The sequence below is a fragment of the Leisingera sp. ABM4_103 genome, from assembly GCF_056158685.1.
Genome location: NZ_JBSWTU010000002.1, coordinates 1 through 98437 on the forward strand (window position 1 = coordinate 1; position 98437 = coordinate 98437).

General features: G+C 59.9%; 102 protein-coding genes. 49 read left to right on the plus strand and 53 right to left on the minus strand.

Annotation, left to right across the window (positions count from 1 at the left end):
• Nucleotides 1-230: 230 nt before the first annotated feature.
• Nucleotides 231-1625 carry a pyridoxal phosphate-dependent decarboxylase family protein gene (locus ACXAED_RS00105; protein WP_475046032.1) on the plus strand — a complete coding sequence of 465 codons (1395 nt, stop codon included), beginning with the start codon at nt 231-233 and terminating at the stop codon, nt 1623-1625.
• 108 nt (nt 1626-1733) lie between these two features.
• On the opposite strand, the gene ACXAED_RS00110 is transcribed toward ACXAED_RS00105, so the two are convergent.
• From ACXAED_RS00110 to ACXAED_RS00190, 17 genes are all read right to left on the minus strand, one after another.
• The gene (locus ACXAED_RS00110) at nt 1734-2132 is read right to left on the minus strand and encodes a hypothetical protein (protein ID WP_475046034.1); all 399 of its coding nucleotides are present in this window, start codon (nt 2130-2132) and stop codon (nt 1734-1736) included.
• Nucleotides 2133-2286: 154 nt separating this feature from the next.
• Nucleotides 2287-3015, minus strand: coding sequence for a DUF736 family protein (locus ACXAED_RS00115; protein WP_475046035.1), 729 nt, complete (start codon nt 3013-3015; stop codon nt 2287-2289).
• 124 nt (nt 3016-3139) lie between these two features.
• On the minus strand, nt 3140-3442 hold the full coding sequence (locus tag ACXAED_RS00120) for a hypothetical protein (protein ID WP_028288606.1): 303 nt from the start codon (nt 3440-3442) through the stop codon (nt 3140-3142).
• A 100-nt stretch (nt 3443-3542) separates the two neighbouring features.
• Nucleotides 3543-4004 (minus strand): DUF6915 family protein, encoded by a 462-nt coding sequence (locus ACXAED_RS00125; RefSeq protein WP_028288607.1) that lies wholly within the window; start codon nt 4002-4004, stop codon nt 3543-3545.
• 1 nt (nt 4005) lies between these two features.
• Nucleotides 4006-4392, minus strand: a complete 387-nt coding sequence (locus tag ACXAED_RS00130) for a DUF6878 family protein (RefSeq protein ID WP_028288608.1) — start codon at nt 4390-4392, stop codon at nt 4006-4008.
• A gap of 121 nt (nt 4393-4513) precedes the next feature.
• A complete protein-coding gene (locus ACXAED_RS00135) occupies nt 4514-8776 on the minus strand; it encodes a strawberry notch family protein (RefSeq protein ID WP_274838966.1) in 4263 nt (1420 codons plus the stop codon).
• A 102-nt stretch (nt 8777-8878) separates the two neighbouring features.
• Entirely contained in the window at nt 8879-9031 is a 153-nt protein-coding gene (locus ACXAED_RS00140; protein WP_043754116.1) for an antitoxin PaaA2 family protein, read from the minus strand.
• Nucleotides 9021-9185, minus strand: a complete 165-nt coding sequence (locus tag ACXAED_RS00145) for a hypothetical protein (protein ID WP_009819683.1) — start codon at nt 9183-9185, stop codon at nt 9021-9023. Before ACXAED_RS00145 ends, ACXAED_RS00140 begins: the two co-directional genes overlap by 11 nt.
• 94 nt (nt 9186-9279) lie before the next feature.
• Nucleotides 9280-9798 (minus strand): type II toxin-antitoxin system YhaV family toxin, encoded by a 519-nt coding sequence (locus ACXAED_RS00150; RefSeq protein ID WP_024099306.1) that lies wholly within the window; start codon nt 9796-9798, stop codon nt 9280-9282.
• Nucleotides 9795-10121 (minus strand): type II toxin-antitoxin system PrlF family antitoxin, encoded by a 327-nt coding sequence (locus ACXAED_RS00155; RefSeq protein ID WP_005668772.1) that lies wholly within the window; start codon nt 10119-10121, stop codon nt 9795-9797. The genes ACXAED_RS00150 and ACXAED_RS00155 overlap by 4 nt, the downstream gene beginning before the upstream one ends.
• A gap of 124 nt (nt 10122-10245) precedes the next feature.
• Entirely contained in the window at nt 10246-10899 is a 654-nt protein-coding gene (locus tag ACXAED_RS00160) for a DUF6927 domain-containing protein (RefSeq protein ID WP_024099305.1), read from the minus strand.
• Nucleotides 10899-11492: a hypothetical protein gene (locus ACXAED_RS00165; protein WP_025042408.1), complete on the minus strand. Its 594-nt coding sequence runs from the start codon at nt 11490-11492 to the stop codon at nt 10899-10901. The genes ACXAED_RS00160 and ACXAED_RS00165 overlap by 1 nt, the downstream gene beginning before the upstream one ends.
• Before the next feature lie 76 nt (nt 11493-11568).
• Entirely contained in the window at nt 11569-13551 is a 1983-nt protein-coding gene (locus ACXAED_RS00170; protein WP_043754129.1) for a ParB/RepB/Spo0J family partition protein, read from the minus strand.
• A gap of 154 nt (nt 13552-13705) precedes the next feature.
• A complete protein-coding gene (locus ACXAED_RS00175) occupies nt 13706-14095 on the minus strand; it encodes a DUF3768 domain-containing protein (RefSeq protein ID WP_043754131.1) in 390 nt (129 codons plus the stop codon).
• An 88-nt stretch (nt 14096-14183) separates the two neighbouring features.
• Nucleotides 14184-14393 (minus strand): DUF6330 family protein, encoded by a 210-nt coding sequence (locus ACXAED_RS00180; protein WP_043754132.1) that lies wholly within the window; start codon nt 14391-14393, stop codon nt 14184-14186.
• 23 nt (nt 14394-14416) lie between these two features.
• Nucleotides 14417-15355 carry an ArdC family protein gene (locus ACXAED_RS00185; RefSeq protein ID WP_475046039.1) on the minus strand — a complete coding sequence of 313 codons (939 nt, stop codon included), beginning with the start codon at nt 15353-15355 and terminating at the stop codon, nt 14417-14419.
• Between the two features lie 40 nt (nt 15356-15395).
• Entirely contained in the window at nt 15396-15881 is a 486-nt protein-coding gene (locus ACXAED_RS00190) for a hypothetical protein (RefSeq protein ID WP_043754136.1), read from the minus strand.
• A gap of 444 nt (nt 15882-16325) precedes the next feature.
• On the opposite strand from ACXAED_RS00190, the gene ACXAED_RS00195 reads away from it, so the two are divergent.
• On the plus strand, nt 16326-16676 hold the full coding sequence (locus ACXAED_RS00195) for an MbcA/ParS/Xre antitoxin family protein (RefSeq protein ID WP_027264271.1): 351 nt from the start codon (nt 16326-16328) through the stop codon (nt 16674-16676).
• Nucleotides 16676-17188, plus strand: a complete 513-nt coding sequence (locus ACXAED_RS00200) for an RES family NAD+ phosphorylase (RefSeq protein ID WP_043754138.1) — start codon at nt 16676-16678, stop codon at nt 17186-17188. The genes ACXAED_RS00195 and ACXAED_RS00200 overlap by 1 nt, the downstream gene beginning before the upstream one ends.
• A 174-nt stretch (nt 17189-17362) precedes the next feature.
• Here ACXAED_RS00200 and repC read toward each other — a convergent pair whose 3' ends face one another.
• The 4 genes from repC to ACXAED_RS00220 form a co-directional block, all read right to left on the minus strand.
• Nucleotides 17363-18418, minus strand: a complete 1056-nt coding sequence (gene repC, locus ACXAED_RS00205) for a plasmid replication protein RepC (RefSeq protein ID WP_085870099.1) — start codon at nt 18416-18418, stop codon at nt 17363-17365.
• Between the two features lie 240 nt (nt 18419-18658).
• The gene (repB, locus tag ACXAED_RS00210) at nt 18659-19627 is read right to left on the minus strand and encodes a plasmid partitioning protein RepB (RefSeq protein WP_223229246.1); all 969 of its coding nucleotides are present in this window, start codon (nt 19625-19627) and stop codon (nt 18659-18661) included.
• Nucleotides 19627-20826, minus strand: coding sequence for a plasmid partitioning protein RepA (repA, locus tag ACXAED_RS00215; RefSeq protein WP_043754158.1), 1200 nt, complete (start codon nt 20824-20826; stop codon nt 19627-19629). Before repA ends, repB begins: the two co-directional genes overlap by 1 nt.
• A gap of 342 nt (nt 20827-21168) precedes the next feature.
• Nucleotides 21169-22077, minus strand: a complete 909-nt coding sequence (locus ACXAED_RS00220) for a recombinase family protein (RefSeq protein WP_043754160.1) — start codon at nt 22075-22077, stop codon at nt 21169-21171.
• 226 nt (nt 22078-22303) lie between these two features.
• On the opposite strand from ACXAED_RS00220, the gene ACXAED_RS00225 reads away from it, so the two are divergent.
• Together ACXAED_RS00225 and ACXAED_RS00230 are read left to right on the plus strand one after the other, a co-directional pair.
• Complete coding sequence (locus tag ACXAED_RS00225) at nt 22304-23371, plus strand: hypothetical protein (protein ID WP_050686115.1); 1068 nt, start codon at nt 22304-22306, stop codon at nt 23369-23371.
• A 202-nt stretch (nt 23372-23573) separates the two neighbouring features.
• Nucleotides 23574-24239 carry a L,D-transpeptidase gene (locus ACXAED_RS00230; protein WP_043872284.1) on the plus strand — a complete coding sequence of 222 codons (666 nt, stop codon included), beginning with the start codon at nt 23574-23576 and terminating at the stop codon, nt 24237-24239.
• 39 nt (nt 24240-24278) lie between these two features.
• Here the strand turns inward: ACXAED_RS00230 and ACXAED_RS00235 are convergent, their stop codons facing one another.
• Nucleotides 24279-24548: a hypothetical protein gene (locus ACXAED_RS00235; RefSeq protein WP_050686128.1), complete on the minus strand. Its 270-nt coding sequence runs from the start codon at nt 24546-24548 to the stop codon at nt 24279-24281.
• A 169-nt stretch (nt 24549-24717) separates the two neighbouring features.
• On the opposite strand from ACXAED_RS00235, the gene ACXAED_RS00240 reads away from it, so the two are divergent.
• Nucleotides 24718-27114, plus strand: coding sequence for a heavy metal translocating P-type ATPase (locus ACXAED_RS00240; RefSeq protein WP_234994810.1), 2397 nt, complete (start codon nt 24718-24720; stop codon nt 27112-27114).
• Between the two features lie 99 nt (nt 27115-27213).
• The gene (locus tag ACXAED_RS00245) at nt 27214-27690 is read left to right on the plus strand and encodes a L,D-transpeptidase family protein (protein ID WP_043872282.1); all 477 of its coding nucleotides are present in this window, start codon (nt 27214-27216) and stop codon (nt 27688-27690) included.
• Nucleotides 27691-27693: 3 nt separating this feature from the next.
• On the opposite strand, the gene phnE is transcribed toward ACXAED_RS00245, so the two are convergent.
• Genes phnE through ACXAED_RS00265 form a run of 4 tightly spaced genes read right to left on the minus strand, consistent with a single transcriptional unit; the run spans nt 27694 to nt 31986 of the window.
• Nucleotides 27694-28452, minus strand: a complete 759-nt coding sequence (gene phnE / locus ACXAED_RS00250) for a phosphonate ABC transporter, permease protein PhnE (RefSeq protein ID WP_009820129.1) — start codon at nt 28450-28452, stop codon at nt 27694-27696.
• Nucleotides 28452-29234: a phosphonate ABC transporter ATP-binding protein gene (locus ACXAED_RS00255; protein ID WP_475046042.1), complete on the minus strand. Its 783-nt coding sequence runs from the start codon at nt 29232-29234 to the stop codon at nt 28452-28454. Before ACXAED_RS00255 ends, phnE begins: the two co-directional genes overlap by 1 nt.
• Complete coding sequence (locus ACXAED_RS00260; protein ID WP_043872281.1) at nt 29231-30106, minus strand: phosphate/phosphite/phosphonate ABC transporter substrate-binding protein; 876 nt, start codon at nt 30104-30106, stop codon at nt 29231-29233. The genes ACXAED_RS00255 and ACXAED_RS00260 overlap by 4 nt, the downstream gene beginning before the upstream one ends.
• Nucleotides 30106-31986: a cytochrome c peroxidase gene (locus ACXAED_RS00265; RefSeq protein ID WP_475046043.1), complete on the minus strand. Its 1881-nt coding sequence runs from the start codon at nt 31984-31986 to the stop codon at nt 30106-30108. The genes ACXAED_RS00260 and ACXAED_RS00265 overlap by 1 nt, the downstream gene beginning before the upstream one ends.
• 94 nt (nt 31987-32080) lie before the next feature.
• Between ACXAED_RS00265 and mntR the strand changes: the two genes are divergently transcribed.
• The gene (gene mntR, locus ACXAED_RS00270) at nt 32081-32551 is read left to right on the plus strand and encodes a manganese-binding transcriptional regulator MntR (protein WP_009820125.1); all 471 of its coding nucleotides are present in this window, start codon (nt 32081-32083) and stop codon (nt 32549-32551) included.
• A 243-nt stretch (nt 32552-32794) separates the two neighbouring features.
• Here mntR and ACXAED_RS00275 read toward each other — a convergent pair whose 3' ends face one another.
• Genes ACXAED_RS00275 through ACXAED_RS00335 form a run of 13 tightly spaced genes read right to left on the minus strand, consistent with a single transcriptional unit; the run spans nt 32795 to nt 43350 of the window.
• Nucleotides 32795-33787 (minus strand): cytochrome c oxidase assembly protein, encoded by a 993-nt coding sequence (locus ACXAED_RS00275; protein ID WP_040652273.1) that lies wholly within the window; start codon nt 33785-33787, stop codon nt 32795-32797.
• Complete coding sequence (locus tag ACXAED_RS00280) at nt 33784-35703, minus strand: penicillin acylase family protein (protein WP_475046045.1); 1920 nt, start codon at nt 35701-35703, stop codon at nt 33784-33786. Before ACXAED_RS00280 ends, ACXAED_RS00275 begins: the two co-directional genes overlap by 4 nt.
• A gap of 24 nt (nt 35704-35727) precedes the next feature.
• Nucleotides 35728-35895 carry a hypothetical protein gene (locus ACXAED_RS00285; protein ID WP_043872279.1) on the minus strand — a complete coding sequence of 56 codons (168 nt, stop codon included), beginning with the start codon at nt 35893-35895 and terminating at the stop codon, nt 35728-35730.
• A complete protein-coding gene (gene lnt, locus ACXAED_RS00290) occupies nt 35895-37466 on the minus strand; it encodes an apolipoprotein N-acyltransferase (protein WP_052453652.1) in 1572 nt (523 codons plus the stop codon). Before lnt ends, ACXAED_RS00285 begins: the two co-directional genes overlap by 1 nt.
• The gene (lspA, locus tag ACXAED_RS00295; RefSeq protein ID WP_009820121.1) at nt 37463-37957 is read right to left on the minus strand and encodes a signal peptidase II; all 495 of its coding nucleotides are present in this window, start codon (nt 37955-37957) and stop codon (nt 37463-37465) included. The genes lnt and lspA overlap by 4 nt, the downstream gene beginning before the upstream one ends.
• Nucleotides 37938-38723 (minus strand): ZIP family metal transporter, encoded by a 786-nt coding sequence (locus ACXAED_RS00300; RefSeq protein WP_040652270.1) that lies wholly within the window; start codon nt 38721-38723, stop codon nt 37938-37940. The genes lspA and ACXAED_RS00300 overlap by 20 nt, the downstream gene beginning before the upstream one ends.
• Before the next feature lie 22 nt (nt 38724-38745).
• Complete coding sequence (locus ACXAED_RS00305) at nt 38746-39204, minus strand: DUF411 domain-containing protein (RefSeq protein ID WP_009820119.1); 459 nt, start codon at nt 39202-39204, stop codon at nt 38746-38748.
• A 3-nt stretch (nt 39205-39207) separates the two neighbouring features.
• Nucleotides 39208-40581, minus strand: a complete 1374-nt coding sequence (locus ACXAED_RS00310; protein WP_043872277.1) for a M23 family metallopeptidase — start codon at nt 40579-40581, stop codon at nt 39208-39210.
• Complete coding sequence (locus ACXAED_RS00315) at nt 40578-41204, minus strand: SCO family protein (RefSeq protein ID WP_043872276.1); 627 nt, start codon at nt 41202-41204, stop codon at nt 40578-40580. Before ACXAED_RS00315 ends, ACXAED_RS00310 begins: the two co-directional genes overlap by 4 nt.
• Entirely contained in the window at nt 41204-41671 is a 468-nt protein-coding gene (locus ACXAED_RS00320; RefSeq protein WP_040652268.1) for a copper chaperone PCu(A)C, read from the minus strand. The genes ACXAED_RS00315 and ACXAED_RS00320 overlap by 1 nt, the downstream gene beginning before the upstream one ends.
• 28 nt (nt 41672-41699) lie before the next feature.
• On the minus strand, nt 41700-42359 hold the full coding sequence (locus tag ACXAED_RS00325; RefSeq protein ID WP_009820115.1) for a DsbA family protein: 660 nt from the start codon (nt 42357-42359) through the stop codon (nt 41700-41702).
• A complete protein-coding gene (locus ACXAED_RS00330) occupies nt 42356-42778 on the minus strand; it encodes a disulfide bond formation protein B (protein ID WP_009820114.1) in 423 nt (140 codons plus the stop codon). Before ACXAED_RS00330 ends, ACXAED_RS00325 begins: the two co-directional genes overlap by 4 nt.
• A 5-nt stretch (nt 42779-42783) precedes the next feature.
• The gene (locus ACXAED_RS00335) at nt 42784-43350 is read right to left on the minus strand and encodes an SCO family protein (RefSeq protein ID WP_043872275.1); all 567 of its coding nucleotides are present in this window, start codon (nt 43348-43350) and stop codon (nt 42784-42786) included.
• Between the two features lie 213 nt (nt 43351-43563).
• Between ACXAED_RS00335 and ACXAED_RS00340 the strand changes: the two genes are divergently transcribed.
• The 6 genes from ACXAED_RS00340 (at nt 43564) to ACXAED_RS00365 (ending at nt 48121) form a co-directional block, all read left to right on the plus strand.
• Nucleotides 43564-43992 carry a MerR family transcriptional regulator gene (locus ACXAED_RS00340; protein ID WP_037239845.1) on the plus strand — a complete coding sequence of 143 codons (429 nt, stop codon included), beginning with the start codon at nt 43564-43566 and terminating at the stop codon, nt 43990-43992.
• Nucleotide 43993: 1 nt separating this feature from the next.
• On the plus strand, nt 43994-44320 hold the full coding sequence (locus tag ACXAED_RS00345; protein ID WP_043872274.1) for a YnfA family protein: 327 nt from the start codon (nt 43994-43996) through the stop codon (nt 44318-44320).
• A 78-nt stretch (nt 44321-44398) separates the two neighbouring features.
• On the plus strand, nt 44399-45133 hold the full coding sequence (locus ACXAED_RS00350) for a cytochrome c biogenesis CcdA family protein (protein WP_008282973.1): 735 nt from the start codon (nt 44399-44401) through the stop codon (nt 45131-45133).
• Between the two features lie 93 nt (nt 45134-45226).
• A complete protein-coding gene (locus ACXAED_RS00355) occupies nt 45227-45997 on the plus strand; it encodes a transglutaminase-like domain-containing protein (RefSeq protein WP_475046049.1) in 771 nt (256 codons plus the stop codon).
• Nucleotides 45987-46931: a cation diffusion facilitator family transporter gene (locus tag ACXAED_RS00360; RefSeq protein ID WP_008282971.1), complete on the plus strand. Its 945-nt coding sequence runs from the start codon at nt 45987-45989 to the stop codon at nt 46929-46931. The genes ACXAED_RS00355 and ACXAED_RS00360 overlap by 11 nt, the downstream gene beginning before the upstream one ends.
• Before the next feature lie 434 nt (nt 46932-47365).
• The gene (locus tag ACXAED_RS00365) at nt 47366-48121 is read left to right on the plus strand and encodes a hypothetical protein (protein ID WP_085976983.1); all 756 of its coding nucleotides are present in this window, start codon (nt 47366-47368) and stop codon (nt 48119-48121) included.
• 103 nt (nt 48122-48224) lie between these two features.
• Here the strand turns inward: ACXAED_RS00365 and ACXAED_RS00370 are convergent, their stop codons facing one another.
• From ACXAED_RS00370 to ACXAED_RS00380, 3 genes are all read right to left on the minus strand, one after another.
• Nucleotides 48225-48449, minus strand: coding sequence for a hypothetical protein (locus tag ACXAED_RS00370; protein ID WP_008282968.1), 225 nt, complete (start codon nt 48447-48449; stop codon nt 48225-48227).
• 166 nt (nt 48450-48615) lie between these two features.
• Nucleotides 48616-48873 (minus strand): helix-turn-helix domain-containing protein, encoded by a 258-nt coding sequence (locus ACXAED_RS00375; RefSeq protein WP_132464589.1) that lies wholly within the window; start codon nt 48871-48873, stop codon nt 48616-48618.
• A gap of 124 nt (nt 48874-48997) precedes the next feature.
• Complete coding sequence (locus tag ACXAED_RS00380; protein WP_317963157.1) at nt 48998-49249, minus strand: hypothetical protein; 252 nt, start codon at nt 49247-49249, stop codon at nt 48998-49000.
• 210 nt (nt 49250-49459) lie between these two features.
• Here ACXAED_RS00380 and ACXAED_RS00385 point away from each other — a divergent pair, with 210 nt between their 5' ends.
• The 18 genes from ACXAED_RS00385 to ACXAED_RS00470 all read left to right on the plus strand — a co-directional run bounded on the left by ACXAED_RS00385 (nt 49460) and on the right by ACXAED_RS00470 (nt 65398).
• Entirely contained in the window at nt 49460-49828 is a 369-nt protein-coding gene (locus tag ACXAED_RS00385) for a hypothetical protein (protein WP_008327368.1), read from the plus strand.
• 43 nt (nt 49829-49871) lie between these two features.
• Nucleotides 49872-50486, plus strand: a complete 615-nt coding sequence (locus tag ACXAED_RS00390) for a lytic transglycosylase domain-containing protein (protein ID WP_017469729.1) — start codon at nt 49872-49874, stop codon at nt 50484-50486.
• Nucleotides 50483-50776, plus strand: a complete 294-nt coding sequence (locus tag ACXAED_RS00395) for a TrbC/VirB2 family protein (RefSeq protein ID WP_008282963.1) — start codon at nt 50483-50485, stop codon at nt 50774-50776. Before ACXAED_RS00390 ends, ACXAED_RS00395 begins: the two co-directional genes overlap by 4 nt.
• On the plus strand, nt 50769-51047 hold the full coding sequence (locus ACXAED_RS00400; RefSeq protein WP_008282962.1) for a VirB3 family type IV secretion system protein: 279 nt from the start codon (nt 50769-50771) through the stop codon (nt 51045-51047). The genes ACXAED_RS00395 and ACXAED_RS00400 overlap by 8 nt, the downstream gene beginning before the upstream one ends.
• Nucleotides 51037-53412 (plus strand): VirB4 family type IV secretion/conjugal transfer ATPase, encoded by a 2376-nt coding sequence (locus ACXAED_RS00405; RefSeq protein WP_475046052.1) that lies wholly within the window; start codon nt 51037-51039, stop codon nt 53410-53412. Before ACXAED_RS00400 ends, ACXAED_RS00405 begins: the two co-directional genes overlap by 11 nt.
• A complete protein-coding gene (locus ACXAED_RS00410) occupies nt 53409-53576 on the plus strand; it encodes a hypothetical protein (RefSeq protein WP_008327378.1) in 168 nt (55 codons plus the stop codon). Before ACXAED_RS00405 ends, ACXAED_RS00410 begins: the two co-directional genes overlap by 4 nt.
• Nucleotides 53566-54720: a lytic transglycosylase domain-containing protein gene (locus ACXAED_RS00415; protein WP_173585991.1), complete on the plus strand. Its 1155-nt coding sequence runs from the start codon at nt 53566-53568 to the stop codon at nt 54718-54720. The genes ACXAED_RS00410 and ACXAED_RS00415 overlap by 11 nt, the downstream gene beginning before the upstream one ends.
• On the plus strand, nt 54720-55529 hold the full coding sequence (locus ACXAED_RS00420; protein ID WP_475046081.1) for a type IV secretion system protein: 810 nt from the start codon (nt 54720-54722) through the stop codon (nt 55527-55529). The genes ACXAED_RS00415 and ACXAED_RS00420 overlap by 1 nt, the downstream gene beginning before the upstream one ends.
• 15 nt (nt 55530-55544) lie before the next feature.
• Nucleotides 55545-56198 carry a VirB8 family type IV secretion system protein gene (locus tag ACXAED_RS00425; protein WP_043755065.1) on the plus strand — a complete coding sequence of 218 codons (654 nt, stop codon included), beginning with the start codon at nt 55545-55547 and terminating at the stop codon, nt 56196-56198.
• A gap of 11 nt (nt 56199-56209) precedes the next feature.
• Nucleotides 56210-56896, plus strand: a complete 687-nt coding sequence (locus tag ACXAED_RS00430) for a TrbG/VirB9 family P-type conjugative transfer protein (protein ID WP_173585992.1) — start codon at nt 56210-56212, stop codon at nt 56894-56896.
• Nucleotides 56893-58272, plus strand: coding sequence for a TraB/TrbI/VirB10 family type IV secretion system protein (locus tag ACXAED_RS00435; RefSeq protein WP_274836188.1), 1380 nt, complete (start codon nt 56893-56895; stop codon nt 58270-58272). The genes ACXAED_RS00430 and ACXAED_RS00435 overlap by 4 nt, the downstream gene beginning before the upstream one ends.
• A 4-nt stretch (nt 58273-58276) precedes the next feature.
• Complete coding sequence (locus tag ACXAED_RS00440) at nt 58277-59263, plus strand: ATPase, T2SS/T4P/T4SS family (protein ID WP_475046054.1); 987 nt, start codon at nt 58277-58279, stop codon at nt 59261-59263.
• The gene (locus ACXAED_RS00445) at nt 59260-59448 is read left to right on the plus strand and encodes a hypothetical protein (protein ID WP_054540613.1); all 189 of its coding nucleotides are present in this window, start codon (nt 59260-59262) and stop codon (nt 59446-59448) included. The genes ACXAED_RS00440 and ACXAED_RS00445 overlap by 4 nt, the downstream gene beginning before the upstream one ends.
• The gene (locus ACXAED_RS00450; RefSeq protein WP_082386782.1) at nt 59445-59849 is read left to right on the plus strand and encodes a hypothetical protein; all 405 of its coding nucleotides are present in this window, start codon (nt 59445-59447) and stop codon (nt 59847-59849) included. The genes ACXAED_RS00445 and ACXAED_RS00450 overlap by 4 nt, the downstream gene beginning before the upstream one ends.
• A 6-nt stretch (nt 59850-59855) precedes the next feature.
• A complete protein-coding gene (locus ACXAED_RS00455) occupies nt 59856-60935 on the plus strand; it encodes a TrbL/VirB6 family protein (protein WP_093412172.1) in 1080 nt (359 codons plus the stop codon).
• A gap of 222 nt (nt 60936-61157) precedes the next feature.
• On the plus strand, nt 61158-62330 hold the full coding sequence (locus tag ACXAED_RS00460) for a ComEC/Rec2 family competence protein (RefSeq protein WP_475046057.1): 1173 nt from the start codon (nt 61158-61160) through the stop codon (nt 62328-62330).
• Nucleotides 62331-62339: 9 nt separating this feature from the next.
• Complete coding sequence (locus tag ACXAED_RS00465; protein ID WP_274836189.1) at nt 62340-64658, plus strand: ThiF family adenylyltransferase; 2319 nt, start codon at nt 62340-62342, stop codon at nt 64656-64658.
• A gap of 23 nt (nt 64659-64681) precedes the next feature.
• Nucleotides 64682-65398 (plus strand): hypothetical protein, encoded by a 717-nt coding sequence (locus tag ACXAED_RS00470; protein ID WP_274836190.1) that lies wholly within the window; start codon nt 64682-64684, stop codon nt 65396-65398.
• A 61-nt stretch (nt 65399-65459) separates the two neighbouring features.
• On the opposite strand, the gene ACXAED_RS00475 is transcribed toward ACXAED_RS00470, so the two are convergent.
• From ACXAED_RS00475 to ACXAED_RS00495, 5 genes are all read right to left on the minus strand, one after another.
• Nucleotides 65460-67460, minus strand: coding sequence for a type IV secretory system conjugative DNA transfer family protein (locus tag ACXAED_RS00475; RefSeq protein ID WP_274836197.1), 2001 nt, complete (start codon nt 67458-67460; stop codon nt 65460-65462).
• Nucleotides 67461-67468: 8 nt separating this feature from the next.
• Nucleotides 67469-69802, minus strand: coding sequence for a relaxase/mobilization nuclease domain-containing protein (locus tag ACXAED_RS00480; RefSeq protein WP_274836191.1), 2334 nt, complete (start codon nt 69800-69802; stop codon nt 67469-67471).
• Entirely contained in the window at nt 69789-70370 is a 582-nt protein-coding gene (locus ACXAED_RS00485) for a helix-turn-helix domain-containing protein (RefSeq protein WP_093412163.1), read from the minus strand. Before ACXAED_RS00485 ends, ACXAED_RS00480 begins: the two co-directional genes overlap by 14 nt.
• A 560-nt stretch (nt 70371-70930) precedes the next feature.
• Nucleotides 70931-71137, minus strand: a complete 207-nt coding sequence (locus ACXAED_RS00490) for a hypothetical protein (protein ID WP_093412161.1) — start codon at nt 71135-71137, stop codon at nt 70931-70933.
• Between the two features lie 537 nt (nt 71138-71674).
• A complete protein-coding gene (locus ACXAED_RS00495) occupies nt 71675-72604 on the minus strand; it encodes a DUF2493 domain-containing protein (protein WP_093412157.1) in 930 nt (309 codons plus the stop codon).
• An 860-nt stretch (nt 72605-73464) separates the two neighbouring features.
• Between ACXAED_RS00495 and ACXAED_RS00500 the strand changes: the two genes are divergently transcribed.
• The gene (locus ACXAED_RS00500; RefSeq protein WP_072702319.1) at nt 73465-74445 is read left to right on the plus strand and encodes an Abi family protein; all 981 of its coding nucleotides are present in this window, start codon (nt 73465-73467) and stop codon (nt 74443-74445) included.
• A gap of 204 nt (nt 74446-74649) precedes the next feature.
• On the opposite strand, the gene ACXAED_RS00505 is transcribed toward ACXAED_RS00500, so the two are convergent.
• The 4 genes from ACXAED_RS00505 to ACXAED_RS00520 form a co-directional block, all read right to left on the minus strand.
• Complete coding sequence (locus ACXAED_RS00505) at nt 74650-76626, minus strand: ATP-binding protein (RefSeq protein ID WP_475046059.1); 1977 nt, start codon at nt 76624-76626, stop codon at nt 74650-74652.
• Between the two features lie 279 nt (nt 76627-76905).
• Nucleotides 76906-77487 carry a rhomboid family intramembrane serine protease gene (locus ACXAED_RS00510; RefSeq protein WP_072702366.1) on the minus strand — a complete coding sequence of 194 codons (582 nt, stop codon included), beginning with the start codon at nt 77485-77487 and terminating at the stop codon, nt 76906-76908.
• A gap of 148 nt (nt 77488-77635) precedes the next feature.
• Nucleotides 77636-77971, minus strand: a complete 336-nt coding sequence (locus ACXAED_RS00515) for a hypothetical protein (protein ID WP_234994812.1) — start codon at nt 77969-77971, stop codon at nt 77636-77638.
• Nucleotides 77972-78299: 328 nt separating this feature from the next.
• On the minus strand, nt 78300-78620 hold the full coding sequence (locus ACXAED_RS00520; RefSeq protein WP_475046061.1) for a hypothetical protein: 321 nt from the start codon (nt 78618-78620) through the stop codon (nt 78300-78302).
• A 341-nt stretch (nt 78621-78961) separates the two neighbouring features.
• Here ACXAED_RS00520 and ACXAED_RS00525 point away from each other — a divergent pair, with 341 nt between their 5' ends.
• The 15 genes from ACXAED_RS00525 (at nt 78962) to ACXAED_RS00595 (ending at nt 95726) form a co-directional block, all read left to right on the plus strand.
• Complete coding sequence (locus tag ACXAED_RS00525; RefSeq protein WP_475046063.1) at nt 78962-80011, plus strand: C4-dicarboxylate TRAP transporter substrate-binding protein; 1050 nt, start codon at nt 78962-78964, stop codon at nt 80009-80011.
• Nucleotides 80012-80089: 78 nt separating this feature from the next.
• Nucleotides 80090-80605 carry a TRAP transporter small permease gene (locus tag ACXAED_RS00530; protein ID WP_475046065.1) on the plus strand — a complete coding sequence of 172 codons (516 nt, stop codon included), beginning with the start codon at nt 80090-80092 and terminating at the stop codon, nt 80603-80605.
• Nucleotides 80605-81942, plus strand: a complete 1338-nt coding sequence (locus tag ACXAED_RS00535; protein ID WP_027233694.1) for a TRAP transporter large permease — start codon at nt 80605-80607, stop codon at nt 81940-81942. Before ACXAED_RS00530 ends, ACXAED_RS00535 begins: the two co-directional genes overlap by 1 nt.
• A gap of 29 nt (nt 81943-81971) precedes the next feature.
• A complete protein-coding gene (locus ACXAED_RS00540) occupies nt 81972-82772 on the plus strand; it encodes an IclR family transcriptional regulator (RefSeq protein WP_475046067.1) in 801 nt (266 codons plus the stop codon).
• Nucleotides 82773-82876: 104 nt separating this feature from the next.
• Nucleotides 82877-84970, plus strand: a complete 2094-nt coding sequence (locus ACXAED_RS00545) for a 3-hydroxyacyl-CoA dehydrogenase NAD-binding domain-containing protein (protein ID WP_475046069.1) — start codon at nt 82877-82879, stop codon at nt 84968-84970.
• 12 nt (nt 84971-84982) lie between these two features.
• Nucleotides 84983-86158 (plus strand): acetyl-CoA C-acyltransferase, encoded by a 1176-nt coding sequence (locus ACXAED_RS00550; RefSeq protein WP_222506431.1) that lies wholly within the window; start codon nt 84983-84985, stop codon nt 86156-86158.
• A gap of 13 nt (nt 86159-86171) precedes the next feature.
• The gene (locus ACXAED_RS00555; RefSeq protein ID WP_475046070.1) at nt 86172-87368 is read left to right on the plus strand and encodes an acyl-CoA dehydrogenase family protein; all 1197 of its coding nucleotides are present in this window, start codon (nt 86172-86174) and stop codon (nt 87366-87368) included.
• Nucleotides 87369-87377: 9 nt separating this feature from the next.
• The gene (locus tag ACXAED_RS00560) at nt 87378-88511 is read left to right on the plus strand and encodes an acyl-CoA dehydrogenase family protein (RefSeq protein WP_207077580.1); all 1134 of its coding nucleotides are present in this window, start codon (nt 87378-87380) and stop codon (nt 88509-88511) included.
• A 3-nt stretch (nt 88512-88514) separates the two neighbouring features.
• Complete coding sequence (locus tag ACXAED_RS00565) at nt 88515-88955, plus strand: PaaI family thioesterase (protein WP_475046072.1); 441 nt, start codon at nt 88515-88517, stop codon at nt 88953-88955.
• Nucleotides 88955-89752: an oxepin-CoA hydrolase, alternative type gene (locus ACXAED_RS00570; protein ID WP_475046074.1), complete on the plus strand. Its 798-nt coding sequence runs from the start codon at nt 88955-88957 to the stop codon at nt 89750-89752. The genes ACXAED_RS00565 and ACXAED_RS00570 overlap by 1 nt, the downstream gene beginning before the upstream one ends.
• Nucleotides 89749-90771: an NAD(P)H-dependent flavin oxidoreductase gene (locus tag ACXAED_RS00575; RefSeq protein WP_475046076.1), complete on the plus strand. Its 1023-nt coding sequence runs from the start codon at nt 89749-89751 to the stop codon at nt 90769-90771. Before ACXAED_RS00570 ends, ACXAED_RS00575 begins: the two co-directional genes overlap by 4 nt.
• Nucleotides 90768-92303: a class I adenylate-forming enzyme family protein gene (locus ACXAED_RS00580; protein ID WP_475046077.1), complete on the plus strand. Its 1536-nt coding sequence runs from the start codon at nt 90768-90770 to the stop codon at nt 92301-92303. The genes ACXAED_RS00575 and ACXAED_RS00580 overlap by 4 nt, the downstream gene beginning before the upstream one ends.
• A gap of 283 nt (nt 92304-92586) precedes the next feature.
• A complete protein-coding gene (locus tag ACXAED_RS00585) occupies nt 92587-93345 on the plus strand; it encodes an electron transfer flavoprotein subunit beta/FixA family protein (protein ID WP_222506437.1) in 759 nt (252 codons plus the stop codon).
• The gene (locus ACXAED_RS00590; RefSeq protein WP_207077586.1) at nt 93345-94271 is read left to right on the plus strand and encodes an electron transfer flavoprotein subunit alpha/FixB family protein; all 927 of its coding nucleotides are present in this window, start codon (nt 93345-93347) and stop codon (nt 94269-94271) included. The genes ACXAED_RS00585 and ACXAED_RS00590 overlap by 1 nt, the downstream gene beginning before the upstream one ends.
• Before the next feature lie 180 nt (nt 94272-94451).
• Nucleotides 94452-95726, plus strand: a complete 1275-nt coding sequence (locus ACXAED_RS00595; protein WP_051357627.1) for a multidrug effflux MFS transporter — start codon at nt 94452-94454, stop codon at nt 95724-95726.
• 127 nt (nt 95727-95853) lie between these two features.
• Here the strand turns inward: ACXAED_RS00595 and ACXAED_RS00600 are convergent, their stop codons facing one another.
• Entirely contained in the window at nt 95854-96138 is a 285-nt protein-coding gene (locus ACXAED_RS00600; protein ID WP_475046078.1) for a GTP-binding protein, read from the minus strand.
• 397 nt (nt 96139-96535) lie between these two features.
• Between ACXAED_RS00600 and ACXAED_RS00605 the strand changes: the two genes are divergently transcribed.
• Nucleotides 96536-97662 (plus strand): IS3 family transposase gene (locus ACXAED_RS00605; RefSeq protein ID WP_143570354.1). Its coding sequence is split into 2 segments (ribosomal slippage): nt 96536-96767 and nt 96767-97662, totalling 1128 coding nucleotides; the frame shifts between segments, so codons are not numbered across the junction.
• A 59-nt stretch (nt 97663-97721) separates the two neighbouring features.
• Here ACXAED_RS00605 and ACXAED_RS00610 read toward each other — a convergent pair.
• Nucleotides 97722-98354: a tyrosine-type recombinase/integrase gene (locus tag ACXAED_RS00610; RefSeq protein ID WP_475046079.1), complete on the minus strand. Its 633-nt coding sequence runs from the start codon at nt 98352-98354 to the stop codon at nt 97722-97724.
• Between the last annotated feature and the right edge of the window lie 83 nt (nt 98355-98437).

Below are 98437 nucleotides of genomic sequence, written 5' to 3' on the forward strand. Positions count from 1 at the left end.
TGTCAGGTCGCCTATTCTTTGGGGCACGCCGCGGATGCATTGGGCCGCTCCGAGCCCTTAGTGACCAATTCTGCGCTTCGCACATATTGAAGCGATGCGCGAATAGCCGCCATTGATCCGCATCAGAATCGTGAGCTTTGCAATAGAATCCGAGCAAAACCGCATGTTTCGGGTCGATGGAAGACTTCAATATCGGTATTTCCCCTCAAAAGTAATCACAGGATTTCCCGATGCACGGACGCGACGCACTCTTCCCAAACTTTGACCAACTGATGGACGCTGAAAACGCGTTGACCGAGCGCCTCAACCAAGCTCGCCGTGACTACGCCAGTCGCAACGCAACCTCGGCGGAATTAACGCCTGATTGGTTGGAGGAGTTGAAATCCAAGCGGTTTGAGCAGGTGGAAGATCTTGAACCGCTGATGGACTGGGTGATTGATGCGCTCGAAACTGGCAGTGTGCAGATGACTCATCCGGGATATCTTGGCCTGTTCAATCCGGCACCTACCTTTGCCGCAGAATGTGCAGATCGGATCGCGTCGATGTTCAATCCGCAAATCTGTGTGTATTCTCATGCGCCTGCTGCCGTCGAAATCGAACAGCATGTCATCAATGAAGTGGCCCGACGCGCAGGACTTCCCATAGGGTCCGGAGGGCATTTTACCAGTGGCGGTGCCGAGGCCAATTCGACGGCTGTTTTATGTGCCTTGCAGGCGAAATGTCCGGATTACAGCGACAAGGGCATCTATGAATTCAGTGGTCAGCCGACGATCTACGTCTCGAAGGAAAGCCACCTTGCATGGTTGAAGATGGCGCATTCGGCAGGCATCGGGCGCAACGCCGTTCGATTAATCGCAACCGATGGTCAGGGCCAGTTGGATGTGGGTTGTCTTGCGACCGCCATTGATGAGGATCTGAAAAGCGGCTGCGTTCCGGTCCTGATCGTGGCCACGGCTGGCACCACGAATGCCGGGATGATTGACCCGCTCAAACCTTGCAGTGCATTGGCGCAGAAACATGGCATGTGGTTTCACGTTGACGCGGCCTGGGGTGGCGCGATGATGGCCAGCACGGCAGGGCAATCTGTGTTGGATGGCATTGAACGGGCGGACTCGATCACGGTTGACGCACATAAATGGTTCGCCACCACGATGGGGGCTGGAATGTTTCTGACCTCACGCCCTGACATACCTGCACAGGTTTTCCGTATCTCGGCCAGTTACATGCCTGATAGCGAGGCAGCCAAGGATTTCTATGTGAATTCCAACCAATGGTCGCGCCGCTTCGTTGGATTGCGCCTGTTCCTCGCTCTTGGGGCCGCCGGATGGGATGGGTACGGCGACCACGTAGAACGCACTATTCGGCTGACCAACCGTTTCACGGAAAATCTGAAAAAGGCGGGATGGTCGCAGGCAAACAGGTCTCTCATGGGAGTAAGTTGCATGGTGCCACCGGAAGGACACGATGCTGTACAACGCTATGTTGATGCGGTTCACGCAGATGGCCGGTTCTGGATTTCCAAGGCGATGTTCGAGGGAAAACCGGTTTTGCGGGCCTGTGTCACCAACGGACGCACGGACGAGGCGACCATTGACCAGCTTACGGATTCCCTAAAGACGGCATGAGGTGGGGAAAGGAGCGTCTAAATGGGGGCTTTCGCAATTGGTCAAAAATGGTCATTGAGTCGGATGGATTGATTGGCCGCTCTGTCCGCGACCCGTGAATTCGAGGTTTCAAATTTGCCGCGGCTTGCCGTAATGGCTGCATTCTCCTCTGCCATGCAAAGAAAGAAATTCGGCAGTGCAGCAGATCGGCGCGCTGCGAGCGCGCGCAGCATGAAAACCGGATTCACAGTATGGGCTCTGAACTGCCGTTCGCTGTATCGAGAAGGAACGACCGGTTTTGCTTAACGTAGGATTTAGCACTGAGCCGGAGCAGACCCCTGCCTTGGCGTCCAGATATGCCTGCCTTGTCCTGTCGAGCTTCGACCTTGCATGGGTCATGATGACATCACGCTGTCGTTCAGGCAGCGCAAATCCGGTGCAACGCACGATATGAGCAAGAAGCTCTTCAACCTCGGCGTCTACATCAAAGCTCTCGAACCACGGAGCTTTTCCCAGTCTCGCCACCATGTGCCTACCCTCGTCCTCTCAATAATATATTATCGTATATCATATTCAGCAGATCGCAAGCAGATGTGTGCGTCGTACCGCCAGACATGGAAAAAGGGGAACCGTGGTCCCACGGCTCCCCTTTCGGTTCGTATCGTTTTATCTCGCGCGCCGATTAGGCGACCAACGACAGCCCCGTGCCTGCATCCTGCGGCTGCTCACCGCTGTCGATGAACGGGATGATCGAGAAGGTCTGCCCACCGCGCTGTTCTTCGTTCTGCACGGCGTTCACGCGCAGGTCGCCATCGGGCGTGTTGATCAGCAGCGACAGGTAGTCATTGCCCGTGCGGCTGCTTCTCGCCATCCAGGCCGAGCCGACGCGGATCGGTGTGCCCCGGGGCGAGCTGACCTCGATCCGGTAATCGGGGTGAGTCTCCTCGGATTTATAGCTGTTCTCGATCAGCATGAATTCCAGATCGAACATCATGTTGGCGATGTAGCCGGTGAAGGCGTTGTCGGCGTCCATAGCGGTGAGCTCGCCCGAGATCGAGCCGGATTTCATCAGGCCGTTAGAGACCAGCGCGATGATCTCGAATGCGCCGCTTTGGGTCGCGCGCGCTTCTTTCGTCTGTACCGCGTTGACCCGGAAAGGGCCGAGGCCGACATCGATCTGCATCGAGATGTAGGGGTTGCCGCTGGTATTGCCGGTTTCGTTCCAGGCCGTGCCGATGCGCACCTTGCGGCCCGACTTGTTGATCGCCGTCACGTCATAATCCGGGCTGCGCGCGGACATCTTGGCCCGTGCCTCAAGCTGGATGGCGATGTCAAATCGCGTCGAGTGGATCATGCCGGTGTATTCGGCGGCGGCGGTCTCGACATTGCGGGTGAGGGTTCCTGCGAACATGGGATGGTTCCTTTTGGATTGGCCGGTGCCTGACGTTCTTGCCAGCGCATCCGGGATTGCTTTCTCGACCCCTCCTGGGATCACAAACCAGAAAGCTTGCTTTCCTTTCAGCCCCGCCCACGGGTCAGAGCTGCCGTCCGAGTGGGCATGCCCCCGCGCGTTCGGGTGCTGCGCCCCTCCCCTGCCCGTCTGGTCTTGATTGGCTACCCGGATTTTCCGCGCTGTCCTTCGATTGCGCGATGAAGAACTCCGCCTCTTTTCCGTTCAACCGGTGCCCGCTCCGGTCGGTCAGGCCGATGCAGCTACCGTTCGGCACAAAGGTGATGAGGTACTGACCGAGCCGGTCCTTGTGGACAACGTAGCCGGTATTGGCCCAGTGCACGGTCTGACCGGCATCGACGGCCGCCTTGATGTCTTCGAATGTCATGTGATCCTCCTCAAAAAGATTGCTGGGGAAACGACGCAAGAAGCCTGATCTTCCGACCGGGCTTCTATGCAGCATTCGTTTGGCAAACGACCGAGAGCTGTCAGGCGCTTTGCGTGGCTTGCGTCGCGCGCGCCGCCATCCAATCTTTCAGGCCGAGAACCGTTCTTCCGGCGGCCACCTCGAATGCCCAAGCAACCCTTGGATCGCCGCAGGGCTCCCCGCTGAGGTGCTGCTCGATATGGCCATTGGCCATCCATGGCTCAGGCTGTATCCGTCGCAGCCAGTCCGCCATGCTCGGAATGCGGCCCTGGCAGTCTTCGCGGACATGCTGCTCGCCGATCCAGCGCACGGGGATGTCCCGACCCGCGCTATTGGTCAGGGTCAGACCGAAGACACGTTCGGCCTCGAACAGGCCTTGAGCATGATGACGCAAGGCGCGGTGCGTGAAGAGGGCGAGGTGTTCTTTCGAGGCGTCGAACCAGTCGTGGATGTCCTGATAGTCAGATGGCACCCCACCGAATTTCCGGGCAGAGCTTTCAGCATGATGAAGCGGATGGGCCATCTCAAAGCCCGTCGTCATAGCTGTGCGAGCATTCAACGTAGCGGTCGGCGTGATCGAGGGTGATGCTGTCTGCTGCAATGTCCCAGGTCAGCGTGCCGTAGCCGCCCTCGTTGTTCTCGAACCCCGGATGATGGTGATAGGCGAGTGACCAGGCGAAATCGCCCACGGCGGTGACAAGCGCTTCCGGCAGTTGGACCTCCGCAGGCTGCACATTCACGTCCTCGACATTGCCGGAGTCGCCATAGCCTTCGTATTCGGCGGTGACCTCGTTGATGCCAAGCGCGCGCAATTGCACGATCAGTTCCGCTCGGGTTGCTTTCAGGGTGGTTTCGTGCTCGGCGCGCCACTGAGCCGCCATTGCGGCATAGTCGATCTGGGGATTGGTCATGGGTCTGTCCTCTTATCAGAAGTTGGGGGGCCAGGCGTCGCATTGGTCAGCGCGCGCCCGGAAAGCGCAGACCGGCCAAATCCCGATCCGCGACGCCCGACCCAAAGCCCGCTTTGGCTTTTCAGGCGGCTTGGTCTGCCGCGTTGCTGGTTCCCTGCCCCACAATCCGGGCCAGAATGCTGACCGTGTCGATCCCGTCCCCATGCGGCAGGAACACCCGCAGCTGGAAGGCAATGATCTCGGTGAAACACCCCATGGCCTTGAGGCCTTCGATCATGCCCTTGTCCGCACCGCCCAGCTCAAGGCGCATCTCGCCTGCGACCCGGCGACGGGTCAGCGTCAGACCCCGGCCCAGATCGACCGGCGTGGTGGTGCCAAGAGCCGCAGTCAGCATCTCCTGTGGCGTTTGCGGGTTAGAAACGAGGAAGCTGGCGCGCAGCGCGGCCGCCCCTTCCTCGCTCAGCGTGCGCCCGATCATGGCGGTCGCCCCGTCCGGCGTGACGCGGTAGATGCGTTCATTCGTGGTCGGGATGTCCTTCCAGATCGGCAACAGCAGCCCGGTCAGCAGGTAGAGCTTGGTTGTGGTGGTTTTTGGCAGGGACGCTGCCTCGGCATCCCAAAGCTTTGCAAACTCGGGCCTGTCGATGTCTTCCCAGGCCGAAGACGTGAACCGAGCCTCTTCGAGATAGCTAGACCCGTTTGGCCGCACCGCCTTGCGCATCAGCGTCACGATATCCTCGTCATACATCTGCATGGGGCGGGCCGAAATGAGCGCGGCGCGGCCGGAGGCGCGATTCACCATCGTGGTCTTGTCCAGATTGCGCGATATAGCCTCTTCGGCCCCAAGAACGTGGACAGGGTCCGTCACCTCGAGCCCGATGATCCGCGTCACGGCGCCGGATTTCGGGCAGGTCCAGAGATCCTCGGTCGAGACCTGTTCGATCTTTTCGCCGCGCAGGGTTTCCACGCCGAGATCGAGCGTGCCCGCCGCGCGCGCCCGTTCGGTCTGATCAGCGATCCGGCGCATGAACTCGGCAAAGAGCGCGTTCTGCATGTGGATGGGAAGGGCCAGCACCCGATTAAGGAAGCGCTGGATCGGCGGCAGCTCCTCAAGGAGCACCCCGTCCTTGTCGATCAGCCGCAGGGCCGTCCAGTCGGTGAAGCTCTCGTAGCTCATCGCCTCGGCGCGCCCGGCGGCAAGATCGGCGAAATACCCACGCAGCGCCGCTCGCGCGATCGGGCTTTCGAGATTGTCCTCCTCCCGGAACATGCCCTGCGAGCCGGTCTCGCGCTGGCCCTTCGTCAAGGCCCCCAGCTGGTCGAGGCGCTTGGCGATCGTCGAGGTGAAGCGCTTCTCGCCATGCACATCGGAGGTGCAGACCCGGAAGAAAGGCGCGCTGACCTGGGCCGATCGATGCGTGCGCCCCAGCCCCTGGATCGCCGCATCGGCACGCCAGCCAGGCTCCAGCAAGTAGTGGCGCCGCCGCTTCTGGTTCTTCGCCGTTTGGGCCGCGTGATAGGATCGGCCCGTGCCGCCCGCATCGGAGAAGATCAGGACATCCTTCTCGCCGTTCATAAAGGCCTGGGTCTCGGAGGAATTGCTGCTGGGGCTGCGCTTTTCGATGAAGAGATGGCCGTCCTCGGCCTTGAGGGGCCGGATCGATCGGCCCGTGACTTCTGCGACGGCCTCGTCGCCAAAGGCCCAGAGGATCTGATCCAGCGCCGAGGGGATCGGCGCCAGCGTCATCAACTCCATCATGGCCGCGTCACGCAGAGCGAGCGCCTCGCGCGAGACGACCAGCGCGCCAGTTTCATCCCGAAGCGGCTCAGCCACCATGTTGCCGTCGATCTCCACGAGCTTTTGGGCATGGATCGGGAAGGCCTGTTCGAGGTAGGCGAGAACATAGTCGCGTGGCGTCAAGGCACCCTCGACGAGTTCATCCTCCGGGTCCATCGTCTCAAGCCGACGCTTCAACAGGCTCTCACCCGTCGAGACCACCTGGATGACGCAAGCCTTGCCTGCCGCCAGATCGTCCGCGATGGCGTGGATGATGGTCGGGGCCTTCATGCCCATCAGCAGATGATTGAAGAAACGCTGCTTTGTGCTCTCGAAGCGGGACTTGGCCGAGGCGCGTGCTGCCGAGGCATTGGTCTCTCCCGAGGCATCGTTGACGCCGGTGGCTGTCAAAGCGGCTTCGAGATTGTGGTGGATTGTGCGAAAGGCTCCCGCATAGGCGTCGTAGATCTCGATCTGGGCCGGGGTGAGCGCGTGTTCGAGCACGTCATACTCCACGCCATCGAAGCTGAGGGCGCGGGCCGTGTAGAGGCCGAGCGTCTTGAGATCGCGCGCGACCACCTCCATGGCGGCGACACCGCCAGCTTCCATCGCAGAAACGAAGCTCTCGCGGCTTGGGAAGGGGTATTCCGGCCCCTGCCCCCAGAGACCAAGACGCGCGGCATAGGCCAGGTTGTGCACGCTCGTGGCACCCGTGGCCGAAATGTAGAAGACGCGAGCGCGGGGTGCTGCCAGTTGCAGCCGCAGGCCTGCAAGGCCCTGCTGGGAGGGTTTGACCCCCCTGCCCTGCTCGGACCCGGCCGCGTTCTGCATGGCATGGGCCTCATCAAAGGCCAGTACGCCGTCGAAGTCTTCGCCCATCCAGTCGAGGGTCTGGCTCAGTCGCGTGGTGCCACATTTGCCCGCGGACCGCAGCGTGGCGTAGGTGACGAAGAGGATACCGTCGCCCATCGGGACGGGCTGATCCGGTTTCCATTTTGAGAGCGGCTGGATGTCGGCTGGCGAGCCGCCGAGATCGGTCCAGTCGCGGATGGCGTCCTCGATGAGCGTGGCGGATTTGGAAACCCAGATCGCCTTTCTGCGCCCGGCCAGCCAGTTCACGAGAATGAGCCCCGCGCATTCGCGCCCCTTGCCGCAACCGGTGCCATCGCCGAGGAAATAGCCAAGGCGATAGGCACGTGCGTCTGGATCATCATCGGCGCGCGTCAGCTTGGTCTGGTCGTCATCGATCGCGAACCGACCCGGCAGGTCGCGCCCATGGGCGTCATGCGCCATGATGATGGTTTCCAGCTGCGCCTCGGAGAGATGTCCCTCCTCGATCAACCGTGCGGGCAGGCGCAAGTCATCACTGCCCGTGTTTGAGGGCATGGGCGGGGCAACCGAGGCCATGGCGATGCTCTCGACGAGCGGCGTGGGATGTTCTTGCGCACCCGCGATCTCGATCCGCTGCGGACGGTAGCGCGCATAGATGTCCGAGATGGGCGTGTTGTCGCGCGGGATATCGAGGCTCTTGAAAGTGAGCGGGACAACGGCATTGGCCCGAGATTTGGAGGCGGCGACAGGCGCAGCAGCGGTCTTGCGCGGGGCAGATGATGGAACGATCGGTCGCGCATGAGGGATCGCTTCAGCCCGTTGGACGGGGCGCATCTCGGGCCGGGTCGCGGCAACTGCGTCGACAAAAGGAAGGGCTTCATCCAAGTCCCGGACACTGGCGCGGATCATTTCGCCGTCCTCCTGCACCTTGTCGAAGACCATCAGCTGGGTTTCGACAGAGGTGCCGAGCTTGCGATAGACCTGTCCCGGCATCGTCAGCGCCAATCGCGGCGTCAGGAGACCGCAGGCGCGGGACCAATGCGCGGCATCGCGTTCGGGCGTGAATCCCGGCGGCATGATCGCCACCAGCCGCCCGCCGGGTGCCAGGCGCTTTGCAGCCGCGATGAGATGCTTGGCGGCGATGTGCTTGTCTCGGGAGCGATCGACCGAGGAGGCGAAGGGCGGGTTCATCACCACGACCTCGGGTAGAACCGGCGTCTGCAGCAGATCATCGATATGCTCGCCGTCATGGCCTGTGACCTCGCCGCCGAAAACCGCGCGCAGGAGGCGCTGGCGAAAGGGGTCGATCTCGTTGAGCAGAAGCGTGGCACCGGCCCGGGCGGCGAAAGCAGCCAGGGCACCGGTGCCAGCCGAGGGCTCCAGAACGGTCTCGCCCTTGCGGATCGCCGCGGCCCGCAAAACCAGCGCCGCGAATGGCAGCGGCGTGGAAAACTGCTGTAGCCGGATCTGCTGCTCTGACCGGCGGGTTTCCGTCAGGAGCCGTGAGGCAAGTAGCCTTGCAGCGGCGGTGTCACCTGCCGCGCCGTTCCCACGCAGCAGCACCTGGACAGCCGCTGCCTGCATCATGTCATAGGCCATGCGCCAGTCCCAGGCGCCACCGGCATCGCTGCCATGAAACGTCTCGCGCATGATACGCGCGAGCGCTGAACTGCGCAGGGGCTGGTCATCGACCTCCGTGCCGATTTGCGCGAGGGCAGAGGCGAGATCGGCTTCGGAGATTGCGAGAGCCGGGTTGGCCGTTCTGGGTTTGGACATGGGGATTTTCCTTTGGATCAGGGTCTGAGTTCCAAAGGACAAAAAGCCCGCTTTCGCTTTTCAGGGTGACGTAGTCAGACCGCGCCGACCTCAAAGGCTTGGTCAGGACTTGGGTTCGACCTGCCGCTTCGCATCAATCAATGCCTGTGCGGCCTGCATCACCTGAACCTGAGATGTTCCCGAGCGTGCATCCTCCAGCGCGGCCTGCACCTGCGCGCAAAACCACGTGTCATAAGAATTCGCTTCAGCGGCCACGGAAATGCTCCTCGAGCCCGATATCCAGCAGCTTGCCGAGGTCATCGGGCATGTCTGCAACGCGCACAGCAATTGGGAAACGGTGCCCCGTCAGGTCAGGCGCGCATTGCTCCTCTAGACCGAGGTGCTGCCTATCCTTTTCCGTCTCATTCATTGTGCTTTCTCCGACCGCATTATCAGCCGATGCTACATCTTCGAGCGTGGCGTCGTAAATGATAATGCCAAAGGGTCATAGCAAGCTGGCCCACTTACCGATCGGGCACCGCTTCAAGGGATTTCTCGAACCGCTTGCCTGCCGCTGCAGCTTCTTTCAAGAGCGCGTCGAAATTGTCAGGTGGGTTGCCATCTTCCAGCATCCCTTTGAACGTCGCATAGGCATCCGTCTTGCTGCCATAGGCGCGCAGGGTCTTGTCGTCGTTCACCCATGCCACCACGATGACCTTCGCATCGCTGTTGAACCGGTAGAACAGCCGATACTGCTGGAAGAATTTCGCCCGGAACCAGTGCTTGCGGTGATCGCCGAGTGTGCCGCCTTGCCGGAAGGCGGCGGCACCCGGATCTGCAGGTATGGCCTCGGTGACCAGCTTGAAGATGGCGGCCAGCCGTTTCGTCGGGTTTTTCTTGTGCCAGGTCTTGGGATCGCGAGCCTTACGCGCCTCTACCTCCTCGACCAGCCCTTCGAGCTGGTCCAGAAAGAGTGGGTGCGCATAAATCGACCATCCATTCACGACAAGGGGCGCTTGGGCGGGCACGCTATCGCCGCTCATTCATCCTCGAGCGATAGCGGCGCATCGAGATCGACATCAACGTCTCCGACCAGTGCTGCAAGACGGTCATGCAAAGCCCCATCGAAAGCCCGAATGCGGTCCGGATGCGCCTTGATATCGGCCTCGACAAAATCGAGAAAGGCTCCGAGCACGGGATCTTCCTCGTCGCTGCGCACGGGCTCGATATAGACCCTGCCACTCGGCTCGGTGCAGTAACGAATCTGGTCGCCCTTGCCCAGCTTGAGCTGTTTGCGCACACCCGCCGGCACGGTCGTCTGATACCGATCCGTGAGTTTCGAGACATCTTGTGCGAGGGCTGTCATGGCAGTCTCCTGAAGAAAAGGGGCTTTGCTGCCCGCGATAGGTAATGCATTTGCATTGCCTTGTCAAGACAAGCCGCAGCATCTGCTGTCGCCGGGCAGGTCGATGAACCGTCCGGCGCAGGACCTAATTTCGCCCCGCCAGGAACTCCGCCAGCACCGGGCTAGCCGCACCTTTCGTGGAGCTGAGCAGCTCCGAGCCCGCAAGCGAGGCCTTCGACAGGCGTACGAGCCCACCAGTTTCCTCGATGCGGTAGCAGCGGCGCTTTTGCCGCCCACGCCTGTAGTGGGTCGCGGTGACAATCTGGCAGGTACTGCCATCGGTGAGCGTCACAGGGGTGGCGAGCTTGATCTTGTCGCCTTCCTCGTAGTCCGGGATCGCAGCCCAGTCCTGGCAGCGCTGGCGCCAGGCATGAGCATAGCTGTCTGGGTCTTTCAGCTCGGACAGCAGGGCCAATAGGCTCAGTGGCGCGCGGGATTCGACCGGTCCCGCGCTTTCCTCCATGTCCTTGTAGCCCCAGCAGCCGTCATCATATCGGGTAAGGAATACGGCGGCGAAAGTGATGGAGCCATCCGCATCGGTGACATAGGTCGTGTCTTCGACAGGGGTGCCGTCGATATTTGTGACCTTTGCCGCCGCGTACCAAGTCGAACCCACCTTGCAGGCTTTGACCAGTTCCGTCTTGCGCCTTTCGCCCTCGAAGGTGCACAGCCGAGCAATCTCCGCTTTCTCATCCGCGTAGGTCTGGACGCGGCCGTCGGTGTAGAAGAGCCAACCCATCACGCCGCCCTCCGGTCATCGATTTCCATCAGCGCATCGAGCGGCACGCGGTAGGGCTGCATGGCGTCAAAATCCTCGCAATTGCCACAGTTCTGCACGATCGCAAAGGTGTCGCAGGCATCCTTGAGGATGACCCTGAAGGTGCCACCGAGGCCCGAGGGCACTTCGTAGGTCCCGCCGATGAGATAGTCCGAGGCCCGGCGCACGAAGACGCGGATGCTGTGGCCATCGGTGGCGAGCCGGATGGCCCCTCGCCCCCGGTCGATGAGCACCTGCACGTCATCCAGGATGTCGGTGTAAAACTGGCCGGTCAGATCGCGAAACGCCATGCGGCGCTGCGCCATCCAGTCGGTGTCCCGAAACGGGTTCATGCCGTCGGCGAAGGCGAAGGAGGGATCGGCCTGCTCGGTGGTAACGATACGGGTGGTCGTGCCATCGATGCCGTTTGAGCGCAGATGCACACCATTGCCGACGATGAGGATCAGGGCCGGCCTGTCCACGGGCCCGTTCCAGTTGGGCAGGAAGGTCTTGCAGGCACGCGCATGTGCGATTTGCGCCGCAACAGCGGAGGCAGAGAACTTGAGAATAGCCATGGGGATGTCTTTCTGTTCGGTTTGGAAGGGTCGACCCGCGCGGGCGGCATGGTCCACGCGCGGGTCGCGTGAGGACTCAGGCCGCTTGCGCGATGTCGCCGTCAGGCTCCGGGGTTTCCGCCGCGGGCTCCGCCTCATCACAGGCGACACCGGCTGTCTGCATCATGGGCGGGCACCAGGCGGCCACGGCAGCGCGCTGCGCGTCCGTGAGCGTGGCGAAGGGCTCGGCGAAGAGCTTGTCACAAAAGGCGACGATCTCCTTCTTGCTCGACGAGGCCAGCGTCACCGCCTCCTGGGCGAGACCCAGATCCTCGCCGAGGATCTTCAGGAGCCAAGCCTTCTTGAAGCGGTTGAAGAGCGCCGCATTCGGCGTCCAGTGGGAGCGGATGTCGGGCATGATCTCGATCTCGAACGCATGCATCAGGCTGTCGCGCTGGCGGTCCCGCGCGAAGCAGGACTGCGTGGTGCTGGCCGTGGCATAGGCCACGAGCTTGGCCTTTTCGCCTGCCTCCAGCGCGCGAAACGCCGCGAACTGATCGGCGGGCGCGCGGGTGTCATCGAGCCAGGAGAGGTCCAGCGCCTCATGCGCCGCCGCCACCTGCTCGAGCGAGGTTGCGTCGATCTCGTCCATCTTGGCATGGCTGCGGTATTCCTTGCGGGCATCGATCTTGATCGCCTGCGTGACACTCATGCCGCTGGCCAGAACGTCGCTCACCAGCTTGAAGAGCGTCAGATCGAGCGTAGCTTCCGGATGCAGCGCCATCGCGGCCCCAAGCGCCATGGCTCGCTCGGTCTTGAGGTCCTCAGCCAGTGAGGCCGGATAGGTGATTTCGCCGGCGTCTGGGGCCTCCTCCCCGGTCGGGCTAGCCGAGGAGCCGCGCGCGCCCTCCTTTTTGACGGTGTCTTCCGGGCGGACGAGGCCAACATGGAGGGTCACCTGCCCGCCCGACCAGGACGCGATTACCCCAGACCGCGCGAGGTCCTCGGCGCTGTAGGCCTCCTGCAGGTCGCGGGCTTCCTCTTCCAAGGCGTCCACGCGCTCGTAAAGCGCGTTGTAGGCACCGTCCTCGAGCCCCTCATCCTCCATCTCGAGCTGCAGTTTCTCAAGCTCGGCGGTGATCTCATCGATGCGCTTTTGCGCAGCCTCATCAGGCTCGATCGGGCCGGGATAAACGCGGCCGTAGTCGGCCATGGTCGCGTAATCATAGCGGACCATGGCATCGGCCCAGGCAAAGCCCAGCTTTATGCGGGCCTCTTCGGCGGCGGCACCGAGCTTCTCGAGCAGGATGGTCTCGACCAGCGCGGCGTCTTCGAGCACGGAATGCTCTTCCAGAAGGTCAGCGGCGACAGCGCCGCCCCGCGCCTCGTAGTCCGCGCGCACGAAGGCCCCGATATCGTCACTGACCTGCACGCCGCGGGATTTGAGCGCCTGGCGGACCGTATAGGCCTGCAGGTAGCTATCTTCCTTGGTGAGCGCCTCGAAGACTTCGCGCTGCACCTCCTGGCTCGGATGCTCCGCAAAGGCCTTCATCGTGTCGAGCGTGATCGTCTTGGCCCGGGCCGCGGCGCGGATGTCGGGGTGGATTAGGCCATAGCGCAACCGGCCTTTCACGGCCGCCACCGTGGTGCCGAAGGTCTTTGCGATCGTCTCGGGCGTCTGGTCGTCGACCTCCATCATCCGCGCGAAAGCCTCGAACTCGTCGATGGCATTCATCGGCGCCTGGGTGATGTTCTCAGCGAGCGACAGGGCCGTGGTGACATCGCAATCCTCTGGCACAAGACGGCAGTCGATCTTGGCCTTCGCCGTGAAGCCTTTCGCGGCCCTGTCCGCGACCAGCTCCTTCAGCGCGGCATGCCGACGGCCACCGGCGAGGACAGCATATTTGCCGTCGAGCTTCTGGACCATGAGCGGCTGCAGGAGACCCAGAACGGCGATGCTTGCCTTCAGATGGGCGATGTTCTCAGGATCATAGGTTTCCGGCGAGTTGCTGCGCACATTGGCGGGATGTGAGACCAGATCGCCGATGGCGACGGAGACGGGTTTGAAGCTTGTGGTCATGGCGTTTCCTTTTCGGTGGGTTTGGAGCGGCCCGCGCATTCAGATGCGCGGCCAATCCCCGTCTTCAGGGATCACCACAACAAAAGGCCCACTCTCCCTTTGAGGGGTCAGCGGGCCTTCATCGCCTGGGCTGTCAGGAGGGGTGTCCCCTCCCCTACCAGTCGCGCGCCAGCATGATGGTCAGCACGCGCATGGTGGTGGCGGGATTGTCCGGGGCCTCGGCGCCATAGCGGAAGTCGGAATCCGCTTCGTACAAATCCAGTTTCCAGAACACGGTCTCGCCGCGGACCTCGACCGCCCCGAAATCATGCCATCCTTCGGGATCGTTCTCGGGCTCGAAGGTCTCGAACATGCCCGTGGCCTTCACCGCCTCGGCCATGAAGCCGTCACCGGCATTCATAATTGAGCGGGTGACATGCATGCGGCCCTGAATAGACTGGGCGGTTGGCACACCGAGGCACGCGAGCTTGCGAAACGCGTCGTTCTGCGCTGCGATCACACTCGGATCAGGGCGGTCTGTCTGGGGTTGTCCTGTCATGGACATGGGGTGCTCCTTTGAGAAGTTGAAACACCCTTCCAAAAGCCAGCTTTTTCTTTTTCCCCCTGGCGGCAGGACAGAAGCAGAAGGGGCCCTACCCGAACAATCGCTTGGGTCTGTAATTCGGGTTGGGGATGGTTTCGATCCAGCCGCCTTGGTGCTTGATGGTCTCAAGTGCCGCCGAGAGCGGATAAGCGCCCTCGGACGGGCTCCACCAATAGGCGCCGTGCTTGAAGGTGATGATCTTGCGGCGGCCGTCGTTGAAGCAGGCCACCCGCAGCGTCTTGGGTTCCTTACGTGACATGGGCGTCTCCGTTCTCCCTGTGGTCAGGCGGCCTTGGCTCGGCCCCCTGCCCTGCCCGCCTCCGATCTGGCGATCAGGTAATCACAGGCGCGCTGCGCATCCGCGGCGTGCTTGAAGATCGCACCCTTGTCCGACCGAAGAACGCGCAACCAGTTATGGAGGTAGGCAGCATTCATCTCGAGCGTATGCGCCGTAAAGCCGAGCGTCTGACCCAGGAACACCGAGGTCAATTCCGCGACGATCTCCTCGCGCGCGTAAGAGGTGTTGCCAAACTTCGAGAACCCGAAATCACGGTTCAGTCGATGCCGGGCCTTCGTGGCATGGGCCAGCTCATGCGCCCAGACCCCGTAGAAATTGCGCGGGTCCTGGAACCGCGTGATGGATGGCATGTAGACCTTGTCCACGGGGGGCAAATAGTACGCCTCCGTGCCCGTGAAGACGGTCGTGATGTCGATGGCATCGAAAAACGCCTGCATGTGCGGGATGGGCTCGGACGGCGGATGCTCGGGCGCGGGCTCCGGGTCTGGGAAGAAGCTGTCGGGCAGGCCATCGATCTGGCAGGCATTGAACACGCGGTAGGATTTCTGGAAGCGGAAGATGCGGGCTTCCTCGGAGCGATCATCGCCATCGCTGCGGTCGTCCTCGCCGCCCGCGTCTTTCCGGCTTTGGCCGTAATAGACGACGACAGAGGATTTCTCGCCCTTGCGGACCTTTGCGTCCAACGCATTGGCCTGAGGCAGAGTCATCCAGAAGGGAGAGCTGTGGCCCGCCATCACGGTCCGCATCGTCAGCAGGAAGTTGTTCACCCCCTGGTAGGGTTCGCCGCCCACGCGCAGGGGGCGTGAGCTGCCGCCTGCGGTCCAGGGCTTGCGCCACGGCAGGACGCCGCGCTCGATGATGCGGACGATTTCGTTTGTGATGACCTCGGAGGCATCGAATTTGGGCGTGGGGGATCGGGCCATGGCTGGCCTCCTTTCGAATGTTTGTGAGAGGGAGTGGTGATCAGATTGACTGACGGGGCCGCGGATCGTTGACGATCCTCGCGCCGAGCCGCTCGACCGTGTCGATGTAGGTGGTCAGCGAGACGCACCTGCCGGCACCTGAAAGGTCAGGATCGACAGATCTGTCCCGCGCCACCCGCGGCAAGTTCGCGAATGCGATAACATCGGTGACGGGTCGGATATCGATGAACGGGGTCCCTCGTGCGACCGCAAGAGCGGCCAAGGGAAAGCGTTCGATCGGCGCGAAAGTCGACACTGTGGTCCAGCCGAGATGAAGGAACGTCCCACCCTCCCCGCAGATCACATGCGCGTTTGGCAATAATGCCGCCTGCCTGAGGTAGCCAAGATCGCGCAGGACGGTCTCGCGCTCGAGTTGCCGCGATAGCGCCGTCTGGCCAGTTCTGCGCAGCTCTCTATGCCGCCACCAGGAGGCGGCGGTTGTGCGGAGCACGCGCAAGACACCTGTTTCCATTAGAATGCCCTTCATTAGGAAAGACAGACCGGAATCCGGTCCGGACCCATCCGAGGGACCCCAAAGGCCCTCATCCGTCAGTCACAAAACCCGAAGGACACTTTTACTTTTCAGCAGCCAACTGGTCCGGGGTAACGGCCGAGGGTCCGACACCACCGCGGACCCCAGTGACGGCATGCAGTAAGTGGCGGTTTCGATCCAAGATCGGCAAGCCATATCGGCAACTCCGGCCCGACTGCTGCAGTCTTTCTCATATTATCAATAGCTTATCTGACGTTCTCGATCGGCAAAAGCGCTCCAACGGTGACCTCTCAGGCCCAAAGATCAGGATTTGCTTCGTTCAGAGCACTGCAGCGTTACGGATAAGCACGGGAAACGAAGGCGCAGCGCCTCCTGTCAGCTTGAATTTCAGCGATGTTGCCGCTATATACCGTCAGTATCACCGTAGGAGCATAGATCATGCACATCACGAACTTTGCTGAAGCTGGGCAATTCGAACCGCGCAAGATCGCCGCGGTGCTACGCACATCAGCAGAAGAGATCGCATTGACCGTCGGCTTGGGCAAAGACGCGTTGCAGAGGCGAGCCCGCATCGGTTCGGACAAGACGCAGCGCCGCCTGCGCGAATTGGTAGAGGTGCTGAACAAAGTTGAGCCCCGCTTCGGCTCGGAACTGATGGCCTATGCATGGTACCGGTCAGAGCCCCTGCCCGGCTTTGATGGCCGGACAGCCATGCAGCTGGTGCAGGAAGGCAAAGCTCAGCAAGTTCTGGAATACATCGATGCGGTCGATGCGGGCGTCTTTGCCTGATGCCGCTGAAAGATGGACGCTACACAGGGCCACTCTATCGCGCCCTGAACCCGGTCTATGCGCGTGAACCTCTGTCCGGACGAGGCGCTGAACTCTATGGAGGGCGCTTTAACGCCAAGGGCACCCCTGCCCTCTACACCTCGCTGGATCCCGCGACCGCTCTTAGAGAAGCCAACCAGGTAGGCAGCCTGCAACCCACGATCCTGGTGTCCTACAAAGCCGACCTTGGGCCTATTTTCGATACCCGCGATCAGGACAAGCTCGAACGGTATGGTGTGACCGAGGCGATGCTTGCCGACTCTGCATGGCGCATGAAGATGCTCGATGGCCAATTGGTACCGACACAGGAGCTAGCACGCGCCCTTATAGCAGATCGGTTTGCGGGGCTTCTGATCCAAAGCTTTGCGAAGGGTGCGTCATCAACGGACTTCAACATCGTCCTGTGGGCCTGGACTGCCAACAAGGGTTCTTTGGAAGTGGTGGATGACGAAAAGCGGCTGTCGCGCATGTGAGTTGTGAGACTTGGTGCCGGATCTGTCCACCGCGGTGGACATCGGCGGGTCGGAGGTACATGGATTGACTGTGTAGTATCGCCCTAGTGGAATTTGGCTCTGTCGCTTTGATGCATGTGGCGAGACCGCGCGTCATTGGACTAGTTGATGGCCAGACGTCCACCGCGGTGGACACTAGGCGGTTTGCATAGCAGTTTTGGATAGACGCTTGATCAAAGCCACTGGATCAAACTGGTCTTGACGTTGGCCCAAGGTGATACTGTGAAAGTACGCTCCAAAATCCCTGATGCGTTGTCCAAGTTGTAGCATGATGAAGATCGCGCATGACGCTTTCTGAGCTCCTACTGCATTCTTGGCTTTCTCAAATGTTTCTGGGTGAATCCCCATCATGGGTGCAAGAGTTCGAGCATGGTTTTCAATGTCCAACCAGTCTCTAAGTCTCTCTGTGGAGAACGATGTCGCTTGATCGCAGACTGAGGTTAGCAAGTCTGGTTTCAGAGCTTCATTGCCTGTGTTGCTATCTAAATCTTTTTTTTCTTCTTCAGACATAGATTGGTGCCGGACAGTTTGTCCGTCATTGGCGGGCAACTCCACAGTTTCTGGTGGGTTATCTGGGGTATACAAAGTCTGGCATTCTTTGTCCGTGTCGGCGAGCAGCGCGTGGTATTCGGTAAGGCTCAGCTTCCTGCGTAGAGCTCTCCGTGCGTGGTTGATGAATGTGTTGCTGGGATCATGCTCTTCCAAATGGGCGAGCTTTGTCAGGATCTGTTTGCGGACAAATATCCGATCCCGCCGGTTATTTTCCATCTCATGTGCGATGGCGATAAGCTCGCTCGCACGTTGGAGGAGGGGGGTTAGAGACAGTCCATAGCTGATGCATTCCCCGCTGGATGAGCGAACGCGGTAGCGCTTTCTGTTCGAGCTGTCATTGCGTTTGATGAACCCGAGTTCGACGAAGCGGTTGATGTGCCTGCGGAGTGTCCGTTCGTCGATTCCGCCGACGCGCTGGCAAATCGAGTCGTTGGACGCGAAAACCGTTTCGCCATGGCCGGGCTTCAAGAAACTGAGCATGGCTTGAAGTGTTTGGATATGGCCAGGACGCAGACCGAATACGCTACGTGCATCTCTTAGTGCCCTGAAGATGGTCCAGATGTCGGTTTCAGCCGCAGAAATTGAGCCGCGTGATGCATCAGCATCAGCGGTTCTGATCGATAGTTTTGTAAATGCCATGGTTTCTTCACGACGACCGTTCGGCCCACAACTTCCCAGTCTCTTCCCGAGATTTCGCTCAGAAAAAGGCAATAAAAACCCGTCCACCGAATCGGTGACTCTTGACCGGTTTGCTGGAGGTTGCTACATCATGAGTGCTAATCGAATGATGAGGGCTCTCCAGGGGAAACTTTGGGGGGCTCTTTTCTTTCTGGTCTTCGCTTTTCTCCTCTGCTCGAGTTACTCTGTGTGGCTCGGGGCTTAGGACCCAGAGCCGCTCTCATTCCGCCACTGTTCGAAGAGCTTCAAAAGCGCTGCCTCCGCGCGCTCTTCGATCCATTGGCCGAATTCTGGGTTGTCCTTCTTGGTGATCTTGATAGCGATCGTTTTCTGGTCGACTGTCAGCGTTCCCACAGAGCTACCGTCCCCATCTTTGACAACGGACGTTAGGCTGCGGTTGGCTTGCTTCTTGTCGCTACGCGCCTTGTTCGAGCAAGCCGAGTAGACTGCCTGAAACTTATCCGCGCTTGGAGTGTCGTCGGGCAGGGCGGCGATCACCTCTTTGGCTGTGTTCACCAGATCTATCTTTTTCGACAAAGCGGCCAGGTCACCCCATTGCCGTCGTCCGATGCCATGTGCCGGCCCGATCAGCTGTACAAGCCCTTCTGGCAGTTGCTCTATGACGACGCGATGATTGGACACGCCCTGCCGTGTCAAGCCGAGAGCATCCTGAATGACGTTTGGCTTGTAACCTGATTCCTGCATCTCTTTGATAAAAAGAGATTTCTCAATGAAAGACGGGTCTAGTCGGAGGTTGTTCTCTTGGCCCTGTGCGATCAGAGATGCGTCGTCATCCAGGCTTCGAACGATCGCCTTGACCGTTCCGCCGACCATGCGGATCGCTGCGAGCCTGCGTCGTCCGTAGATGATACGGTATCTGTCCGGTTGCGCTGATGGACGGACCATAATTGGTACTTGTTGCCCATGCTTGCGAATGCTTTCGGCCAACTCATCAATACTGGAATCCTCCAGCACCAACCGATCGCGCAGACCATCCATGTCAATCTGATCGGGCTCGATGTCACGGATCGAATTCGCGGTAATCTCGCGCAAAGAGTCGCGCAATCCGCCAACAGATCCTGGCAGTTTTGCTGCTTTTGGCGGGGTAGGGGAGGGGGCCGCGCTCTCCTTCTCGTCCTTTGGAGGCTGATTGAAGATATTTCGGGCCATCAGCGACGCCCCCATGCCATTTGGATTGTCTGTTCCAACTCATCTCCAACGCCATTCACGCTGGTCAGAGCGCGATCAATCGTTTTTCTAATGAATTGGCTCGGATCAACTTCGTAGACGGTTTGCTGGGTCATACCGGCGTCCGAGATTGCTGTAGATTTCAGCATTGGCTCAGTCATGACCTGTCCGGCCAAGATCGATCTCAGGTAGCCCGCCATCTGGGTCTGAGGCCCGTCCGACGGCTCGTATCTCGTGATCAAGAACTTTACGAAGTCCCATGTAACGCGCCTGCCAATGGCTTCTTCGACAGCCTTTACCGTTTCCGAAGCAAGTTTCAGGAACTGGCTCATTGAAGCAATGTCGAGCATGCCAGGCACGACCGTTACTAGGAGTCCCGTCGAGGCTGCCAACGCCGTTAGGGTCAGAAAGCCAAGTTGAGGTGGGCAGTCGATCAGAACGATGTCGTAATTCGCCTCTACTTCCTCAAGCGCTAAGGCAAGACGCTCCGCAAATATGGGTTGCACCCGGCGGGCGAGGGCGTTTGCCGTCTCAGTTTCGTATTCCGAGAGCATCAGGCCCGCTGGGACCATATCGAGCTTATGGAAGTAGGTTTTTTGGATGACGGCTGAGAGCGGAACTTGTTCCTCATATCTCAGGGCATCATAGATTGTGCCGCCTTCGGCGAACTCGAGCTCTGGCCGAAAGCCGAAAAAGGTGGTCAAACTTGCCTGCGGATCGAGATCCAAGACCAACACTCGGTAACCTCGCAAAGCATACCGTTGTGCAAGATGGATCGTTGCTGTTGTTTTTGACGATCCGCCTTTGAAATTGACGACAGATATCACCTGGAGACGATCGCCTTCACGTCGACCGGGGCGGTAGCTTTCTGCGTTCTTTCCGGTGCGCCCCAGAATGTCGCGCAGCTTATCGATCTCTTGGGCTGTGTAGAACCGGTGTCCGCGGTTGTCTGTATGAACTTCCGGGAAGCTGCCGTCCTTGTGCCGGTTGCGCAGGTTAGATGTGCTAACGCGCAGGAGGCTGGCAACTTCGGTAGAACTGAATCGGCGCAGGGACTTTCGTTCTTCGGGCTCGAAAGCGATCTTCATCTGGCGATCCAAAGATTCAGCCAGATTGTCGGCAAATGCTCCGATGTCGGAAGAGCCTATGCCTTGCGCGTATCCAACGTTACGATCATCCATGTCCTGCCGCCCACTCTCGGCCTCTGTTGAGGCTCTTGGTCATTCTGACGGTGTACAGCGCGACTGACGCGTTTTACCGTCAGAATGGGAATGCCACGATCAAGTGAGTCCGGCAAGAAGAATCTAGATGTAGTGTGAAAGTTATCCACAGCACCAATACGTACAGTCACATCAAGATAACTGCAAGTTGTTGATTTTATGGTGATAAATCCAAAAGACCGTGCTTCAAGCCATTCATGGGGATTGTTTGGATGGTATTGGCTAAACCCATGCAACCAATGGCACAATTGACCTTCTGACGGTGTTTAGAGCGATAGATTCAGCTGTTTGAGCCTCTGCTAGTTACAGTTGGGAGTGAGCCGATTCTGATGAAATTAGGCCAAGCCGCTCCGCTCGTTCGAGCAACATTTTGACCGAAGACGGCTGCCAGCTGGCACGACCTCGAGGGGTCCGTTCGCGCATCGACTCTAGCCGATCGCAGATCGCCTGCAGCGTGATTTCGGGGTCCGCGCCTTTGATCGCTGCGACGATGGCCGGCAGGCGGTCATCGGTTTCGCGGCGTCCGGCGCGGCCAAGCACCTCGGCAGGAAGGAACCCGTCGCGCACATATGCCTTCACAGCGCGGAGCAGTCGGCCTTGTGTCCAATGGTGATCTGGGGGCAGGGGGGCATTGATAATTCGCAGCACGTCTTCCCAAGCCATATCGGGGCGCAGGCGGCGCACATGAGGCACCCAATCCTGCGCGGTCTCGTTCAGGCGTTCCATATAGCCGTCCTGCCGTGCCAGCCGCACCTTGCGCAGCGCGGCGGGATCCTTGGCGCGTAGCCCTGGGTTGCCGCCTACGCGCCCTTTGGCGCGCGCAGAGGCAAGCCCGGCCTTTGTGCGCTCGCGGATCAGAGCGCGTTCGAACTCAGCCGCAGCGCCCAGAACCTGCAACGTGAACTTGCCCTGGGGCGAGGCAGTGTCGATCGGGTCCTGGAGCGAGCGGAAGAACGCCCCCTTTCCCTCCAGTCTTTCGATCACCTCCAGCAAGTGCGACAGAGATCGCGCAAGCCGGTCGATCCGCACAACGACCAGCGTATCGCCGCTCTGGACGCGTTCGAGCACGCGTGCCAGCACCGGTCGCGCGCGATTGCCGCCCGAGGCGTGCTCTTCAAAGATCTCGGCGCATCCCGCAGACTGCAGGGCCTCAGACTGGGGCAGGGGGGTCTGATCCTCTGTGGAAACACGGGCGTAGCCTATCAGGGGCATGAAAACGGGCCGTTTGCAATTTTATGTATCATCAATAAACGACCGTTTGTAAACGAAAGCAAGTAAGTGCTCGCTCGTCGTGCTCGTCCAAAAACCCTTGGTTTCCTTGCGCTGAGCGCGATCAGAGAGCCCTCGCCGACCATCGCCCGCGCGTGCTATCTAAGAAGCGTGGGTCCACTCTGACAAAACCCTTGGGTAAAATGCAAAAATCCAGTATTTTGCACATATGAAGCCTCAAGCGCCTGCCTTTCATGATGAATCGGACGCTCTCTTTCTCGATGCTGAGGGGGTGGAACAGTCGTCCGAGGACGATCTTTGGTTCTTGCCCGGTCCCATGGAAGAGGAGCCGGATTATCTGCCGCCCGGACCACGGGCCGAACCGCGCGAAACCGAAGTCCTTGATGAATGGCGGAAAGCAGAGGCGGGTCTCGCCGCGCGTCTTGCCAGTGTAGCTGGTCGCGTCGGCGCGCTGGACGACCGCCTGAAGCGCGGCCCCGAAGGATGGCGACACAGGCTTGCCCTGATCGAGGCAGCTGACCTCAGCTGGTTTGTGGGTGATCGTATCGTCCCGGATCGCCTTGCTCTTTGGATATCCATGCGCCTGTCAGGCGTTCAGGAGGACACCGCAGCACTCGCGCGTGTCGGATGGGCAGTTCGCCGTTTGAGCGGCGGGCCGGGGCCCGAGGTGGACCTTTCCGCCTTTCTCGACCGCCGCGACCCCGAGAACCTTGGTGATGATGCCGAACCTTTCATGAATCGTGCGAGCGGCTGGCTGGATCTGATGGCGCGAGCTGTCGATCTGCATCCGATCAGCCGCGCCTGCATGGGTTTCCACCTCTGGAACCTCGCTGGTCTTGGACAGCACGGAGACGGGATGGAGGCGGCAGTCACAGCCGCAAGGATTGCGGCCGGTGAGGGAAGGGGGGCAGTCTTTGCACCTCTGGCCATGGGCGGATCAGGGGGGCTGCGCGCTGGCGGCCCACCCGCTGACCGTCTGGCGCGTTGGCTCGATGGGATGATGACAGCATCCTTGAGCGCGATGCGGCACCTAGACGACATAGAGGCATGGGCTATGCGCGCAGACGCCGAAATGGCACCGCTCTCGGGCAAGACGCCACCTGCTCTCCGCGCCTTACTGACCGAGTGGCCACTCGTCTCTGCACCGATGACCGAAATCTTGACTGGCGCCAGCCGCGCCGCCGTCCAGCGCAACCTTGGCTGGTTGGAAGCGCGGGGTCTGATCCGTGAGGTGACCGGGCAGGGGCGCTATCGGATGTGGCGTGCAACGATATAGTAGAGAAGCCTTTTTGGATTTAGCCCTTTGCTGACCCAGTTGGCGCGTGAACGTCTAGCATTGAAATCGCTATTCAACCCTCTGCTTCTCGCGGTTAAGTGAAAATTTAACCCTTGAACCTCTAGTTGCTAGACGTTTTAGCGTGGAGCAAATCGATCTGACAGATCCGACACCGAAATAGAAACTGCGCGGAGCACGATACATGCTGACAAGACGACACTTCATCCAGACGACTACCGCATTGTTCTCGGCGTCTATCTCAAGTCCGCTCCTCGCTGACACCTGGCCCACTGAAGCGGAAAAGGCTGCTTGGGATGCACAGGTTACACCGCCGGGCTATAATCCAGCCACATCAAACCCGTGGGGCCTGCATCCGCGCTTTCTGCCGCAGCGGGTTGTAGCTAAAGATGGTCTTGTGGCCGGTGACATCCATGTCGATGCTGTTGCGCGCTATCTTTACCATATCGAGGAAGGCGGAACGGCGATGCGCTATGGCGTAGCGATTGCTCGTGGCAAACTTTATGAGCCGGGTGTCTACACGATTAAGCGCAAGGTCAGGTGGCCGCATTGGCAGCCAACACAGAACATGATTGACCGCGACCCGGAGCTCTACGCCGATATCGCTGACGGTATGGAACCCGGACCTGAGAACGCGCTCGGGTCACGGGCGCTTTATCTCTTTGTCGGGGACCGAGACACCTATCTGCGCATCCATGGTACACCACAGCCGCGAAGCATCGGCGGCCGAGCAAGTTCCGGTTGCGTCCGGATGGTCATGGCGCACATAAACGATCTGTATCCGAATGTGGAGATTGGCTCGATGGCGTTCCTATATTCGGCCGAGGACAGCGTGACTCCGCAGAGTTGACCCAAGCCGCGCCGTCAATCCGACGCTTGGACGCGTCAATCAGGATTGGCGCGCGACGCAGATGGGATTGCCGCCTGCCGATCGCAACGGGACCAAGGTCGTTTCCACAGGCCCACTATGCGCATACCAATAGCAATTATCTTCGGGACGTAGCCGTGCCGTGTTGAGATCCTGGTCGGGTGCAGCGAGGGCTGCGACAGATTCTGGAATATTCCCGACCCTGAATGGATCGTTGTCTTCCTTCGGAGGTACCGCACAGCCAGCCAGGGCCAATGTTGCAACCATGATCACCGCATATTTTTGAAGCATATCTATCTCACTTTTTGGCAGGTCAGCCGCGTCCACAGACTTGGCAACGCGTTTCAAGGTTCCGCAGATCGGTGTCCTTACTTGACCAAGTTTCTGTTTTAGCTCTTGAAGCTCTAGTTACTGTAGGGGCTATCTCAATGTGGAATGAACGAATCCCGAGGTCAATCCCATGTCTTCCAATGGCCACCGCCACGACCACAAGCACAGCTCTGACTGCAGTCACGATCATGTTGATGATCACAAACATGCGAGCGTAGCTCGCTACTCTCATGGAGATGGTGCTGCGTGCTGCGGTGCTGGAGCCAACACGGGACCGGCAGAATCCATCCCGTCGAATGGGCGAAGTTTTCAAGTTTCCGGTCTGGATTGTGCCGAAGAGGTGGCAATCCTGAATAGGGTGGTCGGTCCAAAAGTCGGCGGGACTGAGCATCTGGCGTTCGATGTCATCAATGGGCGGATGACAATTCTGGATACCGCAGTCGGGATTTCGGACAACGAGATTTCGCAACTGGTCGCGAGTACCGGCATGAGCGCAAAACCGTGGGACGCCGACAACGCAGCAGAGAATCAGGCCGCGCATCTGGCACGTCAAAAGCGGTTTACCGCGCTCAGCGGCGGCTTCTGGGTGGCAGGTTTTCTCTACCACATCGTCGAAACCGGCATGGGTGGTGCGCTCGGGCTATTCGCAGGGCACGGAGAAATGCCGATGCCACTCGCGGAAGCAGGGTTATTCGCGGTGGCAATTCTCTTCGGGGTCTGGCTGGTCGCGCCCAAGGCTTGGTCTTCCGCGCGACGGTTTTCCCCTGACATGAACTTGTTGATGGTGGTCGCAGTGGCGGGTGCCATCGGGCTGGGCGAATTCTTCGAGGCCGCGACGGTTGCGTTTTTCTTCTCACTTTCGCTTTACCTTGAGAGCTGGAGTGTGGGGCGGGCCCGCAACGCGGTATCGGCCTTGCTGGATCTGGCGCCGCCGACAGCTCGGGTGATCCGATCAGATGGCAGCGAAACCGATGTGCCTGCGGCAGAGGTCGCCGTGAACGATCGCTTCATTGTGCGCGGCGGCGACCGCATCCCCCTCGACGGTGAAGTGGTGGAGGGGGCGGGAGCCGTCGATCAGGCTCCCATTACCGGAGAAAGCGCGCTCGTGCCAAAGGAGCCGGGCGATGAGGTCTATGCCGGCACGATCAACGGCGAAGGCACACTGACGGTACGAGCGACCAAGGCAGCTTCCGACACAGTGTTGGCCAAGATCATCCGTCTGGTCGGTGATGCCCATGCCCGCCGCGCGCCGGTCGAGCAATGGGTGGCGAAATTCGCGCGCATTTATACACCCATCGTGATGGCGGTGGCGATCACCATCGCGGTGGTGCCGCCACTCTTGCTCGGCGGCGCCTGGGACTATTGGTTCTACAATGCGCTGGTCCTTCTTGTCATCGCATGTCCTTGCGCACTGGTCATTTCTACGCCGGTGTCCATTGTAGCAGCGCTGGCCGCTTCGGCGCGAGCAGGGGTGCTCATCAAGGGCGGCGCTTATGTCGAAGCGCCAGGGCGCACCACAGCGCTGGCGATGGACAAGACGGGAACGATCACCATGGGCGAGCCTGAGGTGGCGGCGGTTCACCCGCTGGGTGAAGCCTCCGCTCGCGAAATCATCACGCTGGCAGCCAGTCTGGAGGCGCGGTCCTCGCACCCGCTGGCACGCGCCATCCTCGCGCGCGCAGAAAGCGATGGTGTTTCCGTGTCTGCCGCAGAGGACACGCGGACCGTGCCTGGGCGCGGGCTCGAAGGACGCGCCGACCGGCGCGCGATCTGGCTCGGATCAGATCGGTTTGCCCAAGAGAAAGGTTTCAGCAATGCCATTCCGGCGGATCTTCGGGACCGGATCGAAGGGGCAGGCAGCACCCTGGTTGCCGTGGGTGACGAGACCGGCGTGACCGGCGTGCTGGAGCTTCGTGACCGCATTCGCCCCGATGCAAAGGGTATCGTTGCGCGTCTGCACGCGCAGGGTGTGAAGACAATCGTGATGTTGACGGGCGACAACGAACGCACCGCACGTGCGGTGGCGGCCGAGGTCGGCATTGACGAGGTGCGCGCCGAACTCTTGCCAGAAGACAAGGTGAAGGCCATCGAGGAACTGGTGGAATGCCACGATATGGTGGCGATGATCGGCGACGGCGTGAACGACGCGCCCGCAATGGCGCGCGCGCATTATGCCATTGCCATGGGGGCTGTCGGATCGGATGCGGCGATCGAAACGGCAGATATTGCACTGATGACCGACGATCTGGCTCGAGTGCCGTGGCTGATTACTCACTCTCGGCGGACAATGACGATTATCCACCAGAATATCGGTATATCGCTGGCAACAAAGGCGCTGTTCGTCGGGCTGACCGCGTTCGGGATGGCCTCGATGTGGGGCGCCATCGCTGCGGATGTAGGCGTTTCCCTGTTGGTGGTCGCCAATGCGCTGCGGCTTTTGAACGGCCATCGGATCAAGGACGGGCCTTCGGGCGGTGAACCGGTGGGCGAGCAGATGGCGAAGGGAGCACTGGCGCACGGTCATTGATCCGACGTCTTCGGTAGAGTAACCTCTGGCACCAACAGACCTCGCAAAAAGGGGCGTCGAGCAGTGACAAACACCAGATTTCCACGGCGCGCCTTTTTGATGGGCGGATTGGCCTCCTTCCTGTCAGGTTGTGCCAGCAAGTTCCGGTCTTACAACGGACCCGAAGTGACCCGGCTACGCATGTATAAGGCACAGCGGTTTCTGGTTCTGGACGGGGTGGATGACGTCTTGCGGACCTATCCCATCGGATTAGGCTTCGCGCCCGAAGGTCACAAGCAGTTCGAGGGGGACGGCCGTACGCCGGAGGGCTCCTACGTGATTGATCGGCGCAACCCGGAGAGCCTCTTTCACCTGTCGATTGGCATCTCATATCCCAACGCGGCAGACATCGCTTTTGCGCAGGCTCAAGGAAAGTCGCCCGGTGGCGACATTTTCATCCACGGAGGACCGCGCAAGGGGATCGACCCAATGAATGTCCGCGACTGGACGGCAGGCTGCATCGCCGTCACTGACCGCCAGATCGAGGAAATCTATGCCATGGTCAGGGACGGGACACCGATCGACATTTACGCCTAAGGATCAGGTGAAGCGGCGCCGCAGTGCGACGTTGATCGCCTCAATGGCCATGACCATGACGACGACCGCAATCGTGACGCTGGCGGCCTTATCATACTGGAAGGATCTCACGTAGGTCTGGATGTAGAAGCCGATCCCACCCGCGCCGACGATGCCGAGGATCAGCGACTCGCGCAGGTTCAGTTCGAACCGGAAAATCGTGTCGCGGGCAATGACTGGGGCCATCTGCGGCCAGATCGCATGCCTGAGCCGCACGAGCGGTCCGGCGCCGGCGCTTTCCAGTGCTGCGATCGGCGCGCGGGACACGCCGTCGATCGCCTCGGCATAGAACTTGGCGAGCATCCCCGTTGCATGAAAGGCGACCGCGATGATGCCGGGCAGCGGCCCGAGCCCGACAGCGCCCACCATAAGCATGGCCACGAGGATCAGCGGCACGGCCCGGATAAAGGCCAGCAGCGCGCGCACAGGGCCGAACACCATGCGCGAGACCATGGTCTCGGAGGCGAGGATGGCCAGAGGGATCGACAGGATCACAGCGCCGAGGGAACCGAGGATCGCTATTCTCAGCGTTTCCGCGCTGCCCTTCCTGATCTCGGCCATCACTGTCGGATCGGGCGGGAACATCCGCCCGAGAAAGTCAGCGATCCGCGGACCGGCCGAAACGAGACGCGACAACTCGACATCGGTCGTGGCGAAGGACCAGAGGATTGCGCCTGCGATCAGGGTGCTGGTCGCGAAGCCGCCGAACCTGCGGTGGCCCATCAGGACACCGCCCGGAGGCCGGAACCGGGCATCGGCTCTGCCTCCCGGTAGAGAGCCGCCGTCGCCTCGTCCTGCAACTCGGATGTCGGCACATCGAACACGATCCGCCCGTTCCGCATGCCGATGATGCGCTGCGCGAAACGCCGCGCCAGGTCGGGCTGGTGCGAGGAAAACAGCGCCGTTGCGCCGCGCGCTTGCGCCGCCCCGGTCAGCAGCGCCAAGACCTCCCCAGCGCGGGTGGGGTCGAGGTTGCTCACCGGCTCGTCGGCGAGGATCAGCCGTGGCTCCTGCGCGAGACACCGCGCAATGGCCACGCGCTGCCGCTGGCCGCCGCTGAGACTGTCGACCCGGCGTTCGGCGAGATCGGCAATGCCGCAATCAGTGAGGGCTGTGCGCGCAATGTCGAGATCATGTGGCCTTGGCGACCCCAGCAGGGCGCGCAGGGGCGCCATCCGGCCTAGGCGGCCGTTGAGCACGTTGCGCAGAACCGTGGAGCGTTCGACCAAGGCGAATTCCTGAAATACGAAACCGGTATCAGGTCGGCTTGCGCGCGGCGGCGGTTGGTCTGGATCGAGCGGCGCACCCAAGACTGAAACGCGCCCGCGCCAGCCGTGGAGCCTGCCATCGAGCAATGCCAGCAGCGTTGTTTTTCCTGCCCCGGACGGGCCGAGCAAAGCGACGCTTTCGCCGGTCGAAATCGTAAGCGAGACTTGCTCCAGCGCCGGAACACTCCCGCCCGGATGGGCAAAGTTCAGGTCGTCGATCCGGATGGCGGTGGTCATTCCAGGAGCCCATATCGCCGTGCCATGTCGCGCACGCCGTCATAGGCGGCAGGGTCGGCCCTGACATAGCCGTCCGGCCCGTAGAGATAGCGCAGCTTGTCGCGGTTCTCGGGCTCGTTGAGCCGCAGCATCGCGTTGGTGAAGCGGTCTTGCACCTCGGCATCCAACCCGGGTCGCGCGATCACGACATGGCTGGGGATTGGCGGGCTTTCCGCGATCCATGTCACCTGTGCTTGCTGCTGCGGCGTCAGGAGCAGGTCGGCATACTGGCTGGCACCCGCAGCGTCGACCAGACCTTCGGCCATCGCCTGCATGGCCTGCTGATAGCCGCCTGCGAAGAAGACGCGGCCGAAGAATGCCTCCGCCGCGCCTGGGCCGTCGATCAGCCGAGCCTCGACGAATTCGGCGAGCGGGTAGAGATAGCCCGATTCCGAGATCGGATCGGCGAATGCGATGTCGCGTCCGCGCAGGTCTGCAAGCGCGCCGATGCCACTGTCGCGACGCACGAAAATGCGTCCCGTATAACTCGGCGCGTCGCGGTAGACCTCGGAGAGAAGCGGCACCGCGCCGATCTCGGCCTCGGCCAGAACGAAGGGCAGGGCGCCCATGAAGGAGATGTCGGCGTCGCCGTTTCTCAGCGCCTCGACCGCCGCCGCATGGTCGATGGTGACGAACCCTTCGACGGGGACGCCGATCTCACTGGCCAGCCAGCCGCTGATGGCCTCTATGTCGCCCAGGAGCTTCTCGGGGTTCTCCTGCGGGATGAAAGCCAGCCGCAACGCAGTGTCCTGCGCGGCCAGCGGGGTTGCGAGCGATACTGCGCCCGCAGCGGCCAGCGCCAACATCGTTCTGCGGTTCATATGGATCGCCATCAGAATGCCCTCTCTTCGATTGCGTCGGCTTCGGACTTGAACGCGGTCCAGCTTGTTTCGGCAGCCACCCAGTCATCAGTACGAACGGCGTCACCAACCTCGGCCAGACGTTGGGCCAACGCGTAGACTTCAGGCCGCGCAGCCAGGTTCGACATTGTGCTGGCGTCCGCCGAAAGGTCCGCGGCCACGGTGTCGGTCAGCAGCAGGATATGTTTTGCATCCCGCTGCGGCAGCAGCGTATCAAGCGTCGAGGCGAAGGTCGTCAGTTCGGAGAATGCCAGCCGGAAGGCGGTGTTCTCGGCGTCGAATGCCTCATAGGGCTCGTCCGCTGCGCCCACGGTCTCCAGATAGGCCGTCAGGTCGGCCCGTTCCGCTCCGGTCAGGCCGAGCGACTTCGATTCGTCGAACCAGTCCACGACAGCGGCCAGGGTCGGCAGCGACCCGTCGTGGAAATAGGGCGCGGTGTAGACGGTGCCGAGCAGCGTGGGTGTATCCATCGCACCGGTGCGGGCGCCATCGTAGGCCAACGCAACCGAGCCGATATCATGGGCCTGCCGGTCCAGGAAGTTCGTGTCCGGGACGTGGCAGCTGGAGCAGGAACGGTCGCCGAGCGCCGCGAAGGGTGTATTGAAGATCGCTTCGCCGCGCTGCGCTGCCTCGGGAGCGGCTTCGGTCAGCTGACCATCCGGTGTCAGCATGGAGTTGGGCAGGAAGTCGAATTCGAGCATGTAGGCGAGCAGAGCATCCAGCATGAAGGGCGTCGGTTCATCGCCGCCGAACTCGTTGACGATGACGTTGCGGGTGAAATCGCGCAAGGAGGCGAAGCGGCCATCGCGGCCGTAGGGCCCGGTGAAGCGCAGGCCACGGAGGCTGGGGATGTCAATCGGATCATCACGCCGGTCATTGAAGATCGGGTTGAAGAAGGCGCCATCGACATCGATCGCGCCTGGTTGATGGCTCGCACCCGGAATGAAAAGCCTCTGGTTAACGTCCGATCGGTTGTGACAGGTCGAACAAGCGACCCCGAGACCCTGCGCCGGATTGCCAAAGATTTGCGCGCTGTCGAATAGCATGTCGCCATAGGCCACCAATGGCAGGTCGGTCTCGTCGATGCCCTGCTCCTCGAAATTGAGGACGAGGCGCGGCAGCGGATCCTGATCGAAGATGTCAAACCCCGGCGGCAGGCTAGGCGGCACCTCGATGGTGCGGCCACTCAGGACAACAGTTTCCGGCAGCGCGCTCAGCGTCCGGCGCGGCGCGAAATCGTCAACGAGGTAATTCTCGGCGAGATAGAGGGAGATGACTTCGCGCGCGGCTTCCATGGTTTTGCAACTCGCGGGTGTGGCACCAGCACCAAGAACACCGGCGGAACCTGTGCTGCTGTTGAGTTCCAGCCAGGCGAGGCCGATGCGTCTCGAAGCGTCGGGATCAGCAGCCGCGATACCGTCCGCGAACGAGCGATAGAGTTCTCGGGCTGTCCGCACGGCCTGCTGCGCACGTGCAGGGTCGTCGGCCATGACTGCTCGGTCCAGTTCCTCGTCGATCCGGCGCGCGATCAGCCGCGTCGCCTCGGCAAAGACCGCCTGGCGGTCTTCGCGAGTGATGGCGTCCAGAAGGGGGGCGGGTCCGATGTCGCTGTTGCCGTCCAGCCATGCCAATGCACCAACAGAGAATTCCGAACCCCGGTAGGGTTCGGCCCAGGCGGTCCCGACGTCATCCCAAGGCAGCGGTTCGAGATTTCCGAGGAAGAGAGTCAGCCGGTAGGCCGCCGCCTCGGGAAGCCATGGAGCCTCCTTGGCAGGCGTCGCAGCGACAGGTCCGGACAGGACGAGCGCACTTGCGAGTGCGACAATGAACGCTCCAAGGAATTTCTGAATCACCGCAGTCTCCGAATTCAAAAGTTAGACACGGCTAATTTATCTACCCTAAGCAAACAAGTTGTCAATCCTGCAGTTTCCCTGCAAAGTCCCAACTATGACAAAGCTGCAATCACAGGAACATGAACCGTTCGAAACTGTCGACAGGGCTCCCGAAGCACAGGCTGAGGGGTTCGCGACCGTGCGTCAGGCACATGAGAGCGAAATGGCGGAAGATTACGTTGAACTGATCGCCGAACTGATCGAGTCGCGCGGAGAGGCAAGGCCGGTGGAAATCGCCGAACGTTTTGGAGTGAAGCCGCCGACCGTGACCAAGAACATCTCGCGGCTCAAAGCTGCTGGCCTGGTGCGGCGGGAACCTTACCGCGCCATATTCCTCACGGATGCCGGTCGGGAGTTGGCCGAGGCCTGCCGCCGACGACACAGGATCGTCGTCGCGTTTCTCCTCAGCCTGGGAATCGACGAAGAGACTGCGGAACGCGATGCGGAAGGGATCGAGCATCACGTCAGCACGACCACGCTGGAGGCCTTCGAACACGCCCTCCTGCAATCTCAAAGCGGCAAGTAGCGCAGCATCAAGTTCTCGCGAAATTCAGAAAAGCAAGACTCAGGAGGCGGCGGCGTCAGCAGTCAAAGGCTGGTGGGTTGGCATTTGTTCTGATGGTCAACCTTAGTGCAGAAAATCGTTCGTGTCCTCTGAGCTTGGCCAGCCCGAGATAGTGTGCCCAAAATCTCTGACTGCGACGACGGTGCAGCGAGAATGTCGATCGCGGGAAAAGACGTGGATACAACCTTTGATTTGCTCCTCTGTTCAAAGCGCATAGACAATTGTCACCACCGTCGTCATGACGATGAAGAACATGACCAAGGCACCTATGGCGAGCGTCCGGCCCATGTCGCGGTTTGGCTCTGCTACTTTCAGACGCAATTCTTCGGCCGTTTCCGGAAACTCGAGCGCCGCGGAGTTTGACCCTCGCACCAACTCGTATCGTGAATTCCAGCGACGCACCTCGGCCGCGTTCCACCCGTTCATGACCAGAATGATCGCGGCGATCATCAGCATCGAGGACGGGACCCAGATCGTGTAGCCACCCATGGTTTCGTCGGACAGGGGATCGAGAAACCCGGTTCCCGCCGTTTGGTAGGAAGCATAGAGGCTCACCTCTTTGAGTGTCGTCAAGGAACCCAGAAAAATGTTTGAAACGATCACCGCGAAACCGGAGATCAGCCTTGCGCCGCGCCTCGCGCCCTCAGGGGGATCTCTCGGGTCGAAGAGCATGCCGAAATACCAGATCCCTGCCAGCACCATCGCAAAATGGGCGAACACCTCGATCGCCGCGATGCGCTGAGCAAGTCCGTAAAGCACTGGAATCTGCCAGATAAAGAGCGACGTGATGAGCGCGGCAGTGGCGGTTACCGGATGTGCCAAGAACCGAAATGCAAAAGATTTTCCAAGAGCGTCGAGGTATCGACGCCACCGTCTGTTCAAACCGGCTTGCAATAATCGCCACGGCTGAGAGACCGCGAAGAGTAGTGGTCCTGCAAGGCGGAGGAGAAGGTGCTCCACTTGGTGCACCGAAAAGAGGCTATGCCCCAACGAAGCCAGAGGCGCATTTGTGGCCGCGAGAATGCAGGTCAAGCCAGCGAGGAACAGGGCTTGCCGCCACATAGACACCGTCCCGCGAATGCGAGCGGATCGCACGAGGCCGCGCATGTAGACCCATGCGGCCAAGCTGACGGAAACAAGGGACACTGGCGAAATCGCATACCCAAACGGGTCGAAAAGGAGGAAGTAAGTGATCATCGGCTCCTGTCATTTTGTATTGTCGGCGTATCGACGGATACCGGTGAAAGTCGGGATGTTCCCACAGCGCCACCCCGGGCCAAGGACAGATCAGTGGACATCGTGAGATATTTGCCCTGCATCCACATGAGAAAAAGGTTTTCATAGAAACGTGAGAGCGGGTGGCCGGACTGACCGGCTGGCGCGATGAAATAGGATCCGGCTTCTTCCGAAAACGACATGACCGCCTGAAAATTGGTGCCCGCGCTGGCCGCGAAGGGGCGGTCATTGTCAGAAGATAACAGCGTTGCAATCAGTGTGTATGGATCGCCCGAAGATGGGGCTTCGAGAGACAGCAGATCGCTGATGATCCCACTCGATCGGATTGGCGCCCACCCCATATTCAAAGCGTGTGCTTCGCCCCAGACCCAATCTGACGGATCGGGTCCGTAGCGGTCGACAAGCCAGCCGATGGCATCATCCAGGGCCGCACGAACCTGATCCTGGCAGGTCTCGATGCGGGTGGACGGGCGGATGTCGCACCAGATTGCGCTCCCTCCGCGATCTGAAAGCACCGCAAATAGGATATCGGCATTTGGCCTGGCCCAGACCGTTGTCGCGGATGGAAATTCATCCTGAAGTATCCGTTTTTGCAACGCGCGCGCCCAGGCCCAGAACACGAGCGGTTCCGGTGAAAAGCGATCCATGTCGCCATTCCATTGGGCAAGTTGACCCAGAATATCGCCGCGAAACTCATCTGCGCGGTTCTCTTCGAGAGCGCCTGCGGAACCCACGAACCAGAGCTCTTTTGCCATTATAGGAAGAAGCGCCCGCGCGGCAGTGCTGACCGTGTCGCGCTGCGCCGCAATCGCGCCCTCGACCGAGAATATCGGTTGCCGCACATCAAGAGCTGCCAGACGGGCGTCTCGAAACGAGAAAGGCGTTTCGACCTCCCTGTCAGGCCAGCGAGCAAGGATTTCTCGGCCGATGGCAAGAATCTCCAATCCGGCTGGTGCCAGGTTCATGCTTGCGTCCATAGCATCGTTCACATCGGCGGACCGCGCCAGACGGTCAAGCATCATCAGAAAATTGCCGGCCTTGGCAGCGGTGGGACTCACTGGCTCTTTAAGGGCAGTCAGTGACAGAGATCGGAACGCCCAAGCGACGCGTTCGCTGCGACCGACGACAATGAAGGGCACACCCGGCATTGTAGCCCCAATCGCGGCTCCGGTCGGGAGTTGAATATCCGCCAGGTACCATTCAGAAGGCAGCGATAAGGGGCCACGTATATCGGCGGCGAGAATTGGTGCTCCCGAAGCTGTTCTGTCTCCAGGCAACGCCCAAGCATCGAGGCTGACCTTGGGCGAGGTCACAAACAGCTCGGGCAAAAGAGGTCGATCTGACAAGCCGGACAGGTCACTCTGGCGTCTCTCGGGTTGAAGATCGTTCAGAAACGCTTGGGCAAGTCTGAGACTATCGACGGGTCTCCAGGCAGCGATCATTCTCTCATCCGCGATCAACAGATCGGGTGAGCCTCTGCCGCGCCCGCCTTCGGATACCAGACCAAGCCACGCGTTGACACCAGCGGCATATGCGTCGAGCGCTTGGGCTGTCGAAGGCTCGACTTCGATCGTCTGGTCAAGTGGCAACAAGGCTTGCGCTGCCCGCCTTGCCCTCAATAACTGGCCAAGCCTGTCCTGAGCGTGAACGAAACCAAGCGCGAAATAGGCGTCCGCAGCGGAGTTTGCAGAAATGTGCGGTATGGCCGCAGCATCTCGCAGAATATCGACTGGACCTTCGATTCCCGCAACACTGAAATCCTCGTCATAGTCGGGGACGGAGGCGCGCAAAAGAAAGTAGACGACACCGGATACGGCCAGTCCTGATGCAAAAATCGCCAGGAGCAAGTACAGTAATATGTTGAACAGTCGTTTCAATTCGTTGCCGGTGCCAAAGCAATCTCAAGACGTGATGCGCAAGAGGATCACCGAGGCGAAAAAAGCGAGTAGGCCGAAAGCAATACCGAAGCCTGTCGCGTATTGAAGTATATCCAGGCGGTTCCCTTTCTGCCGTTGCGCCAGATAGCCACCCCAGAGCGCCCCTCCGACAAAGCCTGCGAGCACCAGCATCACGATTCCTCCGATTTTGATTTTTCTGAATTGAAACGTCGTCTGGCCGATCCGACGGTAAAGGCTAAGGCCCAGACCGCACAGATGAGCGCCAGCGATGTCCAATCACCGAAACGTGCGTAAGGTGTAGGCGCAAGCGCTGTCGGCAGGGTGGCATCTATGACTCCAGTTTGTCCGGTCTCGAGGCGCGCGATGATCTCTCCCTTGGCGTCGATGATCGCGGAAATCCCCGTGTTGGCCGCCCGGACCACAGGAAGCCCTTCTTCGACCGCGCGCATGCGCGCGGAGGCGAGGTGCTGCTCGGGGCCGATGCTGGTACCGAACCAGGCATCATTTGTTGCGTTGAAAATCCAGTCGGGGCGAAAAAGGTCATCGACCACCTGGCCCGGAAAAATGATCTCGTAACAGATCGCCACCGCGACCAGAGGCGCACCCGGGATCGCCAGCGTGCGTGGCCCTGGTCCTGGCGTGAAATCGCCCAAACCTTCGGTGAGCCGCTCGATCGGCAGCCAGCCTCTCAGGGGCACATATTCCCCGAACGGAACAAGATGATGTTTTGCATATCCCGTCAGAATTTCGCCGTTGCCGTCATAGGCTTGAACCGTGTTGAAATATCGGGTTTCCCCATCGCCCTCTACGCGGTCAGGCACTCCTGTCAAAAGGATCCTGCCGTCTGGCAGAACCGTGGATAACCGCCTGCGCGCCAAGGCGTCCTCGTCCAGAAAACCGGGAAAGGCCGTTTCCGGCCACAGCAGCAGGTCGAAGCGTCCAGGTTGCGCAGACAAGCTCAAGTATTTTTCCAGTGTTCGCTCGCGGCTGCCCGGTGCCCACTTCTCGACTTGCGGCACATTGCCCTGGACGATGCGCAAAGCGATGTCCGTCGGCGGCACATCCGTCCCTGAACGCAGCGCGCCGCCACCCCAGAGGCCCATCACCGCAGCGGCGAAGAGCACGAGAACAGGCACGCGTCTGTTTGGTGCCGCCACAATCAACACACCGGGCAACAGCCCGATAAAGACCGTGAGAAAGCTTAGCCCATAGCTTCCGACCCAGGCGGCCGGTTGGCGCAGGGCGGCATGTTCGACAAGAGCATAAGCGGCAAGGTTCCAGGGAAACCCCGTCAGGACATGACCGCGCAGCCATTCTGCGGCAACCCAGCAGGTTGCAAGCAGAAGACCTGCCGTAATGCCGCCGACAGCACGGCGCTGCATGATGGTGGCAAATAACATCGCCGCAATCGCTGGGAATATGGCCAGTCCGGCGGACAGTCCCGCGACTGCCGGGATCGCAAGGGCACCGAAACGTTCGGCATCGACGTAGAAGCTCTCGGCGATCCAGGAAACTCCAAACCCGAACTGGCCCATTCCGAAGACCCAGCCGATGAAGAAGGCGGGCGCTGTCGAAACCTGCCGGAGGACGAGAAAGAGTGCTGAGAAGGCGACCGGAACAACGATCAGCCATGAGAATGGTGGAAGGGTTAAAACCGTTAAACCGCCCGCTGCAAAGCTAATCCCTGATCGCAGGGGAATGTAACGGCCACGACCCGTCAGTGGTCGCAAGCCCGCCATCATGTGCCAGTTTTCAACTTGGCGCTCAACCAAGGGGCTATGAGCAGTAGGCCCACGCCACTGACCACGAAAACATCCGCCATGTTGAAGGCGGGCCAATGCGTGGATCCGACATAGAAATCGAGGAAGTCCGTCACACCCCGAAACCGGATGCGGTCGAGGACGTTGCCGAGCGCGCCACCGATAATCGCACCATAGGCGATAGCCTCGGCCCGGTTGTCAGTGCGCAATAACATGACAGTCAACCAGCCGCAGACCGCGAGGGCCAACACTGTAAGGCTCCACCATGGCGCTCCACCAAGTAATCCAAATGTCACGCCATCGTTGCGCAGGTAGATGAGATTGAAACCGGGAAAGACCGGAACTCCGGCGCTCAAATCTGCCGCATTGGCGACGACAATTGCTTTTGTCACCTGATCGACAAGAAAAGCAGTTCCAGCCGCAAAGAAACCTTGGAAATGGGACTGTTTCATCTCATCCTCCCAGCCATACATCGAGGAACAACATGATCACCAGGCCAACCGCGAGACCGAGTGTCGCCCTGTTTTGATGGCCAGAACGGTGGGTTTCGGGAATGATTTCGTGGCTGATGACGTAGAGCATCGCCCCGGCGGCGAAGGCGAGGCCCCATGGCAACAGCGGCTGCGAGATGCTGATGATCCCAGCCCCAAGAAGCCCGCCTACCGGCTCGACAAGACCTGTCAGGGCGGCAATGCCCCACGCACGGCGCCTGGAATATCCCTCACCAAGCAATGAGACCGCTACGGCGAGACCCTCGGGAGCGTTTTGCAGCCCAATGCCAATCGCAAGCGGCAAGCCACCAGAAAGACCGTCAGCCCCGAACCCGACACCAACGGCGAGTCCTTCGGGGAAATTGTGGATCGTGATCGCGATGATGAAGAGCCAGACGCGGCGCAGCGAAGCAGAGTCAGGGCCTTCCCGCCCCGACTTGAAATGCTCATGCGGCAGCCGTTCGTTCATCAGAGCGACCGCGCCCATGCCAAGCAAGATAGCAACACAAACGATGGCCGCCGGGAGAGCACCGTTGTCGAACTGTCCTTCGGCTGCATCGAGAGCCGGGATGATCAGCGAGAAAAACGATGCAGCGAGCATGACACCCGCTGCAAAGCCAAGTAGCAGATCGCGTGTAGCCCGGGATGGGATGCGCCCGAAAAGAACGGGGATCGCCCCGACCGCTGTCAGCGATCCGGCGGCCAGACTTCCTAGAAAGCCAAGGGTAATTGGGGAGAGGGGTTCCAAGCGTTGAGGTCTCGTCGATACGTCAGTCAGCGGCCGAATAACTGCTAAAGATCTCGGTCGATCCATCGCCGCGGATCAGGAAGACCTCATAAGCCTCTCGATCGTCTTCCGGTCCCATGCCCGGCGATCCATAGGGCATTCCGGGCACCGCCAACCCCACTGCATCTGGACGCTCATCCAACAAACGCTGAATGTCTGATGCCGGTACATGTCCTTCGATCACGTAGCCGTCGACCAAAGCCGTATGGCAGGAGACCATGCGCTGAGGCACGCCATTGTCGAGTTTGAAGCGCACAAGAGATCCCCCGAACATGTCCTCGCCTGTCGGCGCGAATCCGCTTTCCTCGAGGTGCTTCATCCAGGACAGACAACAGCCGCAGCCGTTTGTCTTCCGGACATCAATCTGGATCGCATCGGCGACCGCTTGCGCTGCGGGAAACAAGGCCAGCGTGACTGCAAGGGCGGGAGCCAGTCGTTTCATGGATTAAAGCCTTTCGGTTGTTGTTTGCACAAATTCGCTGGTGAGCCTCTCGGCCAGTAGCGAGCGTGCCTCAGCCAATCGCTCAAGTGCAGCCGTGTCATCCGCATCCCGCTCGGCCGCCTCTGCCAGTCTGTCGTCTGAGAGAGGATCGGTCGGGCGACCATCGACTAGAACCTCATAATGGAGATTTGGGCCGGTCGCGGTGCCGGTCGCACCGACGCGACCGATCATGTCTCCGGCCAAAACGCGCTGCCCTTGTTCGAGTGTGTCCGGCACCTCGCTGAGATGTGCGTATCGTGTCAGGGTGTCGGATCCATGCGCTATCTCCACCACCCGGCCATATCCACCACGACGTCCGATGAAGCTCACGCGTCCGGGTGCTGTCGCTTTCACCGGCGTACCGCGGGCCGCAGCAAAGTCGACCCCGGTGTGCATGCGCACATTCCCATAGACCGGGTGTGTGCGACGGCCAAAGACGGAACTCAGCCGCGCTCCTTCCACCGGTTGGGCAAAAACACGCAGGACCTCTCCATCGACATAGATCGTTGCTTCACCGCTGCCGTCATCCGGCCAGACGATCTCGTAGACCGTTTCACCAAGGTCCAGTGTGGCAAAGGCAAGTTCGGGCTGACCGATCCTCTCGTTTCCGTCGCGGGCTTCGCGCCAAAGAATACGCATCGTCTCGCCACCGGAAAGTTCGCGTCGAAAATCTACTGTGCCGCCCAGCATCTGCGCCATGTCGACCGCAAAACGAGCAGGGATGCCTGCTTTGTCCAACGCCGCGAAGACAGAGCTTTCGATCACTGCCTCGCCCGCGAACGTCACCATTTCAGGGTCTGGCTCCAACACGCGTGTGACAAGTTCTTGACCAAAGACCGTTTCGATCCGCACCCCATCGTCAACTGCCAGTTCCACGCGGCTCGGATTTCCGTCCACCTTTGAGATCACAGTGATCTCATGGCCCGGGCGCAATCGGCGCAGGTCATATTCTGCACCAAGCGCGAGCGCGATTTCGGCACGCGCAGGCGCAGCGATACCCGCGTTCGCCAGGACCGCATCCAGCGTCTCGCCCGACGCGATCTCACGCGACCAAGTGATCAAAGGCGGTTCAATCTCGGGCAAGGCGGTTTCTGCGAAGACAGATTGCAAGAGCGGCAGAGGTCGCATTGGGCTAGCATTGTCGGCGTGAAATGCAGCGGGCGGTGTCACATCGTAGTCGGCGATCTGAGGCATCGAGAGCGGATCGGGAGTCCAGAGGGTCGCTTCAGCAATCGCAGGAGGCACTGGCTCTTTAGAAAGAACGCCAGAAATGGCGATGGCGGTCAGCGAAAAAGCGCCTGCGACCACAGCGCTCGCCAAAACAATTCTAATCTTCATGTTGCCCCCTCTACGTCTTCTGTCAGTGCACGCCGGATCTTCGGCACTGCGAATTCTCTTGGCTCGTGATAGTCAATCATGGTGACGAGTTCACCCTTGGCATCGAACAGGAATACGCTTGCCGTATGGTTCATTGTATAGTCGCCGCCTTCGGTCGGGACGCGCTCATACGAGGCACGAAATCCTTCTGCAGCGCGGGCAACCTGGTTTGCCGGCCCAGTCCAGCCGCGAATAGCCGGATGAAAATAGCCGACATATTCGGCCATGGCCTCGACCGTGTCCCGCTCCGGATCGACTGTGATGAAGACCACGTTCATCCGCGCGGCGTCGTCCCCGAGATCTTCAAGCCAACCTGAGATATCCGATAACGTCGTGGGGCAGACATCCGGGCAGTAGGTGAACCCGAAAAACACCATGGTCGGGCGTCCGATCAGGGTTTCCGGGCCCACTTCATTGCCTTCGTGATCGGTCAGTCGGAAATCCATCGCCGACAGGGGGAGAGGCCTTTGGCCGGCCGGTTTTGGTGCACCGGGACCATCCACCCGCCACCAACCGACGCCGAGCATCAGAGCGACAGCGCCTACACCGGCTGCACCGTATTGGACCACATGTCGACGCTGCATCAGCTCTCCGGCCCGCGCGCGGCGATCCCCAGAATTGGGACCTCAACAGTCACTTCACCACCGTCCGAGAACGTCAGTGTCAGTGGGAAGGTCTCGCCTTCGATCATCGGGTTTTGCAGCTTCATGAGCATGGCGTGCAGCCCTCCCGGTTCCAATGCTACGCTTTGGCCCGGTTCAATCGTGATTTCGTCAGCAGGCGCCATAGAACTGACGCCGTCGGCGTTGGTTTTCGTCTCATGGATCTGGGGCATCACGGCCAGTGGTGTTGTAAGCCCGGTCAGCGTGACCGTGTCTTCACCGGTGTTGCGCACAGTCATATAGGCCGCACCAGGGCGGTTGACCCCGATTGAAGCACGGGACCACGCGTTTTCGACGACCACATCCTCCGAACCGGCAAATGCCGGAGTCGACATGCCCGAGAGTAGCAAGACAAGGGGCAAACCATTGATGTAAGATCGTTTTGTCATGAAGAATTCTCCTGTATCTGGCCGAGCATCAACTTTGGCTGGCCGCAACTTCCGCAGCCACCAGTCGCCGCAGTTCGGCCTCACCGAACGGGTCTAATGGCTTGGCGTTGACGAAGAACGTGGGCGTTTGTCGCACGCCTACCGCTTCGACATCAGCGCGGTCCTGATTGAGCACCGCCACGACACCGGGGGCCAGCATCTGTGTCCGAGCAGCTTCGACATCCAGACCACCGCTTGCGGCAATCTCAAGGATCAAACCCGGTGCCGGAGTGCCATGGGACGCCCATCGCGGCTGCTCGCGCAGGACCGCTTCCAGCACGGGTTCGAACACATCCTGCATCCGCGCAGCTTCGAGAACACGGATCGCTTCCACCGAAGCGTCCCCGTGAAACGCGGTGTATCGAATTACGACACGGATCGCATCACCGTGCTCAGCCATGATCTCTTTGACCACGGGATAGAATGCGCGGCATGCCTCGCAAGCTGGATCGAAAAACTCGACAATCGTGACAGGTGCCGTTTCGGGGCCGAGGATCGGGGAATAGGGCCGGATCAGCACATCGTTCACTTCGGGCGCGACAGGGACTGCCTCTGCCATGGGTTGGGGGCGGGTGGCATACCAGGCCGCGCCGCCAAAACCTGCGGCGCCAACAGCCAGAACGGATAGAACGAGGCCGCGTCGATTCATGTTTGTTTTTCCTTCAGTGAAAGGGCCGACAGCATCCCGATCATCGTGAAGGCGACAAGCGCCAACAGCGGAATCGGAATGCCGAAGACCACCTGGTTGTCGTCGGTACAAGAGGGGCCGGTCGCCGTGCAGGGCTGGATCGCCTCGGGGATCAGCCCGACATAGAGGCCGATGTGATACAACGCCACTGCCGCCCCCCCAAGCGCTAGCGCAACGCCATAGCGCCCCACGCGGGGATCCTGCCACCACAGCCCGAGCCCAAGAACGATAGCCAGGGGGAACATGAAGGCGCGCTGGAACCAGCAAAGGACGCAAGGCGTTTGACCAAGCACCTCGCCAATAAAGAGCACGGCAAGCGATGCGATAAGCGCAATGATCCAAGCAAGAACAAGGGCCGCTTCTCCGGAAAGGCGGGTCATGGCAATCAGATCCTCTTTCTCAGATCCGCAAGGATCTCTTCGGCGGGTGTGCCGTAGGGCCAGGAATTGGCGAAGCCCGCCCGCGGATCAAAAAGAAACAGGTGCGATGTGTGCCCCATTGTGTATCCACCCGGCGCGGTGGCCTCCTCGATCCTCTCAAAGAAAATTGGGAAGGTCTCGGATGTTGCGGCGATCTGCTCCGGCGTGCCGGTCAGCCCGATGATCCCAGCGTCGAACAGGGGCACATACCCGGCAAGTGCTGTCGGCGTATCCCGCTCCGGATCAATCGTTATAAAGATCGGCTGGACCTTTGCCGCCTCGTCGCCCAAGCCCTCCATCACGGCCGCGACTTCGGACAGTGTTGTTGGACAGACGTCGGGGCAATTGGTGAAACCAAAGAAGACCAGCATCCAGCGCCCTGCGAAATCTTCGTCTGTTTGGACCATGCCGCGATGATCCGTGAGTTCGAACTGCGCAAAGAAAGGTGGTTCGGTCTCGGCTTGGGCAAGGTCGGCGCGGTAGTCCGCCCACATTAGCAGCCAGATGAAAACGAACGCCGCCGCGCCCGCCAAAACCCATAGTACTTTCTGAAGATTTGAAAGCTTCACGCGCTCCGCCCGAATTTGATTCTATATTTTCAGCGCGTTTACACCCTCTAGCTACTGTAGGTTCAAGACTTATTATGGATGGAAGAGCGATGTTCACTGACCTGTGAGATGCCAAGCGGAACTTGTGCAAAAAAACGCTTAAAGCTACACGGGCTGTAGATAGTCTGGAGAGATGATATGCTGACAATCGGCACTTTGGCAAAAAAGACCGGGACGAAGGTGCAGACGATCCGCTATTACGAGCAGATCGGACTCTTGCCCGAGCCCGGGCGATCGGCTGGCGGTCAGCGGCGCTATGGAGATAGTGAGCTTGACCGTTTGTCTTTCGTCCGGCATGCGCGGCAACTCGGGTTCTCGCTGGACGCGATCCGTGAGCTTCTCGATCTGAGCGATCATCCGGACAAGTCTTGCGCGGAGGCCGATGCCATCGCTCGCAGGCAACTTAAGCAGGTTGAGCAACGTATGGCCCGACTTGAAGCCCTTCGGACAGAATTGCAGAGGATGGTGCATGAATGCAGCGGCGGGCACACGGCCGATTGCCGTGTGCTGGAGGTGTTGCGCGACCATTCCGAGTGCCTGACGGACCACGACGAGATCGGCGCCTGAGATGACCGCAGTGCTCGTCTATCCGCTCGCGGCCTTGGCTGAGATCGCCGGATGCTTTGCCATCTGGGCATGGTGGCGTCTTGGCGCGTCCCCTCTTTGGCTTGTCCCCGGTGTAGCGGCGCTGGTGGCGTTCGGCTGGCTTCTGGCTCAGGTCGACACTGTGGCTGCGGGACGCGCCTTTGCGGCCTATGGTGGGATCTATATTGCCGCGTCCATTCTCTGGATGTGGCTCGCCGAAGGGCACCGGCCGGACAGGTGGGATCTGCTCGGCACCGCTGTATGCTTGTTGGGTGCCGCTATCATCCTCGCGGCACCCCGCGGAGCGTAAAAAACGGCATTGCTCCTACAGTAGCTTTAGCTTTTACAACGGTGCGCGTTTCACAGGCTAAAGCAAGGCAGGAATTGAATGTTCGAAATCTCAGGTGTTGGAATCGTCGCGGCTTTTCTGGGTGGCGCTATATCCTTTCTGTCGCCTTGCGTCTTGCCTCTTGCACCTGGCTACGTCTCTTACATCGCGGGACAGCCCGCCGCGAAATCCGGGGCGGCGCGCAGCATTGCCGAACGGGCGCGCAGCGTGGTCCTGAGTTTGTGGTTCGTGCTCGGGTTTTCGACAGTCTTCGTGGCGCTCGGGGCCGGGGCAAGTCTTTTGGGCGGGATGCTCTTGCGCTGGAAATACGAACTCGGGCTTGCGGGTGGCTTCTTGATCGTCTTGTTCGGACTTGTCATGATGGGCGCGATCAAGATCCCCGCAATGATGCGTGACACGAGGCCCGACGTAAAAGTTGACGGCGGCAGCGCCGTTGGAGCCTACCTTTTGGGTCTTGCCTTTGCCTTTGGCTGGACGCCCTGCATAGGCCCTGTGCTTGGGTCGATCCTGGCAGTAAGCGCGACATCTGGAGCGGACGGGATGGCCTTGCTGGCAATCTACTCCGCAGGGCTTGGACTGCCGTTTCTAATCATAGCGCTCTTCACCAACGAGATTGCAGGCAGGCTAAAGCGGATCGGTGCGGCTGGTCGATGGCTCTATCGTATATCGGGCGGACTGATGGTGCTGATGGGTATCGGCGTGATGACAGGTCAGATCAGCCGCCTTGCCTTCTGGCTGCTCGAAACCTTCCCGGCCCTTGGCACTATCGGATAGAGCTGTGATCGAAAGTAACATTTGAGAAAAGGCTTGTCTCTCTAGTCACTGTAGAGATTAAGACTCCTCGTGAACGATTCGAGGAGAGACCCTGTGGCACCCACCGATTCCTATTTAACCGCAACAAGACTGCTGGATTTTGACTTGCCCTCAATCTCGAACCTGGTACGAGATCGTGGCTGGCATGACCTTGCCCGTGTCGACCGGATTGGCGCGGTTTATGACTTTGTCCGGAACGTGATTGCGTTCGGCTACAACCGCGTCGACGACATTCCCGCCTCTGCGGTGCTGACCGACGGCTACGGGCAGTGCAACACGAAAGGGACGCTTCTCATGGCACTGCTGCGCAGCGTAGGCATCCGCTGCCGACTGCACGGCTTCACCATCCACAAGGCCCTGCAGCGTGGCGTGGTGCCCGAATTGGTCTACCCCCTCGCACCGTCCGAAATTCTGCACTCGTGGGTCGAAGTCGAAACAGAAGAGGGCTGGATCAATCTCGAAGGCTTCATTCTGGACGCCCCCTTCCTGCAGTCGCTTCAGAAGGAATTCAGCGAAACAGAAAGCCTTTGCGGCTACGGCGCTGGAACGGATTGCCTGAGTGCGCCACCAGTCAGTTGGAACGGCGGCAGCACTTATATTCAGAAAACCGGTATCGTTCGTGATTTTGGAACCTTTGATGCGCCCGATGACTTTTATTTGAAATATAGTCAGAACTTCGGATTTGCGCGTGACTTTCTCTATCGCCACGTCATCCGTCACTGGATGAATGCCCGGGTTCGCCGCATCCGTCGTGGAATGTTGCCAAAGGTCCCTGGTCTCAGTCGACCGAACCACAGCCATGAGGAGAACAACCGTGCCGCATGATCATGGCCATACCCACATTGATCCTGAATCAGGTGATCGTAGGGTCTCCATCGCAATCTGGGCCAACGGGCTTCTGACCGTCGCGCAGATCGTTGGCGGCATCCTTTCCGGCAGCCTGGCGCTGATCGCAGATGCCCTACACAATTTTTCGGACATGGCGTCACTGGTGATCGCGTTCGTTGCGCGCAAAATCGCCAGACGACCCGCCGATGAACGCATGACATTCGGCTATGGTCGGATTGAAATCGTCGCGGCACTCATCAACTACACGACCCTGATCCTGATCGGTTTCTACCTGATCTATGAGGGTGGCATGCGGATGATCGACCCGCCCGAGGTCGCTGGTTGGACGGTGGTGATCCTGGGCGGTGTGGCACTCGTCGTCGACACGTTGACGGCGCTGCTCACCTATTCGATGCAGAAAGGCAGTGTGAACATCCGTGCGCTTTTCCTGCACAACCTGTCGGACGCTTTGGCCTCTGTGGCAGTCATCATTGGAGGGTCCCTGATCATCCTCTACGACATGCGATGGGTCGATCCCGCAATCACCATCGGCATTGCCCTTTACATCCTCTATCTGGCTTTCACTGAGATTGGCGGTCCGATCAGAACCCTGATGCTCGGCAGCCCACCCGACATCGACAATGCAGCCGTCGTTGAGGCGCTGCGGAGCGTCGATGGTGTAGCGGACGTTCACCACGTGCATCTGTGGCAGATGGAGGAGCACAAGGCGGCGCTGGACTGCCACGTGGTGCTGACAGCGGGCGGCTGGGGTAAAATCGAAAAGATCAAGGCAGCGATCAAGGACCGGCTGAAGGAGGACTTCAACATCGCCCATTCCAGCCTGGAGTTCGAACACGAAGACCGCGCACACGAAAACGCCGACCTCTACGGTCACGGCAAGCCTGAAGAGGAGGAGAACCGTTTTCACTGAGCTTGTGAGAGGTCATGAAGGTGTGATCGACGTCGATTGCGAGTGCAAGCTAAGCGACAGCGACCTGAAACGGGTGCACGGCCTGCTTCAAGCCAGCCTGGCCTGGTCCTCGAACTCACGAGGTTCGAAGCCTTCAAGGTTCCGTCTGCTTCTGAGCCGTTGCAGAACTGCTGAGAGCCCGAATGCGTCCTATTCGCCAAACAGATTTAGGTAGAACCGATTTAAGGGCAATTCGAGACTCATTTGACGATCGAGATGGCTCGGACGCTTTGACATGCCGTGGGATTGGCGCAGCGCGGAACGTGGCGGATGACGACGGGCGGCTCGGTCACCTCGCGATCTTGCTGACCGCCGCAACCGCAACACGCATCATCATTGTTGCAATAGTATATTTTCGTAGGTATGCTGGGTGAAGATTGTCAAGGGTCCTTGCCATGCGTTTCGAATTCAAAAACCTCCCTCTGGCGGCCTTTTTAGCTCTCGCCTTGACCGGCCCAACAGTTCCGACACAAGCACGCGCCCAAACCTATCAGATCGATTGTGCCATCCTGCTGTGTTTGTCCGGTGGATGGCCAGCTTCCGTGCCCTGCGCCCGCGCACGGGCCGAGTTCATCCGGCGCATAACTCCATGGCCGGTGGAGCCGCCGCTTCAGATTTGGCGCTGCCCGATGGGTGCGTCTTACGATGGACCTGCTAGATCGCGGCCCGCGGACCGGATCTTCGATGCCCTATATGGTGATTCAGGAACCCCTCCAAACTCTTCAACCCCGCTCTTCGATCAGGCAGCCAGGGCAGGCGGGATGCTTGGGCGCAAAGGCTCCAACGCGGCTTGGGACAACCTCGTAAGGGCTGATTACGCCCTCCAGCTCGTAAAAGACCGCGCCGACATCGATATCAGCGGGCCGGAATTCAACTTCGTGCGTTCCATCCGCGTCTTTGACGTTCGTTATGCCCGCCAGCACGAATCCGGGCGAGATGGCGACTGCAACCGCAGCGCCGCCGTTGTCCTCGGCACCTACGGGATCCAGGGCGATTTTTCTTGGAGGGTGTCGTCACCCGCAGCGCTTCCTGATGCGCATGCCGGTCTCGAGCGATGGGGCGAGCACTGCCCGAGCATTTATCACAGATCCGTCTTCGTTGAGTGGCGTGACTATAGCGGGAATTACGGTTTTGAGCAGGTCAATTACTGACTATTGAGCCGCAGCGAAGTCGCGCAGGGCCTTGTACGAAATCAAACCTGCAACGCAGGCACACTCACACAATCGAGGGCCATAAAGGCCATATTCTACCATGTCAGTCGTTGCGACAGGGCAGCTGCATGAGAGACGCGAAGTCAATTTCGGCTTTATCCGCATCGCAGAGCTCCGGGTAAATCTTTGAGACACGCTGCGGGCCATGGATGTCCCACCGGATTGCCAGAGCACCTGTGTTCCAGCGATATACCCAGCCGACAATGGTTTCTTCATCGGTTGCAATCAAATTGGCGATCGCGACGCCTTCGACCTCATTTTCGTTCACTGTTTACTGACTTCCTGCAATTTGGCGTTGCGGATAGCAGCTCAGATCCAAAGCGTTTGCTGCAACCGTGTGCCGGGCCTCGTTAAAATCGGTTACTGTTCGTCCTCGCGGTAACGAATTCACACCGGGAGAAGTCACCTCCCGTGTTCTCGATTGATGAAATCGCTTAAATCCTGTGGTCGGGCTCCGTGGCGGCTTCGACGATCGCCAAGACATCGAACGGGTCAAAGCCGATGGCGCGCGCCAGAACGACCAGTTCGACGACGTCGATCCGGCGTTCGCCGCTCTCAATGCGCGCCACGAGAGATTGATGGCACTTGAGCCTGTTCGCCAAGTCGTCCTGGCCCAAGCCTGCTCTTTTGCGCGCGTCGACCAACGCCTGGCAGAGTGCCACCTGCCCTTTGCTTCTGATTGTTTTTGCCACGCGTCACATACCTTTTGTGACGTCGCTAGCGGATGAAATCTGTTATCTAAAAAGTAGATATTTGAGGGTGTTATCGGTGTCTGGTTTTCACGGGCTGCTAGTCTGATGCTCCCGAGGCTGCCCATCAATCCCCTACCAATTGCAGAAATCGGCCATAGTCCTCGCTGACTTCCCGCGCTTCTTCGAAAGCGCGGGCGCGTTCGCTGTCAAGGCAACGGAAGTAGCTCTGGATATCCTGGATGTAATTTTCGAAATCGCCGCGGATGATAGCCGCATAGTCCCGCGCGGCCTGCGAATCACTTGGCAGGAAGGGGCGGGGCGGGGCGAAGCAGGATTCCGCCAAAACCGGCCCGGGAACGCAGATCAGAAGGGCCATAGCTTGCAATGGGAGCAGGCATGTCAACCTTGGGTTTCTCAAACCTGTTATCTCCTTGATCGCGGACACTGGCCGTGACTAGTGTTTGCGTAACCAAACTACAGCCAAAGCACGATATTACATCTTGCGGTTGATAATATACTATCGTAACTCTGGGCTTCAAGTAGGAATGCCTGGGGTCGCGCCATTGGAGAAAGCGTGAGCCGGGCCATGAACTGGGACATCGAAGCACCAAATGTGGTTACGGAAGCCAGGTTCCGCGAACTCGTGGAAAGCGGCTATAGCGCAGAAATCCTGTGCCAAGAGTCGGCACACAAGAAAGGCCCCAGCTATTACGGGGTCTGGATCATGCGTGTTGTCTCTGATGACGGGGTGGAAAAGCTCCTCGTCACCGCCCGCACGCGGACGACCTACAACGATATCAAGATCCGCGAGTTCAAGACGATCTCCGGCGTGGTGTCTTTCTTCATTGGCCTTGGTTTTGCGCATGTCGACCTGCCGCTTGAGGCGGGGACAAGCCGTACGCACAAATTTGCGCCGCCAGACAAAGCCCCATCAGACAAGGGCGCTGGCAGCTAACCTCGTCTGTCTCTGGCTGGTCGCAGCACCTGCCTCAGCGCAAATGGTCCTGGTCATGGAGAGCGACGGCTCCCTGACCCCGTCCCGCTCTCAGAGCAGCTTTGCTCGAAACTACAATGAAGGGATTGGTCAGAGTTCGGCCTCCGATGGGATCGCGATCTTCGGCGAGGTAGAGGCCGAGCAAGAGGGCGTCCAAGTCGCGGCCCTTGCCCGCCCGACTCCCCTGCCCCGCGCCGATGTCCTCTCCGGGATTCAGACCACGGCCTTGCGCTATGCCGGCCATCCCGGCCTGCGTCGCGCGGGGCTTTCCGTGACGGATTGGCTAGCTCTCTATCGAGCCAATATCGAGGTTGAGAGCGCCTACCGGCAGGATGCGATTTCAAGTGCAGGTGCCATTGGCCTTGGTCAATTGATGCCAGCGACGGCGCGTGATCTGGGCGTCGACCCGCGTGACCCTCAACAGAACCTCGACGGCTCTGCCCGCTACCTCGCGATGATGCTGGAGCGCTTCGGCGATCCGCATCTGGCGCTGGCGGCCTACAACGCCGGTCCCGACGCCGTGCGCCAACACGGTGGCATTCCCCCTTACCGAGAAACCCAGAACCACGTGGCCCGTGTCATGGCCGTCGTGGCCCGATTGGAAGGATCAAATTCGTGAAACAGATTTCAAACCTCTTTGTCGCCTCGCTGGCGCTATTCCTGTTCATTGCCGAGCCCGCCCTTGCACAGAGCATCGATCTCTCCCCGATCCAGAGCTTGTTGCAGGGCATTGTCGATGCGCTGACCGGCCCTCTTGGTGTGGTCATCGCCACACTCGCGGTCCTCGGCGTTTTCTTGAGCTGGTTCTTCAACATCATCGACCTGCGCCAAGCGCTTTGGGTCCTCGTGGGCATCGCTGGTGTTGCCGCCGCTCCCACCATTGTTGCCGCGGTCTTCGCCGGTGGCTGAACGCTCGCCCCTCTTTCTGGGCCTCGTGCGCCCGCCGAAGCTTCTGGGCCTGCCCATCATGTACGCGATGGTCTGGCTCTTCGGCTCTGTGCTCTTGTTCGTCTGGGTCCAGCACATCGCGGTGCTGGGTTTCGCCGCCCTGCTCTATCCGGTGCTGTGGAAGGCCGCAGATTGGGACCCGCGTTTCATCGACGTGATGATGACGGCCCTGCAGGAGACACCGCCCACGCGCAACAGGTCCATCCATGGCGGGGACAGCTATGCCCCGTGATGACGCCCGTGGTGCTGCGCTCGATGCCCGCACAATGACGCCAGACTGGTATGCGCGCGAGACCCGCCTCGCGCATATGCTGCCCTATGTAAGCCTCGTCGACGACCAGACCGTGCGGACCCGGGTGAACGAACTCTTCCGCTGCATTCGGCTCGAGGGGATCAACAGCTACACGACCGACGATGCCTATCTCGACAAGGTGACGGCGCTTTTTGCCCGCATCGTCGCGCAGCTCGGGCCGGAATTCAGCTATTACGTCCACAAGGTCTCCAAGGCCATCAAACCTGATCTCGACCCGATCCGTGAGGACAGCTTCGCAGGCGAGGTGGACCGGCGCTGGCGCGCGAAACTCGAGACCAGCGGGCTCCGCGACAAGACGCTGACGCTCACCGTCATTCACCGCCCGCCCCCGAAAAGCCTCCTGCCGCACCTCGGCCGCAGCGCGCCGGACCGACTGAAGGAGGAGACCCGCAAACGCCTGCAGCGCTTGGGCGAGGCCGTGAACGTCTTCCTTTCGGGGCTTACCGAGCTCAAGCCGCGCCTGCTGTCAGCAGGATCGGGAGAGTTGGTGGGATTTTTGGGCGCGCTGAACACGGGCACCGAGCTGCCGCTCTACCCGGCCAACACCTACGGCTTTCTGTCCTTCAACGTCGCCAATACCCGCGTGACGTTTCACGGCGACCATTTCGAGCTCTCCGAGGGCGTCGTGGGCCACCGCTACGGCAAGAGCTTCACCATCGGAGAATACTCGGAAGGCACCTCCTGCACCATGTTCGACATGCTGAACCTGCCAGTCGACATGATCGTGACGCACTCCTTCACGCCGATCAATTCGAACCTCATGGCGGGCCGCATCAAGCGGCAAAAGCGCCAGATGCAGGCGAGCCAGGACGCCGCCCTATCGCTTATGGAAGCGCTCGACATCGCCGCCGATGATCTGGAGGCCAAACGCCAGAGCTTCGGTGAGCACCACATGGTCGTGACGATCTTCTGCGAAACGCTCGAAGAGCTGCAGACGCTCAGCGCCGAGATCGTGAATGCCGCCGCGACCGAGGGCGTGAAGATGATCGGCGAGCGGGTCGCGGCCAAGGCGCATTACCTCAGCCAGCATCCCGGCAACCAGCCCAAGCGTGTCCGCGCGAGCGCCGTCACCAATCGCAACTTCGCGGATTTTGCGGCCTTGCACCGGACGCAGCTCGGCAAACCCGCAGCACTTACCCCTTGGGGCCGGGTCGTCACTTATTTGCCCACGCCGGAGCAGAGCGCCTACCGGTTTTCCTACCACGAGCAGGGCAGCCCGGACAAAGAACCGACCAGCGGGCATACCCTGATCATGGGTCGGCCCGGGTCGGGCAAATCGGTGCTGTCCGCCTTTCTGATGACGCAAGCCCGTCGCGCAGGCGCGCGGATCTTCGTCTTCGATTACCGTCTTGGTATGGAGATGGCGGTCCGCGCCAATGGCGGGCGCTACGCGTCCCTGAACGCCGGTCAGCCCACGGGCCTCAACCCGCTCTGGACCGAGACCGATGCGCGCGCCACCGCCTGGCTCTCGGACTGGCTTGCCACCCTGCTCTACCGCGCCGACAAGCCGCTCACTCCTGCCCAGACCAATCGCATCCAGGAAGTCGTGCGCCAGAACGCGCAGGCCACAAACCCGGCCCTGCGGAACTGGCGGGATTTCGCATCGCTTTTTGTGTCCACCGACGATGGCGGCGATCTGCACCAGCGCCTGCTCGAATGGACCGAGGACGGCCGCTATGGCTGGATCTTCGGGCAGAGCCTCGAGGACACGTTCTCGCTCAAGGGCGATGTGGTGGGCTTCGATCTGACCGGCATTCTCGACAGCGAGGCCGACAAGGAACGGATGGCGGTCCTGTCCTATCTCTTCCGCCGGGTCGAGCGCGAAATCGAGGACCGCCGCCCCACCATCATCGTGATCGACGAGGCCTGGAAGGCCCTCGATAACGCGTATTTCGCCGAGCGGCTGTCGAACTGGCTGGTGACAGCGCGCAAACAGAACACGGTCGCGGTGATGATGACGCAATACGCAAGCCAGCTCGAGCGCACCCGGACCGGCAAGACCATCATCGAGGCGGTGCCGACGCAGATCCTGCTCCCCAATATCCGCGCGCAGCCAGCGGACTACGCCATGCTGAACCTCACGGAGAAGGAGCTCGATGTCCTTCTCAACACGGGCAGCAACAGCCGCTTGGCGCTGATCCGCGACGATCAGGGCTCGATCGTCGTCGATGCCGATCTGAGCGCGCTTGGACCCAATCTCACCATCCTTGGCGGCATGGAAAAGGGCGAAGCGCTTGTCGGCGCCGATTACCGCGACCGCCCTGATTTCTGGAGGCTTTCATGACCCGTATTTTGATGTTCGTTGCCGCGCTCGGTGCGTTGGCCTCCTGTGCCCAGTACCAGGAACCGCAGGCCAATTGCTTCACCTTCCTCGCCTCCACGACAGCCATCTCGCCTGATTGCACCTTCACGCCCCTTGGCGCACCGGAGGGCGACATTGAAGTCTAGCCTGCCTCATATCCTGGCCCTTTGCCTGCTGCCCGGTCTCGCTTTGTCTCAAGGCGTGCCGACCAATGACAGTGGGCTGACCGCGCGTGACATCGTCGAGACTGGCGATCGCGAGGCTGACTTGGCCGTTCAGGCCGACAAGCTTGCCGTGCGCGAACTCATTGCCGAGATCGAACGGGAGCAGCTGGAAACCCTGCAACGCATCCTCGATGCCCAGACCAGCTTCGGCGGTCAGGGCTTGCCGGCTATGGTCTCGGGGCTGGAAAGCGGCAGCGGGGATCCGGCCCGGTCAGTCGAGGCGGTCTATGGCAATGCCGACATCGACCCCAATCCCGGCGGTGCGCAGATGTTCGGGGATGCGGCGGAAAACATCGAGCAGCTCATTATCCGCGTGGCTCAGGAGACCAGCGGCTTTGCCGGCGTTGGCCGCGCGGGCCTCTCCCCGGTCCAATGGCGCGCACTCCTACAGGCGCTGATCTGGCAGGAAAGCCGTTTCACCATCGGTGCACGCTCTCCCGTCGGCGCCTTTGGCCTCACCCAGATCATGCCCGGTACCGCCAGCGATCTGGGCATCAATCCGGAATACTATGACAGCCCCTACCTGCAGGTGCATGGCGGTGCACGCTATCTCGCGACACAGCTCAACACCTTCGACGGCAATATCATCAATGCGCTCGCGGCCTATAACGCGGGACCCGGCCGGGTTTTCGAGTATGGCGGCGTGCCACCCTTTCGCGAGACCCAGCACTACGTCCAGGTGATCCCCGAACGCTATAACCTCTATTTGACCCGTATCGGCGGGATCGAAGCGCTTGGCACGATCGACCCCGCGCTTCTGGCCAATGCCAACCTCTCGCTCACTGGGCACGGCGCGGCCTTCTATGGCAACAACTCACCCGCCGCGATCAGGCAAGCCGCCCTACGTATTGCGGATATCGTCGAACGGATTTCCGAGACCGAGGATGTGCAGGAGAGCGTTGCGCTCAACACTTATGCCCGCGCCGAACTCGTGCGTCTCGTGGCCGCCCGCATCCGGCTTCAGGCCGCCCGCACCCGCGTGCTCTCCGCCGAAGAGCTGGCCCAGGCCAGCGCCCGCATGGCCGAAGGCGCGTTCATGGATTTTACGATCAGGGAGATTGAATGATGGGACATCTGCTCTTGAGGACAGCTTTGGCCACGACACTTGGGGTTGGTCTGCATCTTGGCGCCCTATCCCCCGTCCTCGCGCAAGGCGTGCCCGTCGTCGATACCCAGAACATCGCGCAAAACATCCAGCAGCTGCGGCAGATGATCGAGGACGAGATCTTGCAAAACGAGCAGCTGACGCAGCTCCGCGAACAGCTCGGCCTTCTCACGGACCAACTCGCGGAGCTGCAAAGAACCTACGAGGCCCTCACCCGCCTCGCCGAACTGCCGGAGATCATCCGGACGGAAATGGAAGACGAGTTGAATGGTCTGCTCGACCAGGAGTTCGGCGACATCCTCGCCACGATTGAGGCGATCAAGACTGGGGATTTCTCCGGCCTGTCCGGTTCTGGCGCAGGCGAGATCGAAACACAGATGGACCGGGTGCTGGCCGATCTCGGATTTGACGATGACACCCTCTCGGAAATGGCCACCAGCGGCAATCCCGGGGCCAACCGCGTGGCGACGCAGGCCACCACCGGTGCCCTTGTCTCGGCCGCCGCCCAGAACAGCTACGAGGATGCCGGCCAATTGCTCGAGCGGGTGGACCGCCTTGTCGGGCTCATCGACGACATGGATGAGCTGAAGGAAAGCGTCGATCTCAACACCCGCGTCACGGCGGAACTGGCCATCGCGCTGGTCGCCATGTGGCAGCTCGAAGCGGTGCAGACCGTGGGCGATGGCACAGGCGGCGTGATCGATGCCGCCACCATCGCCGAAGAGCAGCGCTTCATGGACTTTACGCTGCCGGACCTGCGCGCAGACTGATTTGAGGCATGACGCGTGGCGAGTGAACAGGAAATCATCGAAGAAGAGCTGGTCTATGGTGCTCTGCGCCGTGAACGCCTCTGGCAGCGCCTTGGGCTCATCGGGCTCATCTTCGGCATTCTCGGATGCCTGAGCGCGGCGGCTGTCGCGATCCTCGATGTCGATCCGCCGCCTGTGGTCGTGCCCTATGATCCCGCCACCGGCTTTGCCCTGCCCGAGGCTTCGGTGGGCGCGACGTCTGTCACAGCCAACCAGGCGATCATCGAGGCGGAGGTCTTCCGCTACGTGACCGACCGCGAGGTCTATAACCAGCTCGACAACGACCTGCGCATCCGCAGCGTCCTGCGCCGCTCGGACGGAGCTGCCGAGAGCGGGTTGCGCCAGATCTGGAACAGCGCCAACGAGAATTACCCGCCGACCGTCTATGGCCCCAACGCCAGGCTCGACGTGGAAATCCTCAGCATCAACCGGATCGGAACCAACCGCGCGACGGTCCGCCTGCGCAAGCGCCTGACGTCCATTAACGGCACCCAGACCGGCCTCTTCACTGCGACGCTTCTCTTCGAGTTCCGCCCGGAGACCCGCCGCTCCATCGACGAGGTCTGGACCAACCCCTTCGGCTTCACCGTGCGCGAATATTCCATCCGCTCCGACAGATTGGAGAACTGACGTTGTTGTATATGAGATCGCTTATTTTTGTCATTGCCCTGTTGCCCGGCCTCGCCTCTGCCGAAACCATCCCGCGTGGCGGTCCCAACGACAGCCGAGTGCGCTTGGCCACCTACCAGGAGGGTCAGGTCTACCGTCTCAGCGTGTCGCTCACTCATGTGACCACGGTCGAATTCGGTGAGGGTGAAAGCATCCGCTCGATCATCGCGGGCGACACGGAAGGCTTCGAGATCGATGGCGTCCCCGGTGGTCAGGCCTTTGCAATCAAGCCCGTCGCGCGCGGTGTCCATACCAATGTGACGGTCTACACGAACAGGCGAAGCTACTATTTCAACGTCGAGGAGGTCCGCAGCCCGACCTTCTACGTTGTGCAGTTCCGCTACCCTGACGACGCTGCGCGCCCGATCCGGGCCATCGCCGCCCAAGCGCCGAACTACAATTACGGCGCCAGCGCGCGGACCGAGTTCACGCCAACCCGCATCTGGGATGACGGGACGTTCACGTATTTCGCCTTTCCAAGAAACGCACCTGTGCCAGCGATCTTCCGCTACGCGGGCGGCCGTGAACGCACGGTCAACACGCAAACCCCTGAGGACGGTGTGATCCGCGTCAGCGGCGTAAACCGCCAATGGGTCCTGCGACTTGGCGAAGAGGTGGTCTGCATCGAGGCGATCCCGCCCGCGGAGGCCGCCTCATGAGCGATACCGAGAACACCGAGCTGGAAAAACGCCTCGCCGCCCTTGAGAAAGGCAGTGCCCGCGCCCCCACGGCGGCGCAGCGCCGGTCGCCCCTTCTCGCGCTGATCGTGGTCCTCGTCATCGGCGCGGGTGGTGCCCTGCTTTATCTTCTCTCACAGCCCGACGAAGAGGAAGCCTTGCCGACGGCCACCCCGGATGTCTTCCAAAACGAGGGGGACGGCTTTGGCGCCATCGAGACCTTGCCCCCGCCCGAGCCCGAGGTTGTGTTTGTCGGACCGGATCCAGTCGAGCCCAACGCGGAGCTTCTGGCGCAGATCACCGCGCTGCAGGCCCAGATCGAGGAGTTGCGCAACGCCCCTGAACCAGTTGTCGAGGAAGACACCGCTGCCGCAGATGCGATTAACGCGCTGACCGCGCAGATCGCGGCCCTGCAAGCCGCGTCGGAAACCGCGCAACAGCAGTTTCGCGATGAGCTCACGGCGCGCGACCGCGAACTGGAGCAACTCCGCATGGACCTTGAGCTCGCGCAGCTTGAGGCCAACCGGCCCCTTCCGGCACCCATCGGGCCCACCGAGGACGAGTTACGCGCGCGGGAAGAAGAGCGGCTCCGGCGCGAGGAAGAAGCAAGACGGCTCGCGGAACTTGAACGCCGCGCCGCGGAGGAACGCGCCTTCCAGGAGCGGCGCATCGCCTCGCCGACCATCGCTTTTGGCGGTGCCTCCGGAGCGAATGAAACAGCTCTGACCGAACGCACTTTTGGCGAGGTGACGGATTTCGTGCTGAACGGGGCGCTGCCCTCTACCGTGACGCAGGCCGAGGTGATCGCCAATCCCTCCAACACGATTCTACAGGGCACCATGATCCAGGCCGTCATGGAAACTGCCCTTGACAGCTCCCTGCCCGGCCAGACCCGTGCCGTGGTGTCCGAGGATGTCTACAGCGTCGATGGCGCGCGCCTCTTGATCCCCCGCGGATCCCGTCTCATCGGGCGCTACCGCGCTGGCGTCGATATCGCGCAGCGCCGGGTCACCATCGCCTGGGACCGGATCATCCTGCCCGCGGGCCAGACCGTCCAGATCAGCTCCTTCGGAGGTGATGAACTGGGCCGTTCTGGCGTCACCGGTTTCGTGGACACACGCTTCGCCGAGCGTTTCGGGTCGGCCGCCCTGATCTCGCTGATCTCAGCAGCACCCAGTGCTGCCGCCTCCGAAGTCCAGGATGAGACTGCCGCCGACGCTCTCGAAGACGTTGGCGATGATCTGGCAGATGCCACGGACAGCGTCATAGGCGATTACCTCTCCATCGGCCCCGTCATCTATGTCGACCAGGGCGCCCGCGTCACGGTCATGGTCGACCGCGATCTGGAGATATTCTGAGCCCATGTCGCTGAGCTATCTCGAAACCTCGCTCGACCGGATCGACGCCGCCGCTCGCGACGGTGTCATCGAGATCTGCATCAACCCTGATGGCACCTGCTGGGGCGAATTCCAGGGCGATCACTTCATGCGGAGGCTGGACCAGGCGTTGACCGCAACAGAAGTGAAGGACCTCGGCAACCAGATCGCCTCTTCCGCCAACACAACGATGAGCAAGGACCGCCCGATCGTCTCGGTCTCGATCACCTACAAGGGGCGCCCGATCCGCGCACAGGTCATCACCCCGCCTGCCGTGCTCTCGGCCATGTCGATCAGCCTTCGGTTCTTCTCAAGCCTGCCGCTTGACGGGATTGCGCTTGATTTCCTTTTTGGCAAGGAACGCAAGCTTGAAGAACTCCGCCTCGAGAAAACCCACGAACTGCGCGAAGTGGTGGCCGCGGGCGTGATCGACGATGCGCTGGCCTTTTGCGTCGACAACAAGCTTAACATGATCGTCTCTGGCGGCACCTCCACCGGCAAGACCGTGGCTGCACGCAAGATCCTCTCGCACGTGCCATCCGAGGAACGCATCGTCACCATCGAGGAAGCCGCCGAGCTTCTGCCGACCCAGCCCAATGCCGTGACCCTCATCGCCAATCGCGATGCGGAGTTCCAGACCGCCGATGTGCTGCTCACCGCAACGTTGCGCATGCGCCCCGACCGGATCATCCTGGGCGAGGTGCGCGGCAAGGAAGCCATGACCTTCCTCGAGGCGATCAACACTGGCCATGGCGGCTCAATGACCACGCTGCACGCAGAAACCCCGCAACTTGCCGTGCAGCGTCTGGCCATCGCCGCACTCAAGACCGAGATCCCGATGACCTATGCCGACATGATCCAGTACATCGAGAACTCCATCGACGTAATCATCCAGGCCGGTCGCCATGATGGCAAACGCGGCATCACCGAATTCTACCTCCCCGGCACCAATGAGATCGGAGCTTCCCAATGAAAACCTTTGAATACGATATCCTGTCCTTTCCGGTGAAGAAGCAAAAGGACTACGACGAGGTGCGACGTGCTTTGAATGAGCGCGGCGCGGAAGGGTGGGAGGTTATCACCGCCGAAGCCGGCGACTACGGCTACACCACTTTCTTGAAGCGTGAGACTGGTACAATGAAGGCGGCATCGGAATGACACGGGCTATCGCAGTCGCTGGCCTGCTCTTGATCTTTGGCACAACTGCTGGCGTAGCCGAGCGGAACCTGATCCCGACGCTCGACAACCACCCAAATGTTTGCCCAGACCAGCCACCTGAGCCGAAGTGGATGCAGAACATCAATGTGCGCGAATCCTATAAGCGCCTTTTAATCCAACAGATATATCGGGCTCAAAGCATGGAGCGCGTCGTAGAATCGCAAAACTGCGACTGTCCCACGCGGTATCCATCTTGGGCAGCAGCCGAACGCGTATACATCGAGCATTTCGCCGCATCTGAATACTGGGACATCGTGGAAGCGACTTCCGCATACCGACGCCAAGCAAATGAGCTTCGACGCGAAGCCATGCCTATCTGCGAAGCCACCGGAAACTGGTAGGTCTCCATGAGTGTCGTCACCTATTTCGTGGAAACCGCTGAAGGCTATCTCAATACCGCTGCCGAGACGCAATTCGGCGCGGTCGCCGCAACGGTCGGCACGTTGCTGGTTCTGGGAACAACACTAGTTGTCATTCTGGTCTTCATCAACATGATCTACCAGTATCGCGCCATGGACGGCCGAACTGCCTTTTGGCTGGCCGTGAAGGTCGGACTTATAGGGGTCTTCGCGGCCAACTGGGTCCAGTTCAATGCGCTTGCCTCAGCAATACTGAACGGAATTGACAGCATTGCCGGCGCCCTTGTGGCTTCTGTCGGCGGCGGATCACCTGGTCCGTCCGGTACCTTTGCAGAGGAATTTGACGAACTGATTGCAGCGCTAGGGGATTATCTGAATGCTGCGGGATCTGAGCTGAACTGGATGGCGGGTGCCTTGCTTGACACACTTGGGGTTCTGCTGCTCTCGATTCTTGGCGGGTTGGCGGCATTTATTGTTGTGGCGTCCCGGCTCATGATCGCTCTGCTAATTGGCATTGCGCCAGTGATGATCTTCTTGACCCTGTTCGAGGTGACCAAGGATTATTTCGCACGCTGGCTTTCGGCACTGATTTCCTTCGCGATATACCCGATCGTCGTTGCCGGCGTGTTCGCGACCATCACGGGTGTCTCGCGTGCGCTTCTTGCTAAGCTGGGCGACCCGGAAGGCGCCTCCAACATCGGTGCGCTCATTCCGTTCTTCATGATGGTGCTGATGGCAAAGGGATTTATCATAGCAACGCCATTCCTGGTTCGGGCGATTTCTGGAAACATCATGATGCCAGCACTCTCGGCCGGATTTGGGGGAAGCTATGCCTTTGCCCGAGGACTCGCAGGCAGCCAACAAGTCTACAACCGGTACGCCATCGGAGGTGCGACTGGCGCGGAATACGCAGCTCTGCGGGCGCGACAATTCTTTGGTGTGCAAGCGTTGCCAAGCCGACCCAATACTGCGGGAGGGCCAACCGCTGCTGCTCCCGGCGACGGGACCGGCACAGGAGCCCGGATGCTGGCACAGCTTTCAAGGTTGGGACGCCTTGGCAAGCGGTGATGGCGCGAAACGAAGTGGACATCTGCGCATCCCATCAACGCAGCGGCGCAGGTTTTTAAAGCAGACCATAGTCATTAATGGAATTTTGGCGATGCCTATTGCGGGACACAACATGTTGTTGAAAGGCTATCCTCGATCAACTATGTTAAGAACAAAGCGTAAACTTGTTCAATTCGGTGGGAGGCGCGTCACTCAGGTTTTCCAAGCTAAGGAGCAGTACTGATGAGCGTCGAAACTTCGCATTTCAAAGTCGCCAATGGTGACATGAGCCTAATCAAAACACAGAGTGGCCGTTATATTCTCGTAGACATAAATATTAGTGCCTCTGCTGATGACAAAGATGAGGATGTGCCTGATGTTGGAGCACAGCTTCGCAAAGCGCTTGACCGTGACAGCGACGGACGTCTGTTTATCGATGCATTCTTGCTGACGCATCCGGACATGGATCACTGCTCTGGACTGCAGAACCATTTTCATCTCGGCAAAATTGAGGATTGGTCGCCCGAAGACGACAAGATCGTAATTCGCGAGATGTGGTCTTCCCCAATTGTTTTTAGACGTGCCAGCAGTACCAACAAGCTTTGCGCTGACGCAAAGGCTTGGGCGACAGAAGCGCGCCGGCGCGTTGAAATGTTCCGCCAGGACAAAGATATCGAAGACGGAAGCAGAATTTTGATCCTGAGCGAGGATGCGGACGGCAAGACGGATGATTTGGCCGACATTCTGATCAAAACGGGCGAGACATTTTCCGAGATTTGCGGCGTAGCAGATGACAGTTTCAAGGCGGTCTTGTTGGCTCCGCTGCCGGTCACGGACGATGAAGACGAAGAAGAGTTGCTCAGCAAGAACAACTCTAGTGTCATCACTCAGTTTACGCTTGCGAAAGATGATACCGAAAACGCCGCCCAGTACCTGTTTGGTGGTGACGCCGAAGTGGCGATTTGGGAGAAAATTTGGGCAGAGTATTCTGAAACTCCCGAGGTTCTTGCATATGATGTCTTGATCGCGCCCCATCATTGTTCCTGGCGGTCACTGTCGCACGACAGCTGGTCCAAAAAGGGAAAAGATGCGGTAGTTTCTGAAGATGCCCGATCAGCTCTTTCGCAAGCAAACGGCGGTGCAATAATCCTGGCGAGCAGTAAGAGTGTTATAGACGACGACAACGATCCGCCCTGTATCCACGCAAAGGAAGAATATGAAGCCATTCTGAGCGAAGCGGAAATCAATGGGGAGTTCCGGTGTTTAGAGGACGAAAAAGGTGACAAGCCGCTAAAGATGGAAATCACCGAACATGGTCCAAAAGTCGCCTCCCTGAAAATGGCAGCCGCGATCTCTTCATCGTCCGCTCTTGGAGTCGAGGCACATGCTCATGGTTGTGGGTCAGACTTGGCATGAGTCAGCTGCATGGTAACCGTCGATAGTCTTCTAGCCGTTCCCGTAGCCATTGCCCGTGCGATTCGCACACTGGACAAGCACCCTCAAGTAATCGGCATAGCTATTGCGTCGCGGGCTGATGACGATTGTCCGGTGGATGTGACTTTACAAATCAAAACGGAACTTCCATCTCGGTTTCGAGGCGAAAGCCCGTCGGGAGTACGACGTGTCGAGCCCGTCAAACTATCGTTTCCTGTCTCCTTCCCTCTGTTTGCACCGCGCCCGAGTTTACGGGACGACTTTGACCGGTCCCATCCTCACTTACAGCCAAATGCAGCCGGTTCAGCACCCGAACCGTGCCTCGTTTTCGGATCTCCACGTGAGCTAATTCAATCCGGGGGCGGTATTCTTGCGCTTCTCCAGCAACTTCTAGACTGGCTCGATCGAGCAGCGATGCTGAAACTGAATGATCCAAAACATGGTTGGGAATTTGTTCGGCGCGACCACCTGAACGATCTTATTGTTGGAGATGCCTCGCAGATCCGCAGTGTGGTTAAACGTAGGTCCGGCGCGACTTGGCACCGTACTTGGGTTTTTGCGCAGATGGGCCAGTCCGACCCCTACTATCGAATCTGTCTAAAGGGCGATGAGCAGGTCAAAATTGATGAAAAGACACTTAAATCCCTTGGACAGGTCCCGAAAGGTGACAACGAATGGACGGGGTTTAGCCTCGGACTGATTGTTTGGGCCGGAAAGCATCCAAACGGCAAGCCAATCATCTGTGACCGCTATCTTCCAGAGACAGTAGGCAACGTTGCAGAGTTATACGAACGCGCTGAACTCTACGGCTGCGGCAAGATGCTGGCAGAGAGGATGAAGTGGCTGCGTTCGAAGCTCGACGGCTATACCATCAAAAAGGCGTTGCCAGTCACAGTGATATTGATCGCCCGCCGACCGTTCAATCTCATTGGCCAAGCCTCACCTCTTGAAATCTGCCCATATGTGATCGAATTCCAAACTGTGGATGATCTCAAGCCGACATCAAATGCGACTGTCCGTTTGGCGGGCCACAGAGATTCGATCTCGATCGATGTCTTAAGAAGAACCTCGCATGGTGATCCCAGCTCGCAATGGCTTTCATGGTCCATGCTAGGTTGTGGAAGCTTAGGTTCGAAAATTGCGATGCATCTCGCGCGGTCAGGCCGTGCCCCGATATCGGTCATAGACAACGACACCATGGAACCGCACAACTACGCGCGACATTCCTGCTTGCCGTATTCTGCTGATTTGGATTCGATGTTCTACTCTTCCAAGGCTGGGGAATTTGCACATGACGTCAGCAAACTTGCGCAGGAGACGGATGGGTATCGGATTGATGCCAACACTGTGCTGCGTACCAAAGAGTTTCGCAGAAAGCTGAAGCTCGAAAAATCCAAAGCAATCTTGAACACTACCGCCTCTGCGGTTTTGCGGGAAACCCTAAGCTCTACAGATTGGACGAAGGGCAAGACACCACGGGTGATGGAAGCAAGCCTCATGGGTGATAGTGACATTGGTTTCTTCTCGGTGTCAGGCCAGAGCGCCAACCCCAGTAGCAGCGACCTGATGACTGAGTTTTATCACCATTTACGGAGCGACGACGCTCTCCGATCTAAAGTGATGGGCCAAAGCGCAGACGAGATCATAATTGGTCAAGGATGCTCGAGCTTCTCGATGATCGCCTCAGACGCTCGGCTTTCCATGTTGGCAGCTCCTCTCGCGACGCTAACAAGCGACGTGCTTTCCGGGAGGTATGTAGATGAAAGTGGGCAATTCAACATTGGGCACCTACAGGCCGATGGTCTTTCCCAGAATTGGGAAAGCCATAACGTCGAACCCTATACCATCGTAAAAGGACCCAAGATGGACGCGCTTGAAACGCGGCTTGCCCGCCGGGTTACGACAGAGATTGACGCTGAAATTGCGCGCAAGCCGGGATCTGAAACCGGCGGTGTTTTGGTCGGGCGCTTCTCGGCCATCGGTAACGTCTTTCAAGTCGTAGATACAATTCCAGCTCCGCCCGATAGCAGATTTTCCAAAACGGAGTTTGTTCTGGGTACCGAAGGTTTGAGTGAGCAGCTCGCACAATTGTCCAAATCTTCTGGAAACACTCTCTACGCGCTAGGAACGTGGCACAATCACCTTGCGTCCACTGGTCCCTCTGCAACTGATTTCAGTACAGCGGCCAAGCTTGCGATTGGACAGCTGTTTCCCGTTCTGATGATTATCAGAACCCCAACTGGGTACCGTCAGCTTATCGCAGAGGCGGTGGGCTTGTCCTCCGAACTCGGAGGAGACGATAATGCCTAATTTTCATCGAAGAGTTCATGCAGATGGATAAGATGTTCGGTATGGACCGTTACGATAGGATTGCCCGTCTCAATCCGGCACTTTTGACGCTGTTGCCCGCGCTCCTTTTTGTCTTTGTTTGGTTTCCAGCTGTTTGGACCCAATTGGGTGCCATAGCTGCATTAGTCGTCACTTGCGGGGTCCTGTTCGCGTTGACGCGGTTGGCGCGTAAGTCTGGTCAAAGTGTTGAGCGCAAACTGGGCAGCCGAGTTGGACGTCTGCATACTGCGTCTTTGCTTTCCCTTTCCGATGATCGTTTACCCAAGAACATGAAGACGAGGTGTCGCTCATACATTGAGAAACATAGCAAAATTATTTTGCCGAGTTTGGTTGATGAGACCAAGGACCCAAAGAACGCTCAGGATGACCGCTTGCTAGCAGTACGTTGGTTGCTTGAGCACACCCGTCCGCAAACAGAAGCAAGCCTCTTGTTGAATGAGAACATTGCGTATGGGTTCGCGCGCAATTTGCTTGGGTTGAAACCATTGGGCATTGCAATCACCACCACGGTGGCTCTTGGAAGTGCATATTTCTTATATGATCTAGAGATCGGGTCGACTGCGTTCGTTCTCGGGGCACTGCTTTGCGGAGCCGCATTTATTGGACTTTTGATGTGGGTTTTTTTGGTGACGAAGAGCTCGGTAGAACACGCGTCTCAGGTCTATGCCGAAAAAATTCTGTCGCTGTGCTTAGAACACTGAGCGAATGTGACACTCCAGACCTAAGTAAGCGGCTGCAAACTTCCTGAACGCGCCCGCCATCCTAACGAGCAATTAGCTTCTGGCTGCGGTCCTGTCGCAGCAACGCTTCCATATCGTCCAAGCCATCAACGGCAGAGCGCATCTGCGCCTCATCATCCACCCCCACTGTCTCGGCATCCGCAAGCTGTCCCCCAAAATCCATCTCCATCTGGCGCTGTTCCTCGGCGACAACGGCTTGAACGACAGGCGCGGTCTTCTTTGGAACTACATCAGATTGCCCTGACGGTTGACCGTCAACGACCTCGCGTGCCCGCTCCACATCAGCTTCAGAACCACGGGGGCCGCCCGGTGGCTGTGTCATCGGCATGACGCGCATGCTCAGCGGCAGCGTGCCTTGCGGCCCCCCTCCCCCCGGCTCTGGAAATGGCAACTCGCCTGTCTGCGCCGCATGGATGGCCTTAAACAGCCGGTCGTCAAAATACTGGATCCGCTTCGCCCGGACAGGCATCTGGGCATCGATCACCATGACGATCTCGTCGAGCGGCAAGCGGCGCGCCTCATCTTCGGGCAGCAGAGAGCTCTCTTCAGTCCGTGTAGATTGGCTGCGCCCTTCGAAGGGGTTCTTGCCGATGGACTGGGAGCGCGTGATGACGGTTTTCGTGGTCTTGCCGACAGCCTTGCTGAGCTCTTCGACGGTTTTTTCATCCGACGGCGTGAGGTAGAGCTTCACGCCCGCGTTGCCCTGCAGGGCGCGGCGGGTGTTCTCGCCGTAGATTTCATCGAGGGCGGGGATCGTTTGCGTAACTACGGCCAGATGGCCGCGATACGTGCGCAGAGTCTCGATGCTCTCGACCACGATGGGCATCTTGCCCAGGCGGTTGAACTCATCGAGCATGATCATCACCGGCCAAGGCTCATCCGGTCCGGGATCCTTTTCCTGCATGGCCGAGAGAAGATCGGAAAAGAAGAGCCGGATCAGCGGCGCAAGCGGCTTCACCATCAGCGGCTGGACGACGAGATAGACCGAAAAGGGCTTCTTGCGGATCGTCCGAAAATCAAAATCCGACACCGCCGTCGCCTCATCGATCGCCGGGTTCTGCCATTGATCGAGCCCCGAGGTCATCAGGAGCGAGACGTAAGAGGTCAGGGTGTCATTGTTGGTCGAAGCCAACCGCGTGAAGATCAGTTTTGCGGCCCGGTTATCCACCTCATGGCCGCGCGCGAAATACTCCTTCTGTTTGTTCCCGCCCGAGGCCGCGATGCGGTAGATCTCGCCCAAAGTGGGGCGCTTGCGCTGGAACGCCAGCAGGCCTGCTGCCACAAAGAGATCGATTCCGCCTTTGAGGAGGCCCTGCACCCGGTCGTTGTCGCTCTGCAGGAAGAGCGTCGCGAGAAGCTGCAGTTCCATCTGCTGGCGCGCGGGATCTTTCAGCTCAAAGATCCGCAGGAGCGGGTTGTAGCGATGCGTGCGCTTGCCCTCCCAATCGGTAGGGGCAAAGCGATAGACCTTGTCGCCCTGGGCCGCGCGGTGCCGGGCCGTGGCCTCGAAACACTCGCCCTTCACATCGAGCGTCACCGCCGAGCCTTGCCAGGTCAGCAGGTTCGGAATGACGAAGCCCGTGGTCTTGCCGCGGCCCGTGGGGGCCACGATCAGCGCATGGGGGAAGACCTTCGAACAGATGTATTTCGCACGGGATTTTGGAGTACCGAGCTTGCCGAGGATGAATCCCGTGCCAGGCGCGCCAAAAAACCCGTTGGCCTTCATCTCGCGCGCGGTCTGCCAATGTGTCTGGCCAAAGCGTGTCAGGGCGGACCCTGAGAGGGCGAGGCTCAGCATCAGGCCGGCGGCGGCAAAGCTGCCGATGATCAGATGGATGAGCTGGGCATCCTCGGGGCGGCGATCGAGGATCGCCAGATAGTTCTGCGCGATATAGGCGAAGTCGATCTCTGCCCCGAAGCCGAGATCCTGGTAGGTCAGCACCGCCGAGGCGATGGTATAGCCCATGGCCCCGGTCACCAGCGTTACCAACAAGACACCGGTCGCGATCCGCGCCTTTCCCATGGGCGCGCTCAATGGACCTGTCCCCGCTCGGTCTCGCCATCCACGTCTGTGGCGCGGTGTTTTTCATATTCGGTGTCGGCAAGATCATCGACCACCTGGCGCAGGGCCTCCGTGTTGGCCGTCGCGGCATCGGATTGCAGGTAGACCTTGGCGACATAGAGCCGGTCGAGGCGGTCCTCGAGAACCTTGTCCAGCGCATCGGCATCGCCGGATGTGAGCCGCTCAAGTTGACGGTCATCCAGCACCCGCGCGATCTCGGTTCGGAAAGCGTCCCGCTCCGCCTCGGTCTCGAAAGGCGCGGACAACTCCCCCGCCCGCTCATGGTCCAGAACACGCGCAATCTCGTCTGCGAGGCGGTCGGTACGGTCAGACTGCGGCGCAGTTTCACCGCGGGCTGCGAGGAGTGCGTCGCGCGTGCCAACCCCAAGCCCCTCGCGCATCTCGGTTTCGCGGCGGATCTGATTGATGGCCTCCGTGTCCCGTATCTCTACGACGGCCGCATAGGTCGCGCCGAGCCCGCGCGCGAGGTGGGACGGCATGTCCGGATAGCGCACGCGCAAGTCATCTGCGACAGCATCCGCAACGGACGTGCGGACGTCGCGCGCCTCCATGATCCGGTCGACCTCGCGGGTGATCTCGCTGGCGCGGGCCACATCGGTGATGGTCTCCCGGTAGGGCTCGGACCGGTCGATCACATCGCCAGGGCGTGCGAGCAGGTCTGGGTGTTCTGCGAGATACGTGCGCTGCTCCGCTTCGATCCGGCGCTCTGCCTTTGAGACCACCTCCCACTCCCGGTTCTCGATCTGCTGCGCTGTCAGACCCTCGGCGTGCATCTCCTGACGGATTGTCCTTTCCATCGCCTGCACCGCGTCCTCGTGATAGTGGAACCGTTCGCTGACCGCTTTCTCCTCCACGACCCCATCCCGGCGCAGCACGTTCTCCCGTTCCAGAAGTGTGCCAAGCTCGACATGCACATCGTTGAGAATGTCGCGCGCCTGGTCCAGATCGGCGCGGCGTTCAAGGTTCAGATCGCGCGCCTCAGCCACTTTGGAGAGATCATTGGCGATCCATTGATGCTCGAGCGCTGCATTCGAAGCGCCGGTCTCGATCCGGGCCACAACTTCCGACGTGCTGATCCCCGTGCCGCGCAGGGCCGCGTCGATCCGTGAGCGCAGGCCTGGCTCGGCAAGACGTTCTAGCTGGTTGGTGTCGATATTCGCCTCTGAGTAGACCCCGCCCTCCGACGGCACCTCAGACAGCGTGCTCGATCGCAAACCGAGAGGCTGCATGTGCTGGACCTGCGTCTGGATCTCGATGAGGCGTTTTTCCAGCACGGGACGTTCCGCGTCAGACTTCTCGGCGATCATGCCCTGCACCCGCGCGAGCTTTTCCGCATAGAGGCTTCTCAGATCCTCGAAGCTTTGATCGTCGGCCATATACACATCTCCTGTTCGGTCCACCTGTCCGCCATGCGCGAGCACCTCGCCCGCGCGGAAGAGTGCCGCCGCGATATCCTCGCGGGCCTCGCGCGAAGCCTCCGCAGCAAGCGAGTGGTAGACAGTTCTGGTATTGGCGATCTCCGCCAGCGTCCGCGCCAGGTCCTGCCCCACTCGTTCGCGCTCGCGGGGCGCGCGACCCTCTTCCTTGGCGGCATAGACCTCGCGGGTCCGGGCGGGGTAATGCACAACCCCGCGATCGACGCGGCGCGTTGCCTCCAGGCGCACACCATACTTCTCCGCCTCCTCGACCATGGCGAGGCGGAAGTCGTCATAGTTGAAGCGGTGGTTCCGCCCGAGGAAAAAGAACTCGCCTTCTTGCGAGCGGCGGTTCAGCACCAGATGCGCATGCGGGTGATCGCGGTCCTCATGCACCGCGATGATGTAGTCGAAATGCCCTGCGTCGGTCTGGAAGAACCGCTCGGCCACATCCGTCGCGATGTCGCGCACGTCCTCGCCGCGGGTGCCGATGGGGAAGGACATCAGCATATGCGTGGTCTGGCCAAGCTTGGGTTTGAAGCTTGCATCCCACCGCTTGGCAAAGCGCTCGGTGAGGTCCTTGATGTCCTTCGCTTCGAGCTTCGTCTTGCCATCGAGGAACCCGCTACTGTCCACGATATGGGTGGACTTGGTTGTGAGGTACTCGAGCTGGTTTGCGAGCTGTGATTTGGTATGCGTCCCCCCACCCCGGATCGCCTTGAAGACCGCCGGACGGTGCCCGGCTGCCGCGCGCACAAGCTGGCTCTGCTTGGCGACATGCAGCCCCTGCATCGAGCCCCGGATGCGGCTCCAGCCGTCTCGGAAGACCTCGCCCGTGACAGCGTCAACCGCATCATTCAGCCGCATGGGCAAACTCCCTCAGCGCGGCCGTAGCCTCCAGTTGCATCGCGTCGCGACGACGGCGCAGAAGCAGATCGATCTCGTCAGCGGAATCCAGAATGAACCGCGCCAGCCCGCGCATCTGCGCAAGGCGCAACTCAGTGAACTCCAGGCCAACCCCCTGCCCCTGCCGGTTGGCCCGCGTCATCTGTTTGGCGATCTGCGCGACCCCATTGCCGACCTCGTGCAGCGAGGCGCGGTAGCGCGCCATCTCGACCGCCATTTGCGCGTCCGGAACGAACACCCCGCCTGCCGCCTGGATGAGCCGCCGCAGACCCTCTGCCCGGCTCTCGATCCCCGCCTTCGCCAACACCTCGTCGAGCGCCACAAGCTCCGCAGCCGTGACCTTCACACTGACCGCGGAGACCGGGATCGCGGCATCCTTCTGGCGCTCGGCATCAGCTTTCAGAGTGTACTGGATCGCTCGCGGCGACACGCCGAACCGCTCCGCAAGCACCGATGTTGTCACACCTTCCGCAGCCTCGCGAACGATCTCCATGCGGTCCGCATCGGTGAGACGTTTTGAGCGCGACATGCGAAGAAAGACCCCCTATTTCCTGCCACCTTCCACCAAGGCTGCCCCACCTTACGATAATATACCTAGCTGTCAATTATATACTTACGTTGCATGCAGTCTCAGGCAGCCTTGGTGTCCGCTTCCCCCGCGGCCCGCAGGGACGCGGCTCTGCCGCCCTCACCACCGGGCGACCCACCTGTCCAATGGGTCCCTTTCCCCAGCACCGCCCGAGGGTCTGGCCGAACACGCATGTGTTCGGACGAAACCGCGGGCGGGCGAAAACCCCACCGACAGGGCGGACAGGCAGGGTCAAGGAGGGCCAGATTTGGGGACCCAAATCTCTGCCGCAAAAACCGGGAGGCCCTGGCCGATAGGTTTTTATGGATGGCCCCCTTGAGGCTGACTGGCCGGTCTGTCGCGGCCTGATCATTCCGGGGGGAGTGCGTCCGTTGAACGCGCAGCGAACGGCACCAAGAAGGGTCGCTGGCGGCGATCACCCCCGCCGGACCCGGCATCCCTGGAACAGGGATCGGGCCGCCCCAAGATCGTCCTGGGGCGGCCCATCCTCGTCAGAGGATTTAGTCCTGGGGATCCTTTGCGCTCGGTGGGAACATCACCAGCTCCGAGACCGCGACCGGAAAGTCGAGCTTGAGGTTGAAGAACTCCGAGCCATCCCCGTTGCGGGTGTTGCGGAACATCGCACCCACGCGCTGAAAACGGGTGCGCTCCTGGCCATCGGTATCGGTGAACTTGACGGGAACGGTGGCGACGTAGTGGTTGGTCATATGGATTACTCCTTGTTGCGATGGGGATCACCCGGCACGGGGGCAAGAGGCCCGGTCGCAAGCGCAAATGCGGAGGGTCCGCGGCCAGCCGTGGAAGCCGTATTTGTGCTTGCCGAAGCGTGAGCTGAGGGCACGAACGGGCCGACCCCGTGCGATCCACATCTATGAGCAAAAAGGAGTGATCCGGATGACCCTTGCCATCACGCAGCCGCCACCATCCGCGTCCGCGTCCCGCCGAGCCCGGCCGGGGTGCTGACGGTGCCCGCCCGCGTGGATACGATGTTCCGAAACACCGCCCGAGGGACGTGCAGGTCTTCAGCCTCATGTGCGACGTCTCGACCCCTCGAGTCTTGTGCTGCTGACGATGTGCGTGAGGTGCGCACCATCCCCAGCCCGTACCGACGCGGATGGGCCGCACTCTGACGGACTGGGTAGTGGGATGACTGTGCTGGACGCCGCGAGTTGCTGATCAAGTGTGACCGATCGCACGCGCCATGAGACATGACGAAAGGGCCGCCCGAAGGCGACCCTCTCAATTCACGTCTCGGCAGTCTTCTTCGCCGGGTCCGCAACCCGCATGACCGTCAGGCCTTTCGCTTCCGCTTTTTGCCCGAGGTTCAGCGCGACCCCGTTGCCACCGAAGAGAACAACCCCCGTCGCCGCAAATTTGTCGTTCAGCATCTCGTCGTTACACTTGAAAGGTGCCGCACGCCCATGCGCGGACCAGCGCGGATCGAAGCGCGCCTGCGCGACCCCGCGTGCCCGGGCCCACCGGGCCGCGATCATCTCCGCCCCATGCTTGCCACCCTTGTGGCAGAGGAAGATCTCCTGATTGCGGTTCTGCTTGATCCGTTCGCGAACCTTGTCGAGCGTGTTGAAGATCACATCGACATCGGTCCAGTCGGTGGCGCCCGAGACAACCAGGGGCACCCCCTCGACTTTCGACTTCTCGGCGGTCTCGCGGTCGTGCTGCTCCAGGAGTTGCCGCGCCTCGAAAACCGCGCCTGTCTCCTGCGCCCGGACGCTTGCGCGCGAGCCCGCTGCCGGGATGAAGGCGTGGCCCGTTTCGATCTCGTAGCATTCCGCCGCAGCCTCGCTCATCACCTCTATGGCGCCGACAATCTCGCGCAGCTGCAGAAAGCGCGCCTGCGCTTCTTCAAGCGCGGTCTCGGCGATCTCCGATCCGTCATGGGATTTTGCCAGTGCGCCGATCTTGTCGGCGGTGCGGTCGATCTCCTTACCGAGTGCCACCTTGCGGCGCTGCAAGATCGTGGCGAGCCCATGGGCCAGCGGTTCGATTTCTGCTTCAAGCCCGGTCCCGCGCAGCTGGCCGAGCAAAGCCTCGAAGCTCTCGCGGACGATGTGGTCGGTCAGAACGTGATCCTCCGGGATCGGCAGCTGCGCGTCCTTTTCAGTCAGTCCGAAAAGTTCGATGGTCTCGTAGGTGTTTGCAGTGTCGTAAGCCATGTCTGGTCTCCAGTGTTCGGTTCCAAGGCCACCACGTGAGTGTGGGGGCATGGCCGAATGCCTGGTTTCCGAATCAACCCGGGTCAGGGACGGCGTAGCCGCCGGCTTGCCGGGCGCAAAAGTTTTCCGCGCGCGGCACCCGACACTTGCGCGCGCTTGCGCACGGGACCGCCCCGCGCCACCGGCTCCGCCCTCGCCGAAAAGTTTTGCGATCCTTGACGCGGGCTGATTTGGGGGCCATCCGGAGGATATGCTTCCGCGCTCATGTGTGTGTGTTTTGACGGTAGGTTTGCCCGACCCGAGCAGGCAAACGGCCCGACCGGACGCGGGAGACGGATGGAGTGGCGGGATCGTTTTGGCCTAAGGCCAAAACAGACCAGAGCGCAATCCGGCGGAGCGACCGGGGAGGGACGTGCTCGCGAGGCGGGCAAACCGGGATGCCGGGCGCAACGCCGCGGTGAGGCCGCATGGCCGAATGCGCGACGGACCGAAGGGCCGTTCTCCCCTGCGACACGCGAAGCCGAGCTGGGGAGGCCGCAAGGCTCTGGCCAGGGTTGATGTGCTGGCGACGCCGCTACCGACTATACGGATTACTTGTCCAAGCATTCGATGTAATGGGCGGGTAGCGGAAGTTCGCTGTAATTGGCTCCAATGGCCGCAAAGCGCAGCCATGATCAAGTCTCGGCGCACCGAACTGACATCCCGCGTTGCCTCACCGTTCGGTGCCCCGTCTACAATGTTGACATCGTCAGCGCGGACACTATTATACATTATTGCCTTATGACCGGTGCTCCCTGACCTGGCCTCAGTCGCCTCGTTACAGCCCGGTCTTCTAATTTCTGGACATCGCCGTATCAACATTGAAGTACCTCAAGCAGCACAAGTCGATCGATGAATGCATCGACATCATGTTGATGAGGGGTATGGAAATCCCTGACCGAGGCCATGCCGAGCGCTCCCTGCACCGCATCGGATACTACCGACTCAGCGCGTTTGGGTATCCTTATCGTGACTTCTGCCCGATCCCAACTCCAGACGGCGAGACGGAGCAGAAGGTTCGATGCGACAAGTTCAAAGAGGGTACGTCCTTCGATCAGGCTATCAACTTCTATCTCTTCGACAAAACCTTGCGCATCGAGCTTCTGGACGCGATTGAGCGCATCGAGATCGCGGTTAGAACCGCGATGATTGAAGTCCTTGGGGAGCTGGGACCACATGCGCATCGCGACAGACGCTCATACAAGGATCGCTTCAGCGAAAAGGGCGAAGATGGCAGCACGCCTCTCGAGCTCTTCATAGCCGGACTGGATCAGCACTTCAGAAGCTCTAAAGAGGACTTCGCGAAGCACTTCTCACTAAAGTACTTTGGTCCTCCACCGATTTGGATCGAGGCTGGGACATGGACCTGGGGCAACCTGACCCACATTATCGCCCACCTGTCCGACAAAAACAAAATGGCAATCGCGGCGCGTATTCACCCGGACCTCCCCATGAAGACATTCGCTTCATGGATCACAGCGCTCAATGACGTCCGCAACAGCTGCGCACATCACGCCCGAACGTGGAACAAGCCCTTGGTTAACAGCCCTGGGGTTCCCCCAAAAACGACATTTGGACAGCTCGACCACCTCCGCCAGCCCAGGATGGGGGACGATGCGCCCACGAAAAAGATTTACAGCGCGATCGTCATCATGATCTTCATGCTGCGGCAGTATTATCCGCGCACCAGGTGGCACATCCGTCTTCGCGACAAGATCTTGACCCAAGACCTCCCTTACGAAATTCGTCCGCAGACAGCCGGGTTCCCGGAGGGCTGGGAGTACGAGGCCATCTGGAACTGACCCGCCGACTTCCTGCTATCCGACATTGCCGCACGATGTCCCAAAAGGCCGGTTCAGAAAAGCTGCGTTGCAGGTCAGTCACAGCGACCCGTGCGCCCTTCTTTATGAGGAATGGGTTGGCGCTACGTTCCGCAAGGAAGGGTGGAAAGTGGTGGTTCCCTGCGTATTAGTTAAAGTGGCAGAGAAACGCGGAAGCAAACTTGATTATACTGAGATCCCGATACGTTCGAAGAATGCTCGGTTGCGTGACTTAGCGGACTCGAGAACGTCTTTGAAAGACGAGACCTCGATAAAAATCGAATAGGACGCGTCCCACGAATAGTATGTGTTTGAACCCGCCTTTCGGTGGAAGTTCCCGAGAGCCTTCATGACATCACGTAGCTTGGGTGTTATATCCGCGATGATGTGACACATGAACGGCGTAGTTTCTTCGATTGAGCGTATGGGAGTCCCGTCATACTTGATCGCCTCACCAGACTTCCGCATGTCTTCAACATATTTTCGGACTTGCGTGATGGGGTTTTTCTCCAAAGTGTAGTTGTCGATTTTCGGACGCTTGAATTCTACAATAGTGATTGGGGAAGACTTGTCTTCATTTTCAAAGCCAAGGCCAAGGTCGAAAATGGAGACGTCTGGCCTATCTTTTGGGTGAGTGGGATCTGACACTTGCTTTTCCATGCGGGTGTCAGAGTTGAAATATGAGTAGAATGCCAGTCGGTCGTCAACGATCCATAAATTGTGATCGTCGTAATCCAAATCCGAGGAAGTGGATTTCAGAGGGCAGATTATGTCGTGGAGAACGTCCTCATACTCGGAATCTTGATCTGTATTAGGCTTGAATTTCAAGCTCTCTTCGAACACATCGAGAACCAACTTGCGCTTCATGACATATTCAGCAAGCGACGACACCGACTCTTGCTTGAGTTCTGCGACATACTCTTTGGCCTTCGCCTCCACGTCAGGCAACTTCTTCTCAATTGACCGTTTGAAAGCATTCTTACGGCGTTCATATTGACGCAGCGACTGACGGGACATTTCCACAAATATGTCCTCTTTCCGGTTCGTGCCGTAATGGAGCGTTTCCGCGACTTCAGCATCCGTACCTTGAATACTAAGGAAACGAGGATGCTCGATGCGGAGGGCGCTGACAATGCCTGTCTGCTTCTCTCGAATCTCAGCGAGTTCGGGGGCGAGGAACTCCTTGACGCGCTCTTTCGCCTGATCGACGATGCTCTCAATCTCATCTTCTGACAAAGAGAAGTCCGTTCTTGTGTCATTCACAGATTCATCGAGGGCCGCACTTTCAATATACCCAAGGAATGCGAATTTACTATCAATAGCCTTAAGGCCAATCACCCCGTCCATGTCGAACCGTTTTACAGCACGTCCGTTTGCTCCAAGGTAAAGTGCGTTCGTGCTTCTTTCGTCGTCAGAGATTGCTTTGGGAAGCAGAAAACAGTGGCAGACAAAATCTTCGGACCCGCCAGAAGCGGATAAAGTGAACCGATAATCTGCATCGCGCTCAACTGATTCTGAGAATGCCTCGAACAGGTCTATCTCGGCATCAACATCACAGACCGTAATTTTTGGATGACTGATATTGATGAAGTAACTTATGAAATGAGCCAAAAGCCGATTTGTGATCGTGCTTGCCTTCTTCGGTATGTGCAGAGCGTAGTCACGTTTGTAGGGAGTCAACTGAATAATTGAGCCTGGAGTGCTTTGATCCGCTGGCGCAAGGGTCAGATTGTCCGTTGGGTTGGAAACCTTGAAATCAAAAGAAATAGAACGACCGATGGACCCGTCATCGTAAACACTTTGAATACGCACCTCGTCCAGCACCTTGAGCCAAACAAGGCGCCCTACGCCTTTTCCGCCAATCTTTTCTTTGGCACGTGAGTCCATTCGGCGAAAAGACTCGAGATTGCTTTCGTTAAAGCCAATTCCATTGTCAGAAATAGTAAAGCCTTCCATCTCCCCAGATTTAGTGCGGTGCAGTTCGATTGTGACTTCGCCCTTGCTGAGATTATCCTTGCCAAATCTGTCTTCGACGGCGTGAATGGAGTTCATCACAGCTTCAAAAAGTGGGAAAAGTGAGTTCTTGGCATTCGGAGCAAGCGATAAGTTTCGAATGCGCCCTGCGGGGTCGTTGTCCCAGCCGGTTTGAATTCGAACGTCCATGCTATTTGCTCCCGCCTGCCCTCAGTGGCACTATGACTGCGTAGCTGCTAGGGCGCAATCCGACACTTTTCCTTGGCCCTGACCTGCGAGCCCACTTGCCGAGCAAGTTCTGGTCCTCTCCACCTCTTCTCTGTTTACGAGAGGAGAGAACAACAACGTGGGCCATTTCCATCTTTCGAGAAGTCACGGCAACCGTTCAGAGCACTTTCTTGGCAAGATCATGAAGCATACGCTGCACCAAACGAGGTCGATCGGCAGCTTAGGCCCGATTGCACTGTTTCAGTTCAGATCGACGCCGCCGAGGCGCGGCGCATGGACATGCGTTCGGATTAGGAACGCAGCGCCCGCGCCCGCGATAGCGCCGAAGAGATGCGCCTCCCACGACACGCCGGGTTGGCCCGGAAGAACGCCCCAGAGAATAGAGCCATAGAGGACACCGACCACCAGCGCCGCGCCCAGCGTGATCGGAGAGCGATCCACAAGACCGCGCGCGATGAGGAAGCCAAACCAGCCGAAGATCAGCCCCGACGCACCGATATGGATCGCCGAGCCGCCGAACAACCACACGAGACCGCCCCCTAGGCCGATCACCACGGCGTTCACCGACAGCAAGCCTCGCGTGGTCGTTGCCACCAGCAGCCCACCCATCACCAGGAGCGGCGGCGTATTGGCCATCAGGTGCGAGAAACTCCCATGCAGGAGGGGCATAGCGATGACACCATCCAACCCGCTGCCGTGCCTGGGGATCAGGCCGAAGGCCGGGTTCAGGCCGTAGCCGGTGATCCAATTGACGACTTGGATCGCCCAGAGCAGCGCGACAAAAGCGGCAAGCGCCGCGGTGCGCCGGAAGAAGACGCGCATGTGATCCCAGTTCATCATGTTGGCGACAGTAGTCGTCCCCACAGCGCCTTCAACGGCTTTCGCGCGCTGCACAGGGTGCCACCTCCGGGAAAGGGGATTCGCGGCGGCCAACCTCGGTAGGGCTCAAGCCAAGAGAATGGCTCCGATCTTACACGGTGTTCCCAGGCCGCAGCGGCATGATTTCACGCTCGGGGCGCTTCAACGCTTCGGCATATTTGCGGGCATTGTCATCGATCGTGCTGTGCCAGAGCTTCGAGACGAACGCCCGGGCGTCTTGCACCGTCATGTCCTTCAGCGAAGAGGACAGCGCCATGAAGAGCTCATCCTCGCTGATCGCGGCGGCATAGTGCATGGCGTCCGCGTAAAATGAAGGGTCGTTCAGGACCTGTTGGCTTAGCGGCATCAGCGCGAGGTTCTCTTCCGGGATCGCCATGAAGATCGTGTCCTGCAGGTCGGTCAGATACGCACGCCGCGAGGTGGACACCGGCTTTCCTGCTGCCTGGGGTCTGCTCCGGCTCAGTGCAAAATCCTACGTTAAGAAATATTCTTCCCTGACGCTGGCACCCTTTGCGGAATTTACATTGAGACACGAGCTGAGATGCACGAGTTCGCTATCTGAGAGCCTATTTTACATCCGTTTTACAAACCTGCGTTTGTGAAAGCCGCCATTCGCTGCGCTGCGCATAAAATCACACAGTGCGGGACTTTGCCGCCGTTGCCCTTCCTGGTGTTTGCTGACGCAGCATTCGCTCGCGGGTGCGGCGTGATTTTCGCTGTGAAGCAGCATGTGCCGCCAAACCGGCCGTTGAAAGTCAGCCCGAGGGGCCAAATTCAATCCACCCTTTCGCCGCAACGTGGATCGACCAACGAGGAGCCGGACTTTGCTGCCATTGCCCTTCCAGATGTTTGCTGACGCAGCATTCTATTGCAGATGCGGCACGCTCATCGCCGCGATGCAGCTGATGTCGCCAGACCGGTCCTTCATTGTCAGCCTGAGCCGCGAAATTCGAACCGCCCTTCCGCCGCTGCCACATTGATGCATTGCGGTGTTTACGTTTAACTACACCCACCAGCAGAATAGAGTTCTTCACGACCACACCGGGAAGCGCCGCGAACCCCAGTATGCTGGGCACCGGCATATCCGTCCGACCTGCGCGAAATCTTGGAACTTACAAGGCAACGTTACCGCTGACATCGCGGCGGTTTTTTGCAGCGGGTGTTCTTAACCGAATGTACGACTGCTGAGCGCCGCGGGGATGTCTGCGGGCCCATAGCTGAGTGTGGCAAACTAACGTTCGCATAATTTGGGGCTATTTTGAACATTCAGCTGCTGTTCATCGGCGCCCTTGAGACGGGTGTCCTGACCACGGTTCAGGGCAGAAAATCACTCAGCTTGACTCATTCGAGCAATTTATACTAGTGTTCGAATAATTGGAATTCAAAACCGCATAGTAGAATTTAGGGAGGAGACCTAATGAAACCCCTGCTAGCATCCACCGCGGCGGCACTCTGCTTGGCGGCCTCGACAATCGCGAGCGCCGACACAACGCTGATACTGGGAGAAGCCTGCCCGAATCGGGGAGCCCGGGCCGCAGCATTGCAGTCCTTTGCCGACGACGTAACAGCCCGTACCAACGGCGAAGTAAATATCGACATTCAATGGGGGGGGGCGCTGTTCAAGGCCAATGCGGCCGCACAAGCCATTGCGGACGGAGTGGCTGACCTCGGCACGGTCATCGCAGTGTATTTCCCGCAGGAAATGCTGAGCTACAGCTTCGCCGACCTGCCGATGCGCAATGAGGATGCCTGGGTCGGAATGCGCGCGACGGACGAGTTGATGAGGACCTCCGACGCGATCACGAAAAGCCTGGCGGACCAGAACCTCGTATACATCGGCACTTTCACAACCTCGGCAGTGAACATCGCGTGCAAGGACGTGGCAATTCGCACGGTCGAGGATATTGCCGGTCTGAAAGTCCGTGGCGTCGGCGCATATGGCGACACCTTCCGCGACTTTGGTGCAAACATGGTCGCGATGCCGATCTACGATGCCTATCAGGGCCTCGACACCGGGTTGCTGAATTGCTCGCAGGGCTACTCCTACGCAGTTGCCGCCCTGAAACAACAGGAAGTCATGACCAGCTATACCCTGCTTAACTGGGGTCAGGTCGGTGCTTTGGGAATCTTCATGAACAAGGATGTGTACGATTCTCTCGACGCCGAGACCCAGTCCGCGATGGCTGATGCCGGTATCGCGATGGCTGACAAGCTGGGTGAATTGATTACCGTGGCCAATGACGCGGCCTTGGAGACAATGAAGGACGCCGGTGTCGAGGTCGTCGACTTGCCAGCGGGAGAGCGCGACAAGCTGGTTCAGCAAGGCAAGCAATACGTTGATGAATGGGTCGAGCGTGCGAATGCGGCGGGGCTTGACGGCACGTCGCTGCTGGAACAATACCGCACGCTTCTGGAAAAATATGCCGAAGAGCGTGACGGCCAAGGCTATCCCTGGGCGCGCGGCTGAGACCAGCTGCACATATCTCCGCGGTGCAAGACCGGCGCCGCGGCACTTCCCTTCATACTATTTCGACGGAGTTGACCGATGTTACGTCGCGTTGAAAAGCTATTGCTTGACCTGGCCGTTGTCGCCGTTGTCGGCCTTGGCGTGTTGATCACAAGCAGCGTATTTCTGCGGGCCGCATTCAATTCCGGCATCCCGGACACCATTGTGATCGTGCGCGAACTGATGGTCGCCGCGATCGTTTTGCCCCTGGCAGTGGCAACACTGGACCGGGCGCATATTGTGGTGGAGTTTCTCAGTAAAATGATGCCCCTCCGTGTGCAGGACTGGCTGCTCGTCGGTGGAAGCGCCTTTGGTCTCTTCGCCCTCTCCCCCCTGATCTACGCGGGTTGGCGCGAGGTTGCCCATACCGTCGAAAGCGGCGCCTTCTTCTTTGGTCAGCTTAACCTCCCGAAATGGCCGGGCCGGGTGGTTTTCCTTGTCGGGATTTCCTTCTGCTGGCTTCGGCTGCTGCTAATGGTGATCGGCGACATTCGCACGATCCGCGCCGGTGGCAGCGTGGTTTCCCCGGATCATGAACATGAGGAGAGCGTCTGATGGACGGCACCGTCATCGGCATCGTCGCCTTCGCCTGTGTCATCGGTTTGCTTGCGGTCAGGGTGCCCATCGCCTTTGCACTTGCCGGAGTTGCCACAGTTGGCACCTTTGTCATCTTTGCGTTTCGCACCGGCGCCTTCGCACCTGAACGGGCGCTGAAACCCACGACGTCATTGGTTTTTTCCAATTCCTTCGACCTGATCCATTCCTACGATCTGTCCATGATCCCGCTGTTCATCGCGCTTGGCCACATTGCCTATCGCGCCGAGATCACGACGAAGATCTATCAAGCTGCCCGCGTGTGGCTGGCGAGTGTGCCCGGTGGTGTCGCGATGGCCTCGGTTGTAGGCTGCGGCGGTTTCTCCGCAATTACCGGATCGTCCATCGCCTGCGCCTCCACCATGGGGCGGATCTGTTCGCCAGAGATGCTGCGCATGGGCTATGACAAGCGACTTGCCACTGCCAGCGTCGCTGCGGGCGGGACCCTCGGGTCGCTCATCCCGCCTTCTGTCCTGTTCATCATCTACGGGATTTTCACCGAAACCTCGATCAGCGCCTTGTTCCTCGCAGGCATTCTGCCTGGCCTCATCTCATTGCTGGGTTTCGTTCTGGTCATCTTCGTCTGGGTGCGCCGGACACCAGAAGCGGCGCCGAGGTTCGAAGGGCAGATCACGATGCGGGACCGGGGCCGGGCCGCGTTGGACTCCTGGCCCGCGATTGGCCTCTTCGTTATCATTGTTGGCGGTATCTATGGCGGCATCTTCACAGCGACCGAGGCGGCTGCGGTCTGCGTATCCGCAGCAGTCGCCATCGGTTTCGCGCAAGGCAAGCTGGATCTCCGAGGGGTGATCGAATCCTTGCGCGAAACCTGCATTCAAACCGCCAGCATTTTCCTGATTGCCGCCGCGGCCAAGATCTTTGTCGCCTTCATCGCCTTGACCGGGGTCGCCCCGAGCATCGTCAGCGCCGTGACAGACGCGCAGCTTTCGCCAGTCATGCTGCTGGCGGCCATCGCGGTGATCTACCTGGTGCTTGGCATGTTCCTGGATCCCATCGGCATCATGGTGCTGACCCTGCCGCTGATGATCCCGCTGGTGGAAAATTACGGCTTCGACCTGATCTGGTTCGGAGTTGTTATCATCAAGCTGCTGGAGATTGGCCTGATCACGCCGCCGGTTGGGTTGAATGTGTTCGTCATCGCAAACGTTGTGGGCAAGGACGTGGCGATCGACAGAATATTCTCGGGAATCCTGAGATTTTTGACAGTTGACGTGATCGTTCTGATCCTGATCATGGCCTTCCCGGTCATTTCGCTGCTGATCCCGAACTCGATGTAGACCGGGATAACAAGGTGATGAGGAACACTATGCCCGACGAGATTGAAACCGACAGAAGGTTCGCGACCACTCTGGCGCGCGGCTTGAGCGTCTTGCGGGCGTTCCGGTCATCCGACGATGGCCTGGGCAATGCCGATATCTCGGAGCGTACCGGTATTCCCAAATCCACGGTGTCGCGGCTGACCTTCACCTTGCAAAAGCTCGGCTATCTCACCCATGCGCGGCGCCATGACCGCTATCGCCCTGGCCCCGCGTTGCTGGCGCTCGGCAACATGGCAAGCGCATCGATCTCCTTTGTGGATCTGTCATCGCCGCTGATGCAACGGCTGGCGGATGAGACAGGCACCCTTGCCCTGTTGCTGGTGCGAGACGACGGCAAGCTGCTGATCGTCAAGACATGGCGGCCACGCGGGGTTGCCTCGCTCTGGCTTGAAGTCGGGCATCGGCTGCCATTCAACGGAACATCGTCCGGCCACGCACTGCTGGCCTCGACCTCCGAAGAGGGCTTTGATCAGATCGTGACCGCGGCGGATGGCGACCGCGGCCTGACTCGCGAGCGCGCAACGGAAATTCGCCGCACGGCGCATAATCAGCTTGTGACCACAGGTTTCGTCGTCACCGATCCCGATGAATACTTTGCCTCCAACATCCACGCAGTGGCCTCCCCGTTCTATTCCCGCGATCTGAGCGAACCGGTGATCTTCACCTGCGGCGCCCTACCCGAAATGCTGTCCGTGCCCCGGATGCGGACCGAGGTCGGCCCAAAACTGCGTGAAACGGTGCAAGAGCTCGAACGGATCATGGGCCAGGGGTTTTCAAAGACGAATTGAGATCTGTGAGGGTTTAAAATACCGCATAGTAGAATTCAATATCGCATGTTGAAATTCAACGATGAATTGGTTATCAAGTGAATGAACCAAGGAAAGGCAAATTTATGGGATCGGTATCCTACGAAAATGTTGGCCCGGTGGCGGTGGTCACCGTCGACAATGCTCCGGTCAACGCGCTGTCACAGGCCATCCGCCGCGGCCTTTCTGAAGCTTTCGCGCGCTTTAAGTCTGACGACACGGCCGATATTGCGGTGATTGTTGGGGCTGGGCGGATGTTCATCGGAGGGGCCGATATTTCCGAATTCGGCAAGCCGCCGCAAAGCCCCAGCCTGCCCGACGTGATTAGCCAGATCGAAGCCTGCGACAAACCCGTTGTCGCCGCAATTCACGGCATGGCACTGGGCGGCGGGCTTGAAGTGGCCCTCGGCGCGCATTACCGCATCGCATTGCCCGGCACGCGGTTGGGCTTGCCTGAAGTAAAGATTGGCCTAATTCCGGGCGCAGGCGGCACGCAGCGTCTGCCGCGTATCGTCGGGATCGACGCTGCCCTCAGAATGATCACCAGCGGGACCCCGGTAACCGAAAGCGATGCGCTTGAGACCGGGTTGATCGACCAAATCGGCGATGGCTTCGACATTCGCGAGGCGGCCCTTGCCTACGCGCAATCACTGCTGGAGCACCGAGCCCCGCCACGTCCGATCAACGGCATGCCCCGTGCCACGGATGAGGAAGGAGCCCTTCAAAACAGGCGCACGAAGCTTGAACACTCCCTGCGCGGCGAGGTGGCTCCGCTGGCCGCGGTTGAAGCGGTCGAAGCCGCGGTCGGGAAATCCTTTGCCGAAGGGCTGAAGGAAGAGCGCCGCCTGTTCCAGCACTTGATGGACACGCCCCAACGCAGTGGGCTGATCCATGCGTTCTTCGCCGAGCGTGCCGTGTCGAAATTACGGGAAATCGCTGACGTTGCGCCTCGTGACATTGCAGGTGTCGGCATTATCGGCGGCGGCACCATGGGAGCGGGCATCGCCACCTCGGCGGTGCTGAACGGCCTCGCAGTGACACTGGTCGAACGCGACACCGAGGCCGCGGAAAAGGCCCGCGCGACCATCGCCAGAAACCTCGACGCCGCCGTGAGGCGCGGCAAGATTGGCCGCGATCGACGTGACGAGATTCTCGCGGATTCCCTCAAGACCGTCACCGACTACGGTGCCCTGTCCGACGTCGGCCTGGTTATCGAAGCCGTCTTCGAAAGCATGGATGTTAAGAAAAGCGTGTTCGCCACGCTGGACGAAATTCTGCCGCGCGGCGCGATCCTTGCGACGAATACCTCCTACCTCGATGTCAACGAAATCGCCGCCTCGACCTCGCGGCCCGAAGACGTCATCGGCCTGCATTTTTTCTCGCCCGCACATGTCATGAAGCTGCTTGAGGTCGTTGTTGCCGACAGGACCGCACCGGACGTGGTGGCCACTGCCTTTGCGCTTGCGAAAAGGCTCGGCAAAACCGCCGTGCGTGCAGGTGTCTGCGACGGCTTCATCGGCAACCGCATTCTGTCGCATTACCGCACGGCGGCCGATCACATGGTGCTGGACGGGGCTAGCCCCTATCAGATTGACAAGGCGCTGACCGATTTTGGCTTCGCCATGGGCCCTTATCAGGTTTCGGACCTCGCCGGGCTCGATATCGGCTATGCGACCCGCCAACGCAAGGCGGCGGACGCCCACCCGCGCGACCGCTACCCGGTCTTCGCCGATACGCTCTATCACAAAGGGTGGCTGGGGCAGAAAACCGGCCACGGCTACTACATCTACGAAAAAGGCATTCGCACAGGGCGGCCCGACCCACAGGTCGAGCAAATCATCGCGCAGGCCCGCAAAGAGGCTAGCACCAGACCCCGCACCTTCACCGATGATGAGATTGTCCGTCGTTATATGGCCGCAATGGTCAACGAAGGTGCGCGCGTGGTGGAGGAGGGCATTGCGAAGCGCCCGCTCGATGTGGATGTCGTGTTTCTGTATGGTTACGGCTTTCCACGCTGGCGCGGCGGGCCGATGAAATACGCCGACATGCGTGGCCTCGACAGCATTCTCTCCGACATCCGCACATTCGCCGAAACCGACGATCACTTCTGGTCACCCGCGCCGCTGCTGGAACAGCTCGTGGCCGAGGGCCGCAATTTCGACAGCCTGAACCAGTGCTGAAAGGAACCCAACATGTCCAATGCCGTTATCGTTTCCATCGCCCGTACGCCCATCGGCAAAGCCGGACGCGGCACGTTCAACATCACGCATGGCGCAACCCTGGGCGGGCACGTCGCGGCGGAGGCCGTGAAACGCGCAGGGATAGACCCGGCGCTGATTGAGGACAGCGTCTGGGGGTGTGGCTATCCGGAATATGTCACCGGCGGCAACATCGCACGCCAGATCGTGATCCGCGCAGGCCTGCCCGTCAGCATCGCGGGGACCACCGTAAACCGCTTCTGCGCCAGCGGCCTGCAAGCCGTGGCAATGGGCGCCCATCTGATCAACAACGAGGGGGCCAAGGCCGTTCTGGTGGGCGGTGTTGAAAGCATTTCGATGGTGCAACCACCGGTCCGACATTCACGCGAGGCTTGGATCGAAGCGAACAAGCCAGATCTTTACATGACGATGATCGAGACCGCCGACATCGTTGCTCGACGATACGGGATCAGCCGCGATGCGCAGGATGAGCTTGGCCTGCAGAGCCAGCAACGCACCGCAGCAGCGCAAGAGGCGGGCCGCTTCGATCAGGAGATCGCCCCGATCACCGTCACCATGGCGCGGAAGGACAAGGAAACCGGCGAAGTTTCAGAGGTTGAAACAACCATTGCCCGCGATGAATGCAACCGCCCCACGACAACGCTGGAAGCACTGCAGAAGCTGGAGCCCGTGCGCGGACCCGATGAGTTCATCACCGCCGGCAATGCTTCGCAGCTCAGCGACGGTGCCGCCGCGCTGGTGATGATGGACGCCAAAGAGGCCGAACGTCTTGGGCTGACCCCTCTGGGTGCGTTCCGCGGCTTTGCAGTTGCGGGCTGCGAGCCCGACGAAATGGGCATCGGCCCGGTCTTTGCGGTGCCCCGTCTGCTGGAACGTCAGGGCGTCAAGATCGACGACATCGACCTTTGGGAGCTGAACGAAGCCTTTGCCAGCCAGGCGCTCTATTGCCGCGATAGGCTCGGCATCGACAATGACATCTGCAACGTCAATGGCGGCTCGATCGCTGTGGGTCACCCGTTCGGCATGACCGGTGCGCGGATGACCGGACATCTGATGGTCGAAGGGCATCGTCGCGGGGCGAAATTTGGCGTCGTGACGATGTGCATCGGCGGTGGCCAGGGTGCCGCCGGCTTGTTTGAAATCTACTGAGAAGGATCGCCCGATGGACCTGAATTATACCCACGAACAGAAGGCGTTCCGGGATGAAGTGCGCAGCTATCTGGCCGAAGAGCTCCCTGCCCGGCTCGTGAACAAGGTCAGGCTCGGAAAAACCCTGACCAAGCAGGATCACGAGGAATGGCACGCGATCCTCAACAAACGGGGCTGGCTTGCTGGAAACTGGCCCAAGGCGTTTGGCGGGGCCGGGTGGGATGCGGTCCAACGCCATATTTTTGAGGATGAAATGACCCGGGCCTCTGCGCCCCGTATCGTTCCCTTCGGCCTTGGGATGCTTGGCCCGGTGTTGCAGAAATTCGGCTCCAAGGCACAGCAGGACTACTATCTGCCACGGATCCTGAGTGGGGAGGACTGGTGGTGCCAAGGGTATTCCGAACCCGGCGCAGGATCCGACCTCGCCTCGGTCCGCACGACTGCTGAACGCGATGGCGATCACTACCTGGTCAATGGGCAAAAGACCTGGACAACTCTTGGCCAGCACGCCAACAAGATCTTCTGCCTCGTGCGCACCTCGAAAGAGGGCAAGCCGCAAGAGGGAATCTCTTTCCTGCTGATCGACATGAACAGCCCCGGCGTCAAAGTGCGCCCGATCGTGCTGATCGACGGTGAACCCGAGGTGAACGAGGTGTTCTTCGATGACGTCCGGGTTCCGGTCGAGAACCGTGTGGGCGAGGAAAACAAGGGCTGGACCTATGCGAAGTACCTGCTGACCCATGAACGCACCAATATTGCAGGCGTAGGTTTTGCAAATGCCGGTCTGGAAAATCTGAAGCGCATCGCCCGGCTCGAACAGGCAAATGGGCGTCCACTGATTGAGAACCCGCATTTTGCGGCGCGGATCGCTCGGATCGAAATCGACCTCATGGCCATGTCAACGACCAACTTGCGTGTCGTGTCCAAAGCTGCGGCAGGTCAGGCCCCCGGTGCCGAAAGCTCAATACTGAAGATCAAGGGCACCGTCATCCGTCAGGAAATCAACGCGCTCACCCGGTCAGCCGTGGGGCCCTACGCAATGCCCTTCGCCTCGGAGGCGCTGGAAGACGGTAGCAATCTTGGCCCCGTCGGCCCCGACTATGCCGAAGCCGCCACGGCGCAGTACCTCAACAACCGAAAACTGTCGATCTTTGGCGGATCGAATGAGATCCAGCGCACGATCCTCAGCAAAGCCATTCTGGAACTGTAAGGACAGACCATGAATTTTGAACTGACAGAAGAACGCCAGATGCTTCAGGACGGTCTGCGCCGGTATCTGCGGGACAGCTACACGCCATCTCTACGGGCTGAACTAAAAAAGAGTGACCGCGGATATTCCCTTGATGTCTGGTCCGGTCTTACAGAAATGGGCGTCATCGGTGCGTTGTTTGCCGAAGATGACGGCGGTTTTGCCGGGTCCGGGTTCGACATTGCCGTTGTGTTTGAAGAGCTTGGCCGGGTTGGCGCGGTTGATCCGCTGATTGACACAGCCGTTCTAAGTGGTGGCCTGATTGCAGCCCTGGGCAACGACGCGCAGAAACCGGTCATGGACGCGGTGATTGACGGTTCAGTCCAGCTTGCCTTTGCCCATGGCGAACCGGCGAGCCGCTATGACCTGTCGCGCGTCGAAACCTCGGCGACCCGCGATGGCGACGGGTTTGTCCTGAACGGGCGCAAGGCCGTGGTGATCAATGCCCCCGCTGCCGATCAAATCCTTGTCAGCGCCCGCACCTCCGGTGACGCGGCAGATCGGGACGGGATCAGCCTGTTCCTGGTATCTGCGTCCACCCCGGGCATGACGCTGCGCAGCTACCCGCTTGTGTCCGGTGGGCAGGCCGCGGAACTCCTGTTGGAAGATGTCCGACTGGGCAGTGACGCCCTGCTGGGCGACGAAGGCGGTGCATTCGAGGCCATCACCCACGCTCAGGCGCGCGCCACGCTGGCGATCTCCGCCGAGGCGCTTGGCCTGATGGAAAGCATCCGGGAATTGACCACCGACTATCTCAAGACCCGCAAGCAATTCGGAAAACCGATTGGCAAGTTCCAGGCGCTGCAACACCGGATGGCCGATGTTCTGATCGAGATCGAACAGGCGCGCTCGGCCGTTATCAACCTCGCCGGGCACATCGATCACCCTGAGGAGATCCGCGAAAAGCATGTGAGCGCAACAAAGAACCTGATCGGCAATGTCGCCAAACTTGTTACCGAAGAAAGCATTCAGATGCACGGCGGCATCGGCATGACCGACGAATACGAGTTGGGGCATCTCGCCAAGCGGCTGATCATGGTCGATCACCGGTTTGGCGATGCAATCTATCACCTCGACCGTTTTATCTCGCTGGCCGTGGCTTGATCCATGGCGGCGGGCGATCTGATAAAAGACGAAACCGGCACGCAGCGGCTGATCGGCTATGTCATTGACGTCGGACAACCCGACAAGCGTGCTCGTTGCACGCTGTCGGTGACGGATCATCACCTCAATCGCCACAATGTCCTGCACGGTGGCATCGCCACGACGATGCTGGACAGCGCCATGGGCGCAACCGCCAGCCTGTCGGTTGACCCAAGCGGCCGCGCACCGTTCCTGACCGTCTCGCTCACCACGCAGTTCGTCGCTGCTGCGACCGAGAAATCAAAACTGATCGCAACCGGTGAAGCCGTGGGTGGTGGCCGTTCATTATTGTTCGTGGATGGCGAATTGCGGGACGGGTCGGGTCGGCTGATCGCCACGGCAACAGGCGTATTCAAGCGCGTTCCAGCGGACAAATTGGACGCACCAAAAGGGAGTGACGGCTGATGCACGAGCTTGCCCGTTGCGAAGACCACGGTGATCACCTGATTGTCGTCAATTCGAACACCTCGAAGCGTAATGCGCTGTCGCCGGACCTCTATCGCGTTTTGGTCGATGGACTGGACCTTGCGGCCAGAGAGTCCCGCATCACCTCGGTCGTCCTGCGAGGAGACGGCGGATATTTCTGCGCTGGTGGCGACCTGGGCCTGCTTGCAACCCGCCGGGAGATGCCCCGAGATCAGCGTCTCGCGCGGATTGAAGAACTGCATGACGTGATCCGCGCGGTCCTGAACTGCCCGAAACCGGTAATCGCTGCCGTCGAGGGCGGCGCGGCTGGTGCCGGTGTTTCGCTTGCCTTTGCCTGCGACATGATCGTGGCTGACCGGGATGCGACATTCACCGCCGCCTACGTCAAGGCCGGCCTGGTCCCTGATGGTGGCCTGACAAGCACATTGGCCGCGCACCTGCCACGCGAGTTGGTGATGCGCATGACCTTGCTGGGGGAGCCGGTGACGGCAGAACGCCTGTTCAGCCTTGGGGCCATCTCGCAGATTGAACCTGCGGGCAACGTTGTCCCGGCCGCGCTTGCGCTGGCCGAGAGGCTTGGCGCCGGGCCATCCGGTGCCCAGGGCCGCATCAAAGCGCTGGTCAACAGCGCACATACGTCATCCCGCGTGGAGCAGATGAACGCTGAACGCGATGCAATGGCGGATGCCATTGCTGCCGCGGAAGCCGCCGAAGGCATCGCCGCATTCCTCGAAAAACGCCGTCCTGACTTTACCAAAGCGCGAGGCACCACATGACAGATCCGACCTTCGACACCGCCGTTACTCGGACCTATGGGTGCCGTCTGCCCATTGTCGCCGGTGGTCTGATGTGGCTCTCGGATGCGTCCTATGTGGCTGCCGGTGCCAATGCCGGCATCATGTCCTTCCTCACGGCGGCCAGCTTTCCCGAACCCGCCGACCTACGCGCCGAAATCGCAAAGTGCCGAAAGCTCTGCGGTGATCGCCCCTTTGGCGTCAACGTTTCCATGCTGCCAAAACTGGTCGAAGGCGAAAAGATTGCGGACACTTTCCGCCTGATCGCGGATGAGGGCGTACGCTTTGTCGAAACCTCGGGGCGCAATCCCGAAGCCTTCTTACCGTTCCTAAAGGACGCTGGCATCCGAGTTCTGCATAAGGTGCCAAGCGTGCGCTACGCGGTGAAGGCACAGCAAGTTGGGGTCGACATGGTCTCCATCGTCGGCGCGGAATGCGGCGGCCACCCCGGGCTCGATCTGATCGGAAGCATGGTCAACCAGGCGCTGGCCGAACGTCAGCTCGACATCCCTTTCCTGATCGGCGGTGGCATCGGTGCCGGTAGCCAGATCGTCTCGGCCCTGGCCTCCGGCGCTGCGGGCGTCGTGATCGGCACGCGCTTTCTGGTGTCCGAGGAAATCTCGGCGCACCCGCAATACAAGCGGGCCTTGGTGGCAGCCAACGAACGAGACACGACATTGACGATGAGCAGCGTGCGCAACACGGTGCGCACGCTCAGCAACGAAACGACCGAGATCGTGCTCCAGCTTGAGGCAGATAATCCCGATATCAGCATTGCCGAACTGATGCCTTATGTGTCCGGCGCGATTGGCCGCAAGGCATATGAAACCGGCGACGTATCGCGCGGGATGTTGTCCGCAGGACAGGCCCTAGGCCTGACCGACTCCATCGCCCCGCTGGCAGACATTGTCGCCCAACTGGAACAAGAGGCAGGTGTCGCGCTGGCGCGCCTGCGCCCCCAAACCCTTGCAACGCAACGCGCAGAGGTGCTGGCATCATGACCGAAAACAGCTTCCGGATTCATCATCTTGTCGAGGAGAGCGCGCGTGCCTATCCCGATGCGATTGCCCTCATAGATGGCAGCGGCCACCAGGTCACATACACTGAATACCAGGCGGCGATCGCCGAAGCCGCCACCTTGTTGCAAAACCGGGGCGTGCAGCCTGGCGACCGCGTCGCGATCGTGGCTGAAAACTGCATCACGACGGCGGTCTTCATTTTTGCGGCCAGCATCGTCGGGGCCTACGCGCTGCCAATCAACGCGCGGATGACCGCAACCGAAATCGCCCGCGTGATGGCGCATGCAACGCCGCGCGTGACTGTCTTCACAACCGAAGCCTCCAAAGAAGCGGCGGCACATGCGGAGACCGCAGGCGCGGAAACGCAGGAAACATCTTTTGGAAGTTTCGCCATAGCCGTCACCGGTGCCAGCGCCCCGGAAGTGGTCGAGGGCGGCCCGGACGAAACCGCTGTTCTGCTCTACACGACCGGCACCACTGGCGACCCCAAAGGGGTGATGCTGACTCACGCCAACCTGCGCTTTGCCGGCAGGGCCTCGGCCGAGCTGCGCGGCATGAGACAGGACGACAGGATCTATGGCGTGCTGCCGTTGACCCATGTTTTCGGGCTTGCTTCTATGCTGATGGCCGCCTGCGGTATCGGGGCGACGATCCAGCTTGAACCCCGCTTTCGTCCCGACGCACTGTACGCGGCGCTGATGGACAAAGCCACCGTTCTGCCCGCGGTGCCGCAGATGCACGCCCTGCTGATGCAATATGCCAAGGATCGGGGGCTTACACGGCTCGAAAGCAGTAAATTGCGCTATGTTTCCTCCGGCGCAGCCCCCCTTGATCCGGCATGGAAACGCAAGGCCGAGGCTTTCTACGGGCTGCCCTTGCAAAACGGGTACGGGCTGACGGAAAGCACCGCCGGCGTCTGCAGCACCCGCAATCCTATCGGGTCTCCCGATATCAGTGCGGGCTTTGCGTTGCCGGAGACAGAAATCCGGCTCGACACCTCGGTCGGCGCGGAGGGCGATCCGGATGCCGGTGAAATTCTGGTCCGCGGCCCGCAGGTCATGAAGGGATATTTCAGGAACCCGGCAGAAACCGCACGCGCCATTGACGCAGACGGATGGCTGCGCACCGGTGATCTTGGAAAGATGGACGAGGCGGGCAATCTGCACGTTGTGGGACGCTGCAAGGAACTGATCATTCGCGGCGGCTTTAACGTCTACCCGCCCGAGGTCGAAGCCGCGTTGAACGACCACCCTGACGTGATCCAGTCAGCCGTGATCGGCAATTCCGTCAACGGCGACGAGGAAATCCTCGCCTTTGTTCAGTGCGCTGATCCGGCGGCGCTGGACCAGGAGGCGCTCGCCGCCTTTGCCGCCAATCGTTTGACTGGCTACAAGCGGCCATCCCGCATCATTCTGACAACCCAGCTTCCGGCTGCGCCGACAGGCAAGATTCTGAAACACAAACTGCTGTCCGTTTTCGCGGACCAGCTGGCCCGACCCGCGGCAGAGGAATAGCGCAGGTGGTGAATGACATGAATGGTTCCAGCCCCGGCGGGGATGAAAGCCGCCGCCAGAACACGACCGAAGATCCTCCTGCCTCACGGACCCTTTCGTTGCCTGCACCGAGCCCGAGGCGCGTGCCGGCAACGCGATATCTGAAGAGTTTCATGTCATTCGGCATCTACTGAACCTTGCAACCGTGAAACCCGATGAAGGCACACGCGCTGTTCCTCAGGCGCGCAACCACCGGCCTTCAGTCGTTTCATCAATTCCAAACAACAACTTGGAGACCATGCCCATGAAGGTGCTCGTGCCTGTCAAACGCGTGATCGACTATAACGTGAAGGTCCGCGTCAAAGCGGATGGAAGCGGTGTCGATCTTGCCAATGTGAAAATGTCGATGAACCCCTTTGACGAAATTGCCGTCGAAGAAGCGATCCGTCTCAAGGAAGCCGGTAAGGCAGACGAAGTCATCGCGGTTTCGATCGGGGTCAAGCAAGCCCAGGAAACGCTGCGCACCGCGCTTGCAATGGGTGCCGACCGCGCCATCCTGGTTGTGGCCGCCGATGATATCCATACCGACATCGAACCGCTGGCGGTGGCCAAGATCCTCAGGGCGATCGTCGAGGAAGAGCAGCCGGGTATCGTTCTGGCAGGCAAGCAGGCGATCGACAACGACATGAACGCGACCGGCCAGATGCTGTCGGCGCTGCTGGGTTGGTCGCAGGGCACATTTGCCTCGAAGCTGGACATCGAAGGCGATCACGCGCTGGTCTCCCGCGAGGTCGACGGCGGGTTGCAGACGATCAAAGTCAAGATGCCGTCGATCATTACCGTGGATCTGCGCCTGAACGAGCCGCGCTATGCGTCGCTGCCGAACATCATGAAAGCCAAGAAAAAGCCGCTGGATGAGAAAACCGCGGCCGATTACGGCGTCGATGTCACGCCGCGCCTTGAGATCGTCAAGACCGACGAACCCGAGGCCCGCAAAGCTGGTGAAATCGTGGGCTCGGTCGACGAGCTTGTTGCAAAACTCAAAGACGCGGGGGCTGTGTAATGGCTGTTCTTCTTCTCGCCGAAGTCACAGATGGCGAACTCGTTTTCGACGCGACCGCAAAGGCCGTCACCGCCGCTACCAAACTGGGTGAAGTGACCGCGCTGTGCTGCGGTGGGTCTGCCGCTTCCGGCGGAGAGGCCGCCGCCAAGATCGACGGCATTTCCAAGGTGCTGGTCGCCGAGGACGCCTCGCTGGGTCATCGTCTTGCGGAATCCACCGCTGCGCTGATCGCCTCGCTGGCTGATGCGTACGAGCACATAGTCGCCCCCGCCACCACCGACGCCAAGAACATCATGCCGCGTGTCGCAGCCCTGCTTGATGCGATGGTGATCTCGGATGTCTCGGGCGTTGTCGATGGCAACACATTCGAGCGCCCGATTTATGCAGGCAATGCGATTCAGACCGTCAGGTCCTCGGATGCAAAGAAGGTGCTCACCATCCGGACCTCGACCTTTGACGCGGCTGGTGAAGGTGGTTCGGCCCCGATCGAGAGCATTTCGGTGGCGGACACCCCGGGCCTCTCCGAATGGGTCGAAGACAAGGTTGCGGCAAGTGACCGCCCCGAGTTGACCTCGGCCGGTATCGTCGTCTCGGGTGGGCGTGGCGTTGGCAGTCAGGAAGATTTCGCCCTGATCGAGAAATTGGCTGACAAGCTCGGTGCCGCAGTTGGTGCCTCGCGGGCCGCCGTGGACTCGGGCTTCGCCCCGAACGACCTGCAGGTCGGTCAGACCGGCAAGGTGGTTGCACCAGATCTTTACATCGCCGTGGGTATCTCGGGCGCGATCCAGCACCTTGCCGGTATGAAAGACTCCAAGATCATCGTTTCGATCAACAAGGACGAAGAGGCGCCGATCTTCCAGGTGGCCGACTACGGGCTTGTCGCCGACCTCTTCCAGGCCGTGCCGGAACTGACCGGGAAACTATGACAATCGCGTGGCGGTGACGGGAAACCCCGTTCTCTCTGGTCCGGATCCCGGACGTTTTCCAGGTCCGGCCACGCGGTTGGGCATTGCTAATGGGGAGATACAGGCGGGCCAGGAGGCCCGCTGGCCCGATCCGGTGCATGCCGCTGCCGGCACGGGCGGCATCGCAGAACTGGAGGCCACATGAACAGATCCACCGAATTCGCATCGGCGCCGCCAATGACCGCGCAGCGGGTCAGCCTGATCGGCGGGTTGATGGTCGCGATTGGTCCGATTGCCATGGCGCTCTATACGCCGGCGATGCCCGGTGTGGTTGCAGCGTACGAGTCCACCAAGGCGGTCGTGAAACTGACCTTGACGCTCTATTTCGCCGGTTTCGCTATTTCCCAGCTGGTCGCGGGGCCGCTATCGGATGCGATCGGGCGCCGTCCGGTGACGGTAATCTTCGCGGCGATTTTCTGCGTTGCGTCGCTGGGCGCGCTGCTGGCGCCGACAATCGAGACGCTGACCATTGCCCGCTTCGCCCAAGGGATTGGCGCGTCCGCCGGGGTGGCGATCTCGCGCGCTATCGTACGCGATTGTTTCCAGGGCGACGAATCGTCCAGCATCATGAACATGATCGGCATCATTCTTGCGGTCGGCCCGGCGGTTTCGCCGACGATTGGAGGGTTGCTCGTGCTGCATGTTGGGTGGAAATCGGTGTTCGCGGTGATGATCCTCTTCGGCCTTGCTATTGCGCTGGTCGCGTTGGTCGCGATGCGCGAAACCCTGCCTGCGCCGCAACCGCTGCGGCTGGCGGCCCTGGGCGGGTCTTATCTTCGGCTGCTCGGCAACCGGCATTTCATGACGGCGAGCCTGACGGTTGCGGGCTCGGTTGGGGCAATCTATGCGCAGGCGACACTGCTGCCCTTTATCCTGATGGGGCAGATCGGTCTGAGTCCCAGCGGATTCGGCCTGGCGATGCTTTTGCAATCGGGGCTGTTCTTCTCGGGCGCACTGGTGGCGCGATCCGTCATGAAACGAACCAGCGCTTACCGGCTAGTCTGGCCTGGGCTGGGTGCCATCGCCCTAGGAGCTTTGTTAATTTTCTCGCTTCTCTGGGCGGATGACCCGAAAACCTTCCGGGTGATGGTCCCGGTGGGCATCTATGCCTTCGGCATCGCCTTCGTGGTGCCAGCAATGTCCACCGCCGCACTGGCGCCCTTCCCCCGGATCGCCGGGGCGGCGGCAGCACTGATGGGATTCCTGCAGATGAGCGCAGGGTTGTTGGTCGGTACGATCGGCGCATTTTTCGCGGATACGCTGGTCGCGTTCGCGATGCTAATCCCGTCCATGGCTGTGGTGGCCTGCGCGAGCTACGCGATCTACCGTCTGAACCCGCATCTGGCCGAGCCGGAACCGCGCGAAAACGTGATTGGCACTGCTCCACCTGGGCGAACATTCCTGCGAGAAGAGTGAGGGAGCAAGAGACCATCCACTTTCCTAGGGGCTCTTGGCCTCAAGACAAACTGGTGGCTGTAGCATTGTGTAACATACTCGATCCAAAGTTGCTCGTGGCCCTGCTCCTCCTCCAGTTACGTGGTTCTCAGCTATGTTTAGGAAAACGGAGGATAGAGATGCCGGTTGCCTCGACAATTACGTGATCGGGGCGCGGGCGGCGACCAAGGGTGTCGCCGATCGCATAGAATAGATCGCCTGAGATGGTGCAACAGATGCAGCCGTTGGTAAGTTCGATCGTGTCCTGGCCCCGTAATTTCATCAGCGCGGAGTCGATGTTGATCGAGCCGAAATCGTTCACCAGTACAACCATCCGCAGCCCTTGATCTATTGCGCGCGTTGCAGCCATTGGCGCGAAACTGTTGTTGGTCACTCGCATCTGGTCAGGCAAATTGATGCGCGTGGTACGAAATAATGAGGACTATGTTTCCGAGTTAAAGCCGCGTTCGGCCCCAGTTCTTGGACCGGCTATCAAATGATGGAGATCGCCTTTGGCCCGCAACCCCGTTAATGCCTATCAGTACTTCACTGCACTTGGCATGAATGGCTGCACTACACGATGCGCAGCGGCGTTGCGAACGAAGCGCTCGCGGTGAAATTCTTGCTGCGAGCGCGCGCAGCGAGAAATCGGCACTTCTGGTGTGGGGTCGTCAGAACCACGGCTGCGTCGCGAACGCAGGTCCGCTCAGGATTGGCGAACGGCAAGATGGACTTGCTTCACTTCCGTTCCGGTTTTCTGCGAGCAATGCTCGCCATAGAGGAGACCGGATATGGCACCCAAACATAGTGAAGATTTCAAACGCGAAGCGGTCCGGATCGCGACGCACAGTGGCCTGACACGGCGGCAAGTGGCCTCAGACCTCGGTGTCGGATTTTCGACCTTGGGCAAGTGGATGCGGGACTATTCGACCGATCCGGCTGCAGCCGAGGACGCGGAACTGCGCCGCGAGAATGAGCGCTTGCGCAAAGAGAACCGTATCTTGCGGGAGGAGAGGGAGGTGTTAAAAAAGGCCGCAATCTTCTTCGCGAGCCAAAAGCAATGAGATTTCAGTTCATTGCGGAGTATCGCGGAGATCTTCCACGCGCCCATCTGTGCCGCCTGATGCAGGTTTCGGACCGTGGGCTCCGTGCTTGGCGTCGCAGGCCGCCATCACTGCGTCAGCGCCGCGATATGATCCTTCTAGCTCATATCCGCGAACAGCATCGGCTCAGCCTGGGCAGCTACGGCCGACCGCGTATGACGCAGGAATTGAAAGAGCTTGGTATCCAGGTCGGTCAGCGCCGCGTCGCCCGGATCATGCGCGACAACGGCATTCAGGTTCTGCGCAGCCGTAAATTCAAACGCACCACCGACAGCGCACACAGCTTCAACATAGCCCCGAACCGTCTGAACCAGGATTTCACGGCGACGGCGCCAGACCAGAAATGGGCCGGGGACATAACCTACATCTGGACGCGTGAAGGTTGGTCATACCTCTCTGTAATCATTGATTTATACTCAAGGCGCGTGATCGGTTGGGCGATTAGCAATCGTATGAAGCAGGACCTGGCATTGCGGTCCTTGGACATGGCCATCGCGCTGCGCCGGCCACCACCCGGCTGCATTCACCACACCGATCGCGGCGCCCAATATTGTGCTCACGAGTACCAGAAACGCCTTCGACGTCACAAACTGCTGCCTTCAATGAGCGGCAAGGGAAATTGTTATGACAATTCCGCTGTCGAGAGCTTCTTCAAATCCCTCAAGGCCGAGCTGATTTGGCGAAGCACCTGGCAAACGCGCCGGGACGTCGAGGTCGCAGTGTTCGAATACATCAACGGCTTCTACAACTCGCGCAGGCGCCATTCAGCGCTGGATGGAAAATCACCCGTGGCCTTCGAAAAGATCGCCGCCTAACATGAGCAACACACCGGAACGGAACCGGTGCAAGTCCAAGAGCCGCCCGCCAAGGTGGTTCAAATGTCGATTTGCTCGGCGATACTCAGCGCATCTTCAAGTTCGACGCCAAGATATCTGACTGTACTGTCAACCTTGGTATGTCCGAGCAGAAGCTGAACCGCTCTGAGATTTCCGGTTTTGCGGTATATCTCCGCTGCTTTGGTCCGGCGCAGCGAATGGGTGCCGTATCCACTGGGCTCCAGCCCGATCGCCGCCACCCAATCCCGCACAAGCCGGCCATATTGGCGCGTTGAGATATGCGGGCGGTCGTGAAGCCGGCTGGGAAACATGAAGCGGCAGCCGATCATTTCCGGCGACTTGATCCATGCGGTAATGGTATTCCGCGTGTTTTCAGAGAGTTCGAACTGAACGGGCCGTTTGGTTTTGCTCTGGATCACGGACACTCTTTCGCGAACGCGATCATCCCTCACCAGGTCGGTTACAGCCAGTTTCACCAGATCGCATCCGCGAAGCTTGCTATCAATTGCCACGTTGAACACCGCAAGATCGCGCAGGTTGCCCGCCAGTTCGAGCCGCGCTCGGATTGCCCAGACCTGTTTCGGCAACAGTGGTCGTTTCTGGCCGATGATCCGGCCCTTGTTCCAGGCTCTTCGTTTCGGGGTGACAGCGGGAAGTTGGACTCTTGGCATAGTGCTCCCTCCAATCCTCCCGCCAAGCCCAGACATCAGCACCGCGCTGACACCTGAATTTTACAGGCAGTTTGAATGGCCGT

Excerpts from the sequence above, each read along its gene's own strand:
- ACXAED_RS00105 (WP_475046032.1), top strand. The coding sequence starts at position 231 with ATGCACGGACGCGACGCACTCTTCCCAAACTTTGACCAACTGATGGAC.
- ACXAED_RS00110 (WP_475046034.1), bottom strand. The coding sequence starts at position 2,132 with ATGGTGGCGAGACTGGGAAAAGCTCCGTGGTTCGAGAGCTTTGATGTA.
- ACXAED_RS00115 (WP_475046035.1), bottom strand. The coding sequence starts at position 3,015 with ATGTTCGCAGGAACCCTCACCCGCAATGTCGAGACCGCCGCCGCCGAA.
- ACXAED_RS00120 (WP_028288606.1), bottom strand. The coding sequence starts at position 3,442 with ATGACATTCGAAGACATCAAGGCGGCCGTCGATGCCGGTCAGACCGTG.
- ACXAED_RS00125 (WP_028288607.1), bottom strand. The coding sequence starts at position 4,004 with ATGGCCCATCCGCTTCATCATGCTGAAAGCTCTGCCCGGAAATTCGGT.
- ACXAED_RS00130 (WP_028288608.1), bottom strand. The coding sequence starts at position 4,392 with ATGACCAATCCCCAGATCGACTATGCCGCAATGGCGGCTCAGTGGCGC.
- ACXAED_RS00135 (WP_274838966.1), bottom strand. The coding sequence starts at position 8,776 with ATGTCCAAACCCAGAACGGCCAACCCGGCTCTCGCAATCTCCGAAGCC.
- ACXAED_RS00145 (WP_009819683.1), bottom strand. The coding sequence starts at position 9,185 with ATGAATGAGACGGAAAAGGATAGGCAGCACCTCGGTCTAGAGGAGCAA.
- ACXAED_RS00150 (WP_024099306.1), bottom strand. The coding sequence starts at position 9,798 with ATGAGCGGCGATAGCGTGCCCGCCCAAGCGCCCCTTGTCGTGAATGGA.
- ACXAED_RS00155 (WP_005668772.1), bottom strand. The coding sequence starts at position 10,121 with ATGACAGCCCTCGCACAAGATGTCTCGAAACTCACGGATCGGTATCAG.
- ACXAED_RS00160 (WP_024099305.1), bottom strand. The coding sequence starts at position 10,899 with ATGGGTTGGCTCTTCTACACCGACGGCCGCGTCCAGACCTACGCGGAT.
- ACXAED_RS00165 (WP_025042408.1), bottom strand. The coding sequence starts at position 11,492 with ATGGCTATTCTCAAGTTCTCTGCCTCCGCTGTTGCGGCGCAAATCGCA.
- ACXAED_RS00170 (WP_043754129.1), bottom strand. The coding sequence starts at position 13,551 with ATGACCACAAGCTTCAAACCCGTCTCCGTCGCCATCGGCGATCTGGTC.
- ACXAED_RS00175 (WP_043754131.1), bottom strand. The coding sequence starts at position 14,095 with ATGTCCATGACAGGACAACCCCAGACAGACCGCCCTGATCCGAGTGTG.
- ACXAED_RS00180 (WP_043754132.1), bottom strand. The coding sequence starts at position 14,393 with ATGTCACGTAAGGAACCCAAGACGCTGCGGGTGGCCTGCTTCAACGAC.
- ACXAED_RS00185 (WP_475046039.1), bottom strand. The coding sequence starts at position 15,355 with ATGGCCCGATCCCCCACGCCCAAATTCGATGCCTCCGAGGTCATCACA.
- ACXAED_RS00190 (WP_043754136.1), bottom strand. The coding sequence starts at position 15,881 with ATGAAGGGCATTCTAATGGAAACAGGTGTCTTGCGCGTGCTCCGCACA.
- ACXAED_RS00195 (WP_027264271.1), top strand. The coding sequence starts at position 16,326 with ATGCACATCACGAACTTTGCTGAAGCTGGGCAATTCGAACCGCGCAAG.
- ACXAED_RS00200 (WP_043754138.1), top strand. The coding sequence starts at position 16,676 with ATGCCGCTGAAAGATGGACGCTACACAGGGCCACTCTATCGCGCCCTG.
- repC (WP_085870099.1), bottom strand. The coding sequence starts at position 18,418 with ATGGCATTTACAAAACTATCGATCAGAACCGCTGATGCTGATGCATCA.
- repB (WP_223229246.1), bottom strand. The coding sequence starts at position 19,627 with ATGGCCCGAAATATCTTCAATCAGCCTCCAAAGGACGAGAAGGAGAGC.
- repA (WP_043754158.1), bottom strand. The coding sequence starts at position 20,826 with ATGGATGATCGTAACGTTGGATACGCGCAAGGCATAGGCTCTTCCGAC.
- ACXAED_RS00220 (WP_043754160.1), bottom strand. The coding sequence starts at position 22,077 with ATGCCCCTGATAGGCTACGCCCGTGTTTCCACAGAGGATCAGACCCCC.
- ACXAED_RS00225 (WP_050686115.1), top strand. The coding sequence starts at position 22,304 with ATGAAGCCTCAAGCGCCTGCCTTTCATGATGAATCGGACGCTCTCTTT.
- ACXAED_RS00230 (WP_043872284.1), top strand. The coding sequence starts at position 23,574 with ATGCTGACAAGACGACACTTCATCCAGACGACTACCGCATTGTTCTCG.
- ACXAED_RS00235 (WP_050686128.1), bottom strand. The coding sequence starts at position 24,548 with ATGCTTCAAAAATATGCGGTGATCATGGTTGCAACATTGGCCCTGGCT.
- ACXAED_RS00240 (WP_234994810.1), top strand. The coding sequence starts at position 24,718 with ATGTCTTCCAATGGCCACCGCCACGACCACAAGCACAGCTCTGACTGC.
- ACXAED_RS00245 (WP_043872282.1), top strand. The coding sequence starts at position 27,214 with ATGGGCGGATTGGCCTCCTTCCTGTCAGGTTGTGCCAGCAAGTTCCGG.
- phnE (WP_009820129.1), bottom strand. The coding sequence starts at position 28,452 with ATGGGCCACCGCAGGTTCGGCGGCTTCGCGACCAGCACCCTGATCGCA.
- ACXAED_RS00255 (WP_475046042.1), bottom strand. The coding sequence starts at position 29,234 with ATGACCACCGCCATCCGGATCGACGACCTGAACTTTGCCCATCCGGGC.
- ACXAED_RS00260 (WP_043872281.1), bottom strand. The coding sequence starts at position 30,106 with ATGGCGATCCATATGAACCGCAGAACGATGTTGGCGCTGGCCGCTGCG.
- mntR (WP_009820125.1), top strand. The coding sequence starts at position 32,081 with ATGACAAAGCTGCAATCACAGGAACATGAACCGTTCGAAACTGTCGAC.
- ACXAED_RS00275 (WP_040652273.1), bottom strand. The coding sequence starts at position 33,787 with ATGATCACTTACTTCCTCCTTTTCGACCCGTTTGGGTATGCGATTTCG.
- ACXAED_RS00285 (WP_043872279.1), bottom strand. The coding sequence starts at position 35,895 with ATGCTGGTGCTCGCAGGCTTTGTCGGAGGGGCGCTCTGGGGTGGCTAT.
- lnt (WP_052453652.1), bottom strand. The coding sequence starts at position 37,466 with ATGATGGCGGGCTTGCGACCACTGACGGGTCGTGGCCGTTACATTCCC.
- lspA (WP_009820121.1), bottom strand. The coding sequence starts at position 37,957 with ATGTATGGCTGGGAGGATGAGATGAAACAGTCCCATTTCCAAGGTTTC.
- ACXAED_RS00305 (WP_009820119.1), bottom strand. The coding sequence starts at position 39,204 with ATGAAACGACTGGCTCCCGCCCTTGCAGTCACGCTGGCCTTGTTTCCC.
- ACXAED_RS00310 (WP_043872277.1), bottom strand. The coding sequence starts at position 40,581 with ATGAAGATTAGAATTGTTTTGGCGAGCGCTGTGGTCGCAGGCGCTTTT.
- ACXAED_RS00315 (WP_043872276.1), bottom strand. The coding sequence starts at position 41,204 with ATGCAGCGTCGACATGTGGTCCAATACGGTGCAGCCGGTGTAGGCGCT.
- ACXAED_RS00320 (WP_040652268.1), bottom strand. The coding sequence starts at position 41,671 with ATGACAAAACGATCTTACATCAATGGTTTGCCCCTTGTCTTGCTACTC.
- ACXAED_RS00325 (WP_009820115.1), bottom strand. The coding sequence starts at position 42,359 with ATGAATCGACGCGGCCTCGTTCTATCCGTTCTGGCTGTTGGCGCCGCA.
- ACXAED_RS00330 (WP_009820114.1), bottom strand. The coding sequence starts at position 42,778 with ATGACCCGCCTTTCCGGAGAAGCGGCCCTTGTTCTTGCTTGGATCATT.
- ACXAED_RS00340 (WP_037239845.1), top strand. The coding sequence starts at position 43,564 with ATGCTGACAATCGGCACTTTGGCAAAAAAGACCGGGACGAAGGTGCAG.
- ACXAED_RS00345 (WP_043872274.1), top strand. The coding sequence starts at position 43,994 with ATGACCGCAGTGCTCGTCTATCCGCTCGCGGCCTTGGCTGAGATCGCC.
- ACXAED_RS00350 (WP_008282973.1), top strand. The coding sequence starts at position 44,399 with ATGTTCGAAATCTCAGGTGTTGGAATCGTCGCGGCTTTTCTGGGTGGC.
- ACXAED_RS00365 (WP_085976983.1), top strand. The coding sequence starts at position 47,366 with ATGCGTTTCGAATTCAAAAACCTCCCTCTGGCGGCCTTTTTAGCTCTC.
- ACXAED_RS00380 (WP_317963157.1), bottom strand. The coding sequence starts at position 49,249 with ATGGCCCTTCTGATCTGCGTTCCCGGGCCGGTTTTGGCGGAATCCTGC.
- ACXAED_RS00385 (WP_008327368.1), top strand. The coding sequence starts at position 49,460 with ATGAACTGGGACATCGAAGCACCAAATGTGGTTACGGAAGCCAGGTTC.
- ACXAED_RS00390 (WP_017469729.1), top strand. The coding sequence starts at position 49,872 with ATGGTCCTGGTCATGGAGAGCGACGGCTCCCTGACCCCGTCCCGCTCT.
- ACXAED_RS00405 (WP_475046052.1), top strand. The coding sequence starts at position 51,037 with ATGCCCCGTGATGACGCCCGTGGTGCTGCGCTCGATGCCCGCACAATG.
- ACXAED_RS00410 (WP_008327378.1), top strand. The coding sequence starts at position 53,409 with ATGACCCGTATTTTGATGTTCGTTGCCGCGCTCGGTGCGTTGGCCTCC.
- ACXAED_RS00420 (WP_475046081.1), top strand. The coding sequence starts at position 54,720 with ATGGGACATCTGCTCTTGAGGACAGCTTTGGCCACGACACTTGGGGTT.
- ACXAED_RS00430 (WP_173585992.1), top strand. The coding sequence starts at position 56,210 with ATGAGATCGCTTATTTTTGTCATTGCCCTGTTGCCCGGCCTCGCCTCT.
- ACXAED_RS00435 (WP_274836188.1), top strand. The coding sequence starts at position 56,893 with ATGAGCGATACCGAGAACACCGAGCTGGAAAAACGCCTCGCCGCCCTT.
- ACXAED_RS00440 (WP_475046054.1), top strand. The coding sequence starts at position 58,277 with ATGTCGCTGAGCTATCTCGAAACCTCGCTCGACCGGATCGACGCCGCC.
- ACXAED_RS00445 (WP_054540613.1), top strand. The coding sequence starts at position 59,260 with ATGAAAACCTTTGAATACGATATCCTGTCCTTTCCGGTGAAGAAGCAA.
- ACXAED_RS00450 (WP_082386782.1), top strand. The coding sequence starts at position 59,445 with ATGACACGGGCTATCGCAGTCGCTGGCCTGCTCTTGATCTTTGGCACA.
- ACXAED_RS00455 (WP_093412172.1), top strand. The coding sequence starts at position 59,856 with ATGAGTGTCGTCACCTATTTCGTGGAAACCGCTGAAGGCTATCTCAAT.
- ACXAED_RS00460 (WP_475046057.1), top strand. The coding sequence starts at position 61,158 with ATGAGCGTCGAAACTTCGCATTTCAAAGTCGCCAATGGTGACATGAGC.
- ACXAED_RS00465 (WP_274836189.1), top strand. The coding sequence starts at position 62,340 with ATGGTAACCGTCGATAGTCTTCTAGCCGTTCCCGTAGCCATTGCCCGT.
- ACXAED_RS00470 (WP_274836190.1), top strand. The coding sequence starts at position 64,682 with ATGGATAAGATGTTCGGTATGGACCGTTACGATAGGATTGCCCGTCTC.
- ACXAED_RS00475 (WP_274836197.1), bottom strand. The coding sequence starts at position 67,460 with ATGGGAAAGGCGCGGATCGCGACCGGTGTCTTGTTGGTAACGCTGGTG.
- ACXAED_RS00480 (WP_274836191.1), bottom strand. The coding sequence starts at position 69,802 with ATGCGGCTGAATGATGCGGTTGACGCTGTCACGGGCGAGGTCTTCCGA.
- ACXAED_RS00485 (WP_093412163.1), bottom strand. The coding sequence starts at position 70,370 with ATGTCGCGCTCAAAACGTCTCACCGATGCGGACCGCATGGAGATCGTT.
- ACXAED_RS00490 (WP_093412161.1), bottom strand. The coding sequence starts at position 71,137 with ATGACCAACCACTACGTCGCCACCGTTCCCGTCAAGTTCACCGATACC.
- ACXAED_RS00495 (WP_093412157.1), bottom strand. The coding sequence starts at position 72,604 with ATGGCTTACGACACTGCAAACACCTACGAGACCATCGAACTTTTCGGA.
- ACXAED_RS00505 (WP_475046059.1), bottom strand. The coding sequence starts at position 76,626 with ATGGACGTTCGAATTCAAACCGGCTGGGACAACGACCCCGCAGGGCGC.
- ACXAED_RS00510 (WP_072702366.1), bottom strand. The coding sequence starts at position 77,487 with ATGCGCGTCTTCTTCCGGCGCACCGCGGCGCTTGCCGCTTTTGTCGCG.
- ACXAED_RS00525 (WP_475046063.1), top strand. The coding sequence starts at position 78,962 with ATGAAACCCCTGCTAGCATCCACCGCGGCGGCACTCTGCTTGGCGGCC.
- ACXAED_RS00530 (WP_475046065.1), top strand. The coding sequence starts at position 80,090 with ATGTTACGTCGCGTTGAAAAGCTATTGCTTGACCTGGCCGTTGTCGCC.
- ACXAED_RS00535 (WP_027233694.1), top strand. The coding sequence starts at position 80,605 with ATGGACGGCACCGTCATCGGCATCGTCGCCTTCGCCTGTGTCATCGGT.
- ACXAED_RS00540 (WP_475046067.1), top strand. The coding sequence starts at position 81,972 with ATGCCCGACGAGATTGAAACCGACAGAAGGTTCGCGACCACTCTGGCG.
- ACXAED_RS00545 (WP_475046069.1), top strand. The coding sequence starts at position 82,877 with ATGGGATCGGTATCCTACGAAAATGTTGGCCCGGTGGCGGTGGTCACC.
- ACXAED_RS00550 (WP_222506431.1), top strand. The coding sequence starts at position 84,983 with ATGTCCAATGCCGTTATCGTTTCCATCGCCCGTACGCCCATCGGCAAA.
- ACXAED_RS00555 (WP_475046070.1), top strand. The coding sequence starts at position 86,172 with ATGGACCTGAATTATACCCACGAACAGAAGGCGTTCCGGGATGAAGTG.
- ACXAED_RS00560 (WP_207077580.1), top strand. The coding sequence starts at position 87,378 with ATGAATTTTGAACTGACAGAAGAACGCCAGATGCTTCAGGACGGTCTG.
- ACXAED_RS00565 (WP_475046072.1), top strand. The coding sequence starts at position 88,515 with ATGGCGGCGGGCGATCTGATAAAAGACGAAACCGGCACGCAGCGGCTG.
- ACXAED_RS00570 (WP_475046074.1), top strand. The coding sequence starts at position 88,955 with ATGCACGAGCTTGCCCGTTGCGAAGACCACGGTGATCACCTGATTGTC.
- ACXAED_RS00575 (WP_475046076.1), top strand. The coding sequence starts at position 89,749 with ATGACAGATCCGACCTTCGACACCGCCGTTACTCGGACCTATGGGTGC.
- ACXAED_RS00580 (WP_475046077.1), top strand. The coding sequence starts at position 90,768 with ATGACCGAAAACAGCTTCCGGATTCATCATCTTGTCGAGGAGAGCGCG.
- ACXAED_RS00585 (WP_222506437.1), top strand. The coding sequence starts at position 92,587 with ATGAAGGTGCTCGTGCCTGTCAAACGCGTGATCGACTATAACGTGAAG.
- ACXAED_RS00590 (WP_207077586.1), top strand. The coding sequence starts at position 93,345 with ATGGCTGTTCTTCTTCTCGCCGAAGTCACAGATGGCGAACTCGTTTTC.
- ACXAED_RS00595 (WP_051357627.1), top strand. The coding sequence starts at position 94,452 with ATGAACAGATCCACCGAATTCGCATCGGCGCCGCCAATGACCGCGCAG.
- ACXAED_RS00610 (WP_475046079.1), bottom strand. The coding sequence starts at position 98,354 with ATGCCAAGAGTCCAACTTCCCGCTGTCACCCCGAAACGAAGAGCCTGG.